The sequence below is a fragment of the Hymenobacter frigidus genome, assembly GCF_014640435.1.
GTDB lineage: Bacteria > Bacteroidota > Bacteroidia > Cytophagales > Hymenobacteraceae > Hymenobacter > Hymenobacter frigidus.
In genome coordinates, this window is the sequence record NZ_BMGY01000004.1 from 1 (window position 1) to 112,225 (window position 112,225).

General features: G+C 60.6%; 105 protein-coding genes, 1 tRNA gene and 4 pseudogenes (1 of these 110 cut by a window edge). 48 read left to right on the plus strand and 62 right to left on the minus strand.

The features are described 5' to 3' along the window. The first annotated feature begins 48 nt into the window (after positions 1-48). The 3 genes from IEW17_RS02890 to IEW17_RS02900 all read left to right on the plus strand — a co-directional run bounded on the left by IEW17_RS02890 (position 49) and on the right by IEW17_RS02900 (position 4,958). On the plus strand, positions 49-2,511 hold the full coding sequence (locus IEW17_RS02890; RefSeq protein ID WP_188560520.1) for a T9SS type B sorting domain-containing protein: 2,463 nt from the start codon (positions 49-51) through the stop codon (positions 2,509-2,511). Positions 2,512-2,696: 185 nt separating this feature from the next. Continuing rightward, positions 2,697-3,587 (plus strand): ACP S-malonyltransferase, encoded by an 891-nt coding sequence (gene fabD / locus IEW17_RS02895; RefSeq protein WP_188560521.1) that lies wholly within the window; start codon positions 2,697-2,699, stop codon positions 3,585-3,587. A gap of 81 nt (positions 3,588-3,668) precedes the next feature. Further along, positions 3,669-4,958 (plus strand): glycosyltransferase family protein, encoded by a 1,290-nt coding sequence (locus IEW17_RS02900; protein ID WP_188560522.1) that lies wholly within the window; start codon positions 3,669-3,671, stop codon positions 4,956-4,958. Here the strand turns inward: IEW17_RS02900 and folK are convergent. Together folK and IEW17_RS02910 are read right to left on the minus strand one after the other, a co-directional pair. Continuing rightward, the gene (gene folK, locus IEW17_RS02905) at positions 4,929-5,426 is read right to left on the minus strand and encodes a 2-amino-4-hydroxy-6-hydroxymethyldihydropteridine diphosphokinase (RefSeq protein ID WP_188560523.1); all 498 of its coding nucleotides are present in this window, start codon (positions 5,424-5,426) and stop codon (positions 4,929-4,931) included. The two genes, IEW17_RS02900 and folK, sit on opposite strands and share 30 nt — an antisense overlap. Next, on the minus strand, positions 5,423-6,283 hold the full coding sequence (locus tag IEW17_RS02910) for an alpha/beta hydrolase family protein (RefSeq protein WP_188560524.1): 861 nt from the start codon (positions 6,281-6,283) through the stop codon (positions 5,423-5,425). The genes folK and IEW17_RS02910 overlap by 4 nt, the downstream gene beginning before the upstream one ends. 125 nt (positions 6,284-6,408) lie before the next feature. Here IEW17_RS02910 and IEW17_RS02915 point away from each other — a divergent pair, with 125 nt between their 5' ends. Continuing rightward, positions 6,409-7,416: a polyprenyl synthetase family protein gene (locus tag IEW17_RS02915; protein WP_229748778.1), complete on the plus strand. Its 1,008-nt coding sequence runs from the start codon at positions 6,409-6,411 to the stop codon at positions 7,414-7,416. Positions 7,417-7,616: 200 nt separating this feature from the next. Here IEW17_RS02915 and IEW17_RS02920 read toward each other — a convergent pair whose 3' ends face one another. Beyond that, a complete protein-coding gene (locus IEW17_RS02920; protein ID WP_188560525.1) occupies positions 7,617-7,913 on the minus strand; it encodes a hypothetical protein in 297 nt (98 codons plus the stop codon). A 143-nt stretch (positions 7,914-8,056) separates the two neighbouring features. Here IEW17_RS02920 and IEW17_RS02925 point away from each other — a divergent pair, with 143 nt between their 5' ends. Continuing rightward, the gene (locus tag IEW17_RS02925; RefSeq protein ID WP_188560526.1) at positions 8,057-9,469 is read left to right on the plus strand and encodes a cytochrome P450; all 1,413 of its coding nucleotides are present in this window, start codon (positions 8,057-8,059) and stop codon (positions 9,467-9,469) included. On the opposite strand, the gene IEW17_RS02930 is transcribed toward IEW17_RS02925, so the two are convergent. Beyond that, complete coding sequence (locus IEW17_RS02930) at positions 9,461-10,333, minus strand: universal stress protein (protein WP_188560527.1); 873 nt, start codon at positions 10,331-10,333, stop codon at positions 9,461-9,463. The two genes, IEW17_RS02925 and IEW17_RS02930, sit on opposite strands and share 9 nt — an antisense overlap. 259 nt (positions 10,334-10,592) lie before the next feature. Continuing rightward, positions 10,593-11,930 carry a peroxiredoxin family protein gene (locus tag IEW17_RS02935; protein WP_188560528.1) on the minus strand — a complete coding sequence of 446 codons (1,338 nt, stop codon included), beginning with the start codon at positions 11,928-11,930 and terminating at the stop codon, positions 10,593-10,595. A gap of 239 nt (positions 11,931-12,169) precedes the next feature. Here IEW17_RS02935 and IEW17_RS02940 point away from each other — a divergent pair, with 239 nt between their 5' ends. Then, entirely contained in the window at positions 12,170-14,449 is a 2,280-nt protein-coding gene (locus tag IEW17_RS02940) for an aconitate hydratase (protein ID WP_188560529.1), read from the plus strand. A gap of 102 nt (positions 14,450-14,551) precedes the next feature. Continuing rightward, on the plus strand, positions 14,552-15,199 hold the full coding sequence (locus IEW17_RS02945) for a hypothetical protein (RefSeq protein ID WP_188560530.1): 648 nt from the start codon (positions 14,552-14,554) through the stop codon (positions 15,197-15,199). Positions 15,200-15,473: 274 nt separating this feature from the next. Here IEW17_RS02945 and IEW17_RS02950 read toward each other — a convergent pair whose 3' ends face one another. Genes IEW17_RS02950 through IEW17_RS02960 form a run of 3 tightly spaced genes read right to left on the minus strand, consistent with a single transcriptional unit; the run spans position 15,474 to position 18,332 of the window. Further along, the gene (locus IEW17_RS02950; protein ID WP_188560531.1) at positions 15,474-16,217 is read right to left on the minus strand and encodes an EcsC family protein; all 744 of its coding nucleotides are present in this window, start codon (positions 16,215-16,217) and stop codon (positions 15,474-15,476) included. Positions 16,218-16,270: 53 nt separating this feature from the next. Beyond that, positions 16,271-16,702: a hypothetical protein gene (locus IEW17_RS02955; protein ID WP_229748779.1), complete on the minus strand. Its 432-nt coding sequence runs from the start codon at positions 16,700-16,702 to the stop codon at positions 16,271-16,273. A 34-nt stretch (positions 16,703-16,736) separates the two neighbouring features. Beyond that, positions 16,737-18,332 (minus strand): MutS-related protein, encoded by a 1,596-nt coding sequence (locus tag IEW17_RS02960; protein ID WP_188560532.1) that lies wholly within the window; start codon positions 18,330-18,332, stop codon positions 16,737-16,739. A 297-nt stretch (positions 18,333-18,629) separates the two neighbouring features. Between IEW17_RS02960 and IEW17_RS02965 the strand changes: the two genes are divergently transcribed. Beyond that, positions 18,630-19,319: a TIGR02117 family protein gene (locus IEW17_RS02965; RefSeq protein ID WP_188560533.1), complete on the plus strand. Its 690-nt coding sequence runs from the start codon at positions 18,630-18,632 to the stop codon at positions 19,317-19,319. Between the two features lie 90 nt (positions 19,320-19,409). Here IEW17_RS02965 and IEW17_RS02970 read toward each other — a convergent pair whose 3' ends face one another. Then, entirely contained in the window at positions 19,410-19,658 is a 249-nt protein-coding gene (locus IEW17_RS02970; protein ID WP_188560534.1) for a hypothetical protein, read from the minus strand. A 232-nt stretch (positions 19,659-19,890) separates the two neighbouring features. On the opposite strand from IEW17_RS02970, the gene IEW17_RS02975 reads away from it, so the two are divergent. Both IEW17_RS02975 and IEW17_RS02980 read left to right on the plus strand, forming a co-directional pair. Next, positions 19,891-20,349 (plus strand): LexA family protein, encoded by a 459-nt coding sequence (locus tag IEW17_RS02975; RefSeq protein WP_188560665.1) that lies wholly within the window; start codon positions 19,891-19,893, stop codon positions 20,347-20,349. 108 nt (positions 20,350-20,457) lie between these two features. Then, positions 20,458-21,804, plus strand: a complete 1,347-nt coding sequence (locus tag IEW17_RS02980; protein ID WP_188560535.1) for a Y-family DNA polymerase — start codon at positions 20,458-20,460, stop codon at positions 21,802-21,804. Positions 21,805-22,039: 235 nt separating this feature from the next. Here IEW17_RS02980 and IEW17_RS02985 read toward each other — a convergent pair whose 3' ends face one another. From IEW17_RS02985 to IEW17_RS02995, 3 genes are all read right to left on the minus strand, one after another. Next, on the minus strand, positions 22,040-24,625 hold the full coding sequence (locus IEW17_RS02985) for a T9SS type A sorting domain-containing protein (protein WP_188560536.1): 2,586 nt from the start codon (positions 24,623-24,625) through the stop codon (positions 22,040-22,042). A gap of 160 nt (positions 24,626-24,785) precedes the next feature. Continuing rightward, positions 24,786-27,629 carry a S8 family peptidase gene (locus IEW17_RS02990; protein WP_188560537.1) on the minus strand — a complete coding sequence of 948 codons (2,844 nt, stop codon included), beginning with the start codon at positions 27,627-27,629 and terminating at the stop codon, positions 24,786-24,788. A gap of 464 nt (positions 27,630-28,093) precedes the next feature. Continuing rightward, positions 28,094-28,393, minus strand: a complete 300-nt coding sequence (locus IEW17_RS02995; RefSeq protein WP_188560538.1) for a hypothetical protein — start codon at positions 28,391-28,393, stop codon at positions 28,094-28,096. A 193-nt stretch (positions 28,394-28,586) separates the two neighbouring features. On the opposite strand from IEW17_RS02995, the gene IEW17_RS03000 reads away from it, so the two are divergent. Continuing rightward, on the plus strand, positions 28,587-29,054 hold the full coding sequence (locus tag IEW17_RS03000; protein ID WP_188560539.1) for an energy transducer TonB: 468 nt from the start codon (positions 28,587-28,589) through the stop codon (positions 29,052-29,054). 107 nt (positions 29,055-29,161) lie between these two features. Here IEW17_RS03000 and IEW17_RS03005 read toward each other — a convergent pair whose 3' ends face one another. Both IEW17_RS03005 and IEW17_RS03010 read right to left on the minus strand, forming a co-directional pair. Then, a complete protein-coding gene (locus IEW17_RS03005) occupies positions 29,162-29,716 on the minus strand; it encodes a hypothetical protein (protein WP_188560540.1) in 555 nt (184 codons plus the stop codon). A gap of 108 nt (positions 29,717-29,824) precedes the next feature. Further along, positions 29,825-30,649 carry a universal stress protein gene (locus tag IEW17_RS03010; RefSeq protein WP_188560541.1) on the minus strand — a complete coding sequence of 275 codons (825 nt, stop codon included), beginning with the start codon at positions 30,647-30,649 and terminating at the stop codon, positions 29,825-29,827. Between the two features lie 239 nt (positions 30,650-30,888). Here IEW17_RS03010 and IEW17_RS03015 point away from each other — a divergent pair, with 239 nt between their 5' ends. The 6 genes from IEW17_RS03015 (at position 30,889) to IEW17_RS03040 (ending at position 36,786) form a co-directional block, all read left to right on the plus strand. After that, positions 30,889-31,902, plus strand: a complete 1,014-nt coding sequence (locus tag IEW17_RS03015; protein WP_188560542.1) for a 2-hydroxyacid dehydrogenase — start codon at positions 30,889-30,891, stop codon at positions 31,900-31,902. A 40-nt stretch (positions 31,903-31,942) separates the two neighbouring features. Then, positions 31,943-32,740: a L,D-transpeptidase scaffold domain-containing protein gene (locus IEW17_RS03020; RefSeq protein ID WP_188560543.1), complete on the plus strand. Its 798-nt coding sequence runs from the start codon at positions 31,943-31,945 to the stop codon at positions 32,738-32,740. Continuing rightward, positions 32,641-33,486, plus strand: coding sequence for a L,D-transpeptidase family protein (locus IEW17_RS03025; protein WP_188560544.1), 846 nt, complete (start codon positions 32,641-32,643; stop codon positions 33,484-33,486). The genes IEW17_RS03020 and IEW17_RS03025 overlap by 100 nt, the downstream gene beginning before the upstream one ends. 507 nt (positions 33,487-33,993) lie before the next feature. Continuing rightward, complete coding sequence (locus IEW17_RS03030; RefSeq protein ID WP_188560545.1) at positions 33,994-34,872, plus strand: universal stress protein; 879 nt, start codon at positions 33,994-33,996, stop codon at positions 34,870-34,872. Positions 34,873-34,997: 125 nt separating this feature from the next. Continuing rightward, the gene (locus IEW17_RS03035; RefSeq protein WP_188560546.1) at positions 34,998-35,846 is read left to right on the plus strand and encodes a universal stress protein; all 849 of its coding nucleotides are present in this window, start codon (positions 34,998-35,000) and stop codon (positions 35,844-35,846) included. A gap of 64 nt (positions 35,847-35,910) precedes the next feature. Beyond that, positions 35,911-36,786, plus strand: a complete 876-nt coding sequence (locus IEW17_RS03040) for a universal stress protein (RefSeq protein ID WP_188560547.1) — start codon at positions 35,911-35,913, stop codon at positions 36,784-36,786. A gap of 35 nt (positions 36,787-36,821) precedes the next feature. Here the strand turns inward: IEW17_RS03040 and hemF are convergent, their stop codons facing one another. The 10 genes from hemF to IEW17_RS03090 all read right to left on the minus strand — a co-directional run bounded on the left by hemF (position 36,822) and on the right by IEW17_RS03090 (position 48,080). Further along, positions 36,822-37,751 carry an oxygen-dependent coproporphyrinogen oxidase gene (hemF, locus tag IEW17_RS03045; RefSeq protein WP_188560548.1) on the minus strand — a complete coding sequence of 310 codons (930 nt, stop codon included), beginning with the start codon at positions 37,749-37,751 and terminating at the stop codon, positions 36,822-36,824. A 38-nt stretch (positions 37,752-37,789) separates the two neighbouring features. Further along, entirely contained in the window at positions 37,790-38,800 is a 1,011-nt protein-coding gene (locus tag IEW17_RS03050; protein ID WP_188560549.1) for a universal stress protein, read from the minus strand. 7 nt (positions 38,801-38,807) lie between these two features. Continuing rightward, positions 38,808-39,536: a sulfite exporter TauE/SafE family protein gene (locus IEW17_RS03055; protein ID WP_188560550.1), complete on the minus strand. Its 729-nt coding sequence runs from the start codon at positions 39,534-39,536 to the stop codon at positions 38,808-38,810. Positions 39,537-39,539: 3 nt separating this feature from the next. Further along, complete coding sequence (locus IEW17_RS03060) at positions 39,540-40,016, minus strand: FixH family protein (protein WP_188560551.1); 477 nt, start codon at positions 40,014-40,016, stop codon at positions 39,540-39,542. A 75-nt stretch (positions 40,017-40,091) separates the two neighbouring features. Next, a complete protein-coding gene (gene ccoG / locus IEW17_RS03065; RefSeq protein WP_188560552.1) occupies positions 40,092-41,501 on the minus strand; it encodes a cytochrome c oxidase accessory protein CcoG in 1,410 nt (469 codons plus the stop codon). Between the two features lie 164 nt (positions 41,502-41,665). Then, positions 41,666-42,547, minus strand: coding sequence for a cbb3-type cytochrome c oxidase N-terminal domain-containing protein (locus IEW17_RS03070; RefSeq protein WP_188560553.1), 882 nt, complete (start codon positions 42,545-42,547; stop codon positions 41,666-41,668). After that, a complete protein-coding gene (locus IEW17_RS03075) occupies positions 42,541-42,744 on the minus strand; it encodes a hypothetical protein (RefSeq protein ID WP_188560554.1) in 204 nt (67 codons plus the stop codon). Before IEW17_RS03075 ends, IEW17_RS03070 begins: the two co-directional genes overlap by 7 nt. Before the next feature lie 172 nt (positions 42,745-42,916). Further along, positions 42,917-45,136, minus strand: a complete 2,220-nt coding sequence (ccoN, locus tag IEW17_RS03080) for a cytochrome-c oxidase, cbb3-type subunit I (protein WP_188560555.1) — start codon at positions 45,134-45,136, stop codon at positions 42,917-42,919. Between the two features lie 107 nt (positions 45,137-45,243). Next, positions 45,244-45,405, minus strand: a complete 162-nt coding sequence (ccoS, locus tag IEW17_RS03085) for a cbb3-type cytochrome oxidase assembly protein CcoS (RefSeq protein ID WP_188560556.1) — start codon at positions 45,403-45,405, stop codon at positions 45,244-45,246. 230 nt (positions 45,406-45,635) lie between these two features. Further along, positions 45,636-48,080 (minus strand): heavy metal translocating P-type ATPase, encoded by a 2,445-nt coding sequence (locus IEW17_RS03090; protein ID WP_229748780.1) that lies wholly within the window; start codon positions 48,078-48,080, stop codon positions 45,636-45,638. A 194-nt stretch (positions 48,081-48,274) separates the two neighbouring features. Between IEW17_RS03090 and IEW17_RS03095 the strand changes: the two genes are divergently transcribed. Further along, the gene (locus IEW17_RS03095; RefSeq protein ID WP_188560557.1) at positions 48,275-48,664 is read left to right on the plus strand and encodes a group III truncated hemoglobin; all 390 of its coding nucleotides are present in this window, start codon (positions 48,275-48,277) and stop codon (positions 48,662-48,664) included. 14 nt (positions 48,665-48,678) lie between these two features. On the opposite strand, the gene IEW17_RS03100 is transcribed toward IEW17_RS03095, so the two are convergent. From IEW17_RS03100 to IEW17_RS03115, 4 genes are all read right to left on the minus strand, one after another. Further along, positions 48,679-49,737, minus strand: coding sequence for an AI-2E family transporter (locus tag IEW17_RS03100; RefSeq protein WP_188560558.1), 1,059 nt, complete (start codon positions 49,735-49,737; stop codon positions 48,679-48,681). 367 nt (positions 49,738-50,104) lie between these two features. Continuing rightward, positions 50,105-50,785, minus strand: a complete 681-nt coding sequence (locus IEW17_RS03105; RefSeq protein WP_188560559.1) for a type 1 glutamine amidotransferase domain-containing protein — start codon at positions 50,783-50,785, stop codon at positions 50,105-50,107. Positions 50,786-50,840: 55 nt separating this feature from the next. Next, positions 50,841-51,839, minus strand: coding sequence for an NADP-dependent oxidoreductase (locus IEW17_RS03110; protein ID WP_188560560.1), 999 nt, complete (start codon positions 51,837-51,839; stop codon positions 50,841-50,843). Between the two features lie 28 nt (positions 51,840-51,867). Next, positions 51,868-52,335 carry a MarR family winged helix-turn-helix transcriptional regulator gene (locus tag IEW17_RS03115; RefSeq protein ID WP_188560561.1) on the minus strand — a complete coding sequence of 156 codons (468 nt, stop codon included), beginning with the start codon at positions 52,333-52,335 and terminating at the stop codon, positions 51,868-51,870. Positions 52,336-52,737: 402 nt separating this feature from the next. Between IEW17_RS03115 and IEW17_RS03120 the strand changes: the two genes are divergently transcribed. Beyond that, positions 52,738-54,831 carry a TonB-dependent receptor gene (locus IEW17_RS03120; protein WP_188560562.1) on the plus strand — a complete coding sequence of 698 codons (2,094 nt, stop codon included), beginning with the start codon at positions 52,738-52,740 and terminating at the stop codon, positions 54,829-54,831. Positions 54,832-54,903: 72 nt separating this feature from the next. Here the strand turns inward: IEW17_RS03120 and IEW17_RS03125 are convergent, their stop codons facing one another. Together IEW17_RS03125 and IEW17_RS03130 are read right to left on the minus strand one after the other, a co-directional pair. Further along, the gene (locus IEW17_RS03125; protein WP_188560563.1) at positions 54,904-55,179 is read right to left on the minus strand and encodes a hypothetical protein; all 276 of its coding nucleotides are present in this window, start codon (positions 55,177-55,179) and stop codon (positions 54,904-54,906) included. Between the two features lie 43 nt (positions 55,180-55,222). Continuing rightward, the gene (locus tag IEW17_RS03130) at positions 55,223-55,666 is read right to left on the minus strand and encodes a hypothetical protein (RefSeq protein WP_188560564.1); all 444 of its coding nucleotides are present in this window, start codon (positions 55,664-55,666) and stop codon (positions 55,223-55,225) included. A 130-nt stretch (positions 55,667-55,796) separates the two neighbouring features. Between IEW17_RS03130 and IEW17_RS03135 the strand changes: the two genes are divergently transcribed. After that, positions 55,797-56,072 carry a GNAT family N-acetyltransferase gene (locus IEW17_RS03135; protein ID WP_188560565.1) on the plus strand — a complete coding sequence of 92 codons (276 nt, stop codon included), beginning with the start codon at positions 55,797-55,799 and terminating at the stop codon, positions 56,070-56,072. A gap of 124 nt (positions 56,073-56,196) precedes the next feature. Here IEW17_RS03135 and IEW17_RS21215 read toward each other — a convergent pair whose 3' ends face one another. Beyond that, positions 56,197-58,533, minus strand: coding sequence for an endonuclease (locus IEW17_RS21215; protein ID WP_188560566.1), 2,337 nt, complete (start codon positions 58,531-58,533; stop codon positions 56,197-56,199). A 189-nt stretch (positions 58,534-58,722) separates the two neighbouring features. Here IEW17_RS21215 and IEW17_RS03145 point away from each other — a divergent pair, with 189 nt between their 5' ends. Both IEW17_RS03145 and IEW17_RS03150 read left to right on the plus strand, forming a co-directional pair. After that, positions 58,723-59,022, plus strand: coding sequence for a rhodanese-like domain-containing protein (locus IEW17_RS03145; protein ID WP_188560567.1), 300 nt, complete (start codon positions 58,723-58,725; stop codon positions 59,020-59,022). Positions 59,023-59,130: 108 nt separating this feature from the next. Continuing rightward, positions 59,131-59,676: a GAF domain-containing protein gene (locus IEW17_RS03150; protein WP_188560568.1), complete on the plus strand. Its 546-nt coding sequence runs from the start codon at positions 59,131-59,133 to the stop codon at positions 59,674-59,676. Positions 59,677-59,746: 70 nt separating this feature from the next. On the opposite strand, the gene IEW17_RS03155 is transcribed toward IEW17_RS03150, so the two are convergent. The 3 genes and pseudogenes from IEW17_RS03155 to IEW17_RS21405 form a co-directional block, all read right to left on the minus strand. After that, positions 59,747-61,693, minus strand: coding sequence for a RecQ family ATP-dependent DNA helicase (locus IEW17_RS03155; RefSeq protein WP_188560569.1), 1,947 nt, complete (start codon positions 61,691-61,693; stop codon positions 59,747-59,749). A gap of 139 nt (positions 61,694-61,832) precedes the next feature. After that, complete coding sequence (locus IEW17_RS03160; RefSeq protein WP_229748781.1) at positions 61,833-62,648, minus strand: hypothetical protein; 816 nt, start codon at positions 62,646-62,648, stop codon at positions 61,833-61,835. A 78-nt stretch (positions 62,649-62,726) separates the two neighbouring features. After that, positions 62,727-63,017: pseudogene (locus tag IEW17_RS21405) on the minus strand (ATP-binding cassette domain-containing protein); the annotation flags it as partial. A gap of 60 nt (positions 63,018-63,077) precedes the next feature. Between IEW17_RS21405 and IEW17_RS21575 the strand changes: the two are divergent. The 4 genes and pseudogenes from IEW17_RS21575 to IEW17_RS03190 form a co-directional block, all read left to right on the plus strand. After that, positions 63,078-63,527: pseudogene (locus IEW17_RS21575) on the plus strand (IS701 family transposase); the annotation flags it as partial. Between the two features lie 159 nt (positions 63,528-63,686). After that, positions 63,687-64,415 carry an HAD family hydrolase gene (locus IEW17_RS03180; protein WP_188560572.1) on the plus strand — a complete coding sequence of 243 codons (729 nt, stop codon included), beginning with the start codon at positions 63,687-63,689 and terminating at the stop codon, positions 64,413-64,415. Further along, positions 64,390-65,430: a UbiA family prenyltransferase gene (locus tag IEW17_RS03185; protein ID WP_188560668.1), complete on the plus strand. Its 1,041-nt coding sequence runs from the start codon at positions 64,390-64,392 to the stop codon at positions 65,428-65,430. The genes IEW17_RS03180 and IEW17_RS03185 overlap by 26 nt, the downstream gene beginning before the upstream one ends. Before the next feature lie 292 nt (positions 65,431-65,722). Continuing rightward, positions 65,723-67,453 carry a glycosyltransferase family 39 protein gene (locus IEW17_RS03190; protein ID WP_188560573.1) on the plus strand — a complete coding sequence of 577 codons (1,731 nt, stop codon included), beginning with the start codon at positions 65,723-65,725 and terminating at the stop codon, positions 67,451-67,453. Positions 67,454-67,705: 252 nt separating this feature from the next. On the opposite strand, the pseudogene IEW17_RS21415 reads toward IEW17_RS03190, so the two are convergent. After that, a pseudogene (locus IEW17_RS21415) lies at positions 67,706-67,840 on the minus strand (hypothetical protein); the annotation flags it as partial. A 202-nt stretch (positions 67,841-68,042) separates the two neighbouring features. On the opposite strand from IEW17_RS21415, the gene IEW17_RS03195 reads away from it, so the two are divergent. The 5 genes from IEW17_RS03195 (at position 68,043) to IEW17_RS03215 (ending at position 70,886) form a co-directional block, all read left to right on the plus strand. Continuing rightward, complete coding sequence (locus IEW17_RS03195) at positions 68,043-68,237, plus strand: hypothetical protein (RefSeq protein WP_188560574.1); 195 nt, start codon at positions 68,043-68,045, stop codon at positions 68,235-68,237. 5 nt (positions 68,238-68,242) lie between these two features. Further along, positions 68,243-68,671, plus strand: a complete 429-nt coding sequence (locus tag IEW17_RS03200) for a Dps family protein (protein WP_229748782.1) — start codon at positions 68,243-68,245, stop codon at positions 68,669-68,671. A gap of 288 nt (positions 68,672-68,959) precedes the next feature. Further along, positions 68,960-69,466, plus strand: a complete 507-nt coding sequence (locus IEW17_RS03205) for a Dps family protein (RefSeq protein WP_188560575.1) — start codon at positions 68,960-68,962, stop codon at positions 69,464-69,466. A gap of 193 nt (positions 69,467-69,659) precedes the next feature. After that, positions 69,660-69,836: a hypothetical protein gene (locus IEW17_RS03210; RefSeq protein WP_188560576.1), complete on the plus strand. Its 177-nt coding sequence runs from the start codon at positions 69,660-69,662 to the stop codon at positions 69,834-69,836. Between the two features lie 345 nt (positions 69,837-70,181). Beyond that, positions 70,182-70,886: a dihydrofolate reductase family protein gene (locus IEW17_RS03215; protein WP_188560577.1), complete on the plus strand. Its 705-nt coding sequence runs from the start codon at positions 70,182-70,184 to the stop codon at positions 70,884-70,886. A 162-nt stretch (positions 70,887-71,048) separates the two neighbouring features. Here IEW17_RS03215 and IEW17_RS03220 read toward each other — a convergent pair whose 3' ends face one another. Further along, a complete protein-coding gene (locus IEW17_RS03220) occupies positions 71,049-71,534 on the minus strand; it encodes a hypothetical protein (protein ID WP_188560578.1) in 486 nt (161 codons plus the stop codon). Between the two features lie 677 nt (positions 71,535-72,211). Between IEW17_RS03220 and IEW17_RS03225 the strand changes: the two genes are divergently transcribed. Then, positions 72,212-75,181 (plus strand): right-handed parallel beta-helix repeat-containing protein, encoded by a 2,970-nt coding sequence (locus tag IEW17_RS03225; RefSeq protein ID WP_188560579.1) that lies wholly within the window; start codon positions 72,212-72,214, stop codon positions 75,179-75,181. 129 nt (positions 75,182-75,310) lie between these two features. Here the strand turns inward: IEW17_RS03225 and IEW17_RS21580 are convergent. Further along, positions 75,311-75,539: pseudogene (locus IEW17_RS21580) on the minus strand (IS701 family transposase); the annotation flags it as partial. 189 nt (positions 75,540-75,728) lie between these two features. After that, positions 75,729-76,388, minus strand: a complete 660-nt coding sequence (locus IEW17_RS03230) for an ABC transporter ATP-binding protein (RefSeq protein WP_188560580.1) — start codon at positions 76,386-76,388, stop codon at positions 75,729-75,731. A gap of 138 nt (positions 76,389-76,526) precedes the next feature. Here IEW17_RS03230 and IEW17_RS03235 point away from each other — a divergent pair, with 138 nt between their 5' ends. Together IEW17_RS03235 and sucC are read left to right on the plus strand one after the other, a co-directional pair. Next, the gene (locus IEW17_RS03235) at positions 76,527-77,666 is read left to right on the plus strand and encodes a glycoside hydrolase family 113 (protein WP_188560581.1); all 1,140 of its coding nucleotides are present in this window, start codon (positions 76,527-76,529) and stop codon (positions 77,664-77,666) included. Between the two features lie 70 nt (positions 77,667-77,736). Continuing rightward, a complete protein-coding gene (gene sucC / locus IEW17_RS03240; protein WP_188560582.1) occupies positions 77,737-78,933 on the plus strand; it encodes an ADP-forming succinate--CoA ligase subunit beta in 1,197 nt (398 codons plus the stop codon). Between the two features lie 91 nt (positions 78,934-79,024). Here the strand turns inward: sucC and IEW17_RS03245 are convergent, their stop codons facing one another. After that, positions 79,025-79,501 (minus strand): Ohr family peroxiredoxin, encoded by a 477-nt coding sequence (locus IEW17_RS03245; protein ID WP_188560583.1) that lies wholly within the window; start codon positions 79,499-79,501, stop codon positions 79,025-79,027. A 153-nt stretch (positions 79,502-79,654) separates the two neighbouring features. Between IEW17_RS03245 and IEW17_RS03250 the strand changes: the two genes are divergently transcribed. Together IEW17_RS03250 and IEW17_RS03255 are read left to right on the plus strand one after the other, a co-directional pair. Then, positions 79,655-79,726: transfer RNA gene (locus IEW17_RS03250), tRNA-Arg, on the plus strand. A gap of 169 nt (positions 79,727-79,895) precedes the next feature. Next, positions 79,896-81,185, plus strand: coding sequence for a site-specific integrase (locus IEW17_RS03255; RefSeq protein WP_188560584.1), 1,290 nt, complete (start codon positions 79,896-79,898; stop codon positions 81,183-81,185). Here the strand turns inward: IEW17_RS03255 and IEW17_RS03260 are convergent. Next, on the minus strand, positions 81,113-81,553 hold the full coding sequence (locus IEW17_RS03260; protein WP_188560585.1) for a hypothetical protein: 441 nt from the start codon (positions 81,551-81,553) through the stop codon (positions 81,113-81,115). The genes IEW17_RS03255 and IEW17_RS03260 overlap by 73 nt on opposite strands. A gap of 36 nt (positions 81,554-81,589) precedes the next feature. After that, on the minus strand, positions 81,590-81,784 hold the full coding sequence (locus tag IEW17_RS03265; protein ID WP_188560586.1) for a hypothetical protein: 195 nt from the start codon (positions 81,782-81,784) through the stop codon (positions 81,590-81,592). A 70-nt stretch (positions 81,785-81,854) separates the two neighbouring features. On the opposite strand from IEW17_RS03265, the gene IEW17_RS03270 reads away from it, so the two are divergent. From IEW17_RS03270 to IEW17_RS03280, 3 genes are all read left to right on the plus strand, one after another. Beyond that, complete coding sequence (locus IEW17_RS03270) at positions 81,855-82,460, plus strand: thermonuclease family protein (RefSeq protein ID WP_229748784.1); 606 nt, start codon at positions 81,855-81,857, stop codon at positions 82,458-82,460. Between the two features lie 59 nt (positions 82,461-82,519). Then, positions 82,520-83,266 carry a hypothetical protein gene (locus IEW17_RS03275; RefSeq protein WP_188560587.1) on the plus strand — a complete coding sequence of 249 codons (747 nt, stop codon included), beginning with the start codon at positions 82,520-82,522 and terminating at the stop codon, positions 83,264-83,266. A gap of 116 nt (positions 83,267-83,382) precedes the next feature. Then, the gene (locus IEW17_RS03280; protein ID WP_188560588.1) at positions 83,383-83,811 is read left to right on the plus strand and encodes a hypothetical protein; all 429 of its coding nucleotides are present in this window, start codon (positions 83,383-83,385) and stop codon (positions 83,809-83,811) included. Between the two features lie 171 nt (positions 83,812-83,982). On the opposite strand, the gene IEW17_RS03285 is transcribed toward IEW17_RS03280, so the two are convergent. Next, positions 83,983-84,306: a YegP family protein gene (locus IEW17_RS03285; RefSeq protein ID WP_188560589.1), complete on the minus strand. Its 324-nt coding sequence runs from the start codon at positions 84,304-84,306 to the stop codon at positions 83,983-83,985. 38 nt (positions 84,307-84,344) lie between these two features. Continuing rightward, positions 84,345-84,782: a hypothetical protein gene (locus IEW17_RS03290; RefSeq protein ID WP_188560590.1), complete on the minus strand. Its 438-nt coding sequence runs from the start codon at positions 84,780-84,782 to the stop codon at positions 84,345-84,347. Positions 84,783-85,035: 253 nt separating this feature from the next. Between IEW17_RS03290 and IEW17_RS03295 the strand changes: the two genes are divergently transcribed. Both IEW17_RS03295 and IEW17_RS03300 read left to right on the plus strand, forming a co-directional pair. Next, positions 85,036-85,503 (plus strand): LexA family protein, encoded by a 468-nt coding sequence (locus IEW17_RS03295; RefSeq protein WP_188560591.1) that lies wholly within the window; start codon positions 85,036-85,038, stop codon positions 85,501-85,503. A 2-nt stretch (positions 85,504-85,505) separates the two neighbouring features. Beyond that, positions 85,506-86,843 (plus strand): Y-family DNA polymerase, encoded by a 1,338-nt coding sequence (locus tag IEW17_RS03300; protein WP_188560592.1) that lies wholly within the window; start codon positions 85,506-85,508, stop codon positions 86,841-86,843. Positions 86,844-87,354: 511 nt separating this feature from the next. Here IEW17_RS03300 and IEW17_RS03305 read toward each other — a convergent pair. The 10 genes from IEW17_RS03305 to IEW17_RS03350 all read right to left on the minus strand — a co-directional run bounded on the left by IEW17_RS03305 (position 87,355) and on the right by IEW17_RS03350 (position 93,873). Then, positions 87,355-90,060 (minus strand): coiled-coil domain-containing protein, encoded by a 2,706-nt coding sequence (locus IEW17_RS03305; RefSeq protein ID WP_188560593.1) that lies wholly within the window; start codon positions 90,058-90,060, stop codon positions 87,355-87,357. Between the two features lie 377 nt (positions 90,061-90,437). Beyond that, positions 90,438-91,130, minus strand: a complete 693-nt coding sequence (locus tag IEW17_RS03310) for a PD-(D/E)XK nuclease-like domain-containing protein (protein WP_188560594.1) — start codon at positions 91,128-91,130, stop codon at positions 90,438-90,440. A gap of 10 nt (positions 91,131-91,140) precedes the next feature. Then, positions 91,141-91,386, minus strand: coding sequence for a hypothetical protein (locus IEW17_RS03315; RefSeq protein ID WP_188560595.1), 246 nt, complete (start codon positions 91,384-91,386; stop codon positions 91,141-91,143). Further along, complete coding sequence (locus tag IEW17_RS03320; protein WP_188560596.1) at positions 91,386-91,580, minus strand: hypothetical protein; 195 nt, start codon at positions 91,578-91,580, stop codon at positions 91,386-91,388. Before IEW17_RS03320 ends, IEW17_RS03315 begins: the two co-directional genes overlap by 1 nt. 62 nt (positions 91,581-91,642) lie before the next feature. Next, positions 91,643-92,356 carry a hypothetical protein gene (locus tag IEW17_RS03325; RefSeq protein WP_188560597.1) on the minus strand — a complete coding sequence of 238 codons (714 nt, stop codon included), beginning with the start codon at positions 92,354-92,356 and terminating at the stop codon, positions 91,643-91,645. Positions 92,357-92,422: 66 nt separating this feature from the next. Then, positions 92,423-92,737: a DUF3846 domain-containing protein gene (locus tag IEW17_RS03330; protein WP_188560598.1), complete on the minus strand. Its 315-nt coding sequence runs from the start codon at positions 92,735-92,737 to the stop codon at positions 92,423-92,425. A 32-nt stretch (positions 92,738-92,769) separates the two neighbouring features. Continuing rightward, positions 92,770-93,027: a hypothetical protein gene (locus IEW17_RS03335; RefSeq protein WP_188560599.1), complete on the minus strand. Its 258-nt coding sequence runs from the start codon at positions 93,025-93,027 to the stop codon at positions 92,770-92,772. A 61-nt stretch (positions 93,028-93,088) separates the two neighbouring features. Beyond that, positions 93,089-93,307, minus strand: coding sequence for a hypothetical protein (locus IEW17_RS03340; RefSeq protein ID WP_188560600.1), 219 nt, complete (start codon positions 93,305-93,307; stop codon positions 93,089-93,091). Next, positions 93,300-93,623, minus strand: coding sequence for a hypothetical protein (locus IEW17_RS03345; protein WP_188560601.1), 324 nt, complete (start codon positions 93,621-93,623; stop codon positions 93,300-93,302). Before IEW17_RS03345 ends, IEW17_RS03340 begins: the two co-directional genes overlap by 8 nt. After that, positions 93,616-93,873, minus strand: a complete 258-nt coding sequence (locus tag IEW17_RS03350; RefSeq protein WP_188560602.1) for a hypothetical protein — start codon at positions 93,871-93,873, stop codon at positions 93,616-93,618. The genes IEW17_RS03345 and IEW17_RS03350 overlap by 8 nt, the downstream gene beginning before the upstream one ends. Positions 93,874-94,023: 150 nt before the next feature. On the opposite strand from IEW17_RS03350, the gene IEW17_RS03355 reads away from it, so the two are divergent. From IEW17_RS03355 to IEW17_RS03365, 3 genes are all read left to right on the plus strand, one after another. Beyond that, positions 94,024-94,428, plus strand: a complete 405-nt coding sequence (locus tag IEW17_RS03355; RefSeq protein ID WP_188560603.1) for an SLOG family protein — start codon at positions 94,024-94,026, stop codon at positions 94,426-94,428. Between the two features lie 992 nt (positions 94,429-95,420). After that, positions 95,421-95,723: a hypothetical protein gene (locus tag IEW17_RS03360; protein ID WP_188560604.1), complete on the plus strand. Its 303-nt coding sequence runs from the start codon at positions 95,421-95,423 to the stop codon at positions 95,721-95,723. Further along, on the plus strand, positions 95,710-96,204 hold the full coding sequence (locus IEW17_RS03365) for a M15 family metallopeptidase (protein ID WP_188560605.1): 495 nt from the start codon (positions 95,710-95,712) through the stop codon (positions 96,202-96,204). Before IEW17_RS03360 ends, IEW17_RS03365 begins: the two co-directional genes overlap by 14 nt. 219 nt (positions 96,205-96,423) lie before the next feature. Here the strand turns inward: IEW17_RS03365 and IEW17_RS03370 are convergent, their stop codons facing one another. The 4 genes from IEW17_RS03370 to IEW17_RS03385 all read right to left on the minus strand — a co-directional run bounded on the left by IEW17_RS03370 (position 96,424) and on the right by IEW17_RS03385 (position 101,609). Next, positions 96,424-98,919 (minus strand): S8 family peptidase, encoded by a 2,496-nt coding sequence (locus tag IEW17_RS03370; protein ID WP_188560606.1) that lies wholly within the window; start codon positions 98,917-98,919, stop codon positions 96,424-96,426. A gap of 7 nt (positions 98,920-98,926) precedes the next feature. After that, a complete protein-coding gene (locus IEW17_RS03375) occupies positions 98,927-99,943 on the minus strand; it encodes an AAA family ATPase (protein WP_188560607.1) in 1,017 nt (338 codons plus the stop codon). A 157-nt stretch (positions 99,944-100,100) separates the two neighbouring features. After that, a complete protein-coding gene (locus tag IEW17_RS03380; protein WP_188560608.1) occupies positions 100,101-100,589 on the minus strand; it encodes a hypothetical protein in 489 nt (162 codons plus the stop codon). 24 nt (positions 100,590-100,613) lie between these two features. Continuing rightward, positions 100,614-101,609 carry a restriction endonuclease gene (locus tag IEW17_RS03385; protein WP_188560609.1) on the minus strand — a complete coding sequence of 332 codons (996 nt, stop codon included), beginning with the start codon at positions 101,607-101,609 and terminating at the stop codon, positions 100,614-100,616. Between the two features lie 432 nt (positions 101,610-102,041). Between IEW17_RS03385 and IEW17_RS03390 the strand changes: the two genes are divergently transcribed. From IEW17_RS03390 to IEW17_RS03405, 4 genes are read left to right on the plus strand one after another with little or no spacing between them, the layout of a single operon-like run. After that, positions 102,042-105,020 carry a type I restriction endonuclease subunit R gene (locus tag IEW17_RS03390; protein ID WP_188560610.1) on the plus strand — a complete coding sequence of 993 codons (2,979 nt, stop codon included), beginning with the start codon at positions 102,042-102,044 and terminating at the stop codon, positions 105,018-105,020. Continuing rightward, the gene (locus tag IEW17_RS03395) at positions 105,013-106,299 is read left to right on the plus strand and encodes a restriction endonuclease subunit S (RefSeq protein WP_188560611.1); all 1,287 of its coding nucleotides are present in this window, start codon (positions 105,013-105,015) and stop codon (positions 106,297-106,299) included. Before IEW17_RS03390 ends, IEW17_RS03395 begins: the two co-directional genes overlap by 8 nt. Before the next feature lie 10 nt (positions 106,300-106,309). Beyond that, positions 106,310-107,404: an AAA family ATPase gene (locus IEW17_RS03400; protein WP_188560612.1), complete on the plus strand. Its 1,095-nt coding sequence runs from the start codon at positions 106,310-106,312 to the stop codon at positions 107,402-107,404. Positions 107,405-107,410: 6 nt separating this feature from the next. Further along, the gene (locus tag IEW17_RS03405) at positions 107,411-109,042 is read left to right on the plus strand and encodes a type I restriction-modification system subunit M (RefSeq protein WP_188560613.1); all 1,632 of its coding nucleotides are present in this window, start codon (positions 107,411-107,413) and stop codon (positions 109,040-109,042) included. Between the two features lie 158 nt (positions 109,043-109,200). Here the strand turns inward: IEW17_RS03405 and IEW17_RS03410 are convergent, their stop codons facing one another. From IEW17_RS03410 to IEW17_RS03430, 5 genes are all read right to left on the minus strand, one after another. Continuing rightward, positions 109,201-110,607 (minus strand): hypothetical protein, encoded by a 1,407-nt coding sequence (locus IEW17_RS03410; protein WP_188560614.1) that lies wholly within the window; start codon positions 110,605-110,607, stop codon positions 109,201-109,203. 141 nt (positions 110,608-110,748) lie between these two features. After that, positions 110,749-111,066 carry a hypothetical protein gene (locus IEW17_RS03415; RefSeq protein ID WP_188560615.1) on the minus strand — a complete coding sequence of 106 codons (318 nt, stop codon included), beginning with the start codon at positions 111,064-111,066 and terminating at the stop codon, positions 110,749-110,751. Further along, the gene (locus IEW17_RS03420; protein WP_188560616.1) at positions 111,063-111,518 is read right to left on the minus strand and encodes a VRR-NUC domain-containing protein; all 456 of its coding nucleotides are present in this window, start codon (positions 111,516-111,518) and stop codon (positions 111,063-111,065) included. Before IEW17_RS03420 ends, IEW17_RS03415 begins: the two co-directional genes overlap by 4 nt. Beyond that, positions 111,515-111,739: a hypothetical protein gene (locus IEW17_RS03425; RefSeq protein WP_188560617.1), complete on the minus strand. Its 225-nt coding sequence runs from the start codon at positions 111,737-111,739 to the stop codon at positions 111,515-111,517. Before IEW17_RS03425 ends, IEW17_RS03420 begins: the two co-directional genes overlap by 4 nt. After that, positions 111,736-112,225 carry the 3' portion of a hypothetical protein gene (locus tag IEW17_RS03430; protein WP_229748790.1) on the minus strand. It continues 293 nt past the right edge of the window, so the window shows 490 of its 783 coding nt (coding positions 294-783); its start codon lies beyond the right edge, outside the window — the gene reads right to left on this strand; its stop codon occupies positions 111,736-111,738. Before IEW17_RS03430 ends, IEW17_RS03425 begins: the two co-directional genes overlap by 4 nt.

The window sequence follows — 112,225 nt, forward strand, 5'->3', positions numbered from 1 at the left end:
TAGAATCTTACTCCACTCCTTTCCTTCATTGACCTAAATTAAGAGGTCGTGTCTGAACATAGGATAAGCACCCGCATCACGCTTGATGATGCGTTGGGCCGGAATCGCTCGCCGGTGCTCACGGCCCCGGCGGTTGACCGAGGTGCCGTAGGGCAGGTGTTTTTGCACAACCCTGCCGCTTTCGATGCGGATGGCGACTCGCTCTCGTTTAAGCTGCGCACCTGCCAGCAAGTGCCTTTGGGCGTGGATGGCACGGTGGGTCCGTCCTGCGGCGCTACCGGCAATAATACCCCGGCTCCCCAGATTTGCCCCAACTACCGCTACCCCAACGACCCGCTCGTGACGCCGGGGACTACCCCGGTTACCGTGCCGCCCGCCGCGCCCGGTCCGGCACTGTTTGTTATCAATGAGCGGACTGGGCAGCTTACCTGGAACGCCCCCGTGGTTAGTGGCACCTACAACGTGGCCATTTTAATAGAGGAATGGCGCCGTACGGCCCTTTCTAAGCGTCTTATCGGGACGGTGATTCGCGACATGCAGATTATTGTGACAGCCAGCGTGAACCTGCGCCCAGCCATCACGATTCCGGCAGACCTGTGCGTGGTGGCCGGGCAACGCGTGACGGGCGTAGTTACGGCCGTTGATGCGTCGTCGCCGGTCAGCCCCCAGACTCCGATTTCGTTGTTTGCTTATTCGGGCATCATTCCGCCCGCCACGTTTACCCAAACTCAGACTGGCCCGCCCATGGCCCGCGGCAATTTCAATTGGCAAACCGACTGTAGTAACGTGGCCCGGCTACCTTATTTGGTCGTGTTCAAGGCCCAGGATTCGCCCAATCCGGTTTCGCCCACCAACCCCATTCTTATTGATGAGCAGACGTGGAGCATTACGGTGGTGGGGCCCGCGCCCCAGAACTTACGGGCCATTGACCTATCGAACGGGGTGCGCCTAAGATGGCGCCTTTACGAGTGTGCCAACGCCGCGCAAATTCATATTTATCGAAAGCTGAATACTTCCAACTTTGTGCCGGGACCTTGCGACACCGGGATTCCGGCTTCGGCGGGCTACACGCGAATCGGTACCGTACCGAAGGACAGCACTGGCTTTACGGATAGAACAGTAACTCTCGAACGGGGCCAGACCTATTGCTACCGCATTTACGCCGAGTTTCCGCTGCCGGCGGGAGGAAACAGCATTGCCTCGCAGGAGGCCTGCGTGGTCGTGGCCGGCCGGGCCGCTCTGCTGACCAACGTGGATGTGGAAAATACCAGCACCACCGCCGGGCAGATTTCGGTGCGCTGGACCAAGCCCCGTACCACGGCTGCGGGTGGGTTCACCGGTACCTTGTCGTACGTTCTCTCGCGCGGTGAGGGCGCTAATCCCAGCACGTTTGTGCCAGTACGGGCTCCATTCACGGCCATCACCGATACATCTTATGTCGACTCCGGGCTCAATACCCAGAATTTGCAGTACACGTACCGGCTGCAGTTTGTGCGCTCGTTTGCGGGTGGCACGGCTCCCATCATCGAAACGTCGCCCACGGCTACCAGTGTGCGCACCAATGCGGTACCCGCCAACCCCGCGGCCACGGCCGTAACGGTGAGCTGGTCCTATAACGTGCCCTGGGACAACACCGCCCAGCCCACCACCGTGTACCGCCGCAGGGGCGGCACTGGCCCTTACGTAGTCGTTGGTACGGCCACCAGCACCGCTACCGGCGGCACCTACACCGACCGTGACCCCACCTTGCGCAAGGGCGAAACCTATTGCTACTACGTGCAGACCAACGGCCGCTACGCCGCACTTGCTTTCCTGAGTTCACTCCTTAACAAGAGCCAGGAGAAATGCCTGGTGCTCAGCAGTCCGCCGTGCACCCCGATATTGTCGTTGCAAACCACTAACTGCGATAGTCTGGCTGCTCTGCAGGAATTTCCGGGGCTGAGCCAACGGTATTCCAACCGCCTGAAATGGACGCTTGGCAACCTACCCACCGGTTGCGATGCCACCATTGCCAGCTACAACGTGTACTACCGGCCGACTCCCACGGGAGCCTTTGCCCTCATCGGCAATACTTCCTTCCCCAGCTTTGTGCACAGCGACCTGATGTTTTCGGGCGGGTGCTACGCCGTGCAGGCCATCGCGCCGAGTGGCGTGCGGAGCGATACGAGCAACGTGGCTTGCCAGGACAATTGCGTGTTCTTCAAGCTGCCCAACATCTTCACGCCCAACGGCGACGCCCAGAACGCCGTGTTCCGGCCGAAGAATAACAGCCCCATTCGGAGCATTCACTTCAAGGCCTTCAACCGCTGGGGCGTGAAAGTTTTTGAGAACACCACGACTTCGGCGGACCGCATTCTCATCAACTGGGATGGCGGCGGGCCAGTAGGTGAGTCCAACGGCACCGGTGCCAAGGTGGTTGATGGCATCTACTATTACTTAGCCGAAGTGGAGTTTGCCGATTTTGCCAACACCAAGCGCACGTACAAGGGCTGGGTCCAAATTATCCGTTAATCACGGGTTTAGGGCACTGATTCGAGTCTTGTGAATGGATGATTTAGCGGAGCGGGCCAGTTGGCTCGCTCCGCTTTTTTTGGGCAATGCGGCTTTTTGTGCAGCTTGCGCCCGATTTGGGTACTGGGAGTAAATCCCGCACTCGTTCCCTCAACCACCCGCAAATCCCTAATTCACGAAATCTGATGAATCCGTCTACATCTGTATTATTCCCAGGCCAGGGCAGCCAGTTTCCCGGCATGGCCCGCGAGCTGTTCGACCAAAACCTTGATGCCCGGGCGCTGCTCACGCAGGCCAACGACATCCTGGGCTTCAGCCTGACCGACATCATGTTTGGCGGTTCCGACGAGGACCTGCGCCGTACCGACGTAACCCAGCCCGCGATTTTTGTGCATTCGCTGGCGCAGTTTGTGGCCCGGCCGGGCTTTCAGCCGGCCAGCACGGCCGGGCATTCGCTGGGCGAGTTTTCGGCTCTGGTGGCGGCGGGCGTCCTCACGTTCGAGGATGCGCTGCCGCTGGTGGCCCGCCGGGCCCAGGCCATGCAGGCGGCTTGCGAGGAGCAGCCCGGCACCATGGCGGCCATCCTGGGCCTCGATGACGCCGTGGTGGAAAGCATCTGCCAGGAAATCACCAGCCTGGGTCCCGTTGTGGTAGCGGCCAATTACAACTGTCCCGGCCAACTGGTTATTTCCGGTTCGGCCGAAGGGGTGGTCCAAGCCTGCGAAGCTCTGAAAGCCGCCGGTGCCAAGCGCGCCCTGCCGCTGCCCGTGGGCGGGGCCTTCCACTCGCCGCTGATGCAAAGCGCCGCCGCCGCACTGGCTGCCGCCATCGAGAAAACGATTTTCAGCCCCGCCCGCTGCCCCGTGTACCAGAACGTAGACGCCCTGCCCCACACTGACCCCGCCGAAATCAAAGCCAACCTGCTGGCTCAGCTCACGGCCCCCGTGCGTTGGACGCAGCTGGTGCAGCGCATGGCCGCCGATGGGGCCACCGACTTCGTGGAGTGTGGCCCCGGCAAAGTGCTGCAAGGTCTGGTGAAGAAAATAGTGCCCACGGCTACGGTTGGCAACTTCTAGCAGTAGCGCGGAATTTCAGTCCGCGTGCTGAACGGGGCTTGGGCGCGGACTAAAAGTTCGCGCTACATTTCATCACTGTCTATGATGGCCAATGCGGCTTTCGTTGTCTCCGCCGCCGCCCGGCGCTACTGGTGGCCCTTTGTGGGGCTGGTGGTAGCGGCCGGGTTGCTGCAATTAGCGCTATTTGGCTATGTCACCGCGCTCGGCTTGGCCGGCACCGGTGATTCGCGCTATTACCTGCATGCCGCCCAAACGCTGCGTGCTACCGGGTTCCTGCTCAATCCTGACGGTACGCCGTACCGCCACTGGCCACCGCTGTATCCGATGCTGCTGCGGGCTATGGGCTCGTTGGCAGGTGTTCGGGTATTGCATGGAGCCTGTTTGCTGGGCAGCCTGTTGCTTTGGAGTTGGCTGGGCCGGCAGCTGCTCCCGCCCCGGCGGGCGCTGGTGATGCCAGTGCTGCTGGCGCTGGGTACGCCCTGGCTGCTGGTGAGCAAGTTTGTGTGGGCCGAAAGTGTTTTCCTGCTGCTGTTTGGGGCTTATGCCGTGGCATTGTGGCAATGGCTGCGCACCGGGCGGTGGTCGTGGTGGGCGGCGGCTACGGCTGTTGGGTTACTGCTACCGTTGCAGCGTACGCTGGGGCTGTTTCTGCTGGCAGGAGTGGGAGTACTGCTGCTTAGCGCGTGGCAGCGGCTGTCGTCGCTTCGCCGCGGGCAGCTGCTTTTGCATCTGGTGGTGAGCGGGACTGGTGGGGTGCTCTGGCAGTGGTATGCGCTGCTGGTGGCCGGGCCCAGCCGCTACCACCCCAGCCGGGGCTGGAGTCAGCTGCTAAGCTCCGGGGCCGACTACGGCTTTGTATTGAGCCGCTGGCTGCTGCCGTTGCCCACCACGGGGCGTGTTTTGTTGCCCGATGTGCTGTGGGCGGCCGTACTGGTAGGGCTTTTCGCGCTATTGTGGCCACGCAAGCAGACGGAGCAACCTGTTAACGAACCCAATTCTGCTGTTTCAATTACTGTTGCAGTAACATCAGCTGTGCCGATGAACGGTACTGAACCTGATAACCGCTTACTGCTGCAAACTCTTTGGGGAGCCAGTCTGGCGCTGGTTGTATTGGTAGCGGCCCTGACGGTTTTTGCCCAGAGCGCCGCCGGCATTCACGACGCGGAGCGGTACGCCAGCGTGCTGTTTGCGCCCGTGGTGGTGCTCGTGCTGGCGGCGTGGCCAGCTAGCAGGTCGCGTTGGCTGGGCAGGGCGCTGCTGGCCATCTGGCTGCTCGGTGCAGCAGTGCGGGTTGGGCACGTGGCACTCGATTTACGGCGGGTGACGCCGCTTACAACTGCCTCATTCCCCGGTCCAGCGCACGACCGGTAGCGGGTCGGCGCATTGGGCGAGTAGCGTATCAATGGTTTCACGAAGCTGCGGGTGCTGCCGCGAACCGGCAATTTCGGCCAGCGGTACCAAAGCGAAGCGGCGCTCCGCCAGACGCGGGTGCGGCACGCAGAGTGCGGGCGTAGCAATAATTGCTTCCCCAAAAAAGAGAATGTCGACGTCCAGCGTGCGGCTGCCCCACCGTTCGCGCCGCTCGCGGCCGGCCTGCTGCTCCGTGGCCAGGCAGGCGGCCAGCAGGCCGGCCGGGGATAAAGCCGTTCGAACTGCCAAGGCCTGATTGAGGAAAGCCGGTTGGTCCTCGCGGCCCCAGGCGGCCGTCTCGTAGAGGTCCGATTCGGCCTCAATGACTCCGGCAGTAGCGGTCAGCCGGGCGCGGGCCTGGCGGAGTAACGCGGCGCGGTCGCCCAGGTTGCTGCCCAGCAGCAGGTAAGCCAGCACTAGCGAGCTCATCCCTGGCGCTTAAAAAATGCTGCCGTGGCCTCCGCAATGTGGCGGGCAGGGGCAGGCAGCTCGGTTTCCGGCCAGGGGTGCGCGCCGCCAAACATGTGGCCGGCATCGGACACGAGCAGCAGCTCGGCTCGGGGCTTGAGGCGGTGCAAGGCGTGGGCGGCGTCCACGGCCACTGTCTCGTCCTGGTCGCCGTGCACGATAAGCAGGGGTTGGTGCAGCTTACGGCGCACGTTGTGCGGAATGTCGAGCCGCGCGCGGTTGGTGTGGTAATCCTCCACAATTTGGTAGTGCAGCGGCAGCTGCTGGCCGGTGCGGGTGTTGGGTACGTATAGCACGCCCGTGCGCTGCCATTCATCAAACATGGGCTGGGGCCACTGGGGGTGCACTTCGGCAATTGCGGCCCAGGTAGCCACGGCTTTCACCCGGGAATCTTCGGCAGCTTTTAGCAGCACCAGGCCGCCGCCCCGGCTGTGGCCCGCCAGAAAAAAGCAGCTCAAATTCATCTCCGAGGCGGGTACGGGCGTGCTGCCGGGGATAAACAGCGCGTCAATCACCTGGCCAATATCGTCGAGCTCAATGCTGAAATTATTGCGACCAAACGCGTCCAGGTCCTCCAGGTCGCCGGAGCCACCCACCACGATGCCGTTGTGCGACAGGTTCAGCTTGACAAAGACAAAGCCCTGCTCCGCAAAGAAATCGGCTAGCAACGGAAAATGCCCCCAATCCTTGAATCCCTTGAAACCGTGCACGAACAGCAGCACGGGCTTGGCCTGGCCATCGGGCCGATAGGTGGCGTCGGCCTCGAAGGCCCGGCCGTGGGCGGGCCCGGTGAGCAGAAAAGAGGCGTGGGTGAGCATGCGGCGAAGGTAGGGGCGAAGCGTCGCCAATGGAGTGCCGCCACGGCTATAATTCGCAACTAACTCGAAAGGTTGGGCTCGTATTGCTGGCCTCTCCGCCGTTCTGCCGTATTATTGTCGCCGCAATGCCCCACAATCCCCCCTTATCCATCGACCAGATTCAGGCCCCCATCGCGGCCGAAATGGAAGAGTTCGAGCACAAGTTCCGGCAGTCGATGCGCACGAAGGTGCTGCTGCTCGATAAGATAATGGGCTACATCGTGAAGCGCAAGGGCAAGCAAATCCGGCCGATGTTTGTGTTTCTCACGGCCCGCGCCGCCCGGCCAGAGCCCGCCTCCGGCGACCCGCTACCCGATGCCACCTTCCGCGGGGCCGCGCTCATCGAACTGCTGCACACCGCCACGCTCGTGCACGACGATGTGGTGGACGAAAGCAATTATCGCCGCGGCTTCTTTTCGATTAATGCGCTCTGGAAAAATAAAATTGCCGTACTGGTCGGCGATTATCTGCTGTCGCGCGGCTTATTATTAGCCCTCGAAAACGATGATTTCGACCTGCTGAAAATCGTGAGCAACGCCGTGCGCGAATTGAGCGAAGGCGAATTGCTGCAAATTGAAAAAGCGCGCAAATTAGATATTACCGAAGACGTTTATTTCGACATTATTCGGCAAAAAACGGCGTCGCTGATTGCCTCCTGCACGGCCGTAGGTGCCGCTTCCGTCGGGGCCGATAAAGACACCATTGAGCGCGCCCGATTATTTGGCGAAAAAGTAGGAATTGCGTTTCAAATTAAGGACGACTTATTTGATTACGGTACGGCTGAAATTGGGAAGCCCGTGGGCATCGATATCAAGGAGAAAAAGATGACGCTGCCGCTGATATATGCCCTCCAGCAAGCTTCCTGGTTGGAAAAGCGCAAAGTTATTTTCAATGTTAAAAATAACGACGGCCACCGCGACCGGGTGCAGCAGGTAATTGAATTCGTGAAGAAATCGGGTGGCTTGGAATACGCAATTCAGACCATGAAGCGCTACCGCGACGAGGCTCTGGAAATACTGCATACTTTTCCGGAATCACCCAGCCGCACGTCGCTGGAACAGCTGATTAATTATACGATTGAGCGGGAGAAATAACCCGGCTATCATTGCGAGCGCAGCGAAGTAATTCGTTCTGTGAAAGCGCCTAATCCTGAGATGTAAAAAAGTCCCCGACTCGTAGATGAGCCGGGGCCTTTTTTGTCTTAAAAAAAGCTTATCACTTTATCAAACTGGTCGCTGAGCACAGGACGGATTAGCTCCGCTGAACTTCGTTTGCTTCGTCCTCAAAATGACAGCTATTCCGCTACCTGGTAGCTCACGTTTTTCGCGTCGCTTACTTTGAATGTTACGCCATCAAAGGAGCTGTCGACTTCCAGGGAATGGGTTATTTCGCAGCCGGGGCATTTTATCTCCTCGATTTCGTGGTTATCGGCGTGCTCGGGCGAGTCGGCTTGGTCGTTGGGGGCGGGCACGCCGAGGAGGTCGGTGAAGACTTCGGTGTGGCATTTTTCGCACTCAAACTTGAGGCCGACGGCGCGGCCCTGCAGGTCGGCGAGCGGGGCAGGGGAGCTGGGTTGTTGCTGAATCCACATAAGGCGAGATAGTTGGTGGCGTGAATGGTTGGGCTGAGAATGACTGGGCCCTGCTTGGCTGTACGCGGCCGGTTTGAAAAAAGATGAGCCGGCAGTGGGGGCGAGCTATTTTTGGTGGCTGCATCTGGTTGCGGCCCGTTGCAATGGGAGAAACCACAATGGCGGCCGCCGCCGCAAAAGCTTCGTTCTTGCTGCCACGGGTGCCGCGCTGGCGCTCGCTGCTGCGCTCGTTTGCGCTGGCCAAAGACCCGCTGCCGGTGCTCGATGCCGTGCTGGCCCGGCACGGCGATACCGTGGAGCTGTACATCGGTGGGGTCGAGCGGAGCATCCTCACCCGCGACCCCGGCCTGATTCAGCACATGCTGCAGAAAAACAACCGCAACTACGCCAAATCGAAGTTCACGCACTCGTTTTCGCGCTATGTGGGCCATGGCTTGCTCACCAATGAGGGGCCCGACTGGCTGCGGCAGCGCCGGCTCATCCAGCCCGGTTTTCATCGGCAGCGGGTGGTGGGCCTCACCGGGCTGATGCAGGAAATTACGGCCGAAACCCTGGCTCCGCTGGTAGCTCAGGCCGCGGCGGCCGGTGGCGCAACCACCGTGGCCGTGCACGAGCTGATGACGCGGCTCACCTTTCGCATCATTGCCCGCTCAGTGTTCAGTACCAATTTTCCGGAGGCTGAGCTCGACCGGCTGGCGGGGCTCATCACCAAGATGCAGGCGTTTTTTGTGCGCTCCATTCGGCAGCCCTACCTCAAGCCGTGGTTTCGGCTGCGGGGGCAGTTCCGGTATCACGATGCGCTGGCCGCTGAGCTGCGCACCCTGCTGGCCGGCGTCATTGCGCATCGCCAGCTGGCCAACGCCCAGCCCGGTGCCCCGCCGCCCGACGACCTGCTGCAAATGCTGCTCGATGTGCGCTACGAGGATACCGGCGAGCCCATGACCCCGGACCGGGTTATCGACGAATCCCTGATTCTGCTGGTGGCTGGCCACGAAACCAGCGCCAACGCCCTTACCTGGCTCACGTACCTGCTGGCCCAAAACCCCGCCGAAGCCCAGGTTATTCAAGCCGAAACCGCCGCTGTGCTGGCCGGCCGTGCCCCTACCTTCGAGGACCTGCCGCGCTTGGGTACCGCTCTGTATGCCGTGCAGGAAGCCATGCGCCACTACCCACCCGCCTGGATGGTGGACCGCGTGGCCCTGGCCGATGACGAGTACGAGGGCCTGCGCATCCCCCAAGGCACCCTGTTCTCGCTCTATTTTTACGGCCTGCACCATGACGCGAAGTACTGGCCCGAACCGCAGGAGTTCCGCCCCGGCCGCTTCGCGCCCGGCCACGCCCGGCCGGTGCAGGCCAACTCCTACGTGCCCTTTGGCGGCGGGCCACGCCTGTGCATCGGCATGCAGTTTGCCCTCACCGAAATGCAGCTGGTGACGCTGGAGCTGCTGCGCCGCTTCGATATAGAGTGGGTGGCCGGGCAACCGGCCGTGACCATGCAGCCGCTCATCACGCTGCGGCCGCGCGGCGACTTTCAGGTGCGGCTGCGGCTACGCTAAGTGGTACGTGAGCACCGGCGGGAAGGCGTGGGTGGCCACGGTTTCGGCAATGCTGGTTTGCAGGAAGCGGCTGAGGCCGGAGCGGGCGTGGGTCGGGAGTACCACCAAATCGGCGTTCACCTGCTTGGCATATTGCTCGATGCCGGCACTGGTGCTGTCGGCCGTTATTACCCCGGTTTGGAAATTGGTTAGTTGCGCCTGCTGGGCGAAAGCTTGCTGGTGCTGTTGGGTGGTGAGGCTGTCGGTGCCGGAGGCTACGTGCAGCAAGTGCACCGTGGCAGCGGGGAAGGCGGCGTGCACCTGCTGTAGGCCCGCAATGGCCCCGACGGCCTCATCGGTGAAATCGGACGGAAACACGATGGTACGCACCTCGAACTGCGCCTGCTGATGCTTCACGGTGAGCACCGGGCACGGGGCCAGCCGAATAATCCGTTCGGTGTTCGAGCTCACGAAGAAATTCTCCATGGCCCCGTGGCCCTGCGCGCCCATCACTACCAAATCGGTGCCGTGGCGCTCAATGGCGGTCATAATGCCGTTGCCAATGCGGTTCACTTCCACGGTATCTTTAACCGGCACACCGGCGGCCAGGGTTTGAGCTTCGTGTTTCAGGGCTTGGAGGCGGCTTTTGGTGACTTCCATCAGCTTAATCATGAAAATCTGGTCGATACCGCCCGCGCTGTTGGGTAGCTCACCGCCGTTCACGGGCCCGCCGTACGTGCTGAAATTACCCGTAGCAGCCTCAGGGGCTTCCAGCACGTGCAGCAGTGTGACCGTGCCGCCGGTGTGCTTGGCCAGCATCAGGGCCACTTCGAAGGCGTAGTGTGATTCGGCCGAAAAGTCGGTGGGAACGAGGATATTTTGCATAGCAAACGGGGGAGAAAGTGAAGAAAGAAAAGCGGGCGGTTGATTTCTTAACGGCTGTTTGAGTCAGCTAAAAATCATCTTGGAACGTCATGCTGAGCTTGTCGAAGCATCTCTACCGTAGTAGTAAATCAATTACTCGCGCGGTAGAGATGCTTCGACAAGCTCAGCATGACCATTTTTGTTAACTCAAATAGCTGCACAGTCTACGCAGAACCGCGCCCCAAGTAGCAACCAATTTATCGCCTCGTTTTCTTCGGCCTTATTCCTTCAGCAGCTTATCCACTTCGCGGTTGAAGCCAGCGACTTCTTCCTGATAATACTTGCCCGTGCCCGGCCCGGCAAAGCCCGTGTGAATCTTCCGCACGTTGCCCTTTTTGTCGAGGAAAATGGTGGTAGGGAAGGCCAGGAATTTCGCCAGCTGCGGCAGCGACTTCGCCACCGAGTCCTTGTTGGAAACGCCCGCCACGGCCACGTCATAGCCGATGTTGAACCGCTCGCGCATGGCGCGCAGCCGGGCCGAGGCCACTTTGTAGTCGGGGCTGCGCTCGTAGCCCAGGCCAATTACTTCCACGCCGCGCGCCTTATTCTTCTCGTACCACGGGGCCAGGAAGTTGGTTTCGTCCATGCAGTTGGGGCACCACGAGCCCAGGATTTGCACCACCACCACCTTGCCCCGGTACTTGGGGTCGGTGGGGGAGACGGCCCCGCCCTCAAACACGTTGGGGAATTTGAAATTCAGCCGGCTTTCGCCCTTTTTGAGGTAGGTCAGGGTGTCGGCGTCAGGGAGTTTGGCTTTAGGGTCGAGCACGGCGGTCCAGGTTTCGTGGCCGGACTTGCCGGAGTAGAAGTCGCCTTTGAATGATTTTCCAGCGTTGTCGAAGGGTGCATGGAAAAGGAAAGCATGATTTCCGTCAAAAGTGGAGAGGGAGAAACGAAATTCATTTTTAATCATTTCAATACTGCCTGATAAGTAACGGTAGTCACCCGTGGAAGTCAAAAAGGTACCAGTTGCTCCATTCTGTATCTTAAATATTCCAACCGCCGGATACGTTTTCCCTTTATCATCCTTAAAGTTTACCCGATAGGTTACGCCTTTGGTTAGTTCAGTCAGATGCCCAGGTGTTATTTTGCCAATGTTTGTACCATCCTCACGAAAAAGGATTTGCTCTCCCGCCGTTGCCGTCAGCGGCACTCGGTACGACTCCTTCGAATCATACTTTACCCAAGTGCCTTTCAGCTTGTCCTTGCCATCGGCGCGCACCACCAAGGCCGCATCGAAGGCGTGCATCCGAATAGTAGTCGAGTCGCCGGCCGAGGATATTTCCTCGCAGCGCAGCCGTTCCTCGCCGTTCAGGCCTTTGTTGATAAGGTAGACCACCGGCTTGCCGGCTTCAGTTTTCACCTCGAACAGAAACGGGATTTCCTGGCCCTGCGTGGCCAGCGCCCCGCGCCAGGGGCCGGGCGTAAGCACGGGCGGAGCCGCCGCCGTGCCGCCCGCAGCGACCTTTTCAGCAGATGAGTCAGTATTCGAGGAACAGGCCGCGAGGCTCAGGCCCAGAGCGGCCGAGGCCAGCAGGCGAATGGGGAAGGTCTTCATAAGTAAGCGCAAAAATGCAAACACAAGCCCCACAAACCACCACCCGCCCCAATAGGTTGCCAGAACCCTCTGCGGCCTTCTGCGAAAACCTCTGCGCCCTCTGCGGGAACCAACGCCCGCGCCACGCCCCAAAACGCCACTCGCCAATCCAACGTTAAACCCGCAACCGCGCATTTGGGCTAGGTCCAACTTGCTGCCGGTGCTACATTTGCACAACCACTCTTTTTTATACGCATCCTATGGCTTTCGACCTGGAAATGATTCGCGCGGTGTACGCCGGCATGGGTTCCCGCATCGAGGCGGCCCGCGCCGCCGTGGCGCGCCCGCTCACCCTCACCGAGAAAATCCTCTACGCCCACCTCTACGGCGGCGAAGTAAAGCAGGCCTACGAGCGCGGCGTTTCCTACGTCGATTTCGCCCCCGACCGCGTGGCCATGCAGGATGCCACCGCCCAAATGGCCCTGCTCCAGTTCATGCAGGCCGGCCGGGCCACGGCTGCCGTGCCCAGCACGGTGCATTGCGACCACCTGATTCAGGCCAAAGACGGCGCTAACGCCGACCTGGCCGAAGCCAACACCGAAAACAAGGAAGTGTACGACTTCCTGGCCTCGGTTTCCAATAAGTACGGCATCGGTTTCTGGAAGCCCGGCGCGGGCATTATCCACCAGGTGGTGCTCGAAAACTACGCCTTCCCCGGCGGCATGATGATTGGCACCGACTCGCACACCCCCAACGCGGGCGGCCTGGGCATGGTAGCCATCGGCGTGGGCGGCGCCGACGCGGTGGACGTGATGGCCGGCATGGCCTGGGAGTTGAAATTCCCCAAAGTCATCGGCGTGAAGCTGACCGGCAAGATGAGCGGCTGGACGTCGGCCAAGGATGTAATCCTGAAAGTAGCCGGCATCCTGACCGTGAAGGGCGGCACCGGTGCCATCGTAGAGTACTTCGGTGAGGGCGCGGAAAGCCTGAGCGCCACCGGCAAGGGCACCATCTGCAACATGGGGGCTGAAATTGGGGCCACTACGTCGGTGTTTGCCTACGATGAGAAGATGGGCGACTACCTGCGCGGCACCGGCCGGGCCGAAATCGCTGACGCGGCATCGGCGGTACGCGCCCACCTGCGCGCCGACGACGAGGTGTACACCCAGCCCGAGCGCTACTACGACCAGCTCATCGAAATCGACCTGAACACGCTGGAGCCCTACGTGAACGGCCCGTTCACGCCGGACGCCGCTTGGCCCATCTCGCAGTTTGCCGCGGCCGTGAAGGAGCACGGCTGGCCCGAGAAGCTGGAGGTTGGCCTCATCGGCTCCTGCACCAATTCGAGCTACGAGGACATCACCCGCGCCGCCAGCATCGCCAAGCAGGCGGTGGACAAGGGCCTGAAGGTGGCGGCCGAGTTTACCATCACGCCCGGCTCGGAGTTGGTGCGCTACACCGTGGCCCGCGACGGCCTGCTCGACACCTTCGCCGACATGGGCGGCGTGGTGCTGGCTAACGCCTGCGGCCCGTGCATCGGCCAGTGGGCCCGCCACACCGACGACCCCAAGCGCCGGAACTCCATTATCACGAGCTTCAACCGCAACTTTGCCAAGCGCAACGACGGTAACCCGAACACCCACGCCTTCGTGGCCTCGCCCGAAATCGTGACGGCCTTCGCCATCGCCGGCGACCTGACCTTCAACCCCCTCACCGACACGCTGCCCGGCACCAACGGCCCCGTGAAGTTCGACGAGCCCAGCGGCCTGGAAATGCCCCCAATGGGCTTCGCCGTGGAGGATGCCGGCTTCCAGGCGCCCGCCGCCGATGGCAGCGGTGTGCAGGTGCTGGTGAGCGAAGCCTCCGACCGTCTCGAACTCCTTGAGCCCTTCAAGGCCTGGGAAGGCATTGACCTCAAGGGCCTGCGCCTGCTCATCAAGGCCCAGGGCAAGTGCACCACCGACCACATCTCGATGGCCGGCCCGTGGCTGAAGTACCGCGGCCACCTGGACAACATCTCCAACAACATGCTCATTGGGGCGACCAACGCCTTCAACGGCGAGACCAACTCGGTGCGCAATTTCGCGGTGCAGGGCGACGGCTACAACACCGTGCCGCAGTCGGCCCGCAGCTACAAGAGCATGGGCATCGGCACCGTGGTAATCGGTGACGAGAACTACGGCGAAGGCAGCTCGCGTGAGCACGCCGCCATGGAGCCCCGCCACCTCGGCGTGCGCGCCGTGATTGTGAAGAGCTTCGCCCGCATCCACGAAACCAACTTGAAGAAGCAGGGCATGCTCGGCCTCACCTTCGCTAACAAGGCCGACTACGACCTCATCGAGGAAGCCGACACCATCGACATCCTCGGCCTGACCGATTTTGCGCCCGGCCAGCCCCTGCAGGCCCGTCTGCACCACATCGACGGCGACACCGACCTGATTACGTTGAACCACACGTACAACGAAGGCCAAATCGAGTGGTTCAAGGCCGGCTCGGCGCTGAACCTGATTCGGCTGAAGGAAGCCGGGCAGTTGGTGTAACACCACCTGCTTCCAGTTTTAGTAAAGACGGCCGCCTCAGTTTCTGGGGCGGCCGTCTTTGTATCTTAATTTGTTTACTTGCAGTGTATTAAATGAATTGCAATGCGCGCAAAATTTTCTTTGCTTGGGTTAATCAAATTTGGGCAAAAAGCTCATGTACAAGACCTGCTTGATAATGGTACTATATACATGAATCATGTGAGTCAGTTTGCCAAAACCGAAGATGGAGGGCTCAGAGGGGATGGGCATGAAGCCTTGATTTCCGTAGAAGACATCATTGATATTGATATTTCAATTGATGGACTGGTAGTTGCTAAAGCAGACTCAGGGAAAATTAATATTCACAGTAATTTTCCCATAGGAAACATCTACTCAATGTATTACTTGCCATATATGGATGATTTGAGTGAAATTAAAATTGACATTAAGTGTAAGGACTTTGGAGATAGTTGCCTAATCGTTTTTGATGTTATTGAGTTTGTAAAACGAATAAAGAAAGCTGCCTCAAAATTGGGAAAAAAAATATTATTAAGTCCTATCGAATATCAAAGTATAAGTACATACAAGGGTAAATGGTCATTATTCAAAAAACCTGATTCATTTAGCTATCAGAACGAATTCAGATTTCTGATAAAACAGGGAAAATTTGTAGGCCCTATTGTGCTCTCTATTGGGCCTATTCATGACATAGCCACCATGCTAAGCAGTGAAAATATTGAAACGTTAAAGCTTGAAAAAATAAAGAAATAGATTAGACTTGTTTCCGAATAGGAAATGGTCAAAGATTTTAGCCGGTTGTTATGCGCCTTGACTGGCGCGAGTTTAGCGAAGCGTAACTCGTGACTATTCATGACGTGGAGGCTGTGCCTCCACTGCTACGTAGCGGCAAGGTGTGAGTCCACACGGCAAGAGTGCTTGGGTACGTCGTTCCAGTGCGAGGCACAGCCTCGCCCAAATGATAAGTCACGAGTTACGCTGCGCTAAACTCGCGCCAGCCTCGCAGGCCAGTCGTGAAAGCAAGGAGTTACTGGGGTAGCTGCCGCGCTTCTTCGGCCGCGAAGTGCCGCATGCGGTAGCAGTTTATGGCCGTATCGCCGAGCTGCTCCATGAGCTTGTAGTTGGCCACCGCGCCCACGGCGGCCCCGATGACGGGCACGAGCTGGGCCATTTTGGCGAGGTCGATGTAGTCGCGGTACTCTTGTTGGAAGGTGCGCCAATCAAACTCGTTGGGGTCGAGGGGCAGGGTAAGGCGGTAGGTGTCCCAGTCGGCGAGGCGGCGGTAGGTTTCGTTGCGGGCGTGCTGGCTGCTGAAGGCGAGTTGGAAAACGTGGAGCAGGTAGAGCCGCTCGGTGTAGTCGTGCACGTCGTAGCCGTAGCGGGCGGCCGTGTCGAAGAGCAGCTTGAGCTTGAGGCTGAGCAGCAGCGGGAAATCGGCGAGGCCGAGCAGGAAGCCGCCCGCGCCGGTCACGGCCCCTTCGGCGGTGGCCATGGTGCGGTAGTTGCGAATGTGGCTGCGCACGGCGGCTTCGCGCTGCGCAAACGAGGCATCGGCCAGCGGCTTGCCCGTGATGTATTTAGACCCAAAGAGCACGCCGCGTACCATCTGTTTGATGGCGGCGGTGATGGTCTGGTGCACGCGCTCGGGCAACAAGGCGTTGAGGCGGATTTGGACCCGGCGGGCGAAGCGGTTCAGCAGCGAGGGCGGCCGTTGCATCTGCTGTTGCCAGGCGTGGAGTTCGGTGCGGGCTTGCTGTTCTTCCGAAGACATAGATTGGGCGGGGGTAAGATGCGCGCCCGAAGCTACGCAGTCGGCCCCGCCGGCTACACCGCAGCGGCTGGAGAATCTGACGTTTCGCGGGGCTTCTGGACCAGATAATAATACGCCAGAATGCTCAGGCCAATCAAAAACGGCACGAGTGCCAGCTGCTTGCTCGTGACGTGGGGCAAGACCTGCACGGCATCGAAGTTAAAAAACTCGCTGGTCATCCAGTAGGAGTTGGCCGTTATCCAGAACACGATGGCCAGGTTGTGAGCCCGCTCCGACGTGTTGGCGCGGGTGCGCCAGGCAATAACCAGCGCAATGCCCAGCGTGGGCACCACCATCAGCAGGCCCAGCGGCCGCCAAATCATGCACCAGCTAATATCCTTCACCAGCCAGAACAGGATGTGCAGGTTTTCCAGCTTTCGGAAAGAAGCGGGGGCGGAGTAAGCTTCCTGGGATGTAAGCTGGGATGTAGGCTGGGGTGTTGGCATTAGCTCAAAAATAAGCGCTGGCCTGTCTACATTCCTACTTTCCCGCTTCTGCATCGAGCGTGCGGCTCAGGGCCAGCGCCTGCTGCACAATGGCCGCTGGGTAGCCGGCGCGGGCCAGCAGGCGAATGGCGTTGCGGGTGGTGAGCGGGCCGGGCTTGAGCAGGTAGTCGAAATACCAGTCGGCCTCGGTCACGGTTTCGGAAAAGTGGTATTCGGTGAAAGCGGGGTGGAGCAGTGCGCCCAGCTCGCCGTCGTGCGTAGAAGCCACCACCAGGCTGCGCGGCTGCAAATAGGCCAGCACGGCCTGCGTAGCCGCGATGCGCTCCACCGTGTTGGTGCCCTTGAACAGCTCATCCAGAATAAACAGGTAGCCACCGCCACCGGCCTCAGCCGCTCGGATGAAGCGGAGCACGGCTTCCGCCTCGGCAAAATAGTAGCTCTTGCCCTCGGGTAGGCTGTCGGCAAGGTTGATGCTGGATACTACCCGCCGAAACGGAGCGATGTAAGCCGTGGCCGGACAGGTGGCAATGGTCTGGGCCAGCAGCGCATTGAGGCCAATGGTGCGCATGAACGTGGTTTTGCCCGACATATTCGAGCCTGTGAGCAGGATGCCCTGGCCATCAACGGCCAAATCATTCGGCACGCAGCCCGGCACCAGCGGGTTGTAGGCCGCCGTGAGGTGCAGCCCGGTGCCTTCGGTGGCAAACCGGGGCGTGCAGTGCGGGTGCCGCGCGCGAAAGCTGGCCACCGCCACGGCGCAATCGGTGTACCCCACGGCCTCATACACGGCCCGGATGGCTCCGGCGTGCAGCTGCACGTCGCGCCGGCAGTTGTGGTACACAATAAAATCGAGCAGCAGCACAATCTTTAGGTATTGCAGCAGCAGCCACGGCAGGGCCGCAATGTCTGACTGCAGCTGGCCCTCGACTTGCAAAAAGGCCACCTTGCCCACAATAGCTTCCAGCCGTTGCAGGGGCTCCGTCAGGTTGCGCAAGGGGGCCACCGGCAAGTCCAGCCGGCTTAAATCGCGCCCGGCGCGGTGCAGGCTGCCCAGCTGCAGCATGGGCCGCATGCCGGCCACCACGCGCCCCCGGTACCCAAAGTGCAGCACCGTGTGCCCCAGAAACAGCAGCGCTGTGAGCAGCCACAATGCCGGCTGCCAGAAGCCGCCCACTACGGTAGCCAGCAGCAGCAGCACCAGCGCCGGAGCGGCCGCCGTCCAGGCCAGGGCGGGCAGGGCGGTGCCGGCCAGCAGGTCGGGCAGGTAGTAGGCCTCGGTGGAGGTGAGGCGGCTGAGGGCCAGCAGCGCCCGGCCGCGCGGCGCGGGCTGTTCGGCAAAGAAGGTGGCAGCCTCATCAAATTCGCGCAGGGCGTTGGCATCGGCCAGCGGGCTGCGTAGGCGGTGGTAAAGGCATTGTTGGCCCACCCGGCTCACCGTGCCGTCGAGCAGCGTAAACAGCTCCTCGCCGTTCAGGTCGGCCCAGGTTTGGTCGTCGAGGCGGTGGTAGGCGGGCGCAGTCTGCTCGGCCGCGTGGTAGCGGGCAATGAGCGGGAAGTTGCGGAAGCGCGGCGACGGCTGCTGCCATTCGGCATCGAGGGCCGCCAGCCGCTTGGAAGTTGAAGTCCACATGGATAGGGGAGGGCCAGCCCAGCAACTTGCGGGCCGGGGGCGGGGCAAAAGTACGGGCGGTGACTGCCCTCAATAGTTTTCGCTTACCGTCATCACTGCTGATGGAGAAGTGCCCGCGCGTCACGGTGCCGATGTCTGACCTGTTCACAGCGGATTTCCGGCAAAAACCTGCGCGGCCAATTGGCTGGAATTCTCGTGACCGACAGCCATCCCGACCTGAGTTGGCTTTCTTCCGTATTTTGCCTGCTGCTCATCACTGGGCTGCAGAATGACCTTCTAGATTCCTGTCACTGATTTATGTCGATTACGCTTCGCAAAACACTAAAAATCACGGGTTACACAGTCGGTTCCATCGTAGGCGTCGCGGGGCTATATGTGGGTGCGGCGCTGGTGTTATCCGCCATTCCGGTGGCCAAAACCCAGCCCAATGCGCCCGCCGATGTAACTGTTTTCCTACACACCAACGGCGTGCACACCGACATCGTGCTGCCCATCAAAACCAGCCAGATTGACTGGAGCCTGCAGCTGCCCTTCGCCAACATCCCGTCGCGGGACAGCACCATGCGCTACATCGCCTTCGGCTGGGGCGATAAGGGCTTCTACCTCGACACGCCTCACTGGGCCGACCTCAGGTTCAGCACCGCTTTCAAGGCGGCTTTCTGGCTGGGCACAGCCGCCATGCACACCACGTATTTCCATAGCCTGGAGGCCGGCCCCGAAACCATTCCCCTCCAGCTCAGCCAAGCCGAATACGCCCGCCTGATTGCTTACATCCAGGCCAGTTTCAAACTGGATGCGGCCGGCGACGTGCAGCACATCGCCGGCCACAGCTACGGCCCCGATGATGCTTTCTACGAGGCCTACCGCGTCTACAGCTTCCTCTACACCTGCAACACCTGGACCAACGACGCCCTGAAAGCCAGCGGCCAACGGGCCTGTCTCTGGACGCCCTCCGACAAGGGCATCTTCCGCATCTACGGCCGCTAGCGGGCGAGCCCCGGACGCAAACTGGCCCCGCCGGCTGCGAAGCCAACGGGGCCATAAGGGATGAAACCATCGGGCCGGAAACCGGGCCGCCTAATTAAGCCAGACGTCTGCCACTTCTTCGAAGCGGTGGGCGGCGAAGGCCCCATAGGGCCGTTCGGCGTAAAAACCGAGCACGTGTACCTGCAGCTGGCCGGTGCGCACGTGGGGCAACACCCGCACGGCATACACGCGGCCCGCTTCGGGCCAATCGCCAACGTAGTCGGCCGGGCGATGCGCGTCGTTCACGCAACGGGCAAATTGCTGCAAGGGCAGCGGCGTAGGTAGTTTGACTTTTGACATACTCAAAGATACTAATTTTACGGGAGTTTAAAAAAAATTAGAACGTATATTATTTAGGCTTTTTAGGGGTTTAACACCGTTTAAGTACGGATAATTACATCACTATACCAAGAAATAGATTCAGTATATTTTAGCTAAACAAATCCGTTGTGAACTGCGATGGAGAACAATATGCTAACTTATTTAGTAATTAGCAGTTTCAGCGATGTTGCTGAAAAGTTCGAATATTGTGATGATTGCATCAGTTTACGATTTTATTGCGGCTCCTGGATTTAGCAAAACGGAACTCCCGTTGTTCGGCTGCGCGGTGCCGGCTGGCTTCCCTTCGCCCGCCGACGACCACTTCGACGGCCCCTTCGACCTCACGCGCCACCTGTTCCGCAACCCGGCCTCTACCTTCCTGGCTCGGGTCAGCGGCGACTCGATGACCGGGGCCGGCATTCACCCCGGCGACCTCGTGGCTGTGGACCGCGCGCTGCGTGCCCGCCACGGCAGCATCGTGGTGGCCGTAGTAGAAGGCGAGCACACCCTCAAGCGCCTGCAGCTGCGGGCCGGGCAGCCCTGGCTGGTGGCTGAAAATGCCCGCTACCCGCCGCTGCCCATCGACCCCGAGGCGGGCCTGACGGTATGGGGAGTGGTGACGCACGTTATTCATTCGCTGGGTGATTCGCAGATGATTGAAACAAGGTAATCAACCAGAGGCGGCTGAAAGTTTTGTAAAAGTATAATATATAACTTATTTAATTTCTATAACTGGCCGAAAGGTTATAATTTCTCGCCCAACTCACGGTCTCACGCCATGTACGCCCTTGTCGACTGCAACAATTTTTACGTGTCCTGCGAGCGGGTGTTTGCGCCGCAGCTAGCCGGCCACCCGGTGGTTGTGCTCTCGAATAATGATGGCTGTCTGATTTCGCGTTCCGACGAAGCCAAGGCACTGGGGCTGAAAATGGGCGAACCCTACCACTTGGTGCGCCCACTGCTGGAGCAGCATAAGGTGCGTGTTTTTTCTTCGAATTATGCCTTGTATGGCGACATGAGCCGGCGCGTAGTGCAGGTGCTGAGTAACTTCGCGGCGGGGGTAGAAATATATTCCATTGACGAGGCATTTCTGGACTTTTCGGGGATGCACCTGCTGGTACCCGACTTGCTGGCCTACGGTATCCGGGTGCGAAGCACGGTGCGTCAGCACACGGGTATTCCCATCTGCGTGGGCATTGCGCCCACCAAAACCCTGGCCAAGCTGGCCAACCGCCTGGCCCGCCGGCAGGATACCACCGGCGTGCTGGTGCTGGCCACGCCCGAGCAGTGGGAAGCCGCTCTCGCCCAAACGCCCGTAGCCGATATCTGGGGTGTGGGCCGCCGCTACGCCCGAAAGCTGCTGGAAATGAACATCACCACCGGTGCAGCCCTGGCCGCCTTGCCCGAGCACTGGCTGCGCCGCCACCTGGGCGGCGTGGTGGGCCAACGGCTGTGGCGCGAGCTGCACGGCCAGCCCTGCCTGGAATGGAACCCCACCGAGTGGGACGAGGAGGGCGACCAGCTGCTGCCAAGCGCTACGGGCCGCCACAGCGTCACCTGCACCCGGTCGTTTGGCCGGCCCCAGCACGATGCCGCCGTGCTGGCCGAAGCCGTGGCCACCTTTGCCGCCAAAGCCGCCGAAAAGCTGCGCCGCCAGGGCCTGGCCGCCCACCTGATAACGGTGGTGCTGGGGACCAATCGGTTTGCCGCTACCGCCGGCCCCAACACGCACACCGCCGTAGTGAGCCTGGCCGCCGCGAGCAGCGACGTGAGCCGGCTTACCCAGGCGGCCCTTTGTGGCCTGCGCCGGCTGCAGCGGCCGGGCACGGCCTACCACCGCGCCGGAATCCTGCTCAGCGGCCTGGAGCCAGCCGGGCGGGGGCAAGTAGGCCTGTTCCCGGACGCTGCGGACCAGAACCAGCCGCGCCGGGACAAACTCATGACGACGCTCGACGCGCTGAACGCCCGCTTTGGGCGGCAGCTGGTGCGGCTGGCCGCCACCGGCGTGGCCAAGGACGCGCCCGGCCAGCCCCAAGCCGCTGCCTGGGCGGGCCGCTCAGCGCACCGCTCGCCGTGCTACACCACCGATTGGAACGACTTGTGGACAGTGCAGCTGGGTATTTGAGCAACCCGCCAAAACCAAAAAGGCCGCTGCCCCCGACGGGGCAGCGGCCCTGGGGCGCAAGCAGCGGCTGTTAAGTGCCCACGCATAAGTAACCGGATAAAGAAGAACGTCATTCCGAGCTTGCCGAGGAATCTCGCTCGCGCCAGTGGGCGGCGCGTATGACTCCGGCGAGATTCCTCGGCAAGCTCGGAATGACGTTCTTTTTGATTGACTACGGTTACTTATGCGCGACTGCTTAGTGCGTCACCGCTACTTTTTGCTGGTACACTCCGGCCGCGCCGGGGATGCGCAGCATGTACACGCCGGCAGCTACCGTGCTCAGGTCGAGGTTGGCCTGGGGCTGGTGGGCAGGCAGAGTCCAGCGGCGCACCGGCCGGCCGGTGAGGTCGAGCAGCGTGGCCTGGAGCGGCGATGCTGCTGCCGGTAGGACCACGGTCAGGCGCTGGCTGGTGGGGTTGGGGTACACTTCCAGCGGCAGGGCCGCGGCGGCGGCGCGGGTGGCCAGGCCCACGTTGGGGTTGGTGAGGCGGGCCAGGCCGAGGCGCACCTGCCCGGCCACGGTGCGGAAGCTGCCAAACACGATAATTTTGCTATCGGCAGGTTGCAGCACGATGTTGCTCGCCACGTCGTCGCCGATAAAAATGGCCAGTGGGATACTCACCGTCGCAAACGCATTGTCCAGGCTGCCATCGGTGTTCAGGCGCACCAGGGCGTTGCTACCCCGGCCGCTGCCTGCGAAAGCCAGGATGCGGCCATCAGGCTGCACCAAGCGGAAAGCATAGTTGGCGGACAGGCCGTTGAAGGTGTTGTCAATGGCACCGTTCACGCCCAGCCGCACGGCACCAAACGGCGTAGCCTGCCCGTTGAAGGTGGTTAATGTGCTCAGGAGTGGGTTGCTGCTGAGCAGCAGCTTGCCGTCGGGCTGCATAAGCATCGTGTAGAAGTCGTTCGGCCCAGCGCCCGTGCCCACGGAAAAGGTGTTATCCGGCGTGCCATCAGCGTTCAGCCGGGCCAGCAAGAAGCCGGGCTGGGACCCTGGGCCACTTTCCGAGTAACGAATGACGATTTTGCCGGTGGGCTGCACCAAGGCGTTGATGACAACGCGGGGCCCCATGCCGGCAGGCGGGTTAAACTGCGTATCGATGGTCCCATTGGCATTGAGCCGGGCAATGCCATTGCGGGCCACGCTGCCGTATGCCGCGAAATTGCCGTAAACCAGAACTCGCCCATCGGGTTGCACGGTCAAGTTCTGAAAAGGAGCGGCGCCCGGAGAGGTGCCCGGGACGGTCGCGGGCGCGCCAAACGTCAGGCTCGTAAAGGAATTGTCAACGAGCCCTGAAGGCAGTATGCGCTGTATAGAGAACTGTTGCCCTCCTGATACGGCAGTCGAAATCAGCGAATAAAACGTGCCATCGGGCTGAGCGCCGTACACCGAGCCAGCCGTGGTGGTGTAGGAAGGGTCCAGGCTGCCGTTGGCGTTGAGGCGGCGCACGGTGCTACTCAAGCCAGGAGCCGCACCGCCGTTAAACTCCGTGAAGCTGCCGCTGACCAGCAACTGCCCGTTGGACAACGGCGCGGCAAAGCCGATAAAGCCCCGTTCTTCGGCCGTGAAAGCGAACGCGGGGTCGTTGGCACCGGCGGCGGTGAGCCGTACCAGCCCGGTTTTCGGGTTGCCGTCATACTGCGAAAAATCCCCTGCGACCAGCACTTGGCCGGCAGCGGTTTGCGCCAGCGAAGCCACCAGTTTGGCGGTTCCCGTGCCCGTGCCGGTGGCAAAGCCGGCATCAAGCGCCCCGGTGCTAAGCACCCGGGCCACGCCGTTGCGCACTTGCCCGCTGTACTGGGTGAACTGGCCCCCGACGACCACGCTGCCGTTGGCCTGCACCAGCAGGCTCAGCACCTGTTGGTTGGCCCCGGTGGCCGTGGTGAAAGTCGGGTCCAGCCCGCCCGTGGCCAGCAAGCGGGCCAAGCGCACAGCTGGCTGCCCATCGAAGGTGGCAAAGGCACCGCCAATCAGAATTTTACCATCGGTTTGCTGGCCCAGGGCGCGCACCGCCAGGTCGGGCCCGGTACCCGGGGCGAAGCTGCCATCCAGGCTGCCGGTGGGGTTCAGGCGCACCAGGTTGGCAGCGGATTGGCCATTAAACGCGCTGAACAGCCCGCCAACCAGAATCTTGCCGTCGTCCTGCACCAACACGCTCCATACGATGACCAGGCCGGTTGCGGTGGCTCCAGACCCCACGTTGAAGGTCGCGTCCGCCGTGCCATTGGAGTTGAGGCGCGTGATGCCAGGGTTGGCGATGCCACCCAAGCTCGCCACGCTACCCACCAGGATTTTACCGTCGGATTGCAGGGCCAGGCTCGTAATCTGCCGGGCAGAGGTGATGCCCACCGGCACAAAGGAGGGGTCGAGGGTGCCGTTGGCGTTTAGCCGGGCCACGTTCATCACGGGGGTGCCGTTATAGGCTGCAAAGCCGCCGCCAATCAGGATTTTGCCATCGGACTGCAACGCCAAGGCGGCAATAAAACCGTTGGCGCCCGCGCCGGTGGTAAAGTTGGCGTCGGTGGTGCCGTCGGCGTTCAGGCGCTGGATTTTGCCGGCCAGCGTGCCGTTCGCAAAATCGAAGGAGCCGGCGGCCAGTACCTTACCATCGGGCTGCACCACTACCACGCGGGGCGTGTTCTGCCGGGAAACGGGCGAAACGGTTTTGAGGACGGTGGCCTGAAAGGTAGGGTCCAGGGTCTGGGCCTGAAGATGGGCGAATCCACCAAATAAAAGCAGAATAAGTGCCGTGAAGAAAAGGGTAAAAGTGTGTTTCATGAACGAATGAGAATGAAAGTGAGAAAATGGTGAACCAGCTATTCGGCTGAAAGAGTGAACATATGGTAAATGTAGTCCGCAATCTTTACTGCCGTCATGACCAGGCCACCGGGTGCGAACCGAGTCAGATGTGCTGAATGCAAAGCACTTGACTGCTGCGTTACTGTAGTTGCAGCGCCCGGCGCAAAACCCCATTCGTTCCAATGGCTCGGATGGTATACCAGCCGGGCGCCAGGCCAAACAGGTTGGCATCTGCCTGGCGTCCGCTCACGAACTGATGCCGCACCACCCGGCCCATCGCGTCAATAAGTTGAATTTCCGTCAGCCCAAAGGCGGCCGGTACCTCCAGCCGCAACGGTCCGGCGGTGGGGTTGGGGTACACCTTGAAGTCGGCCGTCGACTTCCCGGCCCCCTGCGTGGGCAGCAGCGTGGTGTAGCTGAGCATAGCGGCATCGGCCGAGGCCTGCAGCTGCGCCAGCGTGGGCGCGGCCAGCACGGCAAATGCTACGGTCACGGAGTCGCCGGGGGCTAGCCTGGCTACTTGGGTGCCCACCACCTGCACCACATCGGCGCCGTTGGGTAGGCCGGCGCTGCGGTTGGCTCGTCTGGTTCCGCTGCTTAATGTCAGGAATTTTTCGGCCACGGAGAAACCGTCGGCCAGGCGAATGGGGCTGCCAGCGGGCGCGCCGCTATTGATGGAGTACACCGTTGGGGTACCGCCGCGCAGCAGCCGCACACCGGCGTAGCGGGCGGGGAAGGAACCGGTAGCCGGCACGTTCAGCGCGTAGCAGTAGCCCAAGGCGCGGGTGCTGTCCCAGTTGGCGGCGTTACGGCCGGCCCCGTCGGGGGTGGGCAAGTCCCAGTCAGCGAAGATGCCGGCGTAAAGTGGCTTGAGGGTATCGGCAGTGAGGTTTTTGAGGGAGTATTCCAGCACCACGAAATCGCGACGGGCGGGCGTGGCCCAGGCGTAGGCCCGCTGGCGCACGGCCACACCCACGCTCCGGATGCGGCTGCCCGCCACCGGAATCGTGTCCTGGAAGGCAATGCGGGCTTCCTGGTCGGCGCGGGGGCCGGGCTGCTGGCGGGTGGCCTGGCGCAGGCTGAAAAACGACTGCCGCGACCGTCCGCCACTGCTGCGCAGGCGGTCAGATACGCGGGTGGGGCTGGTGGCCAGCAGCAGGCCGCCCTCGCTCAGAATATTGTCGTTGGTGCGGTAGCTCAGGCCCGCGCCCACGGTGCCGGCCAGGTTGTCGTAGGCCAGATTACCGCGGCTGGTGAGGCTTATGGTCAGGTCGTTGGCGCCGAGCACTACGTAGTCGGGATTCAGCGCCAGGTCCACGTACTGGTCGTACTGAAAGCCGCCGCTGGCCGTGAGGCGGTAGCGCAGCGTGGCCGTGGCATTGAGGGGAATGCCGCCGGTAGCTACCACTAGCCGGAAGGGCGCGGCGGCGTTATTAGTCTGGCCCAGCGTGGGCAGGTTCCCCGCCGCAAAGCTGCCCTGCCGCACCGTGACGTAGGGCGAGAGCGAGGTGAGCGTAACCGTGAGGCCGGCCACCGGCTGCAAGAGGTTTTGCACGGCCACGGCCAGCCGCAGGGTATCGCCGGGGGCGTAGGCGACGCGGGCCGGGGCGAAAGTGCTGGTGGTCACGCGGGCTTCCTGGCGGGTTTGGGTGAGGGCGCGCAGCACGTTGAGCCGGCCCGTACCCAGGCGGCCGGCCCAAACGGCATTGGCGGGCAGGCCGTCGATATTATCGGCGGTTTGGCGCAGCTGGGCGCCTATTTGGGCCGCGGTGAACTGCGGAAACTGCCAGCGCAGCAGCGCCGCCGCCGCCGCCACCAGCGGCGCGGCAAACGAGGTGCCGCCCACGGCCACGTAGTCGGCATCGGCCGCGCCGCTGCTGGTGGGGCCGTGGTAGCCGTAAGTGGTGAGGATGCTCAGGCCCGGAGCCACCATATCCACGCGGTGGCTGAAGGTGGCGGAGGGGCTTTTCTGGTCGGTGCTGCTCACGCCCGATACCGACAGCACGTGGTCGTAGGAAGCGGGGTAGAAGAGCAGGTCGGCGTTGGTGTTGCCGGCGGCGGCCACCAGCACGGCGTTGCGGTTCACGGCGGCGTAGGTCATGGCGTCCTGCTCGAAGCGTGAGTAGCCGCCCGGTCCGCCCCAGCTCATGTTGATGACCTGGCAGCCGTGGTCGGCGGCATACACCACGGCCTCGAAGCCGGCAAAGCTGCCGGTGGGCGTGTTGGGGTAAATGTTGAGGGGCAGAAAGCGGCACTTGTTGCCCAGGCCGGCAATGCCGAGGCCGTTGTCGGCGCGGGCGGCGGCCACGCCCGCTACCAATGAGCCGTGCACGATGTTGATATCGTAGCCGGCATTGTTGTCGTTGTTGGCCAGGTCCCAGCCCGTGAAGTTGTCCACGTACCCGTCGCCGTCGTCGTCGCGGCCGTTCACGGGGTCGGCATAGTTGTGCTTAACCTGTTGACGCAAATCCTGGTGGGTGAGGCGCACCCCGCCATCGGTGATGCCGATAACGATGGAGCTGTCGCCGCGCGTTACGTCCCAGGCCCGGTAGGCCTTAATCTGCTTGAGGTAATACTGGCTGGCCGTGAGGCTGGTCAGGGTGGAGTCGGCCAAGGGGTCGTTGGGCTGGTACTGGGGCTGGCGGATGTAAAGCGGCTCCACGTACTCCACTGCGTCGGTGGCCAGCAGCACGGCGCGGGCCCGGTCCAGGGTTAGCGCCGCGGGCATGGTAAGCTGATAGATGCCGCGCAGGTCCACGCTGCCCGGTCTTTCGGCGCTCGGAGCCTGCGCGTGCGGGAATTTCTGGCGCGGGCTGCCCACCTCCAGCGTGCGCAGGGCCGCTTCGAGCGCGGCGGGCTGCTGGCCGGGGCGCAGCTTGAACACCAGTTGGCCGGGGATGCTAGGCGGCGCGGGAGCAGCCAGGGCCGTACCCGTAATCCCTGCAAACAGTACAAAATAGAGTAAGCGTAACACGTTTCTCATCAGGCAGTAGGATAAATATTAATCAAGTAAATAACTAATGTTACGTAGTGTGTTGCTTGCGCACGTAACGCCACTAAGTAAAGATACCCGTTTACGTAATTGCTGGCCAAACCGGACTGCCGGTCGTGGCAAAAACCACGCCCAAGCAGCCGGGCCAGTCGGCCAGCGAGCCCCAAAGGCCAAGCCAACGGCTTGTGGTAACTCACCCAGGACTTACGCGCGCTTCGTTTTTTCAGCCCCAGCGGGGCGACCCTGATTATCGTGCCGCTGCTTCTGCCGCTGCTGTCGTTGCGCCCGCTCGGCCGCCGTCAAGCGCCCTTCCATAAAATAAGTTTAGCACTTTAAGCGGACTTTTTTCGCAACCTACTTCGGGACGAGCATAAAAAACGTCCGCAACGACGAGACGCATAATGGTGCGTTTCTACCGCGTACACTAACCGGAGAATTACTCTAAGGGCCATGGTTCACAGCAGCTCCCGCACGTCGTGGCGTAGGGTTTCGATGCCGCGCTGGATTTGGGACCACACGCTGGGCGCGGGGCCGGTGGCGGGCGCGGGGGCCTGGGCCAGCTGCTCGGCTAGCTGGGCGCGCTTGGCTTCGAGGGCCGTGGCGTGGGCCTCGTAGGTGTTGGGTGAGCCGGCCACCGTGGCGTGGGAGCGGTTGTGCAGGGTCTTGATTTTGGCGTCGAGCTCATCGAGGGCCTGTCGTAACAGGGTTTCGGAGAGTTGCGGCGTGCGCGAAGAATCGGAGGAGTACGTGGACATGGTGGTGGAGAAAAGCAGCAGAAAAGTGTAGGCTATTGTACTGCGGTTGGCTCGGAAAGGATTCCAGCAATGTTGCGCCGCCAATCGCCGCCATATTACCAACATAAGCGCAACAGAACCATAATACTCGGCAAACCTGCGCCTTTGGGTAGGCTGGTAGCTTTGTTATCAGCAACTTCACCCGGATTAGTCTATGCTCCGTTATTTACTATCTGCTGGTCTGTTGGCCGTAGCTGCCGGTCCGGTTTGGGCCCAGACGGCCTCCATCGCTGCTTTGCCCGTGGCCGATGGCGGCGGTCGGGTCGCTCCGCTGCTGCTGCCATCGGCCGCGCCCGTCGCAGTGCCCACTATTTACTTCACTGCCGATGAGATGCCCACCTTCCCGGGCGGCGATGCCGCCCTGCTCAAATTTTTGAGCAGCCGGCTCAACTACCCCGCCGCCGCCCTCGATAAGCGCCTCTCGGGCAAGGTATTCATCACCTTTACCGTAGACCCCGAAGGCCACCTGCGCGACCCTCGCGTGGTACGCGGCCTCGGCTCCGGCCTCGACGAAGAGGCCCTGCGCCTCGTGCGCCTCATGCCTTGGTGGACGCCCGGCAAAATCCAAGGCCAGCCCGTGTGGGTCTCCCTAACCATGCCCATCGCATTTCGGGCGCTGTAACGCTACGCTCAAGGAAGGTTGAGCCTTAAGGATTGAATGTTGAGCGGGGAGCAAGGACCACTGGTTCGAAAGTTCTTGTTCCTCACTCAACCCTCAGCCCTCAATCCTCAGCTCTCAAAACTCTTCGGCAACCCTAGCTCCCGGGCCAGCGGCGCGGCGCCGGACTGCCAGAGCGCGGCCAGCACGGTGTTGGCCGTTTCGGCCAGCTCCAGATGGTAGTCTTCGTGCAGGCGGGCGGTTTGTTTCAGGGCCTCGTGGGTGCGCTTGGTGAGGTGCTGGAGCAGCGGCTGGGTGGGGCCGTGCAGCCGGGCCGTGACTTCGGCCTGGTGCCGGAATACGTTGGCCAGCAAGCGCCAGCTCAGCTCAATTTCGCCAAAGGCATCGCCGGTGATGCGGGCGTGGTAAGCCAGCCGCGCCTGCAGCTGCCGCAGAATCACGAGCAGGTCGTTGGGCGTTTGGTGGAAGCCGCGCACCGGGTCGTCGACTTGGGCGCGCAGGCTGGTGCGCCGATTTTCGAGCGCTGCCGGGCCTTCCAGTAGCCGGAAAGCCAGCTGTTCGGTCAGCACCGTGTCCTGGGCCACGAGGCGGGCCAAAAGCTGGTCCTTCTCCTTTTCGGGTAGTTGAAACAGGGCTTTGCGGAGTTCGGGCGGGAGAGCAGGCATGAGGGAGCCGAAGGTAGGGACTGCGTCCGACTGGCTCCAAAGCCAAATGGTCAAATGTCAAATGTTGAATTGTCAATGACTTGATGACGCTCCGCTTTCCGGCCGCCGCTATTCAGTGGCGGGCACTACCAGCACGGGCAGGGTACTGTGCAGCAGCACCTGAGCCGTTACGCTGCGGTGAAACAGCTTACCCAGGAAGCTGCGGGGGCGGGCAATAACCATCACCATATCGAAATCGGCGGCTTTTGCCGTTTTCAAAATGCCTTCGGCGGGGTGGTCGCTGGCCACGGCGCGGACCTGCGCGGCTGGCAGGCCCACCGTGAGGCCCGTTTGCTGCACGGTGACCAGCGCCGCCGCGGCTTCGGCCTCCGCATTGGGACCGGCGGGGGCTACGTAGAGCACCGTCAATTCGGCCCCGAGGGCCGTGAACAGCTGCCGGACGGTACCCGCGTGCTCACCCAGACTGAAGGCTTCGCCATCGACGGCCAGCAGTACGCGCCGGGGCAGGGTGCCCCGCACCACCGTGTGCGGCACCACCAGCATGGGGTAGGGGGAGGTGCGCAGGATGTCGAGCGAAGTGGTTTGGACCAGCTCATCGGGCACCGACGACTCGTCGGGCCGGCCCAGCACGATGAGGGCCGGATGGTGGCGGCTCACGGCATCGGCCACGGCAAACGAAACCTGGCCGTGGCCTATTTCAGCCACCACGGGCACGGGAAAGTCCTGCGCCACGTGGTTCAGAGCCAGATTGATGGCCTGCTGGCTCAGGTTGGAAAGACGGCCGGTGAACATCTCCGGGTCGAGCACCGAATCGCGGCGCACGTGCAGCAGCACCAGCCGGGCCCTGAGCGGCAGGGCCAGGTTGGTGGCGTAGTCGAGGGCGCGGTTGGCCGCTTGAAAGAAATCGGTGAGAATGAGCAGGGAAACGGCCATGGGCACGCGAAAAGAAAAGGGGGTGAAAACGCTGGCAAAACACGGAACCGCCGGCCAGTAGGAACATGCTAAAAGTAAGCCCAGCGCATGATTTTGGTCATGTGTCGGGCCTGGTTGGGACCGTAATCTTGTAATATCCTTTGGTGACGTTGCGCACTGACGTGCGCCAGCAACACACGGCGTAATATCAGTTCTTTATTTGGCCTGTTTTTAGGGCCGCCCACTGCATAATCCATTGTATGCAAGTAACCGTTTTTAGTGCCCATCAGTACGAACACCCGTTTCTGCTGGAGGCCGCGCAAGGCCGCCACGAGCTTCACCTGCAGCTCCCGGCCCTGAGCCTGGCCACCGCCAACCTGGCCCAGGGCAGCCAGGCCGTGGCCATTTTTGCCAACGACGATGCCTCTGCACCCGTGCTGGAGGCCCTGCACGCGCTGGGTATCCGCTACGTGGCCGTGCGCGCCGCCGGCCACGACCAGGTGGACCTTGCCGCCGCCCAACGCCTGGGCTTACAAGTGGCTAACGTGCCCGAATACTCGCCCCACGCCATTGCCGAGCACGCCGTGGCCCTCATGCTGGCCCTCAACCGCCAGCTGCTGCGCAGCCAGCCCCTGCTGCACCGCGCCGACTTTCGCCTCGATGAGCTGGTGGGCTTCAACCTGCACGGCAAAACCGTGGGCCTGGTAGGTTGCGGGCGCATTGGCGCGGTGCTGGCGCGCATTCTGCACGGCTTCGGCTGCAAGCTGCTGGGTCAGGATATCCAGCCCAACCCCGAGCTGACTGAGCGCTACGGCATGCGTTACCTTTCTTTGGCCGCGCTCTGCGCCGAGGCCGACATTATCAGCCTGCACGCGCCCCTCACGCCCGCCACGCACTACATGCTGGGGCCCGATATGCTGGCCCGCTGCAAGCCCGGAGCCATGATTATCAACACTGGTCGGGGCGGACTGCTCGATACCCGCGCCGCACTGGCCGCTTTGCAAGCCGGCCAGCTGGGCTACCTCGGCCTCGATGTGTACGAGTACGAAAAGGGCCTTTATTTCGAAGACCATTCGCAGCAGCCGGCCACCGATTCGCTCCTGACCGAGCTGCTGGCCCAGCCCAACGTGCTGATTACTGCCCACCAGGCTTTTCTCACTCGCGAAGCCCTAGCCAGTATTGCCGCCACCACCATCGCCAGCCTCGACGCCTGGGCCCAAAGTAAGCCCGCCGAGCACGAGCTAACGGCCAGCCCTAGCCCTGTGTCCGCATAAACAAACCGTTTGGGCGGGCTTCATTTTTCTGTTTTCACTGATGCAGCCCTCCGTTCGCGTTTTCTGTTCCTGCCTGGGGCTGGCGCTGGCTGTGCCGTGGTGCGGCTCGCTGTCGCAGTCGGTGGAGAACGGCTCCGCGTTGGCCCCCCCGGTCATTGCCACGCGGGTTTCAGTTCCGGCCCCGGTGCGGGCTGAGCCGGTTGCACCCTGGATTCAGGCCTTGCTCGATACCACGGCGGCCGGCGGTGTGCGGGCTGCTAATGTCCGATTGGGCCTGCTGGCGGCGGCCGAGGTTCGGCAGTTTTTTGGGGCCGGTTACGTCCCGGCCTGGACGCCGCTCACCGACAGCCTCAACTCCGATGCCACGGCGGCTCTGGCCCGCCTGGCCCGCGCCACCGAATACGGCCTGCGCCCCGCCGACTACCACCAAAGCCGCCTGCGTGCCCTGCGCGATTCGCTGGCGCACCCGCCTGACCCGGGGGCACCAGCCGTGCGCGCCCGCCAGCAGGCCGCCCTCGAAGTGTACCTCAGCGATGCCCTGCTGCGCCTGATGCGCGACCTGAGCCGGGGCCGCCTGCATTCGTACACGCCCACCGCCCGCGAAAAAGTAGCCGGCTCGGCTGGTCAGCCAGCGGCCGTGCTACGCGCCGCCCTGGCCGCGCACCGCGTGCCTGAGGCCATCAATGAGGCCCAACCTACGAACCGCGAGTACCGCCAGCTGCAGCGGGCGCTGGTGCGTTGGCTGGCCAGCCCACCGACCCCGACTCGGCGGCCCTGCAGCAGGCGCGCTACCAGCAAGTGGCCCTCAACCTGGAGCGCTGGCGCTGGAATCCAATAGCCGACCCGGAATACCTGCTGATAAACCTGCCCGCCTACGAGCTGCAAGTGGTGACGGGGGATTCGGTGCGCCGCCGCCACCGCGTGATTGTGGGCAAGCCCGAAACGCCCACGCCCACGCTCAGCAGCCAAATCAGCCACTTCACGCTGGCCCCCGACTGGCATGTGCCCAACTCCATCGCCACCAAGGAAGTGCTGCCCCGCCTGCGGAAAAACCCCGGCTACCTGGCCCGCAACAACATGACCCTTTACAACCGTCGGGGTCAGGTCCTGAACCCGTACCGCATCGACTGGGCGCGGGTGTCGCCGGTCAATTTCCCCTATACTTTTCGGCAGTCGGCGTGCTGCGATAATGCGCTGGGCAACATCGTGTTTCGGTTTAAAAATCCGTATTCTGTGTACTTGCACGACACACCCGCGCGCCAGCTTTTTGAGCGCCCCGCCCGCGCCCTGAGTCACGGCTGCATCCGAATGGCCGAGCCCATGCAGCTGGCCGCCTACCTGTTGCGCCGGGCGGGCCAGCCCGTGCGCCTGCCCAGCGAGGAGGCCTGCGTTCGCCAGCCCACCCCGCGTGATGTGCAGCTGCGGCGCGCCATGCCCATCAACGTGCGCTACGCCACCTGCACGGCGCCGGGCGGCCAGCTGCGTTTTCTGCCCGACATCTACCGCTACGATGAGGTGGTGCGGCGGGGGTTGTTTGGGCCCATCATGCCCAGTGCGACGGCGTGGGGTGGAGCAGCGAAATGATAAAAATCATGCGTCAACGCAATTGTTATCAGCGTCCTGGCTGGGCTATTTATCGTTCTTTGGTGAAACTACGTTGCCCGCTCCGTACGCCCTTCATTTTGGCTTGCGGCAAAAAAGCCAGCTGCTTCAGCCGCTTTCGTCATGAACATTCTACTACTGCTGTTTTCGGTGCTGTTGGGTCTGGTCCTCGTTCGGTTGGGCTGGCACCTGGGTACCGGACGCTGGCCGGGCGCTACCTGAGTCATTGGCCTGATTCAGGTAGTCGTTCAAAAGCAAATGAGTTAGTAGTTATATGCTGTTAGTCAGTTGATTAAGGTAAGTGTAGGGCAGTTATTTGATTGACATACCGGAGCGCAAACGGGAAGGTTCGCGTTCCGCAACGACCATCGTTGAAACGGCGCGGGGACGCGAACTACCGCGTTCGCGCTCCGGCTCGTTGGCTGTACGGCAACTTGAGAACCGCGCCAACGGCCGACAACCAATGCCTGATAATCTAACTTCTTTCTCATGTCGCCTGCTGCCATTAATCCCTGCATTGTTGTACTGGCCAACCTATCGGCCGCGGCGGAACAGGCCGCGCGGTATGCCGCCGTGCTGGGTGCGCCGCAACAGGCCCGCTTAGAGTTGCTGCATCTCTACCACGACCCATTGCTGGACCCCGAGCTGGTGACCGTAACGGCCGCGCACACCTTCCGCACCCAAGCCGAAATGGCGGCCCTGTTGCGCGAACAAGCCCGGCAGCTGGGGGTGCCCGCCGAGGTAAAGGTGTCGGTGCAGCCCCTGGCCACGGCCGTGCAGGAAGCCGTGTGCCAGGGCCACCCGCAATTGCTGGTGATGGGCCTGAGCGCCGAGCGCACCCTGCTCGACCACCTCATGCACAACCAGGCGCTGCCCATGCTGCGCGCCACCCATCGCCCGCTGCTGCTGGTGCCCGAAGGTGCGCCCCCGCCGCGCCTGCCCCGCCGCATTGCCCTGGCCGTCGATGCCGAGCAGTTCCGCCTCAACGAGGCAGCTGAGGCTCTGGAAACGCTACTCGCCAGCTGGCAAGCGGCCTATACCGCCGTGCACGTGCTGGTGCCCGGCGAGCGCGAGGCCTACCCCGGGCAGCGCGCCCTGAACCACCTGCGGCTGAGCGGGCTGCTGCCGGCCACCCAGCCGCTGGAGCTGTACGAGGAAGCGCACGTGCGCCCCGCCGCCGGCGTGCTCCAGGCCATCATCGATACGCAGGCCGATATGCTGGTGCTTATTGCCCGGCCGCGCAGCTTCCTGGGGCGGCTTTTTCATGAGAGCGTCACGGCCGAGGTGCTGCGCCACAGCATGGTGCCGGTGCTGCTGCTGCCGGCCCGGAGCCCGGCCCAACCCGCTTGGATGCCCAGCATGACGTGAGGCTTCGGCTTGTTACTGATTTTTCATTGTCTATTGTTAATCATATGGTTACAAAATTATATCAATTAATAAGCGACAGCTTGTAGCTGCTGCCTGATAATCAACAACGGATAGTCACCCTCGCCATGAAACCTAACATTGTCGTTTTAACAGATTTCTCGCCGGCCTCTGAACGAGCGCGGGCCTACGCCGCCGTGCTGGCCGCGCCGCTCGGGGCCGAACTGCACCTTGTGCACGTATTTCTGCCCAGCCCCACGGCCACCGAATACGGCATGGTGCTGCCTTACGTAGATGAAGGCTACGTGCAGGAAACCCGCCGCTCGCTACAGCGCGTGGCCGATGCCATGCCCGTGCTCACTACCGTCGAACTCATCGAAACCAGCTGGTACGATGCCGTGGAACAGGCCGTGCACCAGCACCAGCCGCTCCTGCTGGTGGCCGGGCTCACGGCCACCCACGGCCAGCTCGACGAATGGCTGAGCAACCGGGCACTGCCGCTGGCCCATCGCACCGGCTTCCCGTTGCTGCTGGTGCCTGAACACCTGCCCGACGCCGCCCTGCACCTGCCCGAACGCCTGGCCTTGGCCGTGGAAGACCGGGCCTTTCGGCTGGCCCCGGCCGCTACCGCCGTGGCCCCGCTGCTCGATATTCTGGGGCTTGATATTGTGACAGTATCCGTGCTGCCGCCGGAAGACGAGCCGGCCGGCGGTTGGCACGGGCTGCGGGCGGCCCAGCGGTGCGGGCTGGCCGCGGCCATGCCGGCAAGCCGCCTGCACACGGTCATCGGCGACTTGCCGGCCTCGGGTATTCTGCAGGCCGCCACCGAGCTATCGGCCGATATGGTGGGCCTGCTCGACCTGGGCCACGGCTGGGTGCACAAGCTGTTCAACGGGAGTATTATCGACTACGTGCTGCGGCACGCCCAGGTGCCGGTGCTGCTGCTGTCGGCCGAAATAACTGCTCCGGAAGAATGACCTGAGCCGCGGCGTACCCCGCGCCGGGCGGCTTCCTGCTTTTAAGCCAAAAATCCCCTCAGCTATGCTACTTACTATAGTCGCCTTTGCTGGTTTCTACGAGTCGGCCAGGCACGCCGTGCACTACGCCGATATCCTGGCCGAAGCCCTGCACGGCCGGCTGGTGCTGCTGCACGTCAGCCGGGTTTCCCCCCACGATTCCTATGCGCTGGTGAGCGATGGCTACCACCGGTCCGAGCTGAGCCACGAAGCCAACACGGCCTCCGCGCTCTACCGGCAGGCCGAAGCGCTGCACACGCCCACCATTGTCGAAATAGCCACCGACCTGCTGCCCGCCGTGGCCCAGGATGTGGCACAGCGCCACCGGTCGGTCCTGTTTGTGCTGGGGCAGCCCGACCTCACGCATCCCGCGGCCGCCAGCGTGGCCATGTCGTGTGCCGAGCTGCTGCGCGCCGGCCACTTCCCACTGCTGGTGGTGCCCATGCGGGCGCTGGCTACCCGCGCCCCCCATCGCATGATGATTGCGGCCGACCGGGAGCCATTTACTCTGGCCCCGGCCGCGCAGCCGCTCTGCCAGCTGCTCGCGCAGGCGGGTTCCGATGTGGTGGTGGCCCACGTATCGAGCGGCGTAGAGGATGATGCTGGCTGCGGCGCAGCGCTCCGGGCCGTGCAGGCCAGCGGCCTGGTAGGCGAAATCACGCCCGAGCTGCGGGGCTACGATTACAGCGACTACTGCGAAGGCGTGCTCGCCGCCGTGCAAGACACCCAGCCCGACCTGGTGGTGCTGCTGGCCCGCAAGCGCAGTTTCCTGGGCGAGCTGTTTCATCGGAGCGTGACGGCGCGGGTGCTGGCGCGCTGCCCCGTGCCGGTGCTGGTGCTGCCCACCAGCGCCTCAGCCCCTCGGACCGCAGCCCGCGGCCGCAACACGGCCATCGCCTGAAAATGGGAGGATGAAAAGCTCTCCCTAGCCATTCGTCAGGCTGCCAGCCAATCCACGCCCTGGCGCAGCCACTGCTGGGTGGTGGCCTCGGCCGAGCCGGGCTCGGGCGTGAGGTTGTAGTGCCATTCGGCCTGGGGTGGCAGACTCATGAGGATGCTTTCGGTACGGCCGCCGGTTTCCAGGCCGAAGCGGGTGCCGCGGTCAAAGGCCAGGTTGAATTCGGCGTAGCGGCCGCGCCGTAGGCGTTGCCACTGGGTTTCGTGCTCGGTGTAGGGCAGGGCCGCGTTCTGGCGCATAATAGTGCCGTAGGCGCGGCCGTACACCTCGCCCACGTCCTGCACGAAGGCGAACAATTCCTCAAAGGAGCCGTCCCGGTCCACGGTCAGGCGGTCGAAGAAGATGCCGCCCACACCGCGCGTTTCCTGGCGGTGCGGCAGGTAGAAGTACTCGTCGGCCCATTGCTTGAACCGGGCGTAGTAGCTGGCATCGTTGCGCTGGCACACCTGCTCAATCTGCTCATGAAACCAGCGGGCCTGGGCCACATCCACGTAAATCGGCGTTAGGTCGAGGCCCCCGCCAAACCATGCTTCGCCGTTGCCGGCCTCAAAGTAGCGCACGTTCATGTGCGAGATGGGCACCCGCGGGCTGCGAGGGTGCTGCACCACGCTCACGCCGGTGGCAAAATAGCGAGCATCGGGCATGAGCAGCTGTTGCGCGGCTTGGGCGCTTATCTCGCCCCACACGGCCGAAAACGCTACCCCGCCCTTCTCCAATACGCGGCCCTGCTGAATGACGCGGGTGAGGCCGCCCCCGCCGCCGGGGTGCGCCCAGGCATCTTCGCTAAAACGGACGCCGCCGCCATCGGCCGTTTCCAGCTGGTAGCACAGCCAATCCTGAAACTGACGCATCCAGGCCTCGACGGCGGCTCGGGCGGGAACGACGGTTGGGGTGAGAGAGGGTGTCATGTTAATAGATAGGGGGTTGATAATCGGCTGCGGGGCTGCTACACCCAGCGGACGTTGGCATAGCCGGCCGGTGCTGTGGGCGTGGCCGGTGGGGCCGGGTGCCCGGCGCAACGCTCGCAGCAGGCCACCTGGGCGGTGCGCTCGGCGGGCAGCACCAGCACCGGAATTTGGGTGTGGTAGGCTTGCGTAGTGGCGTAGCAGGCATCGAAATACCGCAGCAGCTGCGCGTGGCTGGTGGGCGCGATAATGAGCAGCTGCGTTTGCAGGCGGGCGCAAAACTCGCTGGTGCCCTCCAGGGGCGCATCTTCTTCGAGCAGGTGCGGGGTAACGGGGGCCGCCCAGTTCAGATGCGCTACCGCCTTGCTGAGGCCCTGGCGGAGGCTCCGGCGCTGCGGCCGCTGGCTGGGCGCGTAGAACTCCACCAGCTCCAGCGGGGCCGGAAAAGCGCCCGCCAGCGCCGCCAGCTGGGGCAGCACCAACAGGCTCAAAGCCCCAAAATTGGCGCTGAACACCAAGCGGTTGGGCAGTGGCCGCCGGCCCGTGGGCACCACCAGCACCGGGCAGCGCACCAGCTCCGTGATGGCGGCGGCGTGGTTGCCGGGCGCTTCCTGCCGGTCGCAGTCGATGTGTTCCAGGGCCATCACCACGAGGTCGGCGGCACAGCGGGTGGCTTCGGCGCGCACGTGGTCGTGCAGGCAGCCGCTCAGCACCCGGTAGCGGTAGCGAATGCGGCGGCCGTCCTGCCGGGTGAGCTGCTGGTAGCGCAGGCGCTCTACCAGGCTGCGCAGGCGCTGCTCCTGGGTGGCGAGGGTTTCGGTTTCGGCGGTCGCATTGGCTGCGGTGGGGTGGCAGTAGAGCACCACAATTTCGGCGGGCCAGCGCACGGCCAGCTTGTTGGCGTAGGCCAGGGTGTGTTCGGCCGTGGCCGTGTGGTCGATGGGAACGAGCAGGGTTTTCATGGAGCGGCGGGTGAAGGAGCAGATAAAGTGGTTGGATGGGGCGTGGATGGCGGGAGTGCCGTTTTGAGACAGGCGGAACGAGGATTCCAAAAAGGAATCAATGGCAGTCGTGCACCGTGCGGGGCTGCTGGAGCGGGGTTTCGGCCACTGCCGGTTGCAGCTGCGGGCTCAGGTACGGAATGCCCAGCCCCAGCCCGCGCACGATGAACAGCAGGGCCAATACCGAGGCGGCGTAGGGCACGGCCCGGCGCATGCGCCCTCGCCACAGCAGCGGCACCAGTTGCCCGCTGAGCGACAAACCCAGCATCAACGGCAGCGTGCCGAGGCCGAACAGCGCCATGTAGGCCGCCGCGCCCGCCACGCCCGGCGCGCTCAGGGCCCCGGCCAGGGCCAGGTACACTAGGCCGCAGGGCAGCAGGCCGTTGAGCAGGCCGGTGGCGTACAAAGCCGGCAGCGTGGGCTGCTGAAACAGGCGGCCTAAAGTGGTTTTTACCCAAGCCAGGGGGCGGCTCAGGCCCAGCCAGCCGGCGATAGGAGTTGTGTGGCGCGCCGGCACGGCCACCAGCAGCAGTATCAGCACTCCGGAGGCGATGGACAAGCCCTGCTGCACGCCGGCCAGGCGCAGGCCCTGGCCCAGCAGGCCGGCCCCGGCTCCCAGCGCGGCGTAGGTGGTTACCCGGCCCAGGTTGTAAAGCACGCGCCCGCCCAGGTAGCGGAGCGGGGTAGAATCTGCCGCCGGGCCCGGCAGCGCCAGGGCAATGGCGCCGCACATGCCCACGCAGTGGAAACTGCCCAGCAACCCAAACAGAAAGCCAGCCCAGAGCATGATTTAGCGGATGATGAGTTCTTTTTCGACGAAATAGGCCTGGCTGCCGGCCGTGAAATCGAGCCGGACGCGCCAGTAGCCGGGCTGCATCTTGGTGGTGTTAATGAGTTGCCCAAGGCTGGCAGTGGGCCGTAGGGGCAGGGTGAAGTCGAGCTTTTGGTCGGAAGGGCGGAAGAAATGGAGCTGGCCCTGAATGGGCTGGCCGACCAGGGTGGCCGGCAGCTGCAGCGTGAGGCGGTGGGTGCCGGCATCGTGCTGCAGCTCCACGGGGGCGGGCAGGGCGGCGGTGCGGGCCACGTTTTCCATGCGCTTCTGGTAGGCCAGCTCCTGCTGGTAGTAGTCGGGGCTGACTAGGTCGACGGTGGTGCGCATGGCCTGCTGCACCATGTAGCCGATGTAGCCGGCGAAGAGCACAAACACGGCGATGATGGCGTAGGGCCAGAGGCTGCGCTTTTTGCTGGAAGGAGTGAGGGGAGTCATGGGAAGGTTATGTGCAGTTCCAAAACGGTCATGCTGAGCGGAGCGCAGCATGACGTTCTTTTTCGTTCAGATGCGTTACTGCGCCGGTCCGAGAAACTTGGTGCTGGTTTCCGCAATCAGCACGCGGCCGCTGAACAGGCCGATGCGGATTTTTTGATTGGTGTAGTGGAGAGCGGTGCGGGGCAGCTCGGCGAAAAACACGCCCTCGGTGATGCCCTGGGCGGGCAGGGTGAGGTGGTTGGTGCTCACGAGCGAAATGCGCCCCTGCGCCGGCTCCAGCATGCGCAGCGTGATGGGGTAGGGCTGGTTGGTCTTGTTGATGACTGAGATATTGTAGAGGTTGGTGATGGTGCCGCGCTCGGTTTTCTGGAAAAGCTGGCCCGGCGTGCGCAGCACCGTGGCCGCCACGTTGGAGCGCGACACCAGCAGGCCGGTGAGCACTATCAGCAGAAAGGCCAGCACGCCCGATAGCGCCTTCACGCGGCCGGTGAGCCGGAATTTGGTGCCCTCGGCAATGCCGTTCTCGGAGGCGTGGCGGATGAGGCCCTGGGGCTTCTTCACTAGGTCCATGATGGAGTTGCAGGCGTCGATGCAGGCCGTGCAGTTGGTGCACTCGAGCTGGGTGGCCCCGTTGCGGATGTCGATGCCCGTGGGGCACACCTGCACGCACTGGTGGCAGTCGATGCAGTCGCCGGTTGTGCGTACCTGGTTTTTGTGGAGCTTCTCGCGGGGTTCGCCGCGCTGGTAGTCATAGGCCACCACCAGGCTATCTTTATCGAGCAAAACGCCCTGCAACCGACCGTAGGGGCACACAATGGTGCACACCTGCTCCCGGAACCGCGCAAATACGGCGTAGAACACGGCTGTGAACAGCGTGAGAGCCGCCAGCCCGCCCAGGTGGGCAGTGGGCGGGTCGGTCACAATCTTCGTGAGCTCCTCGGTGCCGATGATGTAGGCCAGGAAGGTGTTGGCGATGACGAACGAAACGACCAGAAACAGCGCGTGCTTGGTGGTTTTGCGCCAGAGCTTGTCCCAGTCCGGCTCGCGCCGGTCGAGGGCTTTTTGCTGGGGCGCGTCGCCTTCCAGCCAGTACTCGATGCGGCGGAATACCATTTCCAGAAAAATGGTCTGGGGGCACACCCAGCCGCAGAATACCCGCCCGTACACCACCGTGAACACGATGATGAAGACCAAAAACGTGAGGGAGGCCAGCAGCAGGATGAAAAAATCTTGGGGCCAGAAAATCTGGCCGAAGATGATGAATTTGCGCGCCGGCAGGTTCAGCAGCAGCACGGGCAGCCCATTGATGCGCAGCCACGGCCCGGCAAACAATACGGCCAGGAAAGCGTAGCTGAGCCACTTGCGGGCACGATAGAGCCGGCCAACGGGCTTTTTGGGGTAGAGCCACACCCGCTGGCCCGCCGCGTCTACCGTCGAGAGCGAGTCGCGGTACGAGTCGTCGGGCTTGAATTGAGTGGTGGACATGGGGGATTGGGAAAGATGGGGACTTAGTTGGCCTGAATCAGCACGTCATGCTGAGCGCAGTCGAAGCATCTCTGCCGCTTCGTTGGGCCAATTAGAATAGTTGTGCAGTAGAGATGCTTCGACTGCGCTCAGCATGACCGTTCCTCTTAACTCTCGAACCCGTTCTACAGCTTCGCCATGGCCTTCCCGGCTATTTCCTTCTCGCCCTGCGGCGGCTTGGCGTTGGCGGGCTTGGTGCCCTTTAAGCTCAGCACGTAGGAGCTGACCTGCAGAATTTGCTTGCCTGAGAGCTTGCCTTTCCAGGCCACCATGCCCTTGCTGGTCACCCCGAACTTGATGGTTTTGTAGACGTGGTTCACCTCGCCGCCGTGCATCCAGTACTCGTCGGTGAGGTTGGGGCCGACTTTGCCTTCGCCACTTGCTCCGTGGCAGGGCGCGCAGTTGGTGGCGAAAATGCCTTTGCCGGTGCTCAGCTCGGCCGCCACCGTGAGGGGCTGGTAGGTGGTGAGCAGGTTGGGGTCGTCGGAAGTGGTAGCGACCAGCAGCGCGGCTTGCTGCATTTCGGCGGCATACTCGGCCCCTTGCAGCTGGCCACCGTTGCGCGACACGTGGTAGAAGCCCAGGTAGGCCACCGCAAACAGGATGGTGGCGTAAAAACCGTATTTCCACCACGGCGGCAGGTCGTTGTCGAACTCGTGAATGCCGTCGTAGTTGTGGTCGAGCAGCTCGTCGCGCACGTCGCCCCGCACCAGGCGGGCATCGCCCACCAGCAGGCCCAGCACCCGGCCGCTCCAGGTGTCGTGCACCCGGGGCAGGTCGTAGAGCTGGCGCAGCTGCGGCTTCATCTGCGTCACGATGATGATGCCGGTGAACAGCAGGGCCAGCAGCAGCAAGCCCAGCAAACCCAGCAGTACCCAGAACAGAATTTCCTGCTCGCTCATGACGGCGGCTTTGGCCGGGGCCGGAGTTTCCGCCGCTTGGGCGGCCGCGGCGTGGCCCGCAAGCAGGCCGGTGGCAATCAGCAGCAGCTGGCGTTGGGCTAACATATAACGTCGCTTTCGAGGTGATTTTTCAGGGTGGTTTCGTCGCTGCGCAGCGGCAGCTGGCTCATGGCGTGCTGGTGCTCGCGGCTGCTGAGCAGCACGTACACCAGCAGCCCAAGGAAGAAAATGCCGAAGATGCCCAGGGAGATAAGCGGATAGATTTCTATTCCGGCGATGGACTGCAAAACGTTCTTATCCATGGTTTTGGGTGGTTAATTTGGGGGTTGCCTGGTAAGCAGGCCGTCATGCTCATCTGGCGTCCGCGAAGTCGAAGCATCGCGTTCGCATCGTTGAATCAGCATTGATTACTACTGCACGCGAGATGCTTCGACTACGCGGACGTCAGATGAGCATGACGTTTTTTTCATGACGTTACTGAGCGGCGGTGGTAGCAGCGGCCGTCTGCTCGGGCTTCACCTTGATGTCGGTGCCCAGGCGCTGGAGGTAGGCGATAAGGGCCACGATTTCGCGGTCCGACTTCACTTCGATGTCCTCCTTTTTCAGCTCGGCCACGATGCCGCGGGCCTGGGCCTGGGCGTCGGCCACGGCCTGCTGGTCGAAGCCGGCGGGGTAGGGGGTGCCCAGCCGTTGCAGCACCCGTATTTTGGCGGGCAGCGTGCTGTAGTCAATCTCATTATCGAACAGCCACGGGTAGGGCGGCATGATGGAGCCGGGCGACATGCTGGTGGGGTCCATCATGTGGTTGTAGTGCCAGGAGTGCGGGTATTTCTGGCCCACGCGCTGCAAATCGGGGCCGGTGCGCTTGCTGCCCCACAGGAAGGGACGGTCGTACACGTACTCGCCGGCCTTGGAGTATTCGCCGTAGCGCTCGGTTTCGGAGCGGAAGGGGCGCACCATTTGGGTGTGGCAGTTCGAGCAGCCTTCCTTGATGTAGAGGTCGCGGCCTTGCAATTCGAGCGACGAATAGGGCTTCACAGCGGCAATGGTGGGCACGTTGGACTTCACCAAAAAGGTCGGAATCATTTCCACGGCCCCGCCGATGGCGATGGCCACCGTGGCTCCCACGGCCAACTGGAAGGGGCGGCGCTCCAGCCACCGGTGCCAGTGGCCGGCCTGCACGTGCGGGTCTTCGTTTTCGGGGCCGAGAGCCGGGGCCTGCGCCTTTTCATTCACCAGCAGCGTGCCGGCCTGGGCGGTTTTGTACAGGTTATACATCAGCAGGAACACCCCGCTCAGGTAGAGCACCCCGCCAATGCCGCGCAGGTAGTACATGGGCACCAACTGAATCACGGTTTCGAGGAAGTTGGGGTATTGGAGCATGCCTTCGGCGTTGAACTGCTTCCACATCAGGCCCTGCGTGAAGCCCGCCCAGTACATGGGAACGGCGTAGAACAGGATGCCCAGCGTGCCCAGCCAGAAGTGCGTGGTGGCTAGTTTCTTGGAGTAGAGCGGCGTTTTATACAAGCGCGGCCACAGCCAATACAGCATGCCGAAGGTGAGGAAGCCGTTCCAGCCCAGGGCCCCCACGTGCACGTGGGCCACAATCCAGTCGGTAAAGTGGGCAATGGCATTCACGTTTTTCAGGCTCAGCATGGGGCCTTCGAAAGTGGCCATGCCGTAGGCCGTGATGGCCACCACGAAGAACTTGAGCACCGGGTCTTCGCGCACTTTGTCCCAGGCCCCGCGCAGGGTGAGCAGGCCGTTTATCATGCCGCCCCAGCTCGGCGCAATCAGCATAATGCTGAAGGCTACGCCCAGGCTTTGGGCCCAGTCGGGCAGGGCGGTGTAAAGCAAATGGTGCGGCCCGGCCCAGATGTAAATGAAAATAAGCGACCAGAAGTGAATGATGCTCAGGCGGTAGGAGTACACGGGCCGCTCGGCCGCCTTGGGCATGAAGTAGTACATGAGCCCCAGATAGGGCGTGGTGAGGAAAAACGCTACCGCATTGTGCCCGTACCACCACTGCACCAGCGCGTCCTGCACGCCGGCGTAGGCCGAGTAGCTTTTCAGGAAGCTCACGGGCAGCGCCGCCGAGTTTACGATGTGCAGCACGGCCACCGTGATAAACGTGGCGATGTAGAACCAGATGCCCACGTACAGGTGCCGCTCGCGCCGCTTGGCAATGGTGCCGAACATGTTCCAGCCAAACACCACCCACACCACCGTAATGGCGATGTCGATGGGCCACTCCAGCTCGGCGTATTCCTTGCTGGTGGTGATGCCTAGGGGCAGCGTGGCCACGGCCGAAAGGATAATCAGCTGCCAGCCCCAAAAATGGATTTTGCTGAGGCGGTCCGAAAACATCCGGGCCTTGCACAGCCGCTGCAGGGAGTAGTACACACCCGTAAAAATGCCGTTGCCGACGAAGGCAAAAATCACGGCGTTGGTGTGCAGCGGACGGATGCGGCCGAAGGTAGTGTAGGCCGTGCCCATGTTCACCTCGGGCCGGGCCAGCTCAAAAGCGGCCAATACGCCCACCAGCATGCCAATAATGCCCCAGATGACGGTGGCAATTCCGAAGTCGCGGACAATCCGGTTGTCGTAGAAAAACGTGTCAATTGTTCCAACTGGTCGCTTCGGCACCAGGGGTGAGTACGGCGCAGAGACCAGCGATATGGGTTCGGCTTGCATAGCGGGAGAAGTGTATTATTTCCTTTCTCAAAGGTCCCGGCCGGCCGGGGCTCAAAAGCTGACAAAAGTCAGGTAAGCCGTGTGATTGATGTCAGGTAGCAGAACAGTCAGGCGGGCTCATCTGGCTCCACCTCGTCCTCGAACAGCATCCGCACGGCCGGCGTGTAGTCGTCCTCGTACTGTCCCGAGCGCACAGCCCAGAAAAACGCACCCAAAAAAGTGAGGGCCACGAGCAGGCTAATGCCGATGAGCAGGAAGATGATGGTCATGTCGTTGGATTTAGGAGCAGAAGGTTAGCAGAACATTAGCAGAACGCCATGCTGAGCTTGTCGAAGCATCTCGCCCACGCCATCTGTCATCCTGAGTGAAGCGAAGGACCTTTTCACGTCGGAACGACTCGTTCAGCGGTGATGAGATGTTTCCTTCGTTAGCATGACAAGCGGTGCGGGCGAGCTGCTTCGACAAGCTCAGCATGACCGTCATTCTGGAAAAGGGCAACTCAAAGCCGGCGGCGCCAGGCGGCCACCCGCACCAGCAGCGTGGCAAACACCATCACGCTAATCGAGCTGATGGGCATGAGAATAGCCGACACGATGGGCGTGAACCGGCCCTGCACGGCCAGCGCCAGCCCCACGCCATTGTAGCAAAACGACAGCACGAACGTGGCCAGCACCACCCGCAGGCAGTCCCGCGAAAAGCCCATAATGGTGGCCAGCTGCCCAAAGCTGCCGGCTTCGAGGATGGCGTCGCAGGCGGGCGAGAAGTTGGTTAGGGTATCGGTGAGGGCGATGCCGGCATCGGCGCGTTGCAGCGCCCCGGCGTCGTTCAGGCCATCGCCCACCATGACCACGGTGCGGCCCTGCTGCCGGAGCGCGGCAATGTAGTCGAGCTTCTGCTGCGGGGTTTGGTGGAAGTGCAGCTCCGCCTGTGGGCCGAATAGCGCACGCAGCCGCGCCTGTTCGGTCTCGTTGTCGCCCGAGAGAACGGCCAGCCGGTAGCGTCGGTTGAGCGCCGCCAGCACCTCGCACAAATCGTCGCGGTACACGTTGCGAAAGATGTAGTAGCCGCTCAGGTTATTCCCCAGGCTGATGAACACGCGGGATTGCAGGTTTTCGGCGGGTTCAGCAGCTTCGTTGGTGGCGACCGCGGCCCCAACAAAGGCGGCCGACCCGACCCGGACCACCACGCCGCCCACGGTGCCGCGCAGGCCCTGGCCAGGGATTTCGGCGAAGCCGGCCACGGCAAGCTGGCTGGGTGGCAGCTCTGCCGCCAGGCGCTGGCTGAGCGGGTGCGTGGAGTGGCGCACCACGGCGGCCACGGCCCGTTGCTGGCCCGGGCTGAGGGCGGGGCCGAGGTACTCCACGGCGGCTTTTTTTACATCGGTGAGCGTGCCGGTTTTATCGAACACGATGGTGTCGGCGCGGCCCAGGGTTTCGACCACGGCGGAGTTTTTCAGGTACAGCGTGCGGCGGCCCAGCACCCGCAGCGCGGCCCCCATGGCGAAGGGCGTGGCCAACGACAGCGCGCACGGACAGGCAATCACCAGCACCGAGGTGAAGGCGCGAAGGGCCATTTGCGGGTCCTTGGGGTACCAGTAAGCCACCGCGCCCAGCGCCAGCGCCAGCGTGAGGCCCACGAAGTAGCGGCCCACGTGGTTGGCGTAGGTTTCCAGGTTGGCCTTCTCTTCTTTCTGAAACGCGGGGTTGTTCCACAGCTGGGTGAGGTAGCCCTGCGATACTTCGCGCACCACTTCCAGGTCCACGGCCTCGCCCACTTGCCGGCCGCCGGCGTACACGGTTTCGCCGGCTTGCCGGGCTACCGGCACGCTCTCGCCCGATACGAAGCTGTAGTCAATAAGCGCCGTGCCGCGCAGTAGAATGGCATCGGCCGGAATAATTTCCTGGTGGCGCACCCGAATGCGCTGGCCGGGCTTCAGCTCTTTCACCGATACCGACTGCTCGCCGGTTTTGGTGAGCAGCGTCACGGCCACCGGGAAGTAGGAAGTGAAGTCGCGGTCGAAGCGCAGGGCATCGTAGCTGCGCTGCTGCACCCATTTGCCGATGAGCATGAAGAACACCAGTCCCGTGAACGAGTCGAAAAAGCCCGGCCCGCGCTGCGTCATCACCTCAGACACGCTGGTGATGAACAGCGCCGTAAGCCCCAGGCTGATGGGAAAATCGAGGTTGATGTAGCGCTGCCGCAGACCCTGCCAGGCCGAGCGGTAGAAGCCCCGCGCGCTCACCAGCAGCACCGGCAGGGACAGGAGCAAGCTCAGCCAGCCAAAGAAATTCCCGAAGGTGCTTTGCAGCTGTCCGCTAAAGGAAAAATACTCCGGAAAGGCCAGCAGCATCACGTTGCCGAAGCCGAAAGCGGCCACGCCCAACTGGTAGTAGAGCGTGCGGGTGCCGTGGTGCAGCTGCGCGCCCAGCTCGGCCAGCGTAATCCGGGGCTCGTAATTAATGGCCGCCAGCAGCGTTACCACTGCCTTGAGCGAAGTGGTTTCGGGGTGGTAGCTCACGGTGAGCTCCTTGCGCAGAAAATTGACCCGCGAGGCGGAAATGCCCGGGTTCAACTTAAACAGGTTTTCGAGCAGCCAGATGCACGAAGCGCAGTGCATTTGGGGAATGCTGAGCGTGAGCCGGGCCAGCGTGGGCGACCGAAACGCCAGCAGTTGGCCCTGCACCGATTCGAGGTCGAGGTAGTCGAAGCGTCCGGGCAGCTCCACGGCCCTTACTTTCTGGCCCGGCCGCTCGTCGAGGCGGTAGTAGGTGCACAGGTTGCTGGCCGCCAGTAGCTCATACACCGCCCGGCAGCCGGGGCAGCAAAAGCTCAGCGCGGGCTGCGCCACCAGCCTGATGGGGTCGTCGGGGCAATCGTCGCCGCAGTGGGTGCAGGCAACGTGGGTCAGCGGGAGGGCAGGCGCGGGAGCGAGGGTAGGGGGCACGGCGGGCAGTGGTTGGCAGCCGCAAAGCTCCGGGCCCGCCCTAGCTCACTGGCTGACGAACGTCAGGTGCCGACCTGATTCATCTCAGGTAGGCGGGTGGGGGAGGCCGTAGTTTTGTCCCAGTCTACCAACTGCCGGGCGGTCGCGATTTCGCGGATGGCCCCGGTTCACCCGCATTGCCCAACTCCCCGCCCATGACTCCCACCCGCCCCGATATCACCTCCGAAGCCGACGTCAAGCAATTGGTCGACACCTTTTATGACAAGGTCAATGCCGATGCCTTGCTCGCGCCGATATTCAATGGGTTTGCCCAAGTCGATTGGCCCAAGCACCTGCCAGCCATGTACGATTTCTGGAGCAGCCTGCTGCTGGGTACTTCGCGCTACCACGGCCGGCCCTTCCCCAAGCACCTGCCGCTGCCCATCGATGCCACGCATTTTGAGCAGTGGCTGGTGCTGTTCAACGTCACCGTGGAGGAGCTGTTTGCCGGGCCCCGGGCCGAGGAAGCCAAGGTGCGCGCCCTCAACATTGCCAACATGTTCGAGTTCCGGCTGCGCGGCCGTGGCTCGCTTTCGCTGCTCTAGCCCGCGGCCGGTGCTCACCGGGGGCTTACTGCTTTTGGTTCGCTGAGCACTTCATCGCGGTGGTTTTCGTGGGCAAAAACCTGCAGCAGCACCCCTAAATACGACAGCAGCAGCGGCCCGATAACCAGGCCCAGAATCCCGAACAGGATGATGCCCAGCGTCACGCCCGCCAGCGTCACCAGCGGGTGCACGTTGCCGATGTAGCGGGCCAGCACGATGCGCAACAGGTTGTCCACGTTCATCACCACCACGGCTCCCACCAGCAGAATGCCCACGCCCTGCCCCGTGGCCCCGTGCGCAAACTGGTAGAGCGCCGCCGGCCCCCAGACAAGGGGCGTGCCCAGCACGGGAATAAAAGAGACAAAAAATCCAACAGCTCCCCAAAAAAGCGGGTCGGGCACGCCAAACACTAGCAGCAGCAGGCCCGTGAGCACGCCCTGTACCAGCGAGATGAGTACCTGGCCCACCACGTTGGCTTTCACGTTGTTCTGCAGGGATTCCTGCAGCTTGTCGAGGGTATCTTGCCGGAAGGGGAGGAAGCGCCGCAGGTGGTGCAAAAACGCTTCTTCCTGCACAAACATGTAGTATAAGGTGAAGAGCAGCAGGGCCATCACAAAAATGAAGCGCAGAATACTGCCCGCCAGCGTGGGCAGCCACCGGGTCACGCTGCTAGCCAGCTGGGTCAGCAGCGCCCGCACATTCTGCTCGCTGGTGAAGGCGTAGCCCGTCAGGCGCTCCAGCCGGTGCACCACGGCCAGCACCTGGCTGGTGTACTGGCCAATGTCGCGCAGCCGCTCCACCAGCATCATGCTGAGCACATAAAAGGGAATCATGAGCACCACTATCGTAAAGAGCAGCAGCAGTGCCGCCACCAGCTGCCGGTTCCAGCCGCGCCGGTGCACCAGCGCCGCAAACCAGGGCCGCAGCGCCACATACAAAATCCCCGCGCCCAGAAACGCCGACAAATAGTTGAGTAACCCCAACAAGACGAGCGCGCCCAGCACCAGCAGTACCACTATCAGCAGCGTGTGCCGTTGGCGCTGGGTGTAAATATTTTGAGGGGCGTGCGCCATAGAAAAAAGAGGTTGCCAAATGAATGCCGTAGGACCTGGGCCAGTGCGCGAAAAGGCCCTTCCAGAGCCTACGCGCCCAGTCCAGGCCAGACTGGCCCCCATAAAACTAGGATGGCCCGCCAGCCGGCCCAATGATAAAACTCATCTATTCGCCTGCAATCCCTCATTAGGGCAGTTTCGAAGTTCGTGTACGTGTACGATGTAGCGTGGACTCTGCGAGTCCGCGCCCGGCCCGGCCGACACGCGGACTCGCAGAGTCCACGCTACACGTACACTAACCCTGGAACCGCTCTACCACGCAAAAACGGCCTCAGCCGCCCCAAACGGGGCCACTGAGGCCGTAAAAGACACCTTTGTGCCGGATAGCTTACTTGCGCAGCATCTTCAGCAGCTCCTGCGCGGCGAGCTCCGACGAAGCCGGGTTCTGGCCGGTAATCAGGTTGCCGGCCGTCACCACGTAAGGCTGCCAGTCGGCCCCTTTCGAGTAGTTGCCGCCGTTTTCCTTCAGCATGTCTTCCACCAGGAAGGGCACGATGTTGGTCAGCTGCACGGCTTCTTCCTCGGTGTTGGTGAAGCCAGCCACCGATTTGCCCTTCACCAGCGGCGAGCCGTCGGCAGCTTTCACGTGGCGCAGCACGCCGGGGGCGTGGCACACGGCCGCCACCGGCTTGCCGGCGGCGTACAGGTTTTCAATCAGGGCAATCGACTTGGCATCTTCGGCCAAATCCCACAGCGGGCCGTGGCCGCCGGGGTAGAACACGGCGTCGAAATCCTCGCCCTTGATGGTGTCGAGCGTCACCGTATTGGCCAGGGCCTGCTGGGCCGCCGGGTCTTTCTTGAAGCGCTCCGTGGCTTCGGTCTGGGCGCTGGCATCGTCGCTTTTGGGGTCGAGGGGCGGCTGGCCACCCTTGGGCGACGCCAGGGTGAGCGTAGCGCCGGCATCTTTGAAAACGTAATAGGGGGCCGCAAATTCCTCCAGCCAGAAGCCGGTTTTGTGGCCGGTGTTGCCAAGCTGGTCGTGCGAAGTCAAAATCATTGCAATTTTCATGGAATCAGGTATTTGGGTGGTGTTAAAAATGTTGAAAAAAAGGTTGAGTCTGTGCTTAAGTCACTTTCACAATGGCTTTGCCGGTGTTTTCGCCCTTAAACAGGCCCAGAAAAGCCGTCGGAATCTGATCGAAGCCTTCAGTGATGGTTTCTTCGCCTTTCAGTTGGCCTTCGAGGTACCATTCGGTGAGTTGGGCCAGGCCTTCGGGCCACCGGCTCAGGTAGTCGCTCACGATGAAGCCCTGCAGCCGGGCACTGCTCTTGAGCAGCTTGACCTCGGGCCTCGGGCCGGTGGGTATTTCGGTCGCGTTGTACATCGAAATCTGGCCGCAGATGGCAATGCGGGCGTGTTTGTTGAGGTGGTCGTACACGGCATCGGTGATGGCCCCGCCCACATTATCAAAGTAGCAGTCGATGCCGTGCGGGGCGGCGGCGGCCAGGGCCTTGCCCAGGCTGGGCGTGGTTTTGTAGTTAATGGCCTCGTCGAAACCCAACGCTTTCAGGTAGGCCACTTTTTCGTCGGAGCCCGCCGTGCCGATAACGCGCGCGCCTTTGATTTTGGCCAGCTGGCCCACCACCACGCCCACCGCGCCGGCCGCGCCGCTCACCACCACGGTTTCGCCCACCTTGGGCTGGCAAATGTCGAGCAGCCCGAAATACGCCGTGAGGCCGGGCATGCCCAGCAAGCCCAGGAAGTAGCTGGCCGGAGCCTTGTCGGTGGGCACGCGGTTCAGGGTTTTGGCATCGGCCACGCTGTACTGCTGCCAGGGCAGGTTGCCCACCACCACGCTGCCCACGGGCAGCTGCGGGATATGGCTTTCCACCACTTCGGCCACCACGCCGCCCGTGATGGGCTCGCCCACGGCAAACGGAGCGATGTACGACTTGGCCTCGCTCATCCGGCCGCGCATGTAGGGGTCAACCGACACATACAACGTCTTGAGGAGCAGTTGGCCGTGTTCAGGAGTGGGCACTTCGCGCTTTTCTAATCGGAATTGCGCAGCCGTGGGCATACCCGTGGGCCGGCTGGCGAGAACGATGGTTTTGTTGTTCATAGCAAAAGAGCGTTGCGCCGGTCGGTAATCAGGCCAGCTGGGTAAGAATGTGGGTCAACTGGGTGCGCAGGGCACTGATTTCGGCCGGCGACATGTGCAGCTTGTCCAGCATGTCGATGGGAATGCGGCCGGCCTTGGCCTGCAGCGCCCGCCCGGCCGGCAGCAGCCCGATGATGACCGAACGCTCGTCGCGTGGGTCGCGGCGGCGGCTCAGCCACTGCTTTTGCTCCATGCGTTTGAGTAGGGGCGTCAGCGTGCCCGAATCAAGCAGTAGTTTCTCGCCCAATTCCTTTACCGTCAGCTGGTCGTGCTCCCAGAGGAGCATGAACACCAGGTATTGCGGGTAGGTCAGGTCCAGGGCCAGCAGGTGGGGCTGGTAGGCCTTGGTCACCATCCGCGACACGGCGTAGAGCGGGAAGCAGAGCTGGTTTTCCAGCTTCAGCACGGAGGTGACGGGCGGCCGGGCGGCGGGAGTATCAGTGGCGGCGGTTTTCATAGAGTAGGCCTAACAAACGAAGTCTGATTGCATAAGGTTTAATTGTGGACAATTAAATCAGGCAAATGGTTACTGTATCGGCAAATGGAAACGAGGCTGTTCAGATGTAAAAGCTGCTTAAAGCAGTTTCGGAGTTTGTGTTCGTGTAGCGTGGACTCTGCGAGTCCGCGCCCGGCCGACACGCGGACTTGCAGAGTCCACGCTACACGTACACGAACCCCGGAACCGTTCTAAGTATGAACGACCAAGTGAGGATACGCCTATTCTCACCGCTCCCGAAACGCGGAAAATTACGCGAATAGTCTGTCGCTCGGCAACAATTTCCGTATTCCGCTGGTCTGCGTCGTCCCAGACCAACCACTATTCATGTCTTCCCGTTACTTATTGCTCTTACTTGTTGGGTTGTCTCAACTACCTGCCGCCGCCCAAACGCCCCTCGATACCATCCGTACCGTGGCCCTGGCCGAAGCTACCGTCACGGGCTACGGCCAACGGCTGCCGTTGCGCCGCACCGCCGCCGCCGTGGGCGTGATTGATGCCCGCGTGATTGCGCAATTCAGCCCCGCTGCCCTCACTCAGGCCGTGAATACGCTGCCTGGCGTGCGGCTGGAGGAGCGGGCCACGGCCAGCTACCGCCTCAGCATTCGGGGCAGCACGCTGCGCTCGCCGTTTGGGGTGCGCAACGTGAAAGTGTACTACAACGGCATTCCCTTCACCGAGGCCAGCGGCAGCACTCCCCTGAACCTGCTCGACCCCGCCATCATCGGGCGGCTGGAGGTGCTGAAGGGGCCGGCCGGCAGCGTGTATGGCGCGGGCACGGGCGGCGTGGCCCTGTTCGGTACGCCGGAGGTGGCGGCGGGCAGCAGCGCGGTGGCCGTGGGGGCCACGGTGGGCAGCTTCGGGCTGCGCCGCAGCACCATCACGGCCGAAACGGGCAGTGCCACCAGCAGCGTGCGCGCCCAGTACGCCCACCAGGAACTCGATGGCTACCGCCAGCAAAGCGCAATGCAACGCGATGTTTTTGCACTTGATGCCCGCACCGTGGCCGGCCCCAAAACCACGCTGGCGGTCCACTTGCTCTACACCGATATCAGCTACCAGCTACCGGGTGGCCTCACCCGGGCGCAGTCCGTGGCCGACCCACGCCAGGCGCGCCCGGCCACCCCGGCCCGGCCCGGCGTGGCCGCGCAGCCCGGCACGGTAGTCCAGCGCACTTTTTATGCCTCGCGCTTCGGCTTGCTGGGTTTCACGCATGAGTACCGCTTCACGGACCGGCTGGAACTGCAAACCACGCTCTACGGCAGCGGCACGGCCATTCGCACGCCGTTCTTGTTCGATTATGAGCGGAATACGGCCGTGGGCACGGGCGGGCGCATGGCCCTGCGCTACCGCACCACGCTGGCCGGCCGCACGCTGCGGCTGCAGGGCGGCGGCGAGCTCCAGGCCAGCTTTTTCAACGGGCGCAGCTACCAAAACCTGGCCGGCACGCCCGGCGCACTGCGCTACGACGACGAAATCACGACCACTACCGGCTTCGCCTTCGCGCAGGCCGACTACGAGCTGCCCGCCGATTTGCTCCTGACCGTGGCCGCCAGCTACAACCGCCTGCGCTACCGCATTGCGCGGGTGAGCAATGCCGCCGCCAACCCCAGCGGCTACCAGCTCAGTCGCGATTTCCGGCCCGTGCTTTCGCCCCGGGTGGCATTACTCAAAGAGTTTAATCCTCAGCTGTCGGTATATGCCAGCGTGAGCACTGGCTTTTCAGCGCCAACTACGGACGAAATCCGCACCTCCGATGGCAGCCTCAATAGCGAGCTGCAGGCCGAGCGCGGCATGAGCTACGAGGTGGGCACCCGTGGTAATTTTTTCAACAACCGGCTGCTCTACGAGGTGAGCTTGTTCGATTTGAAGCAGCGCGAAACCATTGTCAGCAGCACCACCGGCCAGGGTATTGTGGTGTTCCGCAACACCGGCCGCACCCGTCAGCGCGGCCTCGAAACGGCGGTGAGCGGCTGGCTGTGGCGGCAGGTAACGCCGGAGCCGGATAGCAAAAACGTGCGCCTGTCCGACCGCGGCCTGCGCGCCTGGGCCAGCTACGCCTACAACAACTTCCGCTTCGGCCGCTACACCAGCGGCGGCCCCGACTTGCGCGGCAACCGCCTCACCGGCACCACGCCGCACACGCTCAGCGCCGGCCTCGATTTCAACGAGCGCCTCGGGTTTTACCTCAGCCCCAACCTTAGCCACCAGGCCCGGGTGGTGCTCAACAACGCTAACACGGAGGAAGCGTCCGGCTATTGGGTATTCGGGGCGCGGGGGGGCTGGCGGCGCACTCTAGCCAGGCATCTCGAAACCAATATTTACGCAGGAATCGATAACCTGACGAACCGGAATTATAGCCTCGGCAATGACCTGAATGTCCTTGGTGGGCGCTACTTTCAGCCGGCCCCGGGCCGCAACTGGTACACTGGCGCGCAGGTGGGCTGGAAGTGGTAGGGCGTGGTTTTTCAGGCATAAAAAAAGGCTTTCATCAATCGATGAAAGCCTTTTTTGGGATAATGGAGCAGGTTATTTCGGCTCCTGCTCTTCGGGCAGGGTGAAAGCGCGGTCGCTGGGGTTGATGAGCTCCTTAGGTAGGGCATCGGGGTCGCCGCCAGCCTGGGCGCGGGTGCTCATATCCTCCTCAAAGGTGCGCAGGGAGTCGTCCATCTGGTCGGCCTTTTCCTGGCCCGAGGCGTTGTTGTCGTCCAGCACCTGGCCGTAGGTGGCGGCGTCAAGCATGGGCGTAGAAGCACCGTCTTCGGAGGGCTCTTGGTCGAAGGTATCGTTGGGATTAGCGGGCATGAGAGGGGGGAAATCGAGGTAATGAAATAGAAGGACGTTGTGCTTATTCGTCGGTGGCGGGGTTGTCGGCGGGCTCGCTGCGGGTGTTGTGGGTACCACCGCCGGCGTAGCGCGGGTCGTCCTGGGCCCAGGCCTGGCGCTGCTCGTCGGCATCGGCGTGGCTAGTGGCGCGCACGGCTTCGGGGTCCTGGTTTTGCTCTACGTGGCCGGCCTGGTCCTCGATTTTGTCGGGGGCTTTCTCGGCTTCTTTAAGGTCGCGGAATTCGCTGAACTCGTCGGGGTTGTCGTTGGAGCCGCTGCGGCCGGGCGGGGTGCCATCAGCAGGCTGCGGGGCATGGTTAGCCGCCAGCGGTGCCGAAGCGGCTACGCCACCAAACTCGCCATAATTGGGGCTGCTGGGGTTGGCGTCAGTTGAATTCGTGTTGGGTTGAGCGGCTTTGCGGGGCTGGTCTTCAGCCGGCGACGCGGAAGGGTTTTGCGTATCCATGGGAATTGAAAGAAGAGGAGGATAAACCAAACGGGGCGAACCCGTTTTTTAGCACCTGTACGCAAACAAGCCGCCGCCGTTCATCTCTGCTTCCAGTTACCGCTTTTTCCACTCATCAATTCCCGCCGAAATGTCCATTAAGCACCATCCCGACACCCAGGAGTTCACCACCACCCGCGCGGGCCACAAAGGCGAGCTGGCCTATTCCCGCCCTGCCGACGGCACTATCGACTTCACGCACACCTTCGTAGATGAGACCCTACGGGGCCAGGGCGTGGCCGAAGAGCTGGCCCGCGCCGGCCTGTCCTTCGCGCAGGAAAACCACCTAAAGGTGAAAACGACCTGCACATTCATGGCCGGTTTCGTGCAGCGAAACCATGCCGAATACGCCGAGCTGCTGGCCTGAGCCTTGCCTTTAGGGTGCGGGTTACTTTTAAAAACTGCTGTTAAAAAGTAGTCCGCATGGTAAGAAAGAGGCCCTGGACGCTTGCGCGGCCAGGGCCTCTTTCAATATCAGAGCTGTCGAGGTATTACTGCACCACCAGGCGGCCGGTGTATTCCACGTCGGCGCAGGTGACGCGCACGGCGTAGATGCCGGCGGGCAGGCCGTGCAGGTCCACCACTGCCGCATCGGTCGCCCCGATGGTGGCGGTGCGCTGGCGCACGGGGCGGCCCAGCACATCGAGCACGGTCACGGTAGCGGTGCGGGCGCTGGCCGCGCCGGGCAGGCGTATCTGCACGCTGTTGGTAGCCGGGTTGGGGTAGATTTCAAGGGCGTTGCGCAACACCTTGGCGGCCTGCGTGGCCGTGGGAATGAAGCAGGCCGCGCTGGTGTAGCTGCCTACACCGGCATAGTTATCCACGCCGACCGCCGACCAGGTCACGCTGCCGTTCGGGCCGTTCCAGCGGCCGCCCTGACTGGTGCTGGGCTGGCGTACCAAGGTGTTGTTCATGGTCGAGCCGTTGGATACGGTCCAGCCGGTGGTGCCGGGGGTCTGGCCAATTACGCCAATAACATCGAGCGTATCGGTGGCATCAAACAGGGCGATGGACTGTGACCCGTTGAAGAAGCAGACGTTGGACAGCACATCGGTCTGGGCCAGGGTGGTGGCGTCGGTCAGGCCGGTATTGCCGATGACGTACACGTCGCCGGGGGCAATGGTGCCGGTCAGGTTCAGGGTAGCAGTGGGCGTGGTGGCACCGGCGGCGTACAACGCCACGCGCTTGCCGGCCAGCGGCATGGGGGCCAGGGTGGGGTTATAAATTTCCAGCACCTTGGTGTTGCCTGACTGCGACTCCACGTACTGCGTGAAGTACGGCTTGGTGCAGGGCGCGCCGGCCGGGGCCGCGTCATCGTTCAGAATGGTGAGGGTGTGGCCGCTGGGCTGCCCTATGATGATGGTGCCGTTAGAAGGCGTGCCCAGGCGCAGGCGCACCGTCTCGTTGGGCTCGAAAGTGACGTCGCCAACCACGGTCACGGTCACGGCTTGGGTGAGGGAAGTGCTGCTAAAGGTGAGGCTGGTGGTATTCAGCACGTAGTCGCTGGGGGTGGTGGCGGTGCTGTTGGCCACGTCCACGCTCACCGGCACGGTGAAGGAGCTGGTGGGCAGGGTGCCGCTGGCCGTCACGTTCACGGTGTAGGTAGCGGTGCCCACGTTGCCTTCCTGAATGGTGCCACTGGCCGAGGCGAAGGCTACCGTAGGAGCCGGCCCGTCGTCGTTGGTGATGGTGAGCGTGTGGGTGCCGGGGCTGCCCACGCTGTTGCCGGTGCTGGCATTGGTCAGGTTCAGCACCACGGTTTCGTTGGCTTCAGGCTGGGTATCGCCGTCCACGGTCACGGTCACCGTCTGGCTGGTGGTGCCGGCCGGGAAGGTCACCGTAGTGGGCGTAGTAAACGTGAAGTCGCTGCCGCTGGTAGCCGTCGAGCTGGCCGCGTCGAGGCTAACCTGCACGGTGGTGGCCGTGGTGGCGGCCGGGGTTAGGTTCAGCGTGGCGGTGTAGGTGCTGGTGCCAGCATTGCCCTCGATGAGGCTGCCGCTGGCGGTGACAAAGCTGAAGACCGGGCCGGGAGGCGCGAGGCCCCAGGCCGTGGCTACGGTGCCGGGGTAGGCAATGTAGGGGTTGAAGTTGCCCTGGCTGGCAGCCACGCGGTTGTTGCGTTCAATCTCGCGGGCATCCACGGGGTCGGCCAGGTGCCAGCGGTAAAAGGTGGCCAAATCGCCCAGGGCCGTAATCACGCCCTTGCCCGGGTCGAAACTCTCGTTGGCGTGCATGGTGTAGAAATAGAACGCCGCGCGGGCCAGGTCGCCTTTGTGGTCTTCGCGGGGCTCGAATTGCGAGTTGGTGTCCTCGCTGTACTCGTCGATGTTGCTCGTCGGGATGGTCGTCAGGCGGGTGGTATTGCGTAGCCAGCCCAGGGTGGTGGCATCGGGAATGTCGGCAAAAGGGTCGGAGCCCCGGTCCGAGTTCCACTGGATGCGAGTGGGGTAGAGGTGGTGAATATCGGAACGCATCCGCACCGCTTGGTCGAACCACGACTGCGGGATGCTGTGCTCGGTGTTGATGTTGGCCACTACGGCCGGGTTGGTGCTGGTTGCGTTGAAAGGCACGCTCTCAGCATAACCCGAGTACACGCAAGTGACGGTGTTGTTAACGTTGTCGATGTAGTTGTACATGCGGCCGCGGGCATCGCCGTAGGAGAGGACCACGCGCTTGCCGTCGTACCAGTTGGCGCGGTACCAGTCGCGCAGGGCCACGCCCTGCAGGTTGGCCGGTGGGGCAGCGGGCATGGGCGGCACCGTTTGGGCATAAAGACCCGCAGGCACCAGCCCAAACGCTACCACAAGCAAAGCGAAAATGTGTTTCATGAGAAGAAAACGAGGATGAGATGAAGTAAGGGATTCAGGAAAGAAGCGGAGCAGAAGGAAGTGGTAAAGATACTGGTTTCGGGTCGCGCCACTGATAGTCCGCGCATTACCAGGCCGATAAGACTTCCGCCGTACTTTCGTGCCCACAGCACCTTCCTGTTTCATCCGTTTAGCTCCCTCTCAATCATCATGGCCGATATCACCCCCGCCGAACTCCACCAGCGCCACCAAACCGGCGAAACCCCCACCATTATCGACGTGCGCGAAACCTGGGAGCACGAGGAAGGCTGCATCCCCGGCGCACAGAACATTCCGCTCGGCACCCTGCCCGATAAACTCGACGACATTGACGAGTGGAAAAATCAGGAAATCATCGTGCACTGCAAGAGCGGCAGCCGCTCGGCCTCGGCCAAAGCATTTCTCACGCAGCAGGGCTTCACCAACGTGCGCAATCTGGTGGGCGGCTACCAGGCGTACCAGCAAGGGTAAGGGTGCACCGCTGGTGATGCAGCGCGCAGTCCTGCATCACCAGCGGTGCTTTGTCTGCGTACAAGTTGGGTACTTGCCATGAGCAAGTTTTCGACTCTTCTAATTCCCATGCCCACCACGCCCGCTGCCGAACTACAAGCCGCTCTTGCCACCGTTCAGCCCGCGGCCGAGCGATTGCAACACGCCCTCGACCTAATCGGCCCGCATCTGCGCGCCGACCGCTGTTTTCTCTACGTGCGCGACCCGCAGCGGGGCCGGGGCCGCATCGCCCTGGTGTGGCGGCTGGATGAAGCCGTGCCCGACCCGCGCCACGACTGGCAGGACGACACCGGCGACCTGCCGAAGGAAGACCCGCTGTTTCGGGCTGCGCTGGCCACCCGGCCCTCCGTGTATGTAGACGATGTGACCGAGGCCGGCCCCGACGTGCTCGACCAGGAGTTTGAGCGCCGCACCTTCGGTCACCGCGCCCTGGTTCATGCCCACATCGTGGAAAACGGCCAACTCTGGGGCATCCTGCAGCCCTGCGTGTTCGGCCACCCGCACCACTGGACGGCGGCCGAGCGCGAGTACCTGGACGCTGCCACGCCGCTGCTGCTGCCCGTGGTGCAGGAGTACATGCGGGGCATGGACGTGGGAGTTTCCGTTACGAAGTAGTTTGTCAGAATTCGGCCGATGTAGAGGTACAAACCACTTCGTAGTGAGCATTGCGAAGGATGACAGTTAATTACTGCTTATCACCCACGGTTAATGTTCCATCGGCCGCGTAGGCCAGCTCGCCCCGGTCCACCATTTCGCGCACGGCTGCCGTCACGTCCGCCGCCTGTTGGGGCGTAAATGCCGCCAGCAGCTCACGTGGCGTCGGACCCATTTGGCGGACGTACGCCAGCAGCGGTTCGCGTAGCGAAGGCGACTGCGCCGCTACCTGGACCGCTTTTTTCTCGGCCAGGCAAACATCGCAGACCCCGCACCGGGCCGGGTCGGTTTCATCGAAATACGTGAGGAGCAATTGTTGGCGGCAGCGGGTGCCGGCCAGGTACAGCCCTACGGCGTTGGTTTTGTGGCGGGCCAGGTCGCGGGCTGCCGTCATCCGCACTTGGTCGATGGGCAGCTTGGGGGCATCGAAGCGCGGCGTGGTGAACATGGCCTGCGGCGACTCGCGCCGGGGCTGGTAGTGCAGAATACCCGCCGTGTGGAGGTAGCGCAGCTGCTGGCGCACCTCCGTCACGCTGCGGCGAAGGTGGGTGGCCACGGCATTCTCCGAAATATTCTGAAAATCGGCAAACAGCTCGCCGCCGTGCAGCCGCAGCAGGGCCTTTATCAGCAGGTCATGCTGCGCGTTGGCCACCTGAAACGCGTACAAATCCTGATGATTCATAATCAGGTGCACCCGCGCCGGACTGTTCACTGCTTCGTTCAATTGCACGAAGCCTTCGCGCTGCAAAATCCTGAGCGAGTTGTGCGCATCCACTGCTTTGATGCGGTAGGTTTCGGCAAACTGCTGCAAGTCGAACTCGAAGGCCGCCAACTCGCCGCCACCCACCGCCGTGCGCGAGTAATTGGCCAGTGCCTGGTACACGCGCCGCACCGTATCGAGTGGCGGAAACGACTGGTTGGTGCGGCGGCGCAGCTCGTCGGCATCATTCGGGCCGGCCAGCAGCACGGCGAAGGCGTACTGGCCATCGCGCCCGGCGCGCCCGGCCTCCTGGTAATAGGCCTCCAGGGTGTCGGGCGCATCGAGGTGGGCTACGAGGCGTACGTCGGGCTTGTCGATGCCCATGCCAAAGGCGTTGGTGGCTACGATGAGACGCACTTTATCCGCAATCCAGTCCTGCTGCACCTTGGTGCGCTGCTCCGATGGCAGCCCCGCGTGGTAGGCCGCCGCCGAGAACTTGTGCTGCTGCAAAAACGCCGCCGTGTCCTCCGTCTGGCGCCGGGTGCGGGCGTACACGATGCCGGTTTTGGTTGGTCCCACGCCGCGCACCACTTCCAGTAGCCGGCGCAGCTTATCCTCGGTGGGCAGCACCGAATACGACAGCTTGGGCCGGGCAAAGCTCTGCCGAAAAACCCCCGAGCCCGGCCGAAACTTCAGCTTCTCCACGATGTCGGCCTGCACCTGGGCCGTGGCCGTGGCCGTGAGGGCAATGACCGGCGTGCCCGGCGGTAAGGATTCGCGTAGCTCCGCGATGCGCAAATACGGCGGCCGGAAGTCGTAGCCCCACTGCGAAAGGCAGTGCGCTTCGTCCACGGCCAGCAGACCCACGTTCATCTTCGCCACCCGCACCTGAAACAGCTCCGTGAGCAGCCGCTCGGGACTCACGTACAGGAACTTCACGTTGCGCCCGTACACGCAGTTGTCCAGCGCGTGGTCGATTTCCTGGTGGCTCATGCCCGCGTAAATGGCCTCGGCTTTCAGCCCGCGCTTGCGCAGGTTGTCCACCTGGTCCTTCATCAAAGCAATGAGCGGCGACACCACCAGACAGATACCCGGCCGCGCCAGGGCCGGCACCTGAAAGCAGATACTCTTGCCCCCGCCCGTGGGCAGCAGCGCCAGCGTATCGTGCCCCGCCAGCACCGAACTGATGATTTCCTCCTGGCCCGGCCGAAATGCCGTGTGGCCCCAATGCTCGTGCAGCAGCGTCAGGGGCGAGATATCAGCAGGAGAGAAGGACATGCGGCGAAGGTACTGCACCCGAAAAAGAACGTCATGCTGAGCGCAGCCGAAGCATGACGTCCTTTTTCGGGTGCAGTGCGGGCAACAAAAAAGCCCGGTACCTCACGGCACCGAGCTTCTCAACTAATCTGGTCAAAACTTAAGCGGCAGCTTTCTCACCGTTCTCACGGTCATCGATGGCCTTGCGCAGCTTGGCAATCGACTGAATGGCGCGCTCCTCGTCGAGCCGGTTGATGTTGAGCAGCATCTTGGTCTTCTCGGGGCGGGTAATTACCGGATGGTTCAGCAAGCGGATGATTTCCTCTTTCTGGGCCGCCGTGGCGTACTGCACCGGGGCGTTGGCTTGCTCGGCGGCGATGGCGGGAGCCTCGGCGGGCACTACCTGCATGGCGGGTACCGGCTGGACCACGGCGGCAGTTGGTGCGGGGGCAGCTACAACGGTGTTGGTATTGTAGTCCATCTCTTCAGCGGGCGTGGGCTCGTAGCCGGCGGCGCGGATAATCCAGGCCAGGCAGTTGCGGTAGGCCTTGCCAATGGCGCGGGTCTGGGCCATGCTCATGATGGCAAATTCCTGGTAGAATTTCTTGCCGCTTTCCTTGTTCGAGCACACGGCGAAGCCGGCGCCCACGGTGGTCTGGTGGCGAAGGTCGAACAGGGTCACCTTGGCTTGATACTTCAGCTCGCCCTCAGTGCTCACGTTGATGACGTGCTCCACGATGGGCACGATGCCCAGGCGCGAGCCGGCGTACTGCCAGCCTTCCACATTCACAAACTCCTTGCCCTGCACATTCGTGGTGAGCTTGTTGTCCTTGATAAACTTGGCGAGGTCCTTCGCCAGGTCCAGGGTTTCGTCGGAGCGGCTAATATCGAAGTTCTCGACTTTCACTTTCTTGGTAATGTCCTTGGTGGTTTTGGTGGCCTCGTTCATGGCTTTATTCTTTAGTAATGTGTCCAACTGATGTTCGGGTTTATAACCGAAGCATTGCGAGAAACGTGCCAGAAAAGCCAAAAATATTGGTAAATTTTAGTGGTGTCAGTCAGGTTGTTGCATAGGTAATCGGGCGATATTAAAACTAATCAGATTGGGCAAGTGGTCGAAATGGCTAATTCCCTTTTGAAATCGGACCTGAAAGCTTTCCCGCAGCGGGCGCACAGGTTTGCGCAGCAGGAAGAAAATCTGGTGCAGCTCCTGGGCGTTTTTGGTGTCGAGGTTGCCGCTGGGTTCGTCGGCGAAGATGATTTCGGGGGAGTTAATCAGGGCGCGGGCCACGGACACGCGCTGCTGTTCGCCGCCGCTCATCTCGCTGGGCTTGTGGTTGGCCCGAAATTCCATGTTCCATATGACTTACGCACTTTGGGGTAGTTTAGGCAAAAACGCACGCTCATGCTGACCCAAACCACTTACATCGAGTACCTGCTCAGTACGCCCAATAACTATACCTGTACGCACTTGGCGGCCCATCTGCCCGACGTGAGCCACGACCAGGCGAACCGGTTTTTGCGCACGAGCACACTGCCCGTTAATTAGTTGCGTGAGCTGGTGACTCCCCTGCTCCGCGACTCCCCCGAGGCCTCTCTGCTCGTTGATGACCGCGTACAAGACAAACGCTACAGCCGTTCCATCGACGTAACCAAGCGCCAGTACCCGGGCAACGCGCACGGCATGGTCACCAGCATCGGGCTGGTCAACGGGTGCACAGCAGCGGCGAAACGGGCGATTCTCCGCCCTTGGATTACCGCGTTTGCGCGCCCGACCAGGACGGATAGACGAAAAAACGACCATTTCCTGGCCCTGTTTGACCAGTTCGTGGCAGCGGATAACCTGCTGGCCCGCCGAATGGGGCTAACCATTTACCAGGCGCACCAACAGCAATGGGCACCCTACCTGCGGCAGCTGCTCCAAAAATTATTCACCTAAGCACTTGCGGAATTAAACATGTGAGTACTGATATATTTATTTTGATATTTAAAGTTATTTTATGATATTAGCAACATGGCAGATGCTTTAGATAGGAACTGGGGAGGTGTCAAGGCGGTCATCTTTGATGTTGATGGGACGCTTTATGCGCAGGCTCCGTTGCGGCGCAAAATGCGGCTCGACCTAATCGGCTACTATGGCCTGCGGCCCTGGCGGGTAGGGGAGCTGCTGTTGCTCCGCCGCTTTCGGACCGAGCGTGAAAAGCACGCTGCTACGACCGCTCAGAACCTGGAAAGCGCCCAATATGAATGGTGCGCCCGCTCTACCGGCTATTCGGCCCAGCAGGTCAGGCGAGTGGTCGACCAGTGGATTTTTCGTCATCCAAATCAATACCTGGCCGCCTGCACCTACCCCGGCACCCACCTTTTTTTTGCTGCACTCCGGGCCAATGGTATCAAAATCGGCATCTACTCCGACTACCCGGCCCACGAGAAGCTAGCGGCCATGGGCCTGCAGGCCGATGTCGTCATCAGCTCCACCGACCCGGAGGTAAACGCTTTCAAGCCGAATCCCTTCGGGCTGCGATACCTAGCGGAGCGGCTCGAATTGGCCCCCGAAGACTGCCTGTTTATCGGCGACCGGCCCGAACTGGATGGTGCCTGTGCCGCTCAGTCTTCCATGCCTTTTCTGCTGGTAGAAAAACAGCCTCTCGCCGACTTTACCTTCTTCCACCGGCTTCATCGTCGCTTTTTTGACCACTCATTACGCGCCCATTGCCATGAGCCACACGTCCTCTTCGTTTGATGCCGTAGCCACCGAGGCGGCCCTGCCCACCGTGCCCGCCAACCTGAAAGACTACATCGCCATTGCCCGCCCCGACAACTGGGTGAAAAATGTCTTCATTGCTCCAGGGGTCCTTTTTGCCTTCATCGTCTATAATCCCACGCTCGACGCCGCGCTCTGGCTCAAGTTGGTGCTGGGCGTGCTGAGTACCTGCTTGGTCGCGTCGGCCAACTACGTCATCAACGAGTACCTCGATGCCGAATTTGATAAATTTCACCCTCTCAAGAAGAAGCGGACTTCGGTGGTGCGGGTAGTCAATCCGGTACTGGTCTATACCGAGTGGTTTATGCTGGCGCTGGGGGGCTTTGTGCTGGCCGCTCAGGTGTGCGTGCAATTTCTGCTCATGGCCATGTTCCTGCTGTTTATGGGCGTGATGTACAACGTGCGCCCTTTCCGTACCAAAGAACGACCCTATATCGACGTGCTTTCCGAATCGATAAACAACCCTATCCGCTTCGCATTGGGCTGGTTTATCGTTGCGCCGGGTATTTCCCTCGCAGCCCCGGATTTTCTACAGCTGCTCAACAGCTTCCCGCCGTCGAGCATCATCATTGCCTACTGGATGGGCGGTGCCTTTTTGATGGCCACGAAGCGCTTTGCTGAATATCGCCTAATTGATAATCCCACCATGGCGGGGCTCTATCGGCGTTCTTTCAAGTATTATACCGAGCACAGCCTGCTCATCTCCATGTTTTTTTACGCGCTAACATCAGCGTTTTTTCTTGGTATTTTTCTCGTCAAAAACCGTATCGAACTGCTTGTCTCCTTTCCGTTCTTCGCGCTGTTATTCTCTTGGTATCTGCGAATCGGCCTGCTGAAAGACTCGCCGGTGCAGGGTTCCGAAAAGCTGTATACCCGCTACTGGTTTATGCTCTACGTCGTGCTGTTCTGTGCCTTGCTCACCACACTTATGTTCGTGAAAATCCCGTGGCTAAACAACCTTTTAGAGGACCACTACAACCTGAAAAGTAATTAGGGCCACAAAGCGTGATATAAGCTTTCCAGCTACAGGAGACTCCTTTTTGGAAGACTCCGCTCGTTTTTAACTGGCTCTCCTGTCCACTGCATCAGTGAAAGTGCCGTAGCGGGCTTCGTTCAACGGTAATCAGTATATCGAGAGTGCCCTTTTGCGACTAAGTGCATAACACGCCCTCGTGAAATATCCGCAAAAAAAGCGCCACCAAGTATAGTGCAGCGAAGCACAACGCTACATAGAACAAGTAGCCCGCGCCAGTCTCTTCCTTTAGAACCATCATCACGCTGCCATTATGCTTCTGCTTTTTAAGCCGACTACTATTTCTTCGCCGGAACAGGCAGTGCCTTCGGCCAGATACTACAACATTGGAGCAGTTAGTGCCAAGAGCATGGCCATTATTGTAGTTGTTTTCATCGGTGTATTTTTCCGGGTGTTCCATTTTTTTCATAACAGGTCACTCTTTATCGACGAACTTTTTCTGGACATCAACCTCATCAAACTGAGCTTTTGGGAGCTGGTCGCCGGGGCATTTATGTATGAGCAGAAAGCCCCCATTGGGTATTTGTGGGTGGTAAAGCTTTGCGTGCTGCTGCTGGGCAAACAGGAAGAAGCACTGCGGCTTTTTTCGCTGCTCTGCGGTATTGGCGCACTGGGTTATTTCGTGCCAGTAGCACGGTTTTTCATGAAATCATGGGGCGTAGTGGTGGCTGTGGCTATTATGGCGCTGTCGGCCCCCTGCATCTACCATGCTTCAGAGGCCAAACAATACAGCACGGAGCTTTTCGCGGCCGTTTTGGCGCTGCTTTTCTACACCCGCTACAGCGCCGCCCGGCACGTTGGCTCATTCGTGGTCTGGGGGCTGCTGGGGGCATTGCTGCTGGCTTTTTCCTTTTCCGTGATATTCGTGCTGGTCGGTATGGCTTTCGTGGTGTGCATCAATTTAGCGCTGAAAAAACAGTGGAATCGGCTGCTGCTAGCCCTGGTTGCTTTTTCTATCTGGGCGGTTGGCTTTGCGCTGCAGTATTATTTTTTCATCAGCAAATATCCCGAGTCAGCTTGGCTGGTTTATTTTTTCAAGAAAGAGAATGATGCCTTCATGCCGATATCAGGGTCGGTACTGTTGACCCTGAAATGGCTGGCTGGTAAGTTTTATTTTTTGTTTCTCGACCCGCTTGGGCTTTTGCTTAATCTGGATGGTCGCCTGCAAGCACTGGGTGATACTAATTGGAAATTCTTCTACAAAATGGGCTGGTTTCCAGCCGGGATAACGCTGTGGGGACTCCTCGTAATGCTGAAAAAACAGCAGCTTATGTTCGCGTTGCTGCTGCTGCCCGTTGTGATGGCACTGGCGGCATCCGCTATAAATGCGTATCCATTCTTCGAGCGCTTTACCCTGGTTTTTGCTCCCGGATTTATTCTTATTGCCGCTTACGGATTGGAAAAGATACTGCTGTTCTACGGTGATAAAATCCGCGTGGTATTGCCCGCGCTGCTACTGCTGTTGCTGCCCAGTTTGGTAAATTCCGTCCGTCAGGTTATCACGCCAAGCTTGCTAATGAACACCGAATTTAATCGGGAGGTAATGCTATTCGTGAATGAGAATTATCGAGAAGGTGATGTGGTGTATGTTTTCTGGAATATGCGGCAGGCGTACGAGTTTTATAAAGAATCATACAACTTGAAGTATACCGCCATTGAAGGCAGCAAAGTGAAGAATACGGCCCGCAACAAAGAAGAGTATCTGCGTCGACTACAACCCGACTTTGCCCAGTTCAGGGGTAAAAAGCGCCTGTGGTTTATCTACAACGATATCAACCGGGATGCTATCGGCGACTTTGTGGGCCAGCCGCGCTGGTACCACCGGAAAGAGTTCGTACCGAGCACCTTTATGGAAAGCTACTTCGCGCGTTTGGGCCGAAAAACCAAACACTATCAGCATCCCGACGAGCCTCACCCCACGGCCCCGCACGCTGCTGATTTGTATGTGCTGGAACAGGGAGCCGCCAAAGCGAACAATCCTTAAATGTATAGCCCCGGTGTGAAGTGGGATTGGTTAAAGCTAACGGGATTCTTCTGCCACTGGGCACAGATGAATTCGTGCGGGGCCAGCCCGCGCAGGGTCCTGAGCCGTTTGATGTAGTTATAGGCCTTCTTATTGCAGCGGGGGGAATAAAATTACGCTAAGCCCTTCCGGACAGCCGTGTCATTAGCTGAGGGCGGCTTGCAGCTGCTTGGCTTCCAAATCGGAGGTTTTCCCCTATTTGTTTAACCACACTCAACGTACCGGTTGCCCATCGGTCGGAAAACGCAGCGTGAACGTGGTGCCCTGGCCCACTTCGCTCGCCACGTCCAACTCAATGGCGAGCAAGGCGCAGGCTTTGGCCACGATGGAACGCCCGAGCCCGGTGCCGCCCCGGGTCTCTAAACGGCAAGTAGGCCATTTAAATGTCGTTGCCCCGGTCCGGGTTTTTTAAGCCAACCTTAAGGTGTTGAGGCTGGTAGCTCGGGCAATAAGCCCGTAGAAGGGCCTGTTCTATTCCAAGCCACTGGGGCGCTCTTCACAACCCGCCCCAGTGGCAAATCTTTTCCAACTACTCCCTGCCCCTACGAAAATGCACTTCGTTTTTGCTGCCCTGGTCTTGCTGGCGGCGGCGGCCCCACACGCTCAGGCCCAGTCCCGGCGCACGGCCAAGTCGGACGCTCCGGCGGCCACCACCGCCCCCAACAATGCCCCCAAAACACCCCCACCGCGCCGGGCGACCCGAGCGGCAAACTCGACTATCGCAATTCGGTCGCTGACCCGCTGATTCCCGTGGAAGCCGATAAGCGCAAGCTCATCACTGACGATTTGCAGGCCACCGTCGTGGAGTTGCTGGAGCTGTTTCACGACTCCAAGCAAAGCCATTGGAACCTGCGCGGGCCTCTGTACCTGCCGATACACGAGAAGCTCCAGGAGAACGCCGACGACTACCGCAAATACGCCGACCTGCTGGCCGAGCGCATCCTGCAAGTGGGCAACCCCGTGGACGGCCGTACCGGCGTAGTAGCGGCTACCGCCAACCTGGGCGAATTTCCCGGCGGCTACCTCTCCGACAAGCAAGTGCTCATCCTAATGACCGAGCGCATCACGACCGTAGCCAAGCGGGTACGCCAACGAATCGAGCACCTGAGCAAAGTGGACAAATTCACCTCCAACAAGTTGCAGGACCTGAGCTACGAGCTCGACAAGCACGTGTGGTAGTTCCGGGTGCAAATGCAGTAGCCGCAGCCGGGCCGCCTAGTCCCATATTGGACGCCGACAAATTAGTCCAAACACGCAAGTATTTTTATTTCATCCCTCACCTTTTTCTTCAGAAGCTGTTTGAGTTGATAAAATAGTCATGCTCATCTGGCGTCCACTTGTCGAAGCGTCTCTACCGCTTCGTTGCACCAGCTCAAGCAAAGCGGTAGAGATGCTTCGGCAAGTGGACGCCAGATGAGCATGACCGTTTTAGAATGATTTCAGTTAACTCAAACAGCTCCTTAACCAATGGCCGCCATTTCCCAAATTCAACTGCTGCACACCCCATCCGACTTAGCCGAGACGGGCCGTGCCAAACTCAGCGACAGCCTCAACGTGCTGGTCTCCGACCTATTCGCGCTGTACGTGAAAACCAAGAACTACCACTGGCACATGAACGGCCGCCACTTCCGCGACTATCACCTGTTGCTCGACGAGCAGGCCGACCAGATTTTCGCCATCATCGACCCCACGGCCGAGCGGGTGCGCAAGCTGGGCTTCCCCACGGTGCACTCCATTGGTGAAATCGGTCGTAAACAGCGCGTCAAAGACAACGACGACGTGTACGAGACCCCCAAGGATATGCTTGTGGACCTGCTCAACGAAAACCGCAGCCTCACCCATCACATGCGCGAAACGCACCAAATCGCCGACGACCTTAACGACGTGGCCACGGCCAGCTTGCTGGAAGTGTATATCGACGAGGCCGAGCGTCGCGCCTGGTTCCTGTTCGAAACCACCCGCGACGTGAACTAAGCGCTTCCGGCGGACGGTTTCCGGCCGAATACCCCGGTTGCTTAACGAAGGCAAAATCCCCGCGAATACCCCTGCTGAGTGGGGGGCGCGGGGATTTTTAGCGTTTGAGGTGGTCTGGTTAGGCCGGGCAGAACGGGGCGGTGTCTTCCCTTCGTCATGAAAGACACGCCAAAACCCGGTAAACGCTATAAATATGCCGCCGCCTTCCGTACCGAAGCCTTGCGTCTGGCCGGGCAAAGCCGCTCGACCCAAACCCATTCGGGCCAACCACGTCTGGGTGTCCGATACCACGTACCTGCCCCTGGCCACTGGCATGTGCACCTCTCCATGTGCCTTCCAGGACGCGGGCACCAAGCATGTGGTGGGCTGAATGTGGGGGCCACGATGCCGGGAGAATTGGTCGCCACGGCCTTGCCGCGGGTTTTTTTCGCGCAGCCGCCCGCCCCGGAACTCGTTGTTCACTCAGACCGGAGTCGTACCCGGTAGGGCGGCCAGTATTGCGCCAACGCCTCCCACGGCTCCTCAGCGTGAAAGCCCACTAAAAACCTTCGGTTTTAGCCTTCCGCGGCCAAAGAAAACAGGAGTTGAAATTAGTTGGTGCGTTCCGCAATAGTCCCGGTCCGGACAACGAAAGGGGGCCGGGGCAGTATGCAACACCCGCTCCCTCTTGCAACGGCCTTTCGGCCGGACGACTGGCGAGACCGTATACTGGCGCATGAAACGACCGTATGTTATCTGCCACATGATGTCCTCAGTGGACGGAAAGATTCTCTCGACCAACTGGCGGGACGAGGAGCTGACCAAAACCTTCGCGAGCTATTTTGAGAAGTACCACCTCACGTTTCCCAGCCAAGCCTGGATGTGCGGACGCATCACCATGGAGCGCGACTTTTCGAACGGCGTGCAGCCGGAGCTGCAAGCCGCTCCGCATCCCATAGCCCGTGAACCGTTCATCGGGGATAAAAATGCCACCTCCTTCGCCATTGCCGTCGATTCCCATGGCAAGTTGGGCTGGGACCGCAATACGACGCACGGGGACCACCTCATCGAAGTGTTGACCGAGCAGGTAAGCGACGCGTACCTCTACTACCTGCAGCGGAAACACATTTCTTACCTGTTTGCCGGGAAGAGCGAGGTCGATTTCGCCTCGGTCCTGCACCAGCTGGCCGAGTTGTTTCCCATTGAAACGCTCATGCTGGAAGGCGGCGGCCACCTGAACGGCTCGTTGCTGAACGCCGGACTCATCGATGAGCTGAGCCTGCTGCTACTCCCCCTGGCCGACGGCACGCCGCAGTCGCCGACTACTTTTGAAGTCAGCGAGTACCTGCCCAAAGGCCCGGCGACGCGGCTGAGTCTGACCGACGTACAACGGTTGGATAACGATGTGGTCTGGTTGAAATACCGGTTCGCTCACGCCTGAAACAATGATGCAGCTAAAGCGTCCGTTGCGGTGCCATCGGTTCATGAAACCGGATAACTCAGGCAACGGGTCAGATGCAGTAACCGTCAAGTAAGCGCTTGGCTCTTCTCGTTAGCTTAATCGTTTTGTGTTCAGTTTAACGGTGGGTAAGGGAACCGGACCCTATAATGGGAGTCGTCCGCTCTCCAGTAAGTATTGCCGCAGGTGTGCGGCTTGCCCCCGGTTTCGCAGGCGGGTTTGCCGGGGCGTCAACGGGGCCGGTGGGGTAGACGTGGCATCGGCTGGCCGCACCGAGACGATGCCCAGGCCCCCCACCACATACCGCACCAGGTAGAACGCGGCCTGCCGGGGCAGGAACAGGCAATAGGTTTTGACGTTCGTGCGGTCAAGAAAATACCCCCGGGCGTACACGCTGGCGACCCTAGTCGAATCCTCGGCGCGCAGCGGTCGCTCGGCCTGGGCGTAGACTAGTGTGGCCCACGCCTCGGCGTTGGCACTCACCTGTTTCGTGCGCAAAGCGGCATCCAGCGCCGCTTCGATGCGTGCTTGGTCGGCTTCCAACCGGACAACGCCCTCCGTCCGGATTTGTCCCCACCCAGCGAAGGGAAACGACCAGAAAAGCGACAGGATTACGCCGTACTTGCGCATGCAGGAAGAACGAAAGGTGGCTTGCAATACGACTGTTCATTTACAGAATAAGAAGTGGATGCGTTCGTTCACAAAAACGGTCGGAAGATAAACGAGCGCAGCCGTAGAGGCTGTTGATGCAGTTGGTGGCGCCGGCAGCACCAGCGCGGCCGTGCCCGCCGCATCGGCCGGGGCACTGGCCACCAGGCGGCCCCGCGCAGCTGCCGCGGGCCGGATTGGGAAACCGTACCGGCGAACCGGCGGCCCCCGGGGTCGTGGCTTCGGCAAACGGTTGCATCCAGGCAGCCCGGGCGCTGGATATCAATCCCAACGGCTTTGGCGCTGGCAGTAGGTGCCGTTGCGCCACCTCCGGGGCGCAGGCCACCGCATATTGGGTAGTCCTTTTGTAAGCGTCGGGTAACAGGAAAAGTAATTTTGTGTCCTCCCCATTTCCTGCGGACTTCCCCTGCTGCTTTCTTGGAAGAGCGGCCCCGAGCGTTCGTAGCGGCTTGCTACGCGGTGAAAATTCAGAAGGGCACGCTGTTCGGGGCATGGCAGTGATTATGCTTATCGGGCAGGCCACTTTGCCCAGCCAATAGCCCGCGCAATTTCCTGCAAAAAAGGTTGGCTAGTGCACTGGATAAATTGACAATCAAAACTTTGACAATAGTACGATATTTCCATAATGCTACTTGATAATGAATTCATATCTACTCTTTGCCCCCCTGATTACCGTTTCGTTGGTGGGGGGATTGGGGACTACGGCTGCGGCCCAATCCACTACCGCAGCGGCGCTCTACGTGAACGACGGGGCCACGACGGGTGATGTCTTCACGAGCGCCCCTGGCAGCGACACTGCTGGCAATGGCTCAACGACGGCCCCTTTCGCTACCGTCGCCCGGGCCCTGGCGCAGGCCGGCCTCCCCACCAAAACCATTTTCGTCGACGCGGGTAACTACTCTGAGCGCGTGGTCCTCGACAAACCGGTGAGCCTACGGGGGGCGGGCACTGCCACTGCCCGGCCGGCCAGCGCCACCGTTTTTGACGGCGGCCTGGTGGCTGATGTCGTTCAAACCAGCGAAGCCGGCCTGCGCATCCTGGTCAGCGGCAACAGCCGCAGTACCCCGCTCACGGTGGCCGGCATTACGTTTCGAGCCTACGATTTTGGTATTCAGGCCGATGGGGGCGCGCCGCAGGCACACGTACTGATTGAAGACGTTGAAGTGCTGCACAACCGGCGCCAGGGCATTTTTTGGAATAGTCTGGGCGGAGTGCAGGACCTGACTTTCCGTCGGGTGCGGGCCGCTTACACGGCCGAAAGCGGCAACTCCGCCAGTAACGGGGCCGGCCGGGGCCTCTTCCTGGTCAATGGCCCCAAGGTCGGTATTCTGATTGAGGACGGCGCGTTTGAATTTAACCGGCGTGGCGGGATTGACGTCAACGATGGCAGCGTGAGCGACCTGACGGTGCGCAACAACCAGTTCACGCAGAATGTGGGCGGGGGGCTGATTATACTCGGGGCGGCCGGCGCGCGCACTGGCAGCGGCGCCTTCACGGGCATTGCAGCCCTCATTGAAGGCAATGCCATCCGCAACAATGCCTCCAACGGCATGGAGCTAAAGTCCTGCACCGGCAGCGGCCGGGGCAGTGGTGCGGGCAGCTTCGTGGTGCGCAACAACTACATCGTCCGCTCCGTGGGCGCGCCCACCAACCTGAGCGATGACAACGCCGGCATGGCCTTTATCGACCGCGACCGGAACATCATTGCAACGGGCGGCGGCGTCACCGGCGACTTGGTTACCGGCGGGGCCTTCATTGCGGGCAATACCGTGCGGGGCTACCTGGCGGATGCCAATAGCTCGTCGTTCAACCGCAACGGCTTTGGCTTGGTGCTGGAAGGTGCCCAGAACAAGGTGTTCGGCAACACGGTGGCCCAGTGCCAGCGGGCCCTGCAAGTGCAGGACCGGCCGACGAATAGCACCGGCTCCACAGCTTTTTTCGACGTGTCGCGCAATGGGCTGGTCGTATCCGCGGGCGACAGCATTCGGGGAAACCGCCTGGATAGCTGTGCCACTGCCATTCGCACGGTAAACCTGACCCATCCAGTGGACGCGTCGCTGAACTGGCTCGGTGCCAACACGGCCTTGGGGGTGCGCGGCGCCGCCGGCACCGGGGGCCTGGTCGTGACCCTCGAAGGTCCTGCCAACAGTTTCGCCGAGCGCCCGGCGTTCGCCCCCACGGGCCAGATTGATTATTCGCCGTTCCTGAACAGCCCGGCCGATGCGGCCCCTGCGGCGGGCTTCCAGCCGGCCCTCGATTACCTCAACGTGGACTTCGCCAGCCCTCAGTCGTCGCCCGCCACCCCGTTGGCGGAAGGCGTGGCGCTGGTCACCGAGAACGGTACCGTACGCCTGGAAGCCGGCCTCTACGATGAAAGCCTGAGCCTGGGCAAAAGCCTTGCATTGACCACGACCGGTGCCACGACCCTGCGCAACCTGACCTTGAACGGGGCCGGCAAGGTGCTCACGCTGGAAGCGCCGCTGACGGTATCGGGCGCGCTCACGCTGACCGACGGGCTGGTGCGCACAACCGCCCTCAACGTGCTGACGCTGGCCGAGCTGGCCACCGCTACGGACGGCACCGCCACTTCCTACGTCGATGGCCCATTACGTAAGCTTGGCCAGCAGGCTTTTGTGTTCCCGTTGGGCCGCAACGGCCAGTGGGCGCGCCTGGGCATCTCGGCTCCCACTAACGCCGCTACCGCTTTCACGGCCGAATACGTGGCGGCCCCGGCTATCGGCACGGCGACCGCGCCGCTCAGCGAAGTAAGCCAGGTGGAATACTGGAACCTCGACGGAGCCGGTACAACGGATGTGGTCAGCGTACGATTATTCTGGGAGAATGCCTTCCGCAGCGGCATTGATGACTTTTCGAGTGATTTGCAGGTGGCCGGCCTCACCGGCAGCCAGTGGCATACGGTGGGCAACGGCGGCCTGAGCGGCGGCTTGAACGCCGGCTCGGTTGTCTCGGCGCAGCCCACCAACGGGTTCGCCTCGTTCACCCTGGGGTCGCTTTCGCCGGCTGTCAACCCGCTCTCCTCGCAGCTGGTTACCTTCGATGCCAACCAGCCGCGCCCCGGCACGGTGGACCTGGAGTGGACCCTGACCAACGAAAGCAACACGTTCGGCTACGCCGTGGAGCGTTCGGCCACGCTGGCCAGCTGGCAGCAAATTGGCTTTGTCGCCAGCCAGGGTCTCACAGCCCAGCCCCGCGTCTACGCCTACCAGGACCAGGGTGTGCAGGGCCTGCCTCGGGCGTTCTATCGGCTGCGCCAAACCACTACGGCGGGCACGCTCCGCTACTCAGCCACCACGTCGGTCCAGCTAACTAGCAGCCCATTAAGCACCGCCGCCGCTGTGGTCACGTCGTTCAGTGTCTTCCCCAACCCGGCCAGTGGCCACGTAACGCTGGTGCTCCCGACTGAAACCCACGGCCCGGTTCGGGTAGTGCTCCTTGACCTGAGTGGCCGCCAGGTACTCCGCCAAACCCTGCGCGGGACTTCTGCCCTGGAGGTGAGCCTACCGACGATGCTCCCTGCTGGGGTCTACCTGTTGCAAGCGCAGGCCGCTGGCTTTTTAGGCCGGCCCCAACGATTAGTGATTCAATAGCATATCCAGCCGCTTACTATTTCCCCGCGTGAAGTGACTGTGCTGGTTTGCACCGAACCACTCCATTCTGCTGGCCTGATGGGCCTTCTTATTGGAGCAACTCTGTTCGGCTTGGCTAAGCCACCTCAGTTTGTCGAGCACCGTGTTGTCGAACAAGACGTAGCCCCGCGCGCTGAGCGCGACCTGCGGGCGTACCTGCTGCCAGAGCTGGTGCGGCGTGAAATGGCTGAGTTTTGAGAAAGTAACCCACGTTGTCGTGCGTCAAGCCGTCCAGGTACGTGCCCGTGTAATTCACCTGGCTGTTCACCAAAAACTGCCCGCAGAGCTGAGCGGCGACTTTTGTGGCTTTTCTCCTCAAGTTACGCCTTTTGCGTAAGTCCTGAGGTAATCGAAAAATATATCAGCTAATCAGTTTGGGCGAGTGGAGATGCTGGGTAATTTTTCCGAAAAATGCTCCTAAAAGCTTTCCCGCAGAGGGCGCAGAGGTTTACGCAGAGGGCCGCAGAAGAACATCCTCCGCGGCCTTCTGCGGTGAATAATCGTTGGACTACCCGCCTTCTAGGATGTGGCCGTCGCGCATCACAATCTTGCGGTCGGCCATTTCGGCCAGCTGGTCGTTGTGCGTCACAATCACGAAGGTCTGGCCCAGTTCCTTGCGCAGCAGGAAGAAAATCTGGTGCAGCTCCTGGGCGTTTTTGGTGTCGAGGTTGCCGCTGGGTTCGTCGGCGAAGATGATTTCGGGGGAGTTAATCAGGGCGCGGGCCACGGACACGCGCTGCTGCTCGCCGCCGCTCATCTCGCTGGGCTTGTGGTTGGCTCGGAATTCCATGTTCAGCATGCCCAGCAATTCGCGGGCCCGCACGCGCACTTCTTTTTCGGAGCGGCCGGCCAGATAGGCGGGCAGGCACACGTTTTCGAGGGCCGTGAATTCGGGCAGCAGGTTGTGAAACTGGAAAATGAAGCCGATGTGCCGGTTGCGGAACCTAGCCAAGTCGTTGCGCCCCAATGAGCTGACCGACTCGCCATCGAACAACACTTCGCCCGAATCGGGGTTGTCGAGCGTGCCCAGAATGTGCAATAGCGTGCTTTTGCCCGCTCCGGAGGAACCGACGATGCTCACGATTTCCGATTTCTCAATCGTCAAATCAATGCCTTTGAGCACGTTAAGAGAGTTGTAACTCTTGTGGATGTTAATAGCTTGCAGCAACGGCGGGCAGCGATAGACGTGAATAATGCGGGTAGGGCAAAGCTACGCAGAATCCGGAAGGGCACGCGAAGCTGAGCCCAATACGTAGGCCAGGTGCTAACGTACGTGCTATTTTGCGGGCTGCCAGGTTTTCTATTCATGACTTTACCCCCGAACTCATTCGCTGTGCGCCGCTGGTGGCCGCTGGTTCTGCTGAGCGGGCTGGGGCTGCTGGCGCTGCTGTGGCAATGGCCCCGCACTGCAAACCCGGCTGCGCAGGAGTCTTACATGGCAGCATTGCCGGCTGGCCGGCCCCTGGCGTTCGATAGCAGCCGCCTGCGCGGGGTAAACTGGGTGGGTGGCGATTCGGTGACGGCCGCCCAGTTGATGCCGCTGCGAAAAGCTGGGGTGACCTGGATTGCCCAAACGCCCTTCGGCTGGCAGAGCGGAGCCGCCGACCCCGTCATTCGCACCCTCACGGGGCGGCCGGTGGGGCGGTATGGCCTGTGGGGTGAGAGCGACGCCGGCATCGCCCACACCGTCCGGTTGGCGCGGCAGCGCGGCATCCGCACGCTGCTCAAGCCGCACTTGTGGGTGCGGGGCCGCAGCGCCTGGCCGGGCGACATCAACATGGCCAGCCCGGCCGACTGGGACGCGTGGTTCGCCAGCTACTCCGCCTTTATGCTGCACTACGCCCAGCTGGCCGAAACCACGCATTGCGCCGGCCTGTGCATCGGTACCGAGCTGCAGCATGCCACCGAGCCGGCCCACGACAAAGCGTGGCGCACGCTCATCCGCCAGATTCGGCGGGTGTACCACGGGCCGCTCACCTACGCGGCCAACTGGAGCGGCGAGTACCAGCAAATCCGGTTCTGGGACGCGCTGGATTACGTGGGCGTGCAGGCGTACTTCCCGTTGAGCACGGCCGAGAATCCACCCCTGGATACGTTGCTGCGCGGCTGGCAGCCGCATTTGCAGAAGTTGGCCCAATGGCAGAAGAAAATCAGAAAGCCCGTGGTTTTTACCGAGGTGGGCTACAAGACCACGGCCGATGCGGCCATCCGGCCCTGGGAGTGGCCCGAGCGCACGGCGGCTGTGCAAACGCCCGACGAGGCCACGCAGGCCCGCTGCTACGAGGCCTTGTTTCGGGCCTGCTGGGGCCTGCCGTGGCTGAAAGGCGTGTTTATCTGGAAGTGGTACCCGGGGCTGGCAGCCGACGGCCCGGCCCGCTGGCACGCCGATTTTACGCCCCAGCACAAGCCCGCCGAAACCGTTTTGGCCCGGTGGTATGCGCAGTAAGGCCCGGCCGCCGTACTTTCGCGTCAGCAACCGAAGCTCAGTGTAGCTAACCCACCCCTTTTCCATTTTTATGAACATTCACGAATATCAGGGCAAGGAAATCCTGAAAAAATACGGCGTGCGCGTGCAGGAAGGCATCGTGGCCGACACGCCCGAGGAGGCCGTGGCCGCCGCCGAGAAGCTCACCGCCGATACCGGTACCAGCTGGTACGTTATCAAGGCGCAGATTCACGCGGGTGGTCGGGGCAAAGGGGGCGGAGTGAAGCTCGCCAAAAACCTGGAGCAGGTGAAAGAAATTGCCGGCAACATCCTCGGCATGCAGCTCATCACCAAGCAAACCGGCCCGGAAGGCCGCAAAGTGCATAAAATCCTGATTGCTCAGGACGTGTACTACCCCGGCGCTTCGGAGCCGAAGGAGTACTACATGAGTGTGCTGCTGGACCGCGCGCTGGGCAAAAACGTCATCATTTACACCACCGAGGGCGGCATGGACATCGAGGAAGTAGCTGAGGCGCATCCCGAGAAAATCCACCGCGAGCATGTGGACCCCGCCGTGGGCCTGCAGGGCTTCCAGGCCCGCAAAATTGCCTTCAACCTCGGCCTCGAGGGCGAAGCGCAGAAGGAAATGGTGAAATTCGTGCAGGCGCTGTACAAGGCCTACGACGAAACCGATTCGGCCATGTTCGAAATCAACCCCGTGCTGAAAACGTCGGACAACAAAATCCTGGCCGTTGACGCCAAGGTGACGCTGGACGAAAACGCACTGTACCGCCACAAGGATTTCGTGGCCCTGCGCGACTTCAATGAGGAAGACCCCTTGGAAGTAGAAGCCAGCCAGAACAGCCTGAACTACGTGAAGCTCGACGGCAACGTGGGCTGCATGGTGAACGGTGCCGGCCTGGCCATGGCCACGATGGACATCATCAAGCTGAGCGGCGGCGAGCCGGCCAACTTCCTCGACGTTGGGGGCGGAGCCAATGCCCAGACGGTGGAGGCGGGTTTCCGCATCATCCTGAAGGACCCGAACGTGAAGGCCATTCTCATCAACATCTTCGGCGGCATCGTGCGCTGCGACCGGGTTGCCAACGGGGTGGTAGAGGCTTACAAAGCCATCGGCGACATCCGCGTGCCCATCATCGTGCGTCTGCAAGGCACCAACGCCGAAGAAGGTGCCCGCATCATCGACGAAAGCGGCCTGAAAGTATCCTCGGCCGTGTTGCTGAAAGATGCTGCTGCCCGCGTGAAAGAAGTGCTGGCAACTGCCTAGGGCAGCAATTAAAAATCGATAATTAAGAATTAAAAATGCCCGCCTGACGATTCAGGCGGGCATTTTTAATTCTTAATTATCGATTTTTAATTTATTTCCCTTCGGCCACGCCGATATTCTCTTCGGCCCTCACTGGAAGGGCTTTACCCATCACGCGCAGCTCGACTTCCATGTTGCCACGGGTACCAACCGAGTAAGGACAGATTTTGTGGGCCTGGCGCACCATTTCGATGGTTTTGGCTTCATCAAATTTCTTGAGGTCCACGTCGAGTATCGCGCTCAGGCCGTAGCCTTCGCCCTCCTGAAACAGCGTGACGGAGCACTGCACCGAGCTTTCCTTATCGAGCGTATCACCAGCGCGCTGGGCCGTGACGAGCAGCGCCTGCTGGAAGCACGAGGCGTAGCCGGCGGCAAACAGCTCTTCGGGGTTGGTGGCGCCTTTTTTGCCGCCCAGGCCCTCGGGCACGGACATGTCCAAATCGATGATGCCGGTGGCGGAGCGCACATGGCCGCTGCGGCCGCCCACGGCCGAAGCCTCGGCCGTGTACAGGTTCTTTTTAGTTTCCATCAGGGTAAGTAGGAAGTAGTGATTGGCAAGGTTGAATGCTAATTGGTTTAACTGGTTTCTCGTCTTTTGGGTTGTGGGCGCGGTGCCCGGACAAAGGATTTGCCCGCGCATTTGGTCGCCCTCGCTTTTATGGCTACTTTTGCAGCCTATTCCGGCCGCGTCGTACAACGGATAGTATGAGAGTTTCCGAAGCTCTTGATTTAGGTTCGATTCCTAACGCGGCCACAACCCTACCCGACGCGAGGTAGAACTTACGCCCCCAAAACACCGTTCAAACTACTTGTAGTGCGGTTTTTTGGGGGCGTATTTCGTTTCTCCCTGGCGCGGGTCTTGCGCTTTGTGGTGGGAAGTCTGCCCCCGAACCTGCCCCCATCACACATCCACCTGCCCCCATATGACCATTACTTACGAGCGGCGGGCTGACCGTCCCGATGCGGAAGGCCGCGCCATGGTGCGCCTGATTGCCACCTTTGACAACAAACGGCTGCGCCTGGCCACCGGGGAGCAGTGTTTGGTGGCCGACTGGAATAAAAAAAGCGGGTGGTTCCGGAAATCTTTTGCCGACCTGGACAATGCGACGGTACGGCTCAACGCGTTGCGTGGGCGGGTCGAAAACGGGTACAGCGGCCTGCGCACGAAGCACGGGACCGTTACGGCCGGGCAGCTGCGGGCGGCGCTCACGGTGGCCGCTGCGCCGACTGCTGGGTTAGTGGTATTGTTCGGGGAGTACGTGGCGACCATGCCGGCGCTGGGGTTTGCGGCCAGCACGGTGCGGGCGTACGCCTCGGTGCGCAATTCGCTGGAAGAATGGGTAGGGGGCCGCTCCGGGGTGCTGACGCTGGCCGATTTCGACATGGCGGCGTACGAGGACCTGCTGGGGTGGCTGCGGGCCGTGCGGGGCCTGGCCGACAACTCGGTGGCGGGGTTTGTGAAGCGGGTGAAGCCGTTCCTGGAATGGGCGCGGGAAAGCCGGGGGTTGGCGCTGGCGGTGGACCCTGCCAAGCTGCGGGTGCAATGGGAAGACGTGGAGAAGGTGTGGCTGTCGGCGGATGAGCTGGCGGCGGTGGCGGCGGCCCTGTTGCCGGCGGGCCTGACGCGGGTGCGGGATGCGTTCGTGTTCTGCTGCTACACCGGGTTGCGCTACTCGGACCTGCACGACCTGCACGCGGGCAACGTGCAGGAGTGGGACGGGGGCAAGGTGCTGCGGCTGACCCAGACCAAGACGCGCACCGGCGTGAGCGTTTACCTGACCCCGCCGGCGCTGGCGCTGCTGGCCAAGTACGACGGCACGCGGGTGCGGCTGCTGCCGGTGATGGCCAACCAGGTGATGAACCGGGCGCTGAAACGCATTGCGCGGCTGGCGGGCGTTACGTCGGCGGTGGAGGTAGTTGAGAAGGCGGCGGGGCAAATACTGAAGCGGCCGGTGCCGAAATGGGAGCTGGTGACGATGCACACGGCCCGCCACACGTTTGCGACCCAGAGCCTGATGCGGGGCATGCCGGTGGAGGTGCTACAGAAGGTGCTGGGGCATGCCAACATCAAAACCACGCTCATCTACGCGAAAGTGGTCGAGGATTTCCAGCACCAGACCATGCGGCGGGTATGGGAAGGTCAGAGTGGGGCCACGGACAACGCCGGGGCGCGGTCGAGCCAGATTTGTGCGGTGGAGCCGTTGGTGGCCTGAACGTAGCCCTGCACCAGCACCGTGCGGCCGGCTAGATGGGCGGGTTGGTGGCCCAGGTAGCGCGTGAAGTTGGGGAGTAGGTTGGCGCGCACAGCTACTTCCAGCGGGCAGCCGCGGCCGGGCTTGTCGAGGCTGAGGAAGGTATAGCCTGCGCTGGTTTCGCGGATGGTGGCCACGGTGGCGCGGACGTGGACGTACTGGCCGGGGCACTTGGCGGCCTGGGCGGCCGTCAGCTCGGGTGGTGTCGTCGAGGAACTCAGAGCGGCGGCGGCTACTGCCAGCAGTATCAGGCGGGGTACCCGGTGCCCGATTGGTGCGGTGGCTTGGCCACCGGTACGGCTGCCATGCTTCGTCCATGCTTCGTCCATGCTTCGTCCATGCTTCGTCCATGCTTTCGTTATGCTCTAGCTGCGATTGAGAGCGCGGGCTACTTCGGCTTCGGGCAAGTGGGTGTACTGGCAGAACTCGGCGATGGAAACGTAGGCGCGGGCGGGCTTGGCGTAGTGGGCACGGATGCGCTGCAGCAGGGCCCTGGCCGTGCTGTATTTGGTGCCGGTGACGGCGGCGGCTTCTTTGGGGTAGATGCAAACCTGCTGCATAATGGGCTGGCAATGCGTAAAACGGACATGCGAAGATACAACGCTTAAGGACCAGCCGTAGGTTCGTGACATGTTCTACTTCGCTACATTTTTTCGGGTCGCTTATGCGCTGGCTGTAGGTTCCTGGCTGACGGGTTGTGCCGGATTGCGGAGTGACGAGCTGCCGGTGTCCTCGTTTACGGCTCGTGCGGCGGCCGCTGCGGAAGCGGCCCGGGTGGTGCGGGTGATTGATGTCAATACGTACATCATGCTGAGCGGTGGGTCGACGTATCGGCTGCGGCTGCTGGGCGTGGACGCTCCGGAGCCGGACCAGGCGTTTGGACCGCAAGCGGCGGATTCGGTGGCTAAGCTGCTGCCGGTGGGCCGGGTGGTGCTGGTGGCCAAGGCCGGGCACGACCTGTACGGCCGGACGCTGGGGGCGGTGCTGCTGCCGACATCGACGGTGGCAGCTGCGGGGTGGCCGGTGCCGTTGGATTCGCTGCTGGTAGTGCGGGGGTGGGCGTGGGCCTACGACCCCGACCGGCGGGTGGCAGGGCGGGCGGCCCAGCAAGCGCAGGCTGCCCAGTGGGGCCGGGGCCTGTGGAAATGCGGGGACAGCCAAGCGGTTTCGCCGAAGTTGTGGCGGTCGTTTGATGCACGAAATAAGCGGCGTTACCGGGGCAGCTGCACCTGGTAACAAGGCCGGCTAATGCAAGTCAGCACGGTTTATTATTCACTCCTCACCCCGATAACGTCATGGCACGTCAGACAGGTATTATTGGCATTCAGGGCACCGTGGGTGGCCTGGTGTTCAGCAAAAACGGCAACATCTCGCAGAAGCCGGCAAGTAACAAGGCCGCCTTTGCCAGTGCCCCGAGCCGGGCGCGAACGCGGGAAAACGCGGCTGAGTTTGGGTTGGCCGCCAACTACAGTAAGTTGCTCCGCGACTCGCTGCGGGTGGCCATTGCGGCCGCCAGCGACAGCCGGGTAACGTCGCGGCTCACGGCGAAGATGCGCGAAGTCATCGGCCTCGATGACACGAACGACCGGGGGCAGCGCGTGTTTGACGCAACCAACTCGGCCCCGCTGCTCGGCTTCAACTTCAACGCGGGGGCCGGCATCGGCCAGACCATGTACTTCCCCTACGAGGTGACGGGGGCCGGTGCGGACGTGACGATGAGCATTCCGGCGCTGAACCCAGCTTCGGACATTGCGGCTCCGCAGGGTACGACGCACTTTGAAGTGGTATTCGCCGCTTCGTCGCTGGACATGGAGATGCTGACCTACACGAATGCTGTAGTGGCCGCGCCGCTGGGCATCCTGGCGGTGAACAGTCTGGCCTTGGTAAACCAGACGGTTGTTGCCTCTTTCCCGGCGGCTCCTGCCGCAGCCAACCTGGTGGTGGGCGTGGTGGGCATCAACTTCTACCAGCAGGTGAACGGCAAGTTTTACCCGCTCAACAATAACAGCACGAACCCGCTGGCGATTGAGTACGTGGCCTAAGCCACGGATGCATTGGTATTGAACGGTCGGCCAGCAACGGCTGGCCGTTTTTCTTTCACCTTCTAACGCTTAGTTCAATGGCACTAACGGCCTATCAAATCCAATTTAAGCGGCGCATGAAGCGCGCTATCAGGCTCCGCGCCAAGGCTGACCAGAAGGCCCGGCGCTACACGCAACTCTTAGCCGATGCCATCGGCGCGGCCGAGGACGCGGCCATGCAGATGAACGAGTTGAACCGGCTCTACAACGTGGACGTGAGCACCTACACGCTGCTCACGCAGGCGCTGCACGCCAACAGCGGGCAGGAAGTGCTGGTGGACCATCTGGCGCAAAGCACGCCCGGCGAGGAGCTGGTTATCTTCAACCAAGTGCCGGACGGCAACGGCGGGCAGCCTCTGCCCAACAACCCGTTGTTTGGGGAATTGGTGACGGGTACGCCGGTGCTGGTGCCGGCACTGGCGCTCAGGGTAGCGGAGCCGCGTGCTGAAGCCTCGGCACTCGTGGCCGAAGCATCTGCGCCGCAGTGGGATGCGGCGCAAGACTAAGCATTGCCTGGAGCAATCAAAATGTAAAAGGCCGGCCCCATCGTTGGGGCCGGCCTTTTACATTTTGCTACCCTCGCCTGGATGATGGGTTCGGTCATTTCGCAGGCACCATCTGCACAATCGACAGAGCACATACTTACTACAAACGGGGCCCCTGGTCAGGCTTTGAAGCTATTGGGCCAGGTCATCTACGCGGGCTTCGGGGGCTTCGCGCAGCACGACCTGGATGCCGTGGTCGCGGGCCTGGGCGGTGGTGTATTTTTCGCTGCGGCCGATGATTTCGCCGTTGGCGGCCACATGGTTGAAACCGTACTGGCCGGATTCAAAAAATGATTGAAAGCGCTGGGGCTGGCAGTTGGCTTTGACCGACTGGATGCCGTTTTCACAGCTGACTTTGGCCGTGTAGCCTTCGCCGGATTGCACGATTTCGCCGTTGTCGGCGCGCAGGTGGTACCAGTACTGGCCGCTGCTCTGGAAGATTTGGAAGGTTGCCATTTGGGAAAAATGAAGGTGGTGCGGTGAATTATGATGCGTTAGGCAGCTTGTAACTCTTCCTCGCGGTAGCAGTCCCAATAGCCGTTGTCGAGGTAGTAGACGTTGATGCGCTGCACCAGGCCGGTGGCGGGGTGGCGTTCCTTGTGCTGGCCGCGCCAGGTGATGGCGGCCGGGGCACTGTGGGCGGGCTGTACGCGGTGGCCGATGGCAAAGGCAAAGGTGGCCAGCGGGGCCGGCGGTGGTGTGCTGGGGGCCTCATATTCGGGCTCGGCGGTAGCTGTTGATATGGCGGCAACTTCGCAGGCTTGCTCGTGCCAGGCCAAAAGGTCGTGACAGACGGGGCATAGGTCAGCGTCGGTTTCGGCTTCGTAGTCGGGGCTCAGGTCGTCAGAATATGAGTCGGTATCACCGTCTGGCTCGTGAGCTGGCACGGGGTCTAGGGTCACGGTGCGGATGGCGCTTTTAGATACTTTCATAAGAATAGGCAAGGCGTAGCAAGCAAAAAACACTGCTAATCTAGCTAGTGACCTTTGCGAAAACAAACCCGACCCTCCCACTTATTACATTTTGCATCAACTACAATACAGCTATATTATCAGGATATTACACGGATGGTAGAAAAGTTTTCAGGCTGAGCATCAGTACACAGTACCAATTTTATTAGCGGCAATATAAACTAATGAGATTAGTAGTCGTTTATTTGGGGATTCCACCTATCGTTACCCCCCTATGCACGACGTACTGCTAATTCCGGTGTTAGAAGCACCGATGGAAGCTTATTTGCCGGTGTTCAGCTGCCGGGTGCCGGCGGGGTTTCCTTCGCCGGCCACTGATGAGTTGGAAGGGCTTTTTGACCTCAACAGCCTGCTGTTCCGGCACCCGGACGCTACCTATCTGGTGCGGGTGAGCGGGGAGAGCATGAGCGGAGCCGAGATTCATGCCGGCGACCTGCTGGCGGTGGATAAGCACCTGGAAGCCGACCATGGGCATATCGTGGTGGCGGTGGTGGATGGCGACTGCACGGTGAAACGATTGGAGCGTCGGGGCGAAACGTGGTGGTTGGTGCCGGCTAATTCTGCCTTTGAGCCCTACCAGATTCGGACGGGGGAAGAACTGCACATCTGGGGCGTGGTGACGCATGTGGTGCATGAACTGCTGCCGGGCCGGCTAACGGCGCTGCTGCACAGCCGCGACTAGCGATGTTCGGGCTGGTGGATTGCAACAACTTCTACGTGAGTTGTGAGCGGGTATTTCAGCCGCGGCTGGAAGGGCGGCCGGTGGTCATTTTGAGCAATAATGACGGCTGCATCATTTCGCGCTCGGCCGAGGCGAAGGCGCTGGGGCTGAAAATGGGCGACCCATATTTTCAGGTGAAAGAGCAGCTGCGCCGGGACTCGGTGCAGGTGTTCAGCTCGAACTACACGCTGTACGGGGATATGTCGCGGCGCGTGATGCACTATCTGGGGGCGACGGTGCCGGGGGTGGAAATCTATTCCATTGACGAGGCCTTTCTGGATTTGGGCGGGCTGGAACAGCATTTGACGCCGTACCTGGGCAACCTGACCGACTTAGCGCAACGGCTGCGGGTGGGCGTGAAGGCGCGCACGGGCATCCCGGTGTGCGTGGGGGTGGCTCCCACCAAGACGCTGGCCAAGCTGGCCAACCGGCTGGCGAAGAAAGATGCCGGGCTGGACGGGGTGCTGTACTTGGATTCAGCGCAGCGGCGAACGTGGGCGCTGGGGCAGGTGCCGGTGGGCGACGTGTGGGGTGTGGGGCGGCAGTACGCGCAGAAGCTGACGGCGGCGGGCATTGACTCGGCGGCGGACCTGTCGCGGGTATCGGAGGCCTGGGCGCGCAAGTTCTTGGGCGGCGTGGTGGGGGCGCGGCTGGTGCGCGAGCTACAGGGCTACCCCTGCGCGGGGCTGGCCCCAAGTGAGGACGGGACGCTGCGCCGGCAAAGCATCAGCTGCTCGCGCACGTTCGGACGGCCGTTGCGGGAGCAGTCATCGGTGCTGGGGGCGGTGTCGGCGTTCGTGGCGCGGGCGGCGGAGAAGCTCCGGCGGCAAGGTGACCTGGCCCATGTGTTGACGGTGTTCGTTAGCAAAAATCGATTCGGGCCGTCGGCCGATGCGGGCGGCGGGCATTCGCGCTCGGCGGTGCTGACGCTGCCGGTGCCCACCAGCGACACGCGGGAACTGACGGCGCGGGCCGCGCAGCTGCTGGCCCGGCTCTGGGAGCCGGGGGCGGTATACGTGAAGGCGGGCGTGGTGATGGCCGGGCTGGAAGCGCCCGGCGGCCAGCAGCTGGGGCTTTTTGGGGAGCCCGCGCCGCTGGCGGCGGGAGCCGCAGTGGAGGGCAGGAGCGCACAGATGATGGCGGCGCTGGATGGGCTTAATGCGCGGTTCGGGCGCGGGACGGTGCAGCTGGCGGCGGCGCTGGGACCGAAGGGGGGCGGGCCGGTGCCCTGGCAGGGGCAAGCGGCGTGGCGTACACCTGCCTACACGACGCGGCTTGAGGACTTGATGATAGTCAAATAACTTCTTTTCGGTCTGCTGGTGGCTGGCCTTTTTCTTCACCCTTTTTCCTGTATTGGTATGCCACATTTTGTCCCAGACGCAGAATCCATCACCGAGTTTTACGGCGCGTATGAACAGCGTGGGTGCAAGTTTGAAGTAGTGCCAGCGCCCGAAATGGGTGGCTACGGGCTGCGTATGCAACTCGGGGCAGGGAGTGACGTGTTGCCGATATTTCCACTGCCACAATCGGAGATGGACAGCGTTGAAGCGGCCGAGCGGTGGCTGGCCCACCTGCGTGACCATGAACTGAGCTTGTTTTTTTCTTTGCGGAAAGCGGGGTAATCAGGATTTGGGTCAGGAAGTTAAACTATGCTTTAAGGAGTGGGTAGCTCCACAGCGGCTGAAGCCTCGCCGACCAGTCAGCTTCCTTAATTGGGCGCCGGCCTTTTTATGTTTGGTGGCTTCCCTATGATGAGGTGACGGTTCCTGTAGTGGCGGCAACTTTACTGAATGCGGGTTCGCTACCTCAGTTTTACACTACCGGCAAATACATGCCGCTGAATTTTAAAGTTATACGCTTAATGCGGGACTCCCGAATTGTGTCGTTGCTGCGCACTCGTAAATTCCAAAACGCAAAGGGACTCAGGTCAACAAAGGTCCGGCTGTTAGTGGCTGGGTCAATCCCACCCAAGTTACTGCCGTTGGCTGTCGTCTGCAATTGCCCTGCATCGTTGTAGTAAATATTGGTGGTGCGCGGCTTGTGGCTGAAGTAATGCGTGCGGTCACCGTCAATCTGTACGCTGCCTCCGTGTACCAAATCAATTTTGAGGCCCCTGGTCGACAGGCTGGCGATGTTGACTTCCACATTACGTACTAATATCCGGCGCCAACTGGGGTTTTCCGCGAATTGACCCGATTCTGGCGTTAGTGCAAAAGTGATGTAAAGCTGCCCCGTGGCTCTGTCGTAGTGCTTGCTCATTTCTAGCTCGTTAAGTTCTACATCCACGCTAAACGGCTGCTCACGCTGTCCCTGAGCGACCTTTACGTTTTTCTGAGCTACTAACAGGCTCTGATAGCGCGCTTGGAGGGCCGCAATGTTCCCGTCGTTGACCGACCCAAGATTGGCTGGTTGCAACGACCAGTACTCGTGGGCACGAGAGGCTTCGTGGAGGGTACGCACCAACTGTTCCTTGGCCCGGGCTAGCTGTACTTCCATGTAAACCTGCCACTCCAAAAGGTTAGGGTCGGTAGTACGAGCGCGCACACTCCGTAGGCGGTCAGCCTGCGTGTCTTGCATCGCGACTTCTGCCTTCAGCGTTTCGCGCTTCACCACAAGCGAGGTGTACTCAAATAGCTTCTCGTTGCGTGTGTTACAGGCAGTCTGGTAATTTTCGATGCGTCGACGGTAGTTCTTGGCCTCGGGCATATTTTTAAACTTGTCGAAAAGCTCTTGGTATTCAGCACTGTTCATGGTGAGCTTAGTAGCAGCCAAGCTCTGGTCGATATCTTGTTTGAAGTCGGCGTAGGCTTGCTGCAATTTGGCGATGCTTTGCTGCACCTCCCCGATTTTGGCGGCAATCTCCTTTACCCGCGTCACCACATCCTTAAATTTCTGGGCCGTTTCGAGGGCGCTCATGCTAGCCGCGATGGCCGGGGCCGCTGCCCCACCGGTTTGAACAGTGACCACCACGGCTGCCACCAGTTTCAGAATAGAACCAACCGGGCAGCCTCCGTTGGCGCGGGCCTCCCGCCGAATGGCGCTTTTAAACTTTTCCTCAGCGCGCTCTATTTCATCAGCCAAACGCAAAATAGTTACGTCTAATTCAGTTACCGTCTTTTTGAGGCTGTTGGCTTGCTGGTCGAGCCCGCCCACCTGTTGTCTTAAGCTGTCAACGATGCTGGCGTTGGCCTGCAGTGTATTGTCCACGCTTTGCAGGCGAACCGCGTTGTCTTTCACGTCGCGCCGGTAGTTGTCATGGCTAGTTTCAATGCTAAGCGACAGTTGGAACATCTGAGTTAGATAGTCGCGGTATTCTTCGGGCGAGAGTAGCGGTACGTAGTTGATTGGGTAGCCGTAGAAGTTGAGGCCGGCGCGCATCTGGGCAACCAGCGCTTGGGCTCGGTCATCCAGAGCCCGCCACTCTTCAGCCTTCACTTCGGCTGGGGCCGAGGCGAAGGCCATCGGAATATACCCGTTAGGTGCTATTGGAACGGAGTTGCGCGCCTCAGTCAGGCGAGCTAGCCAAGTCAGTAGCGTCGCACACTCCGGAAATTCGTTGCCGATATAGTGCAGCGAAAGATTGTGCAGGGTTAGTTGCAGTTGTGTTAGAGAGGCCGCGTTAGCCAATAGCTTGTAATCGCAACGTGCAAGGCAATCGGTAATGGGCTGGTCCGGCTGTGTGGCACCGGCGGCCGTTGGTGGCGGCGTGTCTCCATCTGGTCCAACGGGACCAGTTGGACCGTAGGAATTCTCGTCTCTGCATATGTAACTGTCACTTTCTTTACGCGAAATACTAGCACCCCATTTATTGCGTCCTCCAGGGCCACCGTCACCACCTGGTCCTTTTACACCAGGCGTACCAGCCTCTCCCCCACGGCCGCCTTTTTGCTCCAGCCCAATGCTACTGGATGCTGATGCATTGTGCGTAAAAACCCGGATTGTACCAGGCTGACCACCAGAGCCACCTGCGCCACCCGCTCCAGCTGCACCACCTTTGCTACCCGGTCCGCCCTGCTCTCCTGCAATCGTACCTTCTTGACCGTTACACTGAGCATTACGGCCCCGTCCGCCCGGTAGACCTTTACCACCGTTGCCGCCTGCCTGCCCCTGGCTGCCAGCCCCACCGCTGGCACGTAGGCTGCCCTGGCCTTTTACGGATTCGGCCACTATAGTTATCTGGCCAGCATCGTTTCCGCGCAGACCTGCGCTGCCATTAGGACCGGCTCCACCCATGTTAGCGATGCCAGGAGCCACCGTATCGTAGGTCTCACCGGACCGACCACTCGCATCTAGCGCTTTGCCGTTTAGATTTAGTTCTCGGGTGTGAATATAGATGCGTCGGCTATTAAGGTGAATGTCTTCTTTCAGCGTAACCACATCGGCATAAATTATTAAGTTGTGTAAGGGCGACACCAATACATTTTCCAAGTTTAGTCGGCTAGCATAGATGATAATGTCTTCCCCAATTTGCACCCTGTGGTAGTCACTAAAGCCAAGCGCATGGGAGTTGGTCGGCATGGGTAATGAGGGTGCTAGTTGGGGACCAGCAATTGCGTACACCGGCTGCGCCACCATAGGTTGGGCTGCGAGCAAGGCTGGCAATATCCCAACCGAGCCGACTGCTACCATCGAGCCTTTACCTAAGCTTGTAAAGAACTTTCGGCGTGATTGCATGAGCTAAATGAGGTTAGTAAGTAACGGGAACATACAAAAGCCTTTTCGATAGGTCTTAGTCAGGTTTAGGACACTCAGCCCCTTCCTTCACCTTGCGACCTTAACAGGATAAGTCGACGCAATGTAATGGATTAAATTTATTATTGAATAATTCTATTATTGATGCCTTTTGGCTTCGTTCGGTTCCCAGCTATCACTTACCCTTGGCTGTATGTAGAAGCCTACGACTGCAGGGCCAGCACTACGGGACGGCACTGCTGCTGCAAGAAGGCCTTCAGCAGCCGCTCGTACTTTTTCCGGCCGCTGTCCATTTGTCCAGCGGTTAGCTCCACTATCCATACCTGCGGCTCCTGGCCTTTGAGCGGCTTTTTCTGCACGGCGATGAGCACTACGCGCTGGGCCTGTAGTACGTCGGCGTAGAAAGCGCCCTGGCGGTCGTAGCCGTACTGCTCGACGGTGGTCAGGAATTGGGCAAGGTCGCGGCAGCTGGTGGTTTTGAAATCCACCACGGTGCGGCGCTGGCGCTTGGGGCTGTCGATTAGCAGGTCGGGGCGCACTTTGACGAGTAGGCCGGTGGGCTCGTGGGTGGCGGTGTAGGACTGTTCGGCCTGGCCGCGGCTGGTGTAGATGAGGTGGCGCGGGTAACGCCGGCGGCGCACGGCGGTGGCCAGCTGCGCGGCGGCCTGGCGCTGGCGGTGGTCGGCGGGGTCGTGGGCGTTGGTGGGCTCGAACAAATGCGGCTCCAGGGTGGCGCTGTGGAAATAGGAGCCGAAGGCGAAGGCGGCGGTGCAGTCGCGGCGCGGGCGGCCCAACAGCTCATCGGCCAGGGTGCTCAGGTCGGTGTTGCTGATAGCGGCCAGGGCGCGGTGCTCGGCCTGGGTGATGGCGGGGTGGTGCTGAAGGTGCTGGAACATGAGGCGATGATTATGACTCGTGGCTGATGATGATAGCAAGGCGGGATGGGTCGGTGGTGCGGTGTAACCAGATATGGCAGCCACCGCAACCGACGTGGTAATCTGGTTCGGGGAATAGTTCGCGCACCTGCGGGGCGAGGTCGCGCAGGTCGGGCAGCGGGGCGGTGGTGGCCAGCAGCTGGGCCAGCTCGGTGAGGCGGGCGGCCTCGGCCGCGTCGACGGCGGACTGCTCCTGGCGGAGTTCGGGAGTTTCCATCAGGGTGAGGGGTTGAATTGCAGGGTTTGGTGGTTGCAGGGCTGCGGATAGTGGCAGGAGCCGGCGGGGCACTTGTTGAGCCGGGCGCAATGGGGAGCGGCGGCGGCGGCGGTGGCGGCGGTGGCTTCTTCGGCTTCTTCGGCGGCCGTGCGCGGAGCCTTGCGTTTGGCGGGGCGTTTCTTCGGGGTGCTCATGACGTTGGGGCTGGTGGTGGCAGCTGAGGCCCGCGCCGTGGGGCTGGCGCGGGCCTGCGGGGCTACTGGGTTACTGCGGCGGCTTCGGCGGTGGTCGAGGCGGGGAGCTGTTTGGCGGCCCGCTGCTCTGGCAGCTGGTAGCCTTCGGGGGTGCGGTAGCCGGCGGTAATGCGGCGGTCCTCGGTGCCGGTCAGGGTTTCATCGCGGTACAAGTCGAAATCTTCGGCGAACTCCTGGCGGGCCTGCACCTCGGCGGGGTCGGCGGCTACGTAGCTGAAATCGGCAATGAAGTAGGTGGCGGGCTTGCCGTCCTTCTCCGTCTGCTTCTTGATGGGCGTAACCGTGAGCACCACGTCGGTCAGGTTCAGGTCGTCGTAGAACAGGCCCGCGTTCAGCTTTTGCAGGTTCTCGACGCTGTAACCGTGGAACAGCACGGCGCACACGGCCCCGGTTTCGTCCACGAAAAACAGCTCGGCCCACACCTTGCGGCCCATGTTCAGAATGTTGTCGCTGAAAATGCGCAGGGCTACGGGAATGAAGCTGATGGTTTTGCCCAGCACTCTATCGCCGCCCACGTTGAACACGCCCGCTTTGAGGTCGGCGCGGATTTGCTTGGGGTGGCCGGGCAGGTACTTGAAACGGCTTTTTTCGGTTACTTCGCCGGTTTCCTCATCCACACTCACTACTTCCATGTAGGCGCGGCTGGCGGTGATGGTATCTTTTGCGGCTGGCGCGGCGGCGGCTGCGCTGGCGGCGGTTTTGGTGGTGGTTGCCATTGGGGCGGGGGTTGGGGTTGGTTGTGGGGCCACTTGGCGGCGTGGCCCCTGGGCCGTTGTGTTTGGTTATTTGAATTGCTTGTCGTGGCACAGGATGGCGCGGCCCACGATGGAATCCTGGCCCCGCGCTTCGGGCTGGTGGTGGTACCACAGGTAAGTGGCCAGCAGATTGAGGTAGGCCGGGTGGCGGAACTTGCCTTCGTCGTCGATTATCAGAATCAGCTCAGGGCTGAGGCGCACCACGTCGACGGTGCGGCAATCGAGCAGCTGGTACAATTCGGCCAGCTTGAAGCTGCGGCCGTTGGTGGGGCTGACCGGCTGCGGCTGGGCGCTGTGCGGGTCGAGCAAATGAGGCTGGTAAGTAGTAGCGGTACGGGGCATGGGTCAGGGATATTTGAGGGTTGAAAAGCAGGCTATTGGGGAGCGTAGGCCATAGCGCCGGGATAGGCATGGGCGCTGGCGTGGAAAAGCTGCACGGCGGCGGCCAGCGCCTCGTAGCAGCTGCCGCCGGTGCCGTGGTACTGGGCGGGGCAGCCCGCGCCGGCGGGCGTGTAAATGGTGATGGTGTAGCGGGTGCCGTGGGCGAACGTGTAGCCGCGCACGGAGCAGCCGGGCACGGGGAACATGGCGGCGGCGACCTCGGGAAAGCTGGGGGTGATGCGGGCAATCATGGCCGGGGCGGGGTGGTGGTGGCCCGCGCTGCGGTGAGCTGGCGCGGGCCGGGTGGATGGGTTAGATGAAGCCTTGCCAGCGGTCGGGGTCGGTGGCGGGGTGGTCGAGGGGGTTGGTGCTGGGCTCGGCCAGGGTGTGCCACTGGCGGGGCACGTAACCGGCGGGCGGGCCGGTGCGGGCCTGGGTAGCGAGTGCGGCTAGTGTGGCCTCTAGCTTGGCCCAGGCGGCGGCGGTGCGGGCCTGGGCCGCTTGTTGCGCTGTGGTGGTGGCGCTACACATGGGCCGGGGCGGGGCTGCACGGGCAAAAACCCTTGGAACACATGGGGCCGTTGCACCACAAGCAGACGGCGCGGGCTTGCTGCTGGGCCAGCGCCACCTGCTGGTGGTGCGTGGGCCATGGCTGACCTAGTGCGAGGCGAAAGACCGGACCGTGCCCATACTGGCGCTCCCGCTTGATGCAGTAGGAGTGAAACCCCCGAAGGCGGGTAGTGGAACTGCCGAAAATGGCCGCGAAGCGGGCGCGGCGGCCGGCGGCGGCAATGGCGGCGGCGCGGGCCTGGATGGCCTGTGGCGCGGTGGTGGCGGCACTATACATGGTAGGGCGACCAGCAAAGCGAGGAAGGAACACCACCGGCCAGCTGCACAGCGGCGGCATACCAGCCGTCGGGGTACTGGCCGGCGTAGCGGTGGCGGGTGAGTGCGCCGAAGCTGCCAGCGGCCAGAAGCCCACAGTAGCGGCGGTCGATGGTGCGCTGGGCGAAGCGGCCCCAGGTGCGGGCGCGGCGGCTGATGGCGGCGCACTGCGCGAGGGCGGCGGCGGTGCGCAGGCAAGTGGTGTGTAGCATGACCTGTAGGAGCTAGGTGCTGGAAGCGAAGGGCCTTTCCCTTTTGCTATACACAAATATACGCCAAAATATGCTATAAGTTACACTGAAAAAGAAAAAAGATGGGAAAATAAGTGTAGGAAAATAGGAAAGAAAATGGTAACTTGTGATATGGAAAATGTGCAAAAAATGGTAGCAGTAGTGGGTAGCCGAAGCTGCACCAAGTGCCCGGCGCTGACTGAGCGGCTAAATGAGCTGCACGCCGCCGGCGACCTGGGCGGGGTGGTGCACGGCGGGGCCGTGGGCGCTGACTGGCTTGCGGCCTGCTGGGCGCACCGGGCGGGGGTGCCCCACACGGTGCACCGGCCCGACTACCACGCCCACGGAGCCGGCGCGCCGCTGGTACGCAACGCGCTGATAGTGGCCGCTGCCGACCTTGTGCTGGTGGTGTGGGATGGCCAGAGCCGGGGCACCTTGGACGCGGCCCGCCAGGCGGTGCGGCTGGGCAAGCGGGTGGAGTGGCTGGCACACCCCGCCCCGAGTGCGGTGCCGGTGCCCGGCGGGCTGGGCCTGTAGCCCGTGCCCGGCAGGGGGGGGGGCACGCCGACACCTACCGCCGGCCCTGCAGGTGGCAGCTGCCCGGCCCCGACGAAAACAGGCCCGCCACGCGAGGCAAAACCGCCGGACCCGCAACGCCCTGCTGAAGCCCTGAACGTGCGGCGTGCGAGATGCCAGACCACAAAGGCGCGGCCTGCCGGCCCGGCCGACCTGCTGCCCCTAAATGCTGGCCGGGGGCTTGGGGGCGGCACGCCCCCGAATTACCCGCCCGGAGGGCACCTTATGAGGCTCCGCCGCTGTAGCCGCCGCTGCATCTGTTGCCGCTGGGGCCGCGCCGGGCCGATGAAGATGACCGGGCGTTAGCCTAGGCATGAAAGCCGCCGTGCTGCCGGTTGACGAAGCGACAAATTTTCAAAGGTGAAGCAAAGGGATGTCTGGCTGTGCTTTTGGTAGGTGAGTCTTTGGCATCAGCAGCGACTAGGGGATGCCGGGGGCCGACCTTTTTTGGGCTGGCAGCCCGGCATCCCCCTACACGGCAGCAACTGAAAACGGGTGTGGTGGTAGCCGGTGGCCTTTTCTGGCCTCCGGCGCTGGGCAAGTATCGTGGGGCGGTGGGCTGACCTTCGGGAAGCTGGCCGGACCTGGTTGCTGCTGAATCGGGGCGCGGTGCTTTTTGGAGCACGGCGGCCGGTGGCTGGGGGTAGCTTTATGAGGTCGTGGCTGGGGAATCGGGGCGGGTGGGCTGTCCGGCAAGGCAGCTGGCCCGCCTGGTGTCAGCTGTTGCTGGGGTGATACGCAAGGGATGAAAAGGGCGCGACCAACGGGAGCGGTGCGCAGCACGGGAGCGCAGCGGACCCCTGCACAGCCCGACCCCCGGAGCGACCAACGGAAGCGGAGGGGGGTGCGCCCAGAATAATGCAAGATGTCTGAATTTGACAGCGGTCTGACCGGGTTGTAGTGTAGTGGGTTATGTTTGGCGTATTGTTCTACTTCACTACAAAGTTCATCCCATGTTATTCAGCAGCTCAAAGCTTGGTCAGTCGGTTCAGATACTGGCCTCCGGTGCCCTCGGGCAAATTGGCATCAACACGTTCACGCCGCCGACCGCGGGGGAGATTGAAAGCTTCGTGCACATCGTGGTGCAGGTGATTGTGGGCGTGGTGACGATTTATGCCACCGTCCGCAAGATGTTTCAACAGCCCCAGGCGGTGGTGCAGCTGCCGGCTGCGGTGGTTGTTGCGGCTGCTCCTGCCGTGCCGGTGACAGAGCAGCCCGCTGCTACCCCTTCCGACCCCGCCGATGGAATCCGCTAACACCTCGCTGCGTCCCACCGCTGGTGCTGCTGCGGTGCAGGCGCGGGTGGCTCCGAAGCTCACGCCCAAGCAGGCCGCTACACAGTTTGCGCGCCTGGCCGAAGCGCTGCCCTGCCTGCGGGCGGCGTATTTGGAGGCATTGGGGCGGTGGTCGGGTGACCCGGTGCTGCAGCTGCTGGGGCTGCCCATCGTGACCGAGTGCTACCGGAGCCCCGAGCGGCAAAACGAGTTGTACGCGCAGGGCCGCAGCAAGCCGGGGCCGGTGGTGACATACAAGCTGGGCGGGCAATCGAATCACAACATCGGGCCGCCGACGCCGGCCATTGATGTGGCGTTTCTGCTGGCTGATGGGTCGGTGTCGTGGTCGGGGCTGCTGCTGTCGAAGTTTGCCCGGTTGGTGAAGGCGGCCGATGCGCGGGTGCATTGGGGCGGCGACTGGCCAAAGTTCAAGGACCGGCCCCACTTTGAGGTGCCGAGGTAATTCCCGTATCAGCTGGCGGGGTTTTCAGCTTTCACTTTTACCGTTTTCAGTGATGAATATCTGGCGTATTCTGGGCCATGTGGCCGTGATGGTGTTGAGCGAGCTGCTGAACAAAAGAAAGCAGCGAGCGGAATAGACCAACCGAACTGTGCTGATGTGGCAGGGAGGTAGGTTCAGATAAAAAAACAGGCCTTCAACGCAATTTGAAGGCCTGTTTTTTTATACCCTTACCTGTACCTGATTGGCTATCTGGATGGTTTCGTAGATGGCAATACCAGCCAATGAAGTGATAGAGACTGTTAGCGCGTAGGGCACCTGCTCACCAGAAGTATCCCACCCTTTATGGCCTGTCACAGCGAATAAAAGCCGGTCCCGGGAAAGCTCGAAGCCGCTTACAATTGCCCAATCTTTTTGTAGGGTGCTATTGGGGCGGCGCACTTCACGGGCGCTTCTTTGGCTAATAGATGAAGTACCTATCTGCCAGTAAATCCGGTTGGTTCCCGAGCCAGTGTCGGTTGTTTCGTCTTCGAAGTCAGGCCGGAGCGTTACATCTACTTTTTTCAGAAACTCCTCCAGACTTTGACCCAGCTCAGCGGCCTGCCATCGGAGCTGGGTTGATACGTAGTTGCGCAGGCCCTGCCTGGTGCGGCGTGGACGCGCTGCATAGGACAGGGTTACTTCCAGTCGGTAAAGCGTTTCGTCTTCGAGCCCATTTAACTGATTCAGCTTAACCTGGTAGAGGTGAGCACTACTCGCGCTAAGTTGGTCTTCGGTGATGAAAGTAACGCGGGCATCTGAATTCTGAATAGCGCGGTCTTTATCTGGGATGCCGTAGCCCAGGGTGCGCAAATGAAATAGTTTCTCCTGCTGCGTTGCATTCTCAAGGGCTATTGGCCACTGAGCTGACTGGACAATCAGGGCGCGGTACATCAAGGTGCTGGAATCAGGCAGGACTTGCTGTAGAGCAGCAGCTATGTGTGTGACCTTGGGTGCGGCGAAGGAAGTGCCCGGTTCTGTGCGTGCTACAGCTGGATGGCCTCCAAATGTGGACGTGACCAATTCCGGTAACGCGTCGGGCACGTTGAAAACAAAATTGCCAGATGCCGTCTGCACCAAGTCACCACCGTATTCTACTACGTCTGGCTTGATAACTCCCCAAATACCCAGGCCGCTACGCGAAAAAGCGGACGGCTCCTGGTGCTCGCCGAACGATGTATGAGCTAAAGTATTAATGCGCTCATAGCTAACCGAGCCGACAGTAAGTGCCTGCAAGCTTTGGGCAGGATTGCCGATGCGGCAGGCAGATTCGGATAAATAGTCCGGATAGTGCCGGCCTGCGGCCAGATGCTGCTCTACGCTGAGCCGATTGGGGTGGCTACCTGTGGCGCTGATGTTGCCTGCGCTGGTTATGAATAAGACGTCGTGTTCAAAACTGAGCTGGTCGATTTCAGCGGCCCACGAAGACATATGTTTCAGACGACAGGGGCCAGGGGTCTGCACTGACAGATTGAATAGCCGGGTACCCGATGGAGTGAAGTCGTTTACAATGCGGCGCATGATATCGGCAGGTAGCATGGACGATTCCATGCTTTTGCCGGCATTGAGCACACGGGCGTTTTGCAGCCAGGCAACTGCGGTTTCACTACCGGAAGCGGGAATGCTGTCGGGAAACAGAATAGCTCCGGCAACCCGCGTTCCGTGGCCTCCATTAGGCACCATATCGGCGGTGGCAGTGACGCCGGGCAGGTAACAGCGGGCATTGGCTGCATCAATGGCAGGTTGCAATAGCCGATGGCCGGCCTGCATCCCGCTGTCGATGACACACACGCGTGGCGCGTCTGGAGCCGGCGCCAGAACCTCTACGCCCCAATCCTGCAATAACTGCTCGGCCTGCTCATTCGCATCGGTTTCCCAATCCCACTCTTCGATGGAAAACGTGTAGGGAAAAAGCGCAATCTCCTTTACACCACGGCCGGAAATGCACAGCTTGTAATTGACAGTATCGGGCTGAACCAATGGAGTGCCCTGAAATTCGGCTCCGTAGTGGCGAGCTAACCGTTCGAAGCGGCTGATACGGTTGTAGCCCTTCTCAGCCCATTCATCGTTTCGCTTTTCCCACTCGGCTTCTTCCTCGGGTGTGGCATCTGCTGAAAGCGGCGGCGGCTCGGTGGCCTCCACTACAATAGCAACCTCTACCCAGCAGCTGGTTTCCTGGTCGATGGTAAGCCAGCGCTCGAATAAGCTTTCACCAACTACACGGTCGATGCTTTGAGCACGGGGCAGAATATCCCACAAGGCCCCGACTACCCCGATGGATGTACCACTTATCAACGTATTGAGGCGTTGATTAAGCTGCGGGAAATCGGCTGATGTTGCTACCCCGATAATATAGCCGTCGGGCTCAACAGATACTATTTCGATACCCCACCCGCTCAACTTAGCCTCGTCGAATGCTTTGGGGTCAACCTGCAGGAAAAGCGGTACTACCTGTGCGTTGGGGCCTTCATTGTTGAATCCTTCAGCGGCGAGCTGCTGCTGCTGAGCTTCCCAATTGGCCCGTACATTCTGGAGTCGCTGACGCAACGCACTACCATGGCCTCGTGGGTCGGCTTGATTGCGTAGTGTCTGATTAGCGAATTTTTTGCCAAAGCTGCCACTATACTGATAAGTGCCTTCGACTACACGGAGAAAGGATAGGTGTTCAAAAGGCGGCATTTCGGGCTTAGTCGTTTTCGATGGTAGACAGTTCTTGTAAGGCCTGCTCTAAGTGAGCAGTGATAACCTCGGAATCAAGGTTTAGCACACAAAGCTTGGCAGCATCCTGGGCAACCTTGACAACCTGGGCCGCCGACAGACCGACCAACTGCTTAGCGAAATCAGGAAGTTTAACGGAGCGACTTACAAGCATGGCACCAAGGGTGTTTTTGAGGAGCTGGCCGATTTCGGCCTGACCGGGGCGCGGAATGCTAAGCACCTCATCAAAACGCCTGAAAAGGGCCTTGTCTAAGGCATGTTCCAAGTTTGTGGTAGCTACGAGGAGGCCCGGGGCCTGGTAATCTTCGAGCAGCGAGAGCAGAATATTTACCAGACGGAACATCTCGCCCACGTCCTGACCATAGGTGCGGGATTTAGCGATGAAGTCGCATTCGTCAAGCAGTAACACGCAAGGCTGTGACTGGCTAGCATCAAATAGCGCTCGTAGGTTGTTGGCTGATTCACCTAGGAAGGATGACAGGAGCGTGTCGAACTGCACTTTAAAGAAAGGGAGGCCAATGTTCCAGGCTAAGCGTTCGGCCCCCATGCTCTTGCCGCAGCCTGGAGGGCCATAAAGCAGAATCTTGCTGCGTGGCCTCAGGCCATACTCGGCCAGTCGGTCGCGGCTCGCGAATTCGCGCTCGACGCGTGCGAAACGGCCTTCCACGTCTGGCGGCAGAATCATGTGGTGCCGTAGCTCACTTCGGGGCACTTCCTTCAGTAGCGGCTGTTGCTGCCGACGACTCAGTGGCAACTCGGTGAGCTGGGATGGGAATGTAGAAGTACGCTGGCCAGCAGGTTTCGCACGGGCAGTGCTGGCAGGCATCGGCTCAGCCACGCGTAGCATGCCCTCCAACTCCAGCACTAGCAGCGAGTGGCCTTTGCTACGCTCTTCTTCTACAATGCCGCGGGCCACACTCAAAAGGTCTGGGCTGGGACGCTGCTGGATAGAGCGAAAAAGTCGCTTGAGGGTATCGGATTTCATGGACAGGGCGCGGCTAATGTTTATTATTCAACACCTACACGCGCTAAAGCGTCGCAATCTACTGCTAAAAAGGTTGGGTATTTTTTGGCCCAGAGGGCGCTTCGTTACTCTGATTGAAGCTTGCTATCGCCTCCCCGCTACCGGTGAACAACCTGCGCTAAGAAGTTTGGAAATCGTTGTATCTAGTCGGTAATGCCAAGGCAGCATATACTTCAAGTAACCCTTGCTCTAAGTCGTCGGGGACGCTTAGGAAACGAACCGACATTGCGGCTACGCGCCGCTTGCAGGCCAGGAAGACCGGTGAAAATTCGGTGCAATCACTCAGTGCCGCGCGCGTGCGGGTGATGTCGATGTTCTGGTCCGTCGCAGACTCGTAAGCGAGTAGGAAGGCAAAGTTTGCATCATTGTGACCGGAACCATCGCGGCCATGCTCCTGCAGTCGGCTACGGAGCCGGCGGCTACGGCCGACGTACATGGGTAAGCCGTTTTCATAAAAAACGTAGTTTCCGGCGGTTGGAACGTCGGGTTTGACAATGCGTTCGCGACTGAATATTTCGCTGCGCAAATACAAGGGCTGAGCCATAAGCTCGTGGAAGAGCGCGGGTAGGCGAGCTATTCGCTTGTCGAATTCGGGATTGGGCGTCATTAACAATGAAGGGCTGGGGAGAAGCTAGGAAAGGGGCAGCAAGGCTTTGCGGAAGCGTAGCTTCTGGGCTAGCTCGTCGGCGTCTTCGGCGGCGAGGGCTTCCAGAATCTGGTCGTAGTGCTTGATGAACAGCTCGACGAACTCGCGGCCGTTGATGAGATTGATGGGTTGAAAGTGCGGGTTGATGGCACTGGCGCGGGTGGCAGAGCTGTAGTCGGAAAGGGTGATGAAACAGCCCTGATGGCCTTGCTTGAGGGCACCGCGAAAGCTGCGCAGGGCAGTTTCGTTGATTTGAGTGTTGGTGTAGCGCTTGACCTGTACCTGCAGCTTGATTTGGGCGACGCCACCAATGCGGAGCTCGCCTTCGAAGTCGACGCCGCCGTCGGCGACCAGACGGGTGGCCTGGCCTACGAATCCCAGCACGCGAAGCACGTAGCTGACCAATACCTCGAACTCCTGAGCGGAGAGTTCCAGGAGCTTTTGGCGAACGGCTTCGGTGGCCTGCTCGGGGCCGAAGCTGGGGCGAACGTGGGGACGAACCGGGGGCACACCGGTGAGCATAGTAAGCAGCTCCTGCTCCTGAGGGACGTTGAACACGGTGAGGGTGCTACCCAAGGTGTTGCGCAGGCTTTCGGAAAGCTGGTTGCGGTAGATTGGCTGTGGATGCCAGCGAACAGGGCGGCGGTAGCCATAGCGGCATTCGTCGGTTCCGGGGACGACGAAATAGACCGGCTCGGGCAGGACCTGGCCGACGAGGAGGGCGCCTTCAGCATTGCTAAATGGGGTGATGACCCAGTCGTGGGGCTGGATGGTGTTGAGGAAGCGATGAATCTGGCCGATGTTCTGGCCGGAGGTGCCCACGGACTGGCTCAGGAAGTCGTCGCGGTAGCGGGCAGCAATGGCTTCGCGGGTACTGGTGTCGGACATTGGGGCGTCGAACCAACCGATACCGACGTAGCCGCCCCGACGGAAGGCATCGGTAAATTCGCCGCTATCGGCGCGCACGGTAAAAACGGGCATGGGGAAACAGGAAAGAGAGCAGAGAGCGGGGTAAAATCCCGGCCCGGAAGGAGGATTGGGCGGCTAAGGTATCGACGTTATGGCTGGATTCTGCTCTCCTACTGCGTATGGATGGGATGGCTGCTGTGCAGTTTCAATGGCATGGGCGGTGGCAATTGGTGAAAGCGGTGCGGGATGGTGGCTGTCGGACCAGTGGTAAACTGCGGGCTGTGGGTTTCCAAGCACCATGTCGCTTCCTTCCATGCACGGTATGAAAATTCGATAATCGATTACATTCAGAATCCCAACTTCATGGGCAATCCTGACGATATTGCGCACCCAATTTGTACAGTTATTGCACAACTATATAGAGTGCTTGCGAGTCCACACTAGGCTAAGTGCTTTAGGGATAAAACATCAGCATTGTGCTCCGGCAATTTGCACATATCTATCATGGTCAACGAACAACAAATTGAGTACGGCCTTATCGGCGAGCTTACCAGGCTGAAGTATACCCACCGCCCAGACATCCGCGACAATGCTGCCCTGGAGCGCAACTTTCGCGAAAAGTTTCAAGACCTGAACCGCGTGAAGCTGTCCGACGCGGAGTTTAGCCGCCTGCGGGATGAGATTATTAACCCCGACGTATTCCTAGCGTCCAAAACTCTACGCGGGGTCAACACCTTTAGGCGCGAAGACGGCACGCCGTTGAACTACACGCTCGTTAATATCAAGGAGTGGTGCAAGAACGATTTTGAGGTTGTCAACCAACTGCGTATCAACACCGAGAAAAGCTACCACCGCTACGATGTCATCCTGCTTATCAACGGTATTCCGGTGGTGCAGCTGGAGCTGAAGACGCTGGAAGTGTCAGCACGCCGGGCCATGCAGCAGATTGCCGACTACAAGGACGACGCCGGCAATGGTTACACTAATACGCTGCTGTGCTTTATGCAGTTGTTTATCGTCTCTAATAAATCAAAAACGCTATACTTCTCCAATAACCGCACCCAGCATTTTAGCTTCGCGGCCGACGAGCAGTTTCTGCCCGTGTACGAGTACGCTGACATCGACAACCGCAAGCCCAACGGCCTGCACGAGTTTGCCGAGCAGTTCCTGAGCAAGTGTACGCTAGCCGAAACCATTAGCCGTTACATGGTGCTGGTGGAAAGTGAGCAGCGCCTGCTGGTGATGCGCCCCTACCAGATTTACGCCGTGAAGGCCATTGTGGAGTGCATCCGCCAGAACCGGGGCAACGGCTACATATGGCACACTACCGGCAGCGGCAAAACGCTCACATCTTTCAAGGCGTCGACACTGCTCAAGGACAACCCCAACATTGAAAAGTGTCTGTTTGTGGTCGACCGCAAGGACCTGGACCGCCAGACCCGCGAGGAGTTCAACAAGTTTCAGGAGAACTGCGTGGAGGAAAATACCAACACCGAAACGCTGGTGCTTCGCCTGCTCTCCACCGACTACGCCGATAAGGTAATCGTCACTACCATTCAGAAACTGGGGCTGGCCCTCGACGCCAGCCACCGCAAGGAGTACAAGAAGCGGCTGCAGCCACTGCGCGACAAACGAATGGTGTTCATTTTTGATGAGTGCCACCGCTCACAGTTCGGCGACAACCACCAGGCTATTGTAGACTTTTTTCCGAATGCTCAGCTTTTCGGCTTCACCGGTACGCCCATTTTCGAGCAGAACGCCACTGTGAAGCAGATTGACGGCAAGGAAAAGACCCTGCAAACGACAGAAGATATATTTCAGCAGCGCCTGCACGCCTACACCATCACCCACGCCATTGAGGATGATAACGTGCTGCGGTTTCACGTCGACCACTTCAAGCCCGAGGGCAAGGCAACGCCCAAGCCTGGCACGAGTCCCACGCGGGAGAAAGTAGTGGCAGCCATCCTGGCCAAGCACGACGCCGCCACCCACCAGCGCCGCTTCAACGCCCTGCTGGCGACCCAGAGTATTAACGACGCTATTGCCTACTACGACCTGTTTAAGCAGCTGCAGGACCAACTGGCTGCCGCCGACCCGGATTTACGCCGCCTGAACGTGGCCTGCGTGTTTTCGCCGCCCGCCGAGGGCAACAAGGACGTGCAGCAAATCCAGGAGGACCTGCCCACCGAAAAGCAGGATAACCAGCAGGAACCAGAAGTAAAAAAGATGGCCCTCAAAGGCATCATCACCGACTATAACCAGCAATACGGGACCAACCACAGCATTGGTGAGTTCGACCTGTACTACCAGGACGTGCAGCAGCGCATCAAGGACCAGAAGTGGCCCCTCGCCGACTTCAAGCACCCGAAACGCATCGACATAACTATCGTGGTGGACATGCTTCTTACGGGCTTCGACTCCAAGTACCTCAACACGCTGTACGTGGACAAGAACCTCAAGCACCACGGCCTGATTCAGGCGTTTTCGCGCACCAACCGCGTGCTGAACAAGACGAAGCCCGCCGGCAACGTGCTGGATTTTCGGCAGCAGCAGGCCAACCTGAATGAGGCCATTACCTTGTTTTCGGGCCTGAAGCAGGGCGAAGACCCCAAGAAAATCTGGCTGGTGGAGCCCGCCGAGGAAGTGGTCAAGGACTACGAAAAAGCCGTGGGCGAGCTTACCAGTTTCATGCAGCGCCAGGGCCTCACCCCCGAGCCCGGCCAGATAAATAACCTACAGGGCGACGCCGCTCGCGGCGAGTTCGTGGACAAGTTTAAGGAGGTGCAGCGCCTGCGCACCCAGCTCGACCAGTACACCGACCTAGAGGAGCCCGAAAAGACGCAGGTGGAAACCCTGCTGCCCACCGACGACCTGCGTGCTTTCCGGGGGCAGTACCTGGAAACGGCCCGCCGCCTGCGCGAGAAGCAGGGCATCGGCCGCGCCGGCGACAGCAGCGTAAACCAGCTCGATTTCGAGTTCGTGCTCTTCGCCTCGGCCATCATCGACTACGACTACATTGTGGGCCTGATGGCCGCCAGCACCGAGCCGGGCCGCCCGCGCAAGCTGAAGATGACGCGCGAGCAAATCATCGACATGATTCGCTCTGATGCCAAGTTTCAGGACGAGGCTGATGACCTGACCGATTACTATACCCACCTGCCCAAAGACCGCTCCTACAGCCCCGACGAAATTCGGGACGGCTACGACGCCTTTAAGCAAGTGAAAAACGCCACCGAGCTGGCCGAGAAAGCCGCTAGATACGGCCTGTCCGCGGAGACCCTTACCGCCTTCGTGGCCAATACCGTGAGCCGCCTGATACTTGACTCCGACAAACTGCGCGAAGTGATGGCACCGCTAAACCTGGGCTGGAAAGCTCGTGCCAAACAGGAAAATGAGCTAATGGCCGACCTGATTCCACTTCTAAAGAAACTGGCCCACGGCCGCGATATATCCGGCCTGAACGCCTACGAGAACCATGAGTAAAAAAGCACACGAAACGGCTCTGCCCAAGCGGCGGTTTCCGGAGTTTCAGGGTAAGGAGCCGTGGGAAGTCAAACCACTAGGGAGTGTAGCTAAACTGATTAAAGAAAAGGCTGGCTCTAAGCAATACAAGCTAATGAGCATTACCTCTGGCGCAGGTTTGGTGTCTCAGATGGAAAAGTTTGGGAGAGAAATTGCTGGCGCATCCTACAAGAATTACTACGTAATTAGAAAAGGGGACTTTGCCTATAACAAAAGCTCGACGAAGCTTGACCCTGAAGGACAAATAGCACTTCTTGAAAATGAGGAAGCCGGCGCAGTGCCAAATAGCATCTTCACCTGCTTTCGAGTAAATGAGCAAATTGTTTCACCGCAGTTTTTAAAGTATCCATTTGCTAACAACATCCACGGGAAGTGGCTCCGAGACCTCATAATCGTAGGTGCTCGCGTGAATGGTGCGCTATCGATTGATTCAAAGCATTTGCTTGCGCTGCCGCTTGCTCTGCCTTCGCTCCCCGAACAGCAAAAAATAGCCACTGCCCTTTCCTCCCTCGACGCACTCCTTACCGCCCAAACCGACAAGCTAACTGCCCTGCAAGCCCACAAGCGCAGCCTCATGCAGAACCTCTTTCCCGCCGAAGGTGAAACGGTGCCGAAGCGGCGGTTTTCGGAGTTTCAGGATGCGGTGGAATGGAATAATTGCCCATTGAAAGAAGTTTTTACAATCTTTCAGGGCTTTGCCTTTTCGAGCCGTGATAGTGCATTAACGGGTGCTAGATGGCTTAAAATTGCTGATGTTGGCATTCAAAAAATGAATCCAGATGCACCTTCTTTTTTGCCCTCTACTCATAAAGAAAAATACAAAAGGTACTTAGTACGCGAAGGTGATTATGTCATGGCTTTGACGCGCCCATTACTGGGAAATGAATTAAAAATTTCGCCTGTCAATAATTTTTTTGACGGAGCATTATTGAACCAAAGGGTAGGTAAATTAGAAACGGAAAATAATAACACTTTCGTTTATTACCTGCTTCAAACTTCAAGGTTGATAGCAAAAATTAAAAAAAATATTGCTGGCACTGAACCACCCAACTTATCAGCTCAGCATTTAGATGATATCGAAGTATCTATTCCAGAAAGGGCAGAACAACAAAAAATAGCCGACAGCCTTTCCTCCCTCGACAATATCATCACCGCGCAAAGTCGGAAAATCGACGCCCTTAAGCTGCACAAGAAAGGGCTGATGCAGGTGCTTTTTCCTTCTTTAAAAGCTAACGATTAGCTACTGATATATGACCTTACTGGAAATAGCTGAGCAACTGCGTGACGCAAAAGAAAGTGCTATCCTAGTGTATGCCTTCAATGCAACTGGTAAAACACGTTTATCGGTTGCATATAAGGATGCAACGAAAACTGATGACATAAACCATACTGGCGTCTATTACAATGCTTTTAGCGAAGACTTGTTTGTTTGGGATAACGATAACGACAATAGCGAACAGGACATCCGACTCACGATTAAATACTGTAGTCTGAATCAGTTTCATTCGTCGCTAAAGGAACAAGATATTCGACAAAAGCTTGTTCCATACAAACCCAAGTATGAATTTTATTTCAATCCCAACGCAGACCCAGAGCGAGGAATTGATTCAATTACGTTTTATATAGAAGGCGAAGATGCAGAAGATGACAGCAAGACGCCCATTAAAATCTCTCGCGGAGAAGAGCGGATGTTTGTATGGTGCTTCTTTTTGGCGCTGTTCGAGGTTGACGGGTGGGCCGACAAGCAGGCTGCTCATTTTTTTATTGATGACCCTGTGTCAAGCCTAGATGACCACAATATTTTTATCACGGCTGACACAATTTACCAATTAATTCTCCGCAATCTGGATAAACGGAAAATTATTGTTACCTCGCACCATTTTGGCATGATGTCCATTTTGAGTGACTGGCTCAGCAAAGGCGAAGCAGCTAGCCGGTTTAAGAATAGGGACGGCACCAAGAAGTACAAACAATTTCTCTTAGAGCAACGCGCAGAAGGTTTGGTTCTTATTAAACCTGATAAAGGAGTGATGTTGTATCATCTTCGACTTTTGCAATTACTAAACGAAGCTGACACCAAAGATGAAGTATCTACTTACCATTTTGCCTTGTTAAGGCAGGTTTTAGAAAATATCGCCTCATTTCTGGGCGTTGGTCGCTTTAGCTATGTACTAGAGCAAATTGGCATTAGCAAGGGTCAGCGAGTGGAGGACATTGTAAATGCCCTTTCCCACCAGAAAGTATATTATTACCAAACGCCCACTCCCCGACCTGACGAAGTAGTCATTTTCAGAGAAGTCTTAAAAGGACTAAAAGACACGTACCAGTTCGTATTACACACCTAGTAACAAATGAGTACCCAAAACAAACTAGGCGCCACCCTCTGGGCAATTGCCGACGACCTGCGGGGCGCCATGAACGCCGACGACTTCCGCGATTACATGCTGTCGTTCCTATTCCTGCGCTACCTCTCCCAACACTACGAAACCGCCGCCCGCAATGAACTCGGCTCCGACTACCCCGCCGCCCCCACCGAGGATATGCAAAAAGCGGGCGTGTTCACGCCCTTGCAAATCTGGTACGGCCAGAACCCCGACGACGTGCCCGAGTTCGAGAAGCTCATGCGCAAGCGCGTGCACTACGTAATCAAGCCTGACTACCTCTGGGGCCACATCGCCGAGCTGGCCCGCACCACGAGCAAGAAGAATCAGGCGCTGCTGAGCACCCTCGACGATGGCTTCAAATACATTGAAAACGAGTCGTTTGACCGCGCCTTCCAGGGACTGTTTTCCGAAATCAACCTGTATTCCGAGAAGCTGGGCCGCGGCTACGAGGAGCGCAATGCCAAGCTCGCCACCATCATCCAGCGCATTGCTGAAGGCATCAGTGAATTTCCGGACAACATCGACGTGCTGGGCGATGCTTACGAATACCTCATTGGTAAGTTCGCGGCTGGCTCTGGCAAAAAAGCCGGCGAATTCTACACCCCGCAGCTCGTGTCCAACATTCTGTCCGACATCGTGGTGCTCGACAGTCAGAACCCCGCCGCCGGCAAGCGCCAGAAGCTGGAGCGCGTGCTCGATATCACCTGCGGCTCGGGCTCTCTGCTGCTCAACGTGCGCAAGCATATGACCCGGGAAGGCGGCAGCATCGGCAAGATTTACGGCCAGGAGTCGAACATCACCACCTATAACCTGGCGCGCATGAACATGCTGCTTCACGGCGTAAAAGACACCGAGTTCGACATCCACCATGGCGACTCTCTGCTCAACGACTGGGACATGCTGAACGAGCAGAACCCGGCCAAAAAGACCGAGTTCGACGCCATCGTAGCCAACCCGCCCTTCAGCTACCGCTGGGAGCCCACCGATACCCTGGCCCAGGACTTCCGCTTCAAGGGCTACGGCCTCGCCCCCAAGTCGGCCGCCGACTTTGCCTTCCTGCTCCACGCCTTCCACTTTCTGAGCGTCGAGGGCACCATGGCCATTATCCTGCCCCACGGCGTGCTGTTCCGGGGCAGTACCGAAGCCAGCATCCGCCGCAAGCTGCTCCTCGATGGCAACATCGATACCGTTATCGGCCTGCCCGCTAACCTATTCTTCTCCACCGGTATCCCCGTCTGCATCCTAGTGCTAAAGAAGTGCAAGAAGTTCGACGACGTGCTGTTCATCAATGCCGCCGAACACTACGACAAAGGCAGGCGCCAGAACGTCCTGAATGAGGAGCACATCAAAAAAATTGTGGATACCTACAGTAAGCGGCCCGAAAAAGAGGAACGTTACGCCCGCCGCGTGTCGATGGAAGAAATCGAGCAGAACGATTTCAACCTAAACATCTCGCGCTACGTGAGCACGGGCACTGATGCCGTGGAAATTAAGCTGGACGAAGTGCACGAACAGCTAATGAGTGCCAACAAGGCCGTAGCCGACGCTACCGCCGAGCACAATAAATTTCTGCAGGAACTGGGGTTGCCGCTGATTTAGGTACTCGAGCAGCAGTTGCTGCAACCTTGCCGTCGCTGTGCGATTTGCCCACAACTTGATTGCATGAAAAAGGCCTTCCTGTTGCTAGGAAGGCCTTTTTCTGGTTTAGTACTGCCCGTTATGGCCGTAGCGGGTATACACCGGAGTATGCTCTAGATTTAGGGAGTGGTAATGCCCAGGCCCAATGGGAAAGTGGTTAGAATTCCGATTTCACTACGGCGGAACATGGAGCCTTCCAATTTGTAGGCATTACCTAAGTCGATGAACCTGATGAATGGTTGGATATTGAGCACGGGTTTAGTTTTTGCTTGGTCCTTATCCTTGTTCGTTGCGGCGACTAAGAGGCCAAGCACCAAGTTGTGCGTCGTCTGAATTTTAGACTTGTACTCGTCTGGCGTTGAGTAGGGATTCGAGTATTCATAACCCAAACGCAGGTAGGCTTTTTGGTCAGGGGCTATTTGCTTAAAGTAGTTGGCCCTGAAATTTATGTAGTGGGAGTTAGCGTATTTATCCCGAAAGTAAGCCGACGCCTTATCACTAGATTGAACGGACTTGTTGCCGCTTTTAAACTGTTGGCTTTGGCTTACTTCAATTGTTTTGAGGCTGGCCAGGTTAGTTTCATTGGAACTGGAAAGTTCGAGCCGGTAGTATCCACCTCCCCAAGTAACTTTTGGAGCTGCAGAAACCAGGTTAAGGGCGATGCCGACTTGGTAACCGGTGAACTGGACCTCTTTTACTTTCTCAGGGAATAGCGCGAGGCTGTCGTAAGTGCTGAATTTCTGACCTTTTACGGCAACAAAAATGTCGAACCAAGAAATGCGCTTGGAAGACCATTGTACTTTCAGTTCGAGTTTAGAGATGGAATCAGCTTCGGCTTTAGCTATTGCCGGCAATGATTGTTGCTGAAGTCTTTTCAGCTTGTAGCGGGCGATATCAAGCTTCGCTTTAACTTCATCCGTAGCAGACAAAGTGGTAAGGGTGGCAATTGTAGACTCTAGCGCTAGGCGCTCTAAAATCAATGTATTACGTTGTAAAATAAAATAGTCGGTTGCTGCTTCAGTATCCTTGTTAAGCTTTTCCCGAGTACTGCCATAGTAGAAGAATCGTGAAAACCTGCTTGGCGGAATAAGCTGACTTATATTCAGCTTGCCTTCAAAGCTTGAATTGAATTTATTGTCCGAAAAAACCGAAACAATATCTTCGCCAACCGCACCCGTAAGACTGAGCGTGCCAATAGTGCTAACCCTACCTCCTGGCCGACGAATCACCCCGCTCGTGGACAACGTAGCGCTGGGCTTGATGACATTGAGGGAGACAAAGCTGCCGAATGAATTGACGGTTTTATCACCCGTTAACAAATAGGTGACGTCGTTATTGAAAATTTTGGTGAAGTTCTTTGGCGTTACAACACCTGTGACTGGTGTTGATGGGTCAGCAGCTTTTGCAGCAGCTTCCGCTTTTTTCTTTTCAACTTTCGCTTTTTTCTTTTCCGTTGTAGGCTTTACCTGGCCAATACAGACGGTAGCTGACAAGAAAAGTGGAATGAGCAGTAATGGTAGTTTCATGTGGACAACGCTTTAGAGTGAATAGAATTGATTCAAATGTAATAAGTCAAACTTCATATATAACAGATGGCTATTGCCAGGTTGGTTTTGCGGAATTTTGTATTGAATTTATTCCTGTTCGCATTTCACCTAAAAACTCCCTTATAACACAGTGCTATAATCGGCGAGGGTGAAGCGCGCATAAAGGCCGGTGAGGGTCCCTGCTTCGGTGAAGGCCTCGATGTGGAAGCCGCCGGTGCCGATGAAGCCGCGGCCGGGCTGGTGGTCGGTATTGGTGAGGGCTTGCTGGATGGCCTGGCGGGCGTAGCTGCGCACGGTGGCGCGGATATGGTGCTCGTCGGGGATGCGGTTGTCGGCGGAAGCCCAGCGCCACTGCAGGACGCGCATGGCGCGGGCGACGCGGGCGAAGTTGAAGCTGTCCATGAGCTCGTCGAGGTGTTGTTGTTCGTGCGGGGTCATGGGCGGCTGGGGGTATAAGGAGCGGGCTCGTCGTAGGTGGTAGTGAGGTGGTCGGGTGGCGATGTGGCCGTAGTGGTAGCTGGAATGTGCAAGCCGCGCCGCTCGAAGGACTGCACGAAGCCTTCGTAGCTGTAGGCCACGAAGGGCAGGCCGCCGTGCTCTTTTAGCTCGTTAAGGAAGTCAATCTGGTGGTCGCTCAGGCGGTCGTGGCCGGCCTTGACTTCTATGCCGATGAAGCGGGCATCGGACTTGCGATACCCCAGGATATCTGGCACGCCGACGCGGTTGTTGGGGTGCGGGTACCAGCGGCCGGTTTTGGGGTTGTAGCGGCCCCGGTTGTCCTGGGCCCACGCGACGAAGCCTTTGGCGGCGAGGTAGCCTAGGATATGGGCGGTTATCTCGTCGGCTTTCTGGTCGTAGAGGTCGAGCGGGGTTTGGGTGGTAGGTTTCATGGGGCGGGGACCTGGACGAATGAGCCGATGGCCACCAGGCGTGCTACTTCTTCGGTGGTAGTGGGATAGGCGGGGCTGAACTCGGTGGCGTAGATGCTGCGGCGGGCCTGGATGGTGCTGGCAGCAGTGGCCTTGCTGGTTTTGGTGGCGGCTCGGGCGGGCGTGTGGGTGACGCGGTAGAGGCTGCCGCAGCGGGCGCGGTAGTAGGTGGTGGTGCTCATGGCTCAGGGGGCGCAGGTGGGGCCTTGCGGCGGGTGGCGTGGCGGTAGTTGGCAGTCTCGACCTCCTGGCGCTGCTGCTGGGCCTGCTCGGGGGTGATGAGGCCACGGGCTTCCTTGCCTTTGGTGATGGTGAGCTTGCGGCGCAGGCTTTCGCGGTTGGGGTGGTCGGGGTCGAGGCGGCGGCGCAGGATGGTGGCGACGACGTTGCCGGCTCCGGCGATGGTGGCCACGGTGGCGGCGTCGTGGCTGGGGCCGGTGGCTTTCATGTCGAGGTGCCGGGATTCCAGGAAGCTGGCCTTGCGGTCGAAATACTCGCTGATGAGGCGGTAGATGGTGCTGGTGTCGAGCGACTGATAGAACCTGGTGCCGTTGGTACGGGCCTGCTTCAGCGCCAAAATGAGGTCTTTTAGGCTGTCGTGGGTGTAGGTCTGGGCCAGGGTGTCGGCTAGTTCCAGAATGTCGGCGGCGTCTGGTTTGTCGGGCACG

Bases quoted from the DNA above. Each gene is read 5' to 3' on its own strand.
- fabD (WP_188560521.1), top strand. From the start codon at position 2,697: ATGAATCCGTCTACATCTGTATTATTCCCAGGCCAGGGCAGCCAGTTT.
- IEW17_RS02900 (WP_188560522.1), top strand. From the start codon at position 3,669: ATGATGGCCAATGCGGCTTTCGTTGTCTCCGCCGCCGCCCGGCGCTAC.
- folK (WP_188560523.1), bottom strand. From the start codon at position 5,426: ATGAGCTCGCTAGTGCTGGCTTACCTGCTGCTGGGCAGCAACCTGGGC.
- IEW17_RS02910 (WP_188560524.1), bottom strand. From the start codon at position 6,283: ATGCTCACCCACGCCTCTTTTCTGCTCACCGGGCCCGCCCACGGCCGG.
- IEW17_RS02915 (WP_229748778.1), top strand. From the start codon at position 6,409: ATGCCCCACAATCCCCCCTTATCCATCGACCAGATTCAGGCCCCCATC.
- IEW17_RS02920 (WP_188560525.1), bottom strand. From the start codon at position 7,913: ATGTGGATTCAGCAACAACCCAGCTCCCCTGCCCCGCTCGCCGACCTG.
- IEW17_RS02925 (WP_188560526.1), top strand. From the start codon at position 8,057: ATGGGAGAAACCACAATGGCGGCCGCCGCCGCAAAAGCTTCGTTCTTG.
- IEW17_RS02930 (WP_188560527.1), bottom strand. From the start codon at position 10,333: ATGCAAAATATCCTCGTTCCCACCGACTTTTCGGCCGAATCACACTAC.
- IEW17_RS02935 (WP_188560528.1), bottom strand. From the start codon at position 11,930: ATGAAGACCTTCCCCATTCGCCTGCTGGCCTCGGCCGCTCTGGGCCTG.
- IEW17_RS02940 (WP_188560529.1), top strand. From the start codon at position 12,170: ATGGCTTTCGACCTGGAAATGATTCGCGCGGTGTACGCCGGCATGGGT.
- IEW17_RS02945 (WP_188560530.1), top strand. From the start codon at position 14,552: ATGCGCGCAAAATTTTCTTTGCTTGGGTTAATCAAATTTGGGCAAAAA.
- IEW17_RS02950 (WP_188560531.1), bottom strand. From the start codon at position 16,217: ATGTCTTCGGAAGAACAGCAAGCCCGCACCGAACTCCACGCCTGGCAA.
- IEW17_RS02955 (WP_229748779.1), bottom strand. From the start codon at position 16,702: ATGCCAACACCCCAGCCTACATCCCAGCTTACATCCCAGGAAGCTTAC.
- IEW17_RS02960 (WP_188560532.1), bottom strand. From the start codon at position 18,332: ATGTGGACTTCAACTTCCAAGCGGCTGGCGGCCCTCGATGCCGAATGG.
- IEW17_RS02965 (WP_188560533.1), top strand. From the start codon at position 18,630: ATGTCGATTACGCTTCGCAAAACACTAAAAATCACGGGTTACACAGTC.
- IEW17_RS02970 (WP_188560534.1), bottom strand. From the start codon at position 19,658: ATGTCAAAAGTCAAACTACCTACGCCGCTGCCCTTGCAGCAATTTGCC.
- IEW17_RS02975 (WP_188560665.1), top strand. From the start codon at position 19,891: ATGATTGCATCAGTTTACGATTTTATTGCGGCTCCTGGATTTAGCAAA.
- IEW17_RS02980 (WP_188560535.1), top strand. From the start codon at position 20,458: ATGTACGCCCTTGTCGACTGCAACAATTTTTACGTGTCCTGCGAGCGG.
- IEW17_RS02985 (WP_188560536.1), bottom strand. From the start codon at position 24,625: ATGAAACACACTTTTACCCTTTTCTTCACGGCACTTATTCTGCTTTTA.
- IEW17_RS02990 (WP_188560537.1), bottom strand. From the start codon at position 27,629: ATGAGAAACGTGTTACGCTTACTCTATTTTGTACTGTTTGCAGGGATT.
- IEW17_RS02995 (WP_188560538.1), bottom strand. From the start codon at position 28,393: ATGTCCACGTACTCCTCCGATTCTTCGCGCACGCCGCAACTCTCCGAA.
- IEW17_RS03000 (WP_188560539.1), top strand. From the start codon at position 28,587: ATGCTCCGTTATTTACTATCTGCTGGTCTGTTGGCCGTAGCTGCCGGT.
- IEW17_RS03005 (WP_188560540.1), bottom strand. From the start codon at position 29,716: ATGCCTGCTCTCCCGCCCGAACTCCGCAAAGCCCTGTTTCAACTACCC.
- IEW17_RS03010 (WP_188560541.1), bottom strand. From the start codon at position 30,649: ATGGCCGTTTCCCTGCTCATTCTCACCGATTTCTTTCAAGCGGCCAAC.
- IEW17_RS03015 (WP_188560542.1), top strand. From the start codon at position 30,889: ATGCAAGTAACCGTTTTTAGTGCCCATCAGTACGAACACCCGTTTCTG.
- IEW17_RS03020 (WP_188560543.1), top strand. From the start codon at position 31,943: ATGCAGCCCTCCGTTCGCGTTTTCTGTTCCTGCCTGGGGCTGGCGCTG.
- IEW17_RS03030 (WP_188560545.1), top strand. From the start codon at position 33,994: ATGTCGCCTGCTGCCATTAATCCCTGCATTGTTGTACTGGCCAACCTA.
- IEW17_RS03035 (WP_188560546.1), top strand. From the start codon at position 34,998: ATGAAACCTAACATTGTCGTTTTAACAGATTTCTCGCCGGCCTCTGAA.
- IEW17_RS03040 (WP_188560547.1), top strand. From the start codon at position 35,911: ATGCTACTTACTATAGTCGCCTTTGCTGGTTTCTACGAGTCGGCCAGG.
- hemF (WP_188560548.1), bottom strand. From the start codon at position 37,751: ATGACACCCTCTCTCACCCCAACCGTCGTTCCCGCCCGAGCCGCCGTC.
- IEW17_RS03055 (WP_188560550.1), bottom strand. From the start codon at position 39,536: ATGCTCTGGGCTGGCTTTCTGTTTGGGTTGCTGGGCAGTTTCCACTGC.
- IEW17_RS03060 (WP_188560551.1), bottom strand. From the start codon at position 40,016: ATGACTCCCCTCACTCCTTCCAGCAAAAAGCGCAGCCTCTGGCCCTAC.
- ccoG (WP_188560552.1), bottom strand. From the start codon at position 41,501: ATGTCCACCACTCAATTCAAGCCCGACGACTCGTACCGCGACTCGCTC.
- IEW17_RS03070 (WP_188560553.1), bottom strand. From the start codon at position 42,547: ATGTTAGCCCAACGCCAGCTGCTGCTGATTGCCACCGGCCTGCTTGCG.
- IEW17_RS03075 (WP_188560554.1), bottom strand. From the start codon at position 42,744: ATGGATAAGAACGTTTTGCAGTCCATCGCCGGAATAGAAATCTATCCG.
- ccoN (WP_188560555.1), bottom strand. From the start codon at position 45,136: ATGCAAGCCGAACCCATATCGCTGGTCTCTGCGCCGTACTCACCCCTG.
- ccoS (WP_188560556.1), bottom strand. From the start codon at position 45,405: ATGACCATCATCTTCCTGCTCATCGGCATTAGCCTGCTCGTGGCCCTC.
- IEW17_RS03095 (WP_188560557.1), top strand. From the start codon at position 48,275: ATGACTCCCACCCGCCCCGATATCACCTCCGAAGCCGACGTCAAGCAA.
- IEW17_RS03100 (WP_188560558.1), bottom strand. From the start codon at position 49,737: ATGGCGCACGCCCCTCAAAATATTTACACCCAGCGCCAACGGCACACG.
- IEW17_RS03105 (WP_188560559.1), bottom strand. From the start codon at position 50,785: ATGAAAATTGCAATGATTTTGACTTCGCACGACCAGCTTGGCAACACC.
- IEW17_RS03110 (WP_188560560.1), bottom strand. From the start codon at position 51,839: ATGAACAACAAAACCATCGTTCTCGCCAGCCGGCCCACGGGTATGCCC.
- IEW17_RS03115 (WP_188560561.1), bottom strand. From the start codon at position 52,335: ATGAAAACCGCCGCCACTGATACTCCCGCCGCCCGGCCGCCCGTCACC.
- IEW17_RS03125 (WP_188560563.1), bottom strand. From the start codon at position 55,179: ATGCCCGCTAATCCCAACGATACCTTCGACCAAGAGCCCTCCGAAGAC.
- IEW17_RS03130 (WP_188560564.1), bottom strand. From the start codon at position 55,666: ATGGATACGCAAAACCCTTCCGCGTCGCCGGCTGAAGACCAGCCCCGC.
- IEW17_RS03135 (WP_188560565.1), top strand. From the start codon at position 55,797: ATGTCCATTAAGCACCATCCCGACACCCAGGAGTTCACCACCACCCGC.
- IEW17_RS21215 (WP_188560566.1), bottom strand. From the start codon at position 58,533: ATGAAACACATTTTCGCTTTGCTTGTGGTAGCGTTTGGGCTGGTGCCT.
- IEW17_RS03145 (WP_188560567.1), top strand. From the start codon at position 58,723: ATGGCCGATATCACCCCCGCCGAACTCCACCAGCGCCACCAAACCGGC.
- IEW17_RS03150 (WP_188560568.1), top strand. From the start codon at position 59,131: ATGCCCACCACGCCCGCTGCCGAACTACAAGCCGCTCTTGCCACCGTT.
- IEW17_RS03155 (WP_188560569.1), bottom strand. From the start codon at position 61,693: ATGTCCTTCTCTCCTGCTGATATCTCGCCCCTGACGCTGCTGCACGAG.
- IEW17_RS03180 (WP_188560572.1), top strand. From the start codon at position 63,687: ATGGCAGATGCTTTAGATAGGAACTGGGGAGGTGTCAAGGCGGTCATC.
- IEW17_RS03185 (WP_188560668.1), top strand. From the start codon at position 64,390: ATGAGCCACACGTCCTCTTCGTTTGATGCCGTAGCCACCGAGGCGGCC.
- IEW17_RS03190 (WP_188560573.1), top strand. From the start codon at position 65,723: ATGCTTCTGCTTTTTAAGCCGACTACTATTTCTTCGCCGGAACAGGCA.
- IEW17_RS03195 (WP_188560574.1), top strand. From the start codon at position 68,043: ATGCACTTCGTTTTTGCTGCCCTGGTCTTGCTGGCGGCGGCGGCCCCA.
- IEW17_RS03205 (WP_188560575.1), top strand. From the start codon at position 68,960: ATGGCCGCCATTTCCCAAATTCAACTGCTGCACACCCCATCCGACTTA.
- IEW17_RS03210 (WP_188560576.1), top strand. From the start codon at position 69,660: ATGCCGCCGCCTTCCGTACCGAAGCCTTGCGTCTGGCCGGGCAAAGCC.
- IEW17_RS03215 (WP_188560577.1), top strand. From the start codon at position 70,182: ATGAAACGACCGTATGTTATCTGCCACATGATGTCCTCAGTGGACGGA.
- IEW17_RS03220 (WP_188560578.1), bottom strand. From the start codon at position 71,534: ATGCGCAAGTACGGCGTAATCCTGTCGCTTTTCTGGTCGTTTCCCTTC.
- IEW17_RS03225 (WP_188560579.1), top strand. From the start codon at position 72,212: ATGAATTCATATCTACTCTTTGCCCCCCTGATTACCGTTTCGTTGGTG.
- IEW17_RS03235 (WP_188560581.1), top strand. From the start codon at position 76,527: ATGACTTTACCCCCGAACTCATTCGCTGTGCGCCGCTGGTGGCCGCTG.
- sucC (WP_188560582.1), top strand. From the start codon at position 77,737: ATGAACATTCACGAATATCAGGGCAAGGAAATCCTGAAAAAATACGGC.
- IEW17_RS03245 (WP_188560583.1), bottom strand. From the start codon at position 79,501: ATGGAAACTAAAAAGAACCTGTACACGGCCGAGGCTTCGGCCGTGGGC.
- IEW17_RS03255 (WP_188560584.1), top strand. From the start codon at position 79,896: ATGACCATTACTTACGAGCGGCGGGCTGACCGTCCCGATGCGGAAGGC.
- IEW17_RS03260 (WP_188560585.1), bottom strand. From the start codon at position 81,553: ATGGACGAAGCATGGACGAAGCATGGCAGCCGTACCGGTGGCCAAGCC.
- IEW17_RS03265 (WP_188560586.1), bottom strand. From the start codon at position 81,784: ATGCAGCAGGTTTGCATCTACCCCAAAGAAGCCGCCGCCGTCACCGGC.
- IEW17_RS03270 (WP_229748784.1), top strand. From the start codon at position 81,855: ATGTTCTACTTCGCTACATTTTTTCGGGTCGCTTATGCGCTGGCTGTA.
- IEW17_RS03275 (WP_188560587.1), top strand. From the start codon at position 82,520: ATGGCACGTCAGACAGGTATTATTGGCATTCAGGGCACCGTGGGTGGC.
- IEW17_RS03280 (WP_188560588.1), top strand. From the start codon at position 83,383: ATGAAGCGCGCTATCAGGCTCCGCGCCAAGGCTGACCAGAAGGCCCGG.
- IEW17_RS03285 (WP_188560589.1), bottom strand. From the start codon at position 84,306: ATGGCAACCTTCCAAATCTTCCAGAGCAGCGGCCAGTACTGGTACCAC.
- IEW17_RS03290 (WP_188560590.1), bottom strand. From the start codon at position 84,782: ATGAAAGTATCTAAAAGCGCCATCCGCACCGTGACCCTAGACCCCGTG.
- IEW17_RS03295 (WP_188560591.1), top strand. From the start codon at position 85,036: ATGCACGACGTACTGCTAATTCCGGTGTTAGAAGCACCGATGGAAGCT.
- IEW17_RS03300 (WP_188560592.1), top strand. From the start codon at position 85,506: ATGTTCGGGCTGGTGGATTGCAACAACTTCTACGTGAGTTGTGAGCGG.
- IEW17_RS03305 (WP_188560593.1), bottom strand. From the start codon at position 90,060: ATGCCGACCAACTCCCATGCGCTTGGCTTTAGTGACTACCACAGGGTG.
- IEW17_RS03310 (WP_188560594.1), bottom strand. From the start codon at position 91,130: ATGTTCCAGCACCTTCAGCACCACCCCGCCATCACCCAGGCCGAGCAC.
- IEW17_RS03315 (WP_188560595.1), bottom strand. From the start codon at position 91,386: ATGGAAACTCCCGAACTCCGCCAGGAGCAGTCCGCCGTCGACGCGGCC.
- IEW17_RS03320 (WP_188560596.1), bottom strand. From the start codon at position 91,580: ATGAGCACCCCGAAGAAACGCCCCGCCAAACGCAAGGCTCCGCGCACG.
- IEW17_RS03325 (WP_188560597.1), bottom strand. From the start codon at position 92,356: ATGGCAACCACCACCAAAACCGCCGCCAGCGCAGCCGCCGCCGCGCCA.
- IEW17_RS03330 (WP_188560598.1), bottom strand. From the start codon at position 92,737: ATGCCCCGTACCGCTACTACTTACCAGCCTCATTTGCTCGACCCGCAC.
- IEW17_RS03335 (WP_188560599.1), bottom strand. From the start codon at position 93,027: ATGATTGCCCGCATCACCCCCAGCTTTCCCGAGGTCGCCGCCGCCATG.
- IEW17_RS03340 (WP_188560600.1), bottom strand. From the start codon at position 93,307: ATGTGTAGCGCCACCACCACAGCGCAACAAGCGGCCCAGGCCCGCACC.
- IEW17_RS03345 (WP_188560601.1), bottom strand. From the start codon at position 93,623: ATGTATAGTGCCGCCACCACCGCGCCACAGGCCATCCAGGCCCGCGCC.
- IEW17_RS03350 (WP_188560602.1), bottom strand. From the start codon at position 93,873: ATGCTACACACCACTTGCCTGCGCACCGCCGCCGCCCTCGCGCAGTGC.
- IEW17_RS03355 (WP_188560603.1), top strand. From the start codon at position 94,024: ATGGAAAATGTGCAAAAAATGGTAGCAGTAGTGGGTAGCCGAAGCTGC.
- IEW17_RS03360 (WP_188560604.1), top strand. From the start codon at position 95,421: ATGTTATTCAGCAGCTCAAAGCTTGGTCAGTCGGTTCAGATACTGGCC.
- IEW17_RS03365 (WP_188560605.1), top strand. From the start codon at position 95,710: ATGGAATCCGCTAACACCTCGCTGCGTCCCACCGCTGGTGCTGCTGCG.
- IEW17_RS03370 (WP_188560606.1), bottom strand. From the start codon at position 98,919: ATGCCGCCTTTTGAACACCTATCCTTTCTCCGTGTAGTCGAAGGCACT.
- IEW17_RS03375 (WP_188560607.1), bottom strand. From the start codon at position 99,943: ATGAAATCCGATACCCTCAAGCGACTTTTTCGCTCTATCCAGCAGCGT.
- IEW17_RS03380 (WP_188560608.1), bottom strand. From the start codon at position 100,589: ATGACGCCCAATCCCGAATTCGACAAGCGAATAGCTCGCCTACCCGCG.
- IEW17_RS03385 (WP_188560609.1), bottom strand. From the start codon at position 101,609: ATGCCCGTTTTTACCGTGCGCGCCGATAGCGGCGAATTTACCGATGCC.
- IEW17_RS03390 (WP_188560610.1), top strand. From the start codon at position 102,042: ATGGTCAACGAACAACAAATTGAGTACGGCCTTATCGGCGAGCTTACC.
- IEW17_RS03395 (WP_188560611.1), top strand. From the start codon at position 105,013: ATGAGTAAAAAAGCACACGAAACGGCTCTGCCCAAGCGGCGGTTTCCG.
- IEW17_RS03400 (WP_188560612.1), top strand. From the start codon at position 106,310: ATGACCTTACTGGAAATAGCTGAGCAACTGCGTGACGCAAAAGAAAGT.
- IEW17_RS03405 (WP_188560613.1), top strand. From the start codon at position 107,411: ATGAGTACCCAAAACAAACTAGGCGCCACCCTCTGGGCAATTGCCGAC.
- IEW17_RS03410 (WP_188560614.1), bottom strand. From the start codon at position 110,607: ATGAAACTACCATTACTGCTCATTCCACTTTTCTTGTCAGCTACCGTC.
- IEW17_RS03415 (WP_188560615.1), bottom strand. From the start codon at position 111,066: ATGACCCCGCACGAACAACAACACCTCGACGAGCTCATGGACAGCTTC.
- IEW17_RS03420 (WP_188560616.1), bottom strand. From the start codon at position 111,518: ATGAAACCTACCACCCAAACCCCGCTCGACCTCTACGACCAGAAAGCC.
- IEW17_RS03425 (WP_188560617.1), bottom strand. From the start codon at position 111,739: ATGAGCACCACCACCTACTACCGCGCCCGCTGCGGCAGCCTCTACCGC.